Annotated in this window: 89 protein-coding genes, 3 tRNA genes, 3 pseudogenes and 1 riboswitch (1 of these 96 cut by a window edge); of the genes and pseudogenes, 50 read left to right on the top strand and 45 right to left on the bottom strand. The window is 68.1% G+C overall.

All coding sequences use genetic code 11. The features are described 5' to 3' along the window. Nucleotides 1-780: the 5' portion of an energy transducer TonB gene (locus tag ACFOJE_RS07795; RefSeq protein WP_377813741.1), read on the bottom strand. The gene continues 117 nt to the left of window position 1, outside the view; only the first 780 of its 897 coding nucleotides appear in the window; it begins with the start codon at nt 778-780; its stop codon lies beyond the left edge, outside the window. Between the two features lie 150 nt (nt 781-930). Beyond that, nucleotides 931-1,896, bottom strand: a complete 966-nt coding sequence (gene gshB, locus ACFOJE_RS07790; RefSeq protein WP_377813740.1) for a glutathione synthase — start codon at nt 1,894-1,896, stop codon at nt 931-933. 234 nt (nt 1,897-2,130) lie between these two features. Here gshB and pilG point away from each other — a divergent pair, with 234 nt between their 5' ends. From pilG to ACFOJE_RS07750, 8 genes are all read left to right on the top strand, one after another. Then, complete coding sequence (gene pilG / locus ACFOJE_RS07785; protein WP_377813739.1) at nt 2,131-2,538, top strand: twitching motility response regulator PilG; 408 nt, start codon at nt 2,131-2,133, stop codon at nt 2,536-2,538. Nucleotides 2,539-2,589: 51 nt separating this feature from the next. Further along, nucleotides 2,590-2,955, top strand: coding sequence for a twitching motility response regulator PilH (gene pilH, locus ACFOJE_RS07780; protein ID WP_377813738.1), 366 nt, complete (start codon nt 2,590-2,592; stop codon nt 2,953-2,955). Nucleotides 2,956-3,015: 60 nt separating this feature from the next. After that, complete coding sequence (locus ACFOJE_RS07775; RefSeq protein ID WP_377813737.1) at nt 3,016-3,552, top strand: chemotaxis protein CheW; 537 nt, start codon at nt 3,016-3,018, stop codon at nt 3,550-3,552. Nucleotides 3,553-3,748: 196 nt separating this feature from the next. Then, a complete protein-coding gene (locus ACFOJE_RS07770) occupies nt 3,749-5,797 on the top strand; it encodes a methyl-accepting chemotaxis protein (protein ID WP_377813736.1) in 2,049 nt (682 codons plus the stop codon). 57 nt (nt 5,798-5,854) lie between these two features. Next, on the top strand, nt 5,855-6,724 hold the full coding sequence (locus ACFOJE_RS07765) for a protein-glutamate O-methyltransferase (RefSeq protein ID WP_377813735.1): 870 nt from the start codon (nt 5,855-5,857) through the stop codon (nt 6,722-6,724). A 21-nt stretch (nt 6,725-6,745) separates the two neighbouring features. Further along, nucleotides 6,746-13,006: a hybrid sensor histidine kinase/response regulator gene (locus ACFOJE_RS07760; RefSeq protein WP_377813734.1), complete on the top strand. Its 6,261-nt coding sequence runs from the start codon at nt 6,746-6,748 to the stop codon at nt 13,004-13,006. Further along, on the top strand, nt 13,003-14,022 hold the full coding sequence (locus ACFOJE_RS07755) for a chemotaxis protein CheB (RefSeq protein WP_377813733.1): 1,020 nt from the start codon (nt 13,003-13,005) through the stop codon (nt 14,020-14,022). Before ACFOJE_RS07760 ends, ACFOJE_RS07755 begins: the two co-directional genes overlap by 4 nt. Nucleotides 14,023-14,080: 58 nt before the next feature. Further along, nucleotides 14,081-14,554, top strand: coding sequence for a chemotaxis protein CheW (locus tag ACFOJE_RS07750; protein ID WP_377813732.1), 474 nt, complete (start codon nt 14,081-14,083; stop codon nt 14,552-14,554). An 18-nt stretch (nt 14,555-14,572) separates the two neighbouring features. Here the strand turns inward: ACFOJE_RS07750 and ACFOJE_RS07745 are convergent, their stop codons facing one another. Further along, nucleotides 14,573-15,292, bottom strand: a complete 720-nt coding sequence (locus ACFOJE_RS07745) for a 16S rRNA (uracil(1498)-N(3))-methyltransferase (protein WP_377813731.1) — start codon at nt 15,290-15,292, stop codon at nt 14,573-14,575. 141 nt (nt 15,293-15,433) lie between these two features. Between ACFOJE_RS07745 and ACFOJE_RS07740 the strand changes: the two genes are divergently transcribed. Then, a complete protein-coding gene (locus ACFOJE_RS07740) occupies nt 15,434-15,973 on the top strand; it encodes a DUF3087 family protein (RefSeq protein WP_377813730.1) in 540 nt (179 codons plus the stop codon). Between the two features lie 5 nt (nt 15,974-15,978). Here the strand turns inward: ACFOJE_RS07740 and ACFOJE_RS07735 are convergent, their stop codons facing one another. Further along, nucleotides 15,979-17,385: an adenosylmethionine--8-amino-7-oxononanoate transaminase gene (locus ACFOJE_RS07735; protein ID WP_377813729.1), complete on the bottom strand. Its 1,407-nt coding sequence runs from the start codon at nt 17,383-17,385 to the stop codon at nt 15,979-15,981. Nucleotides 17,386-17,519: 134 nt separating this feature from the next. Here ACFOJE_RS07735 and ACFOJE_RS07730 point away from each other — a divergent pair. From ACFOJE_RS07730 to ACFOJE_RS07715, 4 genes and pseudogenes are all read left to right on the top strand, one after another. After that, a pseudogene (locus ACFOJE_RS07730) lies at nt 17,520-18,995 on the top strand (flavin monoamine oxidase family protein); the annotation flags it as partial. A gap of 176 nt (nt 18,996-19,171) precedes the next feature. After that, nucleotides 19,172-19,726, top strand: coding sequence for a cytochrome b (locus ACFOJE_RS07725; RefSeq protein WP_377813728.1), 555 nt, complete (start codon nt 19,172-19,174; stop codon nt 19,724-19,726). Between the two features lie 16 nt (nt 19,727-19,742). Next, a complete protein-coding gene (locus tag ACFOJE_RS07720) occupies nt 19,743-20,324 on the top strand; it encodes a YceI family protein (protein WP_377813727.1) in 582 nt (193 codons plus the stop codon). 151 nt (nt 20,325-20,475) lie between these two features. Beyond that, entirely contained in the window at nt 20,476-21,120 is a 645-nt protein-coding gene (locus ACFOJE_RS07715; RefSeq protein ID WP_377813726.1) for a potassium channel family protein, read from the top strand. 93 nt (nt 21,121-21,213) lie between these two features. Here ACFOJE_RS07715 and ACFOJE_RS07710 read toward each other — a convergent pair whose 3' ends face one another. The 3 genes from ACFOJE_RS07710 to ahcY form a co-directional block, all read right to left on the bottom strand. Beyond that, entirely contained in the window at nt 21,214-23,085 is a 1,872-nt protein-coding gene (locus ACFOJE_RS07710) for a DEAD/DEAH box helicase (protein WP_377813725.1), read from the bottom strand. A 316-nt stretch (nt 23,086-23,401) separates the two neighbouring features. Next, nucleotides 23,402-24,247: a methylenetetrahydrofolate reductase [NAD(P)H] gene (gene metF, locus ACFOJE_RS07705; protein WP_377813724.1), complete on the bottom strand. Its 846-nt coding sequence runs from the start codon at nt 24,245-24,247 to the stop codon at nt 23,402-23,404. Nucleotides 24,248-24,382: 135 nt separating this feature from the next. After that, nucleotides 24,383-25,792, bottom strand: a complete 1,410-nt coding sequence (ahcY, locus tag ACFOJE_RS07700) for an adenosylhomocysteinase (protein ID WP_377813723.1) — start codon at nt 25,790-25,792, stop codon at nt 24,383-24,385. 26 nt (nt 25,793-25,818) lie between these two features. Further along, nucleotides 25,819-25,926: riboswitch (S-adenosyl-L-homocysteine riboswitch) on the bottom strand. A gap of 174 nt (nt 25,927-26,100) precedes the next feature. On the opposite strand from ahcY, the gene ACFOJE_RS07695 reads away from it, so the two are divergent. After that, nucleotides 26,101-26,547, top strand: coding sequence for a c-type cytochrome (locus ACFOJE_RS07695; RefSeq protein ID WP_377813722.1), 447 nt, complete (start codon nt 26,101-26,103; stop codon nt 26,545-26,547). Nucleotides 26,548-26,586: 39 nt separating this feature from the next. On the opposite strand, the gene ACFOJE_RS07690 is transcribed toward ACFOJE_RS07695, so the two are convergent. From ACFOJE_RS07690 to ACFOJE_RS07670, 5 genes are all read right to left on the bottom strand, one after another. Then, a complete protein-coding gene (locus ACFOJE_RS07690; protein WP_377813721.1) occupies nt 26,587-27,396 on the bottom strand; it encodes a sugar phosphate isomerase/epimerase family protein in 810 nt (269 codons plus the stop codon). Between the two features lie 89 nt (nt 27,397-27,485). Further along, entirely contained in the window at nt 27,486-27,665 is a 180-nt protein-coding gene (locus ACFOJE_RS07685) for a hypothetical protein (protein ID WP_377813720.1), read from the bottom strand. A gap of 97 nt (nt 27,666-27,762) precedes the next feature. Continuing rightward, nucleotides 27,763-28,764 carry a TRAP transporter substrate-binding protein gene (locus ACFOJE_RS07680; RefSeq protein ID WP_377813719.1) on the bottom strand — a complete coding sequence of 334 codons (1,002 nt, stop codon included), beginning with the start codon at nt 28,762-28,764 and terminating at the stop codon, nt 27,763-27,765. 131 nt (nt 28,765-28,895) lie between these two features. Beyond that, nucleotides 28,896-30,275 (bottom strand): sigma-54-dependent transcriptional regulator, encoded by a 1,380-nt coding sequence (locus ACFOJE_RS07675; protein ID WP_377813718.1) that lies wholly within the window; start codon nt 30,273-30,275, stop codon nt 28,896-28,898. Further along, on the bottom strand, nt 30,272-32,086 hold the full coding sequence (locus tag ACFOJE_RS07670; RefSeq protein WP_377813717.1) for a sensor histidine kinase: 1,815 nt from the start codon (nt 32,084-32,086) through the stop codon (nt 30,272-30,274). The genes ACFOJE_RS07675 and ACFOJE_RS07670 overlap by 4 nt, the downstream gene beginning before the upstream one ends. Nucleotides 32,087-32,253: 167 nt before the next feature. Between ACFOJE_RS07670 and ACFOJE_RS07665 the strand changes: the two genes are divergently transcribed. The 8 genes from ACFOJE_RS07665 (at nt 32,254) to moaA (ending at nt 41,301) form a co-directional block, all read left to right on the top strand. Then, on the top strand, nt 32,254-32,613 hold the full coding sequence (locus ACFOJE_RS07665) for a hypothetical protein (protein ID WP_377813716.1): 360 nt from the start codon (nt 32,254-32,256) through the stop codon (nt 32,611-32,613). Nucleotides 32,614-32,731: 118 nt separating this feature from the next. Next, nucleotides 32,732-33,622, top strand: a complete 891-nt coding sequence (locus tag ACFOJE_RS07660; protein ID WP_377813715.1) for a LysR substrate-binding domain-containing protein — start codon at nt 32,732-32,734, stop codon at nt 33,620-33,622. 313 nt (nt 33,623-33,935) lie between these two features. Next, entirely contained in the window at nt 33,936-34,670 is a 735-nt protein-coding gene (fdhD, locus tag ACFOJE_RS07655) for a formate dehydrogenase accessory sulfurtransferase FdhD (RefSeq protein ID WP_377813714.1), read from the top strand. Between the two features lie 91 nt (nt 34,671-34,761). Beyond that, entirely contained in the window at nt 34,762-37,812 is a 3,051-nt protein-coding gene (gene fdnG, locus ACFOJE_RS07650) for a formate dehydrogenase-N subunit alpha (protein ID WP_377813713.1), read from the top strand. Nucleotides 37,813-37,830: 18 nt separating this feature from the next. Then, nucleotides 37,831-38,730: a formate dehydrogenase subunit beta gene (fdxH, locus tag ACFOJE_RS07645; RefSeq protein ID WP_377813886.1), complete on the top strand. Its 900-nt coding sequence runs from the start codon at nt 37,831-37,833 to the stop codon at nt 38,728-38,730. Continuing rightward, the gene (locus ACFOJE_RS07640; RefSeq protein WP_377813712.1) at nt 38,727-39,377 is read left to right on the top strand and encodes a formate dehydrogenase subunit gamma; all 651 of its coding nucleotides are present in this window, start codon (nt 38,727-38,729) and stop codon (nt 39,375-39,377) included. The genes fdxH and ACFOJE_RS07640 overlap by 4 nt, the downstream gene beginning before the upstream one ends. Then, nucleotides 39,374-40,288, top strand: coding sequence for a formate dehydrogenase accessory protein FdhE (gene fdhE, locus ACFOJE_RS07635; protein ID WP_377813711.1), 915 nt, complete (start codon nt 39,374-39,376; stop codon nt 40,286-40,288). The genes ACFOJE_RS07640 and fdhE overlap by 4 nt, the downstream gene beginning before the upstream one ends. Before the next feature lie 20 nt (nt 40,289-40,308). Then, entirely contained in the window at nt 40,309-41,301 is a 993-nt protein-coding gene (moaA, locus tag ACFOJE_RS07630) for a GTP 3',8-cyclase MoaA (protein ID WP_377813710.1), read from the top strand. Between the two features lie 54 nt (nt 41,302-41,355). On the opposite strand, the gene ACFOJE_RS07625 is transcribed toward moaA, so the two are convergent. Then, nucleotides 41,356-44,373 (bottom strand): DUF3141 domain-containing protein, encoded by a 3,018-nt coding sequence (locus tag ACFOJE_RS07625; protein ID WP_377813709.1) that lies wholly within the window; start codon nt 44,371-44,373, stop codon nt 41,356-41,358. Between the two features lie 256 nt (nt 44,374-44,629). Between ACFOJE_RS07625 and ACFOJE_RS07620 the strand changes: the two genes are divergently transcribed. Both ACFOJE_RS07620 and ACFOJE_RS07615 read left to right on the top strand, forming a co-directional pair. Then, complete coding sequence (locus tag ACFOJE_RS07620) at nt 44,630-45,157, top strand: phasin family protein (protein WP_377813708.1); 528 nt, start codon at nt 44,630-44,632, stop codon at nt 45,155-45,157. A gap of 124 nt (nt 45,158-45,281) precedes the next feature. Further along, complete coding sequence (locus ACFOJE_RS07615; RefSeq protein WP_377813707.1) at nt 45,282-46,319, top strand: AraC family transcriptional regulator; 1,038 nt, start codon at nt 45,282-45,284, stop codon at nt 46,317-46,319. A 21-nt stretch (nt 46,320-46,340) separates the two neighbouring features. Here the strand turns inward: ACFOJE_RS07615 and ACFOJE_RS07610 are convergent, their stop codons facing one another. The 5 genes from ACFOJE_RS07610 to ACFOJE_RS07590 form a co-directional block, all read right to left on the bottom strand. Continuing rightward, entirely contained in the window at nt 46,341-46,838 is a 498-nt protein-coding gene (locus ACFOJE_RS07610) for a nucleoside 2-deoxyribosyltransferase (RefSeq protein ID WP_377813706.1), read from the bottom strand. Between the two features lie 126 nt (nt 46,839-46,964). Further along, nucleotides 46,965-47,858: an efflux RND transporter periplasmic adaptor subunit gene (locus ACFOJE_RS07605; protein ID WP_377813705.1), complete on the bottom strand. Its 894-nt coding sequence runs from the start codon at nt 47,856-47,858 to the stop codon at nt 46,965-46,967. A 47-nt stretch (nt 47,859-47,905) separates the two neighbouring features. Further along, nucleotides 47,906-48,106: a DUF1656 domain-containing protein gene (locus tag ACFOJE_RS07600; RefSeq protein ID WP_377813704.1), complete on the bottom strand. Its 201-nt coding sequence runs from the start codon at nt 48,104-48,106 to the stop codon at nt 47,906-47,908. Beyond that, the gene (locus ACFOJE_RS07595; protein WP_377813703.1) at nt 48,096-50,276 is read right to left on the bottom strand and encodes an FUSC family protein; all 2,181 of its coding nucleotides are present in this window, start codon (nt 50,274-50,276) and stop codon (nt 48,096-48,098) included. The genes ACFOJE_RS07600 and ACFOJE_RS07595 overlap by 11 nt, the downstream gene beginning before the upstream one ends. A 10-nt stretch (nt 50,277-50,286) precedes the next feature. Then, complete coding sequence (locus ACFOJE_RS07590; protein ID WP_377813702.1) at nt 50,287-51,852, bottom strand: efflux transporter outer membrane subunit; 1,566 nt, start codon at nt 51,850-51,852, stop codon at nt 50,287-50,289. Between the two features lie 192 nt (nt 51,853-52,044). On the opposite strand from ACFOJE_RS07590, the gene ACFOJE_RS07585 reads away from it, so the two are divergent. Further along, nucleotides 52,045-53,010 carry a LysR family transcriptional regulator gene (locus tag ACFOJE_RS07585; protein ID WP_377813701.1) on the top strand — a complete coding sequence of 322 codons (966 nt, stop codon included), beginning with the start codon at nt 52,045-52,047 and terminating at the stop codon, nt 53,008-53,010. Between the two features lie 248 nt (nt 53,011-53,258). Here ACFOJE_RS07585 and ACFOJE_RS07580 read toward each other — a convergent pair whose 3' ends face one another. After that, nucleotides 53,259-54,281 (bottom strand): substrate-binding domain-containing protein, encoded by a 1,023-nt coding sequence (locus tag ACFOJE_RS07580; RefSeq protein WP_377813700.1) that lies wholly within the window; start codon nt 54,279-54,281, stop codon nt 53,259-53,261. A gap of 430 nt (nt 54,282-54,711) precedes the next feature. Then, on the bottom strand, nt 54,712-55,584 hold the full coding sequence (locus tag ACFOJE_RS07575; RefSeq protein ID WP_377813699.1) for a WYL domain-containing protein: 873 nt from the start codon (nt 55,582-55,584) through the stop codon (nt 54,712-54,714). 118 nt (nt 55,585-55,702) lie between these two features. On the opposite strand from ACFOJE_RS07575, the gene ACFOJE_RS07570 reads away from it, so the two are divergent. Then, nucleotides 55,703-55,975 carry a hypothetical protein gene (locus ACFOJE_RS07570; protein WP_377813698.1) on the top strand — a complete coding sequence of 91 codons (273 nt, stop codon included), beginning with the start codon at nt 55,703-55,705 and terminating at the stop codon, nt 55,973-55,975. 75 nt (nt 55,976-56,050) lie between these two features. Here the strand turns inward: ACFOJE_RS07570 and ACFOJE_RS07565 are convergent, their stop codons facing one another. After that, nucleotides 56,051-56,833, bottom strand: coding sequence for a metallophosphoesterase (locus ACFOJE_RS07565; protein WP_377813697.1), 783 nt, complete (start codon nt 56,831-56,833; stop codon nt 56,051-56,053). Nucleotides 56,834-57,171: 338 nt separating this feature from the next. Here ACFOJE_RS07565 and ACFOJE_RS07560 point away from each other — a divergent pair, with 338 nt between their 5' ends. After that, on the top strand, nt 57,172-57,936 hold the full coding sequence (locus tag ACFOJE_RS07560; protein ID WP_377813696.1) for a metallophosphoesterase: 765 nt from the start codon (nt 57,172-57,174) through the stop codon (nt 57,934-57,936). 198 nt (nt 57,937-58,134) lie between these two features. On the opposite strand, the gene ACFOJE_RS07555 is transcribed toward ACFOJE_RS07560, so the two are convergent. Further along, nucleotides 58,135-58,632 (bottom strand): VOC family protein, encoded by a 498-nt coding sequence (locus ACFOJE_RS07555; RefSeq protein ID WP_377813695.1) that lies wholly within the window; start codon nt 58,630-58,632, stop codon nt 58,135-58,137. A 216-nt stretch (nt 58,633-58,848) separates the two neighbouring features. Between ACFOJE_RS07555 and ACFOJE_RS07550 the strand changes: the two are divergent. Beyond that, nucleotides 58,849-59,349 (top strand): annotated as a pseudogene (locus ACFOJE_RS07550) (methylated-DNA--[protein]-cysteine S-methyltransferase); the annotation flags it as partial. Between the two features lie 34 nt (nt 59,350-59,383). Here the strand turns inward: ACFOJE_RS07550 and ACFOJE_RS07545 are convergent. The 3 genes from ACFOJE_RS07545 to ACFOJE_RS07535 all read right to left on the bottom strand — a co-directional run bounded on the left by ACFOJE_RS07545 (nt 59,384) and on the right by ACFOJE_RS07535 (nt 65,290). Further along, a complete protein-coding gene (locus ACFOJE_RS07545) occupies nt 59,384-62,245 on the bottom strand; it encodes a PAS domain S-box protein (RefSeq protein WP_377813694.1) in 2,862 nt (953 codons plus the stop codon). A gap of 349 nt (nt 62,246-62,594) precedes the next feature. Next, nucleotides 62,595-64,472 carry a 3'-5' exonuclease gene (locus ACFOJE_RS07540; RefSeq protein ID WP_377813693.1) on the bottom strand — a complete coding sequence of 626 codons (1,878 nt, stop codon included), beginning with the start codon at nt 64,470-64,472 and terminating at the stop codon, nt 62,595-62,597. A 227-nt stretch (nt 64,473-64,699) separates the two neighbouring features. Next, a complete protein-coding gene (locus ACFOJE_RS07535; protein WP_377813692.1) occupies nt 64,700-65,290 on the bottom strand; it encodes a histidine phosphatase family protein in 591 nt (196 codons plus the stop codon). Between the two features lie 154 nt (nt 65,291-65,444). Between ACFOJE_RS07535 and ACFOJE_RS07530 the strand changes: the two genes are divergently transcribed. Together ACFOJE_RS07530 and ACFOJE_RS07525 are read left to right on the top strand one after the other, a co-directional pair. Then, a complete protein-coding gene (locus ACFOJE_RS07530) occupies nt 65,445-66,959 on the top strand; it encodes a flavin-containing monooxygenase (protein WP_377813691.1) in 1,515 nt (504 codons plus the stop codon). Nucleotides 66,960-66,994: 35 nt separating this feature from the next. After that, nucleotides 66,995-67,747, top strand: coding sequence for an SIR2 family NAD-dependent protein deacylase (locus tag ACFOJE_RS07525; protein WP_377813690.1), 753 nt, complete (start codon nt 66,995-66,997; stop codon nt 67,745-67,747). Here ACFOJE_RS07525 and ACFOJE_RS07520 read toward each other — a convergent pair. Next, nucleotides 67,744-69,897, bottom strand: coding sequence for a TonB-dependent receptor (locus ACFOJE_RS07520; RefSeq protein ID WP_377813689.1), 2,154 nt, complete (start codon nt 69,895-69,897; stop codon nt 67,744-67,746). The two genes, ACFOJE_RS07525 and ACFOJE_RS07520, sit on opposite strands and share 4 nt — an antisense overlap. A 534-nt stretch (nt 69,898-70,431) precedes the next feature. Between ACFOJE_RS07520 and ACFOJE_RS07515 the strand changes: the two genes are divergently transcribed. After that, nucleotides 70,432-71,355 (top strand): metallophosphoesterase family protein, encoded by a 924-nt coding sequence (locus ACFOJE_RS07515; RefSeq protein WP_377813688.1) that lies wholly within the window; start codon nt 70,432-70,434, stop codon nt 71,353-71,355. A 232-nt stretch (nt 71,356-71,587) separates the two neighbouring features. On the opposite strand, the gene ACFOJE_RS07510 is transcribed toward ACFOJE_RS07515, so the two are convergent. Both ACFOJE_RS07510 and ACFOJE_RS07505 read right to left on the bottom strand, forming a co-directional pair. Continuing rightward, nucleotides 71,588-71,663, bottom strand: a tRNA-Thr gene (locus ACFOJE_RS07510). Nucleotides 71,664-71,933: 270 nt separating this feature from the next. After that, nucleotides 71,934-73,166: a methyltransferase gene (locus ACFOJE_RS07505; protein WP_377813687.1), complete on the bottom strand. Its 1,233-nt coding sequence runs from the start codon at nt 73,164-73,166 to the stop codon at nt 71,934-71,936. 240 nt (nt 73,167-73,406) lie between these two features. On the opposite strand from ACFOJE_RS07505, the gene ACFOJE_RS07500 reads away from it, so the two are divergent. The 10 genes from ACFOJE_RS07500 to ACFOJE_RS07455 all read left to right on the top strand — a co-directional run bounded on the left by ACFOJE_RS07500 (nt 73,407) and on the right by ACFOJE_RS07455 (nt 87,778). Beyond that, a complete protein-coding gene (locus tag ACFOJE_RS07500; protein ID WP_377813686.1) occupies nt 73,407-76,739 on the top strand; it encodes a transglutaminase family protein in 3,333 nt (1,110 codons plus the stop codon). 101 nt (nt 76,740-76,840) lie between these two features. Continuing rightward, the gene (locus ACFOJE_RS07495; RefSeq protein ID WP_377813685.1) at nt 76,841-79,309 is read left to right on the top strand and encodes a circularly permuted type 2 ATP-grasp protein; all 2,469 of its coding nucleotides are present in this window, start codon (nt 76,841-76,843) and stop codon (nt 79,307-79,309) included. Next, on the top strand, nt 79,306-80,220 hold the full coding sequence (locus ACFOJE_RS07490; protein ID WP_377813684.1) for a transglutaminase family protein: 915 nt from the start codon (nt 79,306-79,308) through the stop codon (nt 80,218-80,220). Before ACFOJE_RS07495 ends, ACFOJE_RS07490 begins: the two co-directional genes overlap by 4 nt. Before the next feature lie 112 nt (nt 80,221-80,332). Continuing rightward, nucleotides 80,333-81,487: a 4Fe-4S dicluster domain-containing protein gene (locus ACFOJE_RS07485; RefSeq protein WP_377813683.1), complete on the top strand. Its 1,155-nt coding sequence runs from the start codon at nt 80,333-80,335 to the stop codon at nt 81,485-81,487. Next, nucleotides 81,474-81,932: a cyclic nucleotide-binding domain-containing protein gene (locus tag ACFOJE_RS07480; protein WP_377813682.1), complete on the top strand. Its 459-nt coding sequence runs from the start codon at nt 81,474-81,476 to the stop codon at nt 81,930-81,932. The genes ACFOJE_RS07485 and ACFOJE_RS07480 overlap by 14 nt, the downstream gene beginning before the upstream one ends. 1 nt (nt 81,933) lies before the next feature. Continuing rightward, the gene (locus ACFOJE_RS07475; protein WP_377813681.1) at nt 81,934-82,767 is read left to right on the top strand and encodes an FAD/NAD(P)-binding protein; all 834 of its coding nucleotides are present in this window, start codon (nt 81,934-81,936) and stop codon (nt 82,765-82,767) included. 2 nt (nt 82,768-82,769) lie between these two features. After that, nucleotides 82,770-83,540 carry an NADH-quinone oxidoreductase subunit B family protein gene (locus tag ACFOJE_RS07470; protein ID WP_377813680.1) on the top strand — a complete coding sequence of 257 codons (771 nt, stop codon included), beginning with the start codon at nt 82,770-82,772 and terminating at the stop codon, nt 83,538-83,540. Further along, on the top strand, nt 83,530-84,819 hold the full coding sequence (locus tag ACFOJE_RS07465; RefSeq protein WP_377813679.1) for a Ni/Fe hydrogenase subunit alpha: 1,290 nt from the start codon (nt 83,530-83,532) through the stop codon (nt 84,817-84,819). The genes ACFOJE_RS07470 and ACFOJE_RS07465 overlap by 11 nt, the downstream gene beginning before the upstream one ends. Then, entirely contained in the window at nt 84,816-85,355 is a 540-nt protein-coding gene (locus ACFOJE_RS07460) for a hydrogenase maturation protease (protein WP_377813678.1), read from the top strand. The genes ACFOJE_RS07465 and ACFOJE_RS07460 overlap by 4 nt, the downstream gene beginning before the upstream one ends. Nucleotides 85,356-85,654: 299 nt before the next feature. Continuing rightward, on the top strand, nt 85,655-87,778 hold the full coding sequence (locus tag ACFOJE_RS07455) for a methyl-accepting chemotaxis protein (protein ID WP_377813677.1): 2,124 nt from the start codon (nt 85,655-85,657) through the stop codon (nt 87,776-87,778). A gap of 7 nt (nt 87,779-87,785) precedes the next feature. On the opposite strand, the gene ACFOJE_RS07450 is transcribed toward ACFOJE_RS07455, so the two are convergent. Next, entirely contained in the window at nt 87,786-88,220 is a 435-nt protein-coding gene (locus ACFOJE_RS07450; protein ID WP_377813676.1) for a CBS domain-containing protein, read from the bottom strand. A 243-nt stretch (nt 88,221-88,463) separates the two neighbouring features. On the opposite strand from ACFOJE_RS07450, the gene mgtA (ACFOJE_RS07445) reads away from it, so the two are divergent. Together mgtA (ACFOJE_RS07445) and ACFOJE_RS07440 are read left to right on the top strand one after the other, a co-directional pair. Next, nucleotides 88,464-91,184, top strand: a complete 2,721-nt coding sequence (gene mgtA, locus ACFOJE_RS07445; RefSeq protein WP_377813675.1) for a magnesium-translocating P-type ATPase — start codon at nt 88,464-88,466, stop codon at nt 91,182-91,184. 186 nt (nt 91,185-91,370) lie between these two features. Beyond that, nucleotides 91,371-91,742, top strand: a complete 372-nt coding sequence (locus tag ACFOJE_RS07440) for a copper-binding protein (protein ID WP_377813674.1) — start codon at nt 91,371-91,373, stop codon at nt 91,740-91,742. 110 nt (nt 91,743-91,852) lie between these two features. Here the strand turns inward: ACFOJE_RS07440 and mgtA (ACFOJE_RS07435) are convergent, their stop codons facing one another. The 8 genes from mgtA (ACFOJE_RS07435) to panM all read right to left on the bottom strand — a co-directional run bounded on the left by mgtA (ACFOJE_RS07435) (nt 91,853) and on the right by panM (nt 100,169). Further along, nucleotides 91,853-94,393, bottom strand: a complete 2,541-nt coding sequence (gene mgtA, locus ACFOJE_RS07435; protein ID WP_377813673.1) for a magnesium-translocating P-type ATPase — start codon at nt 94,391-94,393, stop codon at nt 91,853-91,855. Nucleotides 94,394-94,580: 187 nt separating this feature from the next. Further along, a tRNA-Phe gene (locus ACFOJE_RS07430) sits at nt 94,581-94,656 on the bottom strand. Nucleotides 94,657-94,683: 27 nt separating this feature from the next. Beyond that, a tRNA-Phe gene (locus tag ACFOJE_RS07425) sits at nt 94,684-94,759 on the bottom strand. Between the two features lie 106 nt (nt 94,760-94,865). After that, the gene (locus tag ACFOJE_RS07420; protein WP_377813672.1) at nt 94,866-95,138 is read right to left on the bottom strand and encodes an oxidative damage protection protein; all 273 of its coding nucleotides are present in this window, start codon (nt 95,136-95,138) and stop codon (nt 94,866-94,868) included. 51 nt (nt 95,139-95,189) lie between these two features. After that, nucleotides 95,190-96,254: an A/G-specific adenine glycosylase gene (gene mutY / locus ACFOJE_RS07415; RefSeq protein WP_377813671.1), complete on the bottom strand. Its 1,065-nt coding sequence runs from the start codon at nt 96,252-96,254 to the stop codon at nt 95,190-95,192. After that, the gene (locus ACFOJE_RS07410) at nt 96,251-98,473 is read right to left on the bottom strand and encodes an AsmA family protein (protein WP_377813670.1); all 2,223 of its coding nucleotides are present in this window, start codon (nt 98,471-98,473) and stop codon (nt 96,251-96,253) included. Before ACFOJE_RS07410 ends, mutY begins: the two co-directional genes overlap by 4 nt. A gap of 51 nt (nt 98,474-98,524) precedes the next feature. Beyond that, nucleotides 98,525-99,661, bottom strand: a complete 1,137-nt coding sequence (locus tag ACFOJE_RS07405) for an NAD(P)/FAD-dependent oxidoreductase (protein WP_377813669.1) — start codon at nt 99,659-99,661, stop codon at nt 98,525-98,527. Nucleotides 99,662-99,770: 109 nt separating this feature from the next. Beyond that, nucleotides 99,771-100,169 (bottom strand): aspartate 1-decarboxylase autocleavage activator PanM, encoded by a 399-nt coding sequence (gene panM / locus ACFOJE_RS07400; protein WP_377813668.1) that lies wholly within the window; start codon nt 100,167-100,169, stop codon nt 99,771-99,773. 166 nt (nt 100,170-100,335) lie between these two features. Between panM and hisB the strand changes: the two genes are divergently transcribed. The 4 genes from hisB to hisF all read left to right on the top strand — a co-directional run bounded on the left by hisB (nt 100,336) and on the right by hisF (nt 103,323). Beyond that, entirely contained in the window at nt 100,336-100,929 is a 594-nt protein-coding gene (gene hisB / locus ACFOJE_RS07395; RefSeq protein ID WP_377813667.1) for an imidazoleglycerol-phosphate dehydratase HisB, read from the top strand. Continuing rightward, nucleotides 100,929-101,567, top strand: coding sequence for an imidazole glycerol phosphate synthase subunit HisH (gene hisH / locus ACFOJE_RS07390; RefSeq protein WP_377813666.1), 639 nt, complete (start codon nt 100,929-100,931; stop codon nt 101,565-101,567). Before hisB ends, hisH begins: the two co-directional genes overlap by 1 nt. 135 nt (nt 101,568-101,702) lie before the next feature. Beyond that, a complete protein-coding gene (gene hisA / locus ACFOJE_RS07385; protein ID WP_377813665.1) occupies nt 101,703-102,440 on the top strand; it encodes a 1-(5-phosphoribosyl)-5-[(5-phosphoribosylamino)methylideneamino]imidazole-4-carboxamide isomerase in 738 nt (245 codons plus the stop codon). Between the two features lie 124 nt (nt 102,441-102,564). Further along, nucleotides 102,565-103,323 (top strand): imidazole glycerol phosphate synthase subunit HisF, encoded by a 759-nt coding sequence (gene hisF / locus ACFOJE_RS07380; RefSeq protein ID WP_377813664.1) that lies wholly within the window; start codon nt 102,565-102,567, stop codon nt 103,321-103,323. A gap of 95 nt (nt 103,324-103,418) precedes the next feature. Here the strand turns inward: hisF and ACFOJE_RS07375 are convergent, their stop codons facing one another. The 3 genes from ACFOJE_RS07375 to gpmI form a co-directional block, all read right to left on the bottom strand. Beyond that, on the bottom strand, nt 103,419-104,729 hold the full coding sequence (locus tag ACFOJE_RS07375; protein WP_377813663.1) for a S41 family peptidase: 1,311 nt from the start codon (nt 104,727-104,729) through the stop codon (nt 103,419-103,421). Between the two features lie 28 nt (nt 104,730-104,757). Continuing rightward, nucleotides 104,758-106,053: a murein hydrolase activator EnvC family protein gene (locus ACFOJE_RS07370; RefSeq protein ID WP_377813662.1), complete on the bottom strand. Its 1,296-nt coding sequence runs from the start codon at nt 106,051-106,053 to the stop codon at nt 104,758-104,760. Between the two features lie 122 nt (nt 106,054-106,175). Beyond that, a complete protein-coding gene (gpmI, locus tag ACFOJE_RS07365; protein WP_377813661.1) occupies nt 106,176-107,711 on the bottom strand; it encodes a 2,3-bisphosphoglycerate-independent phosphoglycerate mutase in 1,536 nt (511 codons plus the stop codon). 253 nt (nt 107,712-107,964) lie between these two features. Here gpmI and ACFOJE_RS07360 point away from each other — a divergent pair, with 253 nt between their 5' ends. The 3 genes from ACFOJE_RS07360 to secB are packed head-to-tail and all read left to right on the top strand — an operon-like array spanning nt 107,965 to nt 109,153. Beyond that, the gene (locus ACFOJE_RS07360) at nt 107,965-108,378 is read left to right on the top strand and encodes a rhodanese-like domain-containing protein (protein ID WP_377813660.1); all 414 of its coding nucleotides are present in this window, start codon (nt 107,965-107,967) and stop codon (nt 108,376-108,378) included. Nucleotides 108,379-108,385: 7 nt separating this feature from the next. Continuing rightward, a complete protein-coding gene (grxC, locus tag ACFOJE_RS07355) occupies nt 108,386-108,640 on the top strand; it encodes a glutaredoxin 3 (protein ID WP_377813659.1) in 255 nt (84 codons plus the stop codon). Nucleotides 108,641-108,667: 27 nt separating this feature from the next. Next, nucleotides 108,668-109,153 carry a protein-export chaperone SecB gene (secB, locus tag ACFOJE_RS07350; RefSeq protein WP_377813658.1) on the top strand — a complete coding sequence of 162 codons (486 nt, stop codon included), beginning with the start codon at nt 108,668-108,670 and terminating at the stop codon, nt 109,151-109,153. An 89-nt stretch (nt 109,154-109,242) separates the two neighbouring features. On the opposite strand, the gene trmL is transcribed toward secB, so the two are convergent. From trmL to ACFOJE_RS07325, 5 genes and pseudogenes are all read right to left on the bottom strand, one after another. After that, on the bottom strand, nt 109,243-109,704 hold the full coding sequence (gene trmL, locus ACFOJE_RS07345; RefSeq protein WP_377813657.1) for a tRNA (uridine(34)/cytosine(34)/5-carboxymethylaminomethyluridine(34)-2'-O)-methyltransferase TrmL: 462 nt from the start codon (nt 109,702-109,704) through the stop codon (nt 109,243-109,245). A gap of 638 nt (nt 109,705-110,342) precedes the next feature. Beyond that, nucleotides 110,343-110,492 (bottom strand): annotated as a pseudogene (locus ACFOJE_RS07340) (hypothetical protein); the annotation flags it as partial. A gap of 191 nt (nt 110,493-110,683) precedes the next feature. Next, nucleotides 110,684-112,237 carry an acyl CoA:acetate/3-ketoacid CoA transferase gene (locus ACFOJE_RS07335; RefSeq protein ID WP_377813656.1) on the bottom strand — a complete coding sequence of 518 codons (1,554 nt, stop codon included), beginning with the start codon at nt 112,235-112,237 and terminating at the stop codon, nt 110,684-110,686. 9 nt (nt 112,238-112,246) lie between these two features. Beyond that, nucleotides 112,247-113,632 carry a GntP family permease gene (locus tag ACFOJE_RS07330; RefSeq protein WP_377813655.1) on the bottom strand — a complete coding sequence of 462 codons (1,386 nt, stop codon included), beginning with the start codon at nt 113,630-113,632 and terminating at the stop codon, nt 112,247-112,249. A gap of 218 nt (nt 113,633-113,850) precedes the next feature. Then, the coding region (locus ACFOJE_RS07325; RefSeq protein ID WP_377813653.1) for a helix-turn-helix domain-containing protein at nt 113,851-114,327 on the bottom strand (477 nt) is incomplete at its 5' end.

Genomic DNA, 114,327 nt, shown 5'->3' with positions numbered 1-114,327 from the left:
GCGCTGAGCCGCCTGATCCAGTATCGGCTGGCCGGAGGACTCCAGCACCAGCACCTCGTGCAGGGTGCCGTCGCGGTTGATCGACACCAGCAGGCGCAGGCTGCCGTAGATGCGCTGGCGGCGCGCCTCTTCGGGATAGTTGAGGTTGCCGATGCGCTCGACCTTCTTGCGCCACTCGTCTTTATACCAGGCGCCTTTGTCGCGCATGGTCGAGGCGGCGTTGAGGCGCAGGATCTTCGGACGCTTGGCGTAGGCCTGCTGCTCCTGGGCCAGCTCCGCCTCGAGGCTGGCGATTTCCGAGGATAGCTGCTCGCTGTCGAAGCGCGGCGCCGGTGTGCTGGGCGGGGTCTGCCGGTTCTGCTCGGCCTTGGCCGGCGTCTTCTGCGCCTGCCTCGACTGGGTGGCCACCGCCGCCTTGGTGACAGGCTTGGGCTCGGTGGGCGGCGAAGGGGCGGCGGGCGGGGTCACCTTGTTGATCTTGGTGTCCTGGAACGGCGCGGTCTCCGTGGTCCTGGGGGCTTCCTTGTGCTCCAGGGTGCCGCTGCCCTGCTGGTTGTCCTGGGCGAGGAAGTCCGCCTCCTTGGGCTTTTCCTCGCTCTTGAAGGTGGACAGGGTGATTTCCAGGGTCTTGCTCGCCTGCGTCGGCTTCTCCAGGGTGAAGCTCAGGCCGAGGATCAGGGCCAGGTGCAGTATCGCGGCGAGGAACAGGGTGAAACCCAGACGATCCGCGGGACGGACCTCCGGGGTATCGAGTTCGGGCGGATTGGCTGCTGCGGTCATGATTCATCGGCTGGCACGAATTGCCGCGCAGTCTGCCGGCTTTGAACGGCGCCCTGCAAGCGCCGAGCCCAAAGCTGTTGACTGTTTCAAGTTTGCGGCCGCGTGCCCGCAGCGCCTGCGTGTGCGAGGACAGATTCTTCCTGCCGCCCGTCAGTTACGTTCGGGGCGCGCCTCCAGCTTCTTCGCGATCACCTCCATCAGACGCTCGGCGATGCGGGTGTCGTAGGCGCTGTCGATCTCGCGGATGCAGGTCGGGCTGGTGATGTTGATTTCGGTCAGGTGCTCGCCGATCACGTCCAGGCCGACGAACAGCAGTCCGCGCCGGCGCAGTTCCGGGCCGACGGTCCTGGCGATCTCGCGGTCGCGCTCGGTCAGCGGCTGGGCCACCCCGCGGCCGCCGGCGGCCAGGTTGCCGCGGGTCTCGCCGGGTGCCGGAATGCGCGCCAGACAGTAGGGTACCGGCTCGCCGTCGATCATCAGGATGCGCTTGTCGCCGTCCTTGATCGCCGGTAGATAGCGCTGCGCCATGATCTGCCGGGCGCCATGTTCGGTCAGCACCTCGATCATCACCGACAGGTTGGGGTCGCCTTCGCGGTGGCGGAAGATCGAGGCGCCGCCCATCTCGTCCAGGGGTTTGAGAATCACGTCACCGTGCTCGGCGGCGAACTCGCGCAAGATGTCCGACCGTCTGCTGACCAGCGTCGGCGGCATGAGCTCGGGAAACTGGGTGGCGAAGAACTTCTCGTTGCAGTCGCGCAGGCTCTGCGGGCGGTTGACCACCAGGCAACCGTCCCGCTCGGCGAGCTCGAGCAGGTAGGTGGCGTAGACGTACTCGCTGTTGAAGGGCGGGTCCTTGCGCATCAGCAGCACGTCCAGCTCGCCCAGGTGGGCGTCGTTCTCGTCGCCGAGCTCGAACCAGTGCTCGGGGTCGTTGAACACCTTGAGCGGGCGCATCCGGGCCCGGGCCACGCCCGAGCGCTGGTAAAGGTCCTGCGGCTCCATGTAGAACAGCGACCAGCCGCGGGCCTGGGCCGCCAGCAGCATGGCCAGGGAGCTGTCCTTCTTGAAGGAGATCTGCGCGATGGGGTCCATGACGATCCCTAGGCGAAGGCTCATGGGGTTGTTCCTCCGAGTGAAATGATCCGGCATTTTCGCCGGCTGCGATGACGTCGGGCCAGAGTGTAGCCCGCATTGCTTCCGGTCAAGAAAACCATGCACGGGCTCACTTATGGATTTGGGGTGAGTGTGCTAAAAAGGCGCGGCGATCGGGTGGTCCGTCGCTGGCAGATCCCGGACAGTCCGGGGAAGAACGCAACATCAACGGCTCTGCGGAGCGATGGTAAGGCGAACATGGAACAGCATTCCGACGGCTTGAGAGTGATGGTGATCGACGACTCGAAAACGATTCGTCGCACCGCGGAGACTTTGCTGAAGAAAGTGGGTTGCGATGTCGTTACCGCCGTCGACGGTTTCGATGCCCTGGCCAAGATCGCCGACAGCCATCCGCGCATCATCTTCGTCGACATCATGATGCCGCGGCTCGATGGCTACCAGACCTGCGCCCTGATCAAGAACAACAGTGCCTTCAAGTCCACGCCGGTGATCATGCTGTCCTCCAAGGACGGCCTGTTCGACAAGGCCAAGGGGCGCATCGTCGGTTCCGACCAGTACCTCACCAAGCCCTTCAGCAAGGAAGAACTGCTGGGTGCGATCAAGTCCCACGTCCCGGACTTCATCCCGGTCGAACAAGCTTCCTGATTTTCGCCGGCCGCCAGGCCGCTGCCGCCTTATTCCGTATGGGGGAACCTCATGGCTCGAATTCTGATTGTCGATGACTCGCCAACCGAGATGTACAAGCTCGCCGCCATGCTCGAGAAGCATGGTCACCGCGTCCTGAAAGCCGAGAACGGCGCCGACGGCGTCGCCCTGGCGCGCCAGGAAAAGCCGGACGCAGTGCTGATGGACATCGTCATGCCGGGCCTGAACGGCTTCCAGGCGACCCGTCAGCTGACCAAGGACGAAGAGACCAGTCATATCCCGGTGATCATCATCACCACCAAGGACCAGGAGACCGACAAGGTCTGGGGCAAGCGCCAGGGCGCGCGGGACTATCTGACCAAGCCGCTGGCCGAGGAAACCCTGCTCAAGACCCTGAATGCGGTACTGGCCGGCTGACCTCCGGCTGGCTCGATCGATAGTGATTCCAATCCCGTCACCACAGAAGGCTTGGGCCGGATGCCGCGCTTAGAAACGCCCTTTCAGCTTTTGCTCGAGATCGATCGGCGCAGCCGGACGTTGGCCGCGGCCCTGCCTGCGCAGCAGGAGACCGCGCAGACCTGGAGCGGCATCGGCTTCCGCATGGGCGAGCGCCTGTTCGTCGCCTCCATGGGGGAGGTGAACGAAGTGTTGCACGAGCCGCGGCACACTCTGCTGCCCGGCGTGAAGAGCTGGGTCAAGGGGGTCGCCAACGTGCGCGGACGCCTGCTGCCGATCATGGATCTGAGCGAGTTCTTCGGCAACGAAGTGGCGACCCAGCGCAAGCAGCGGCGGGTGCTGGTGGTGGATCACCAGGACGTCTTCGCCGGTCTGGTGGTCGACGAAGTCTTCGGCCTGCAGCATTTCCCGGTGGAGACCTTCTCGGAGCAGTTGCCGCCTCTGGAGGCGGCGATCCAGCCGTTCATCCTCGGGCTGTTCCAGTACGAGCAGCCCTGGCTGGTGTTCAGCCCGCACGCCCTGACCCGGCATGCCGGCTTTCTCGATGTGGCGTTTTGATCATGTGCAGCACGGCTTCCGACGCATCTGAACGCATGCGGGGAGGGCCGTGGGCGAGTGCGGTCGGCAGGGCGCGAGGCTCCGCAGTTGCGGCCACCTCCCGCGCGGGATGCCGGTTTCAACGAGCGGGTCGGCCTGGCCGGCCCTTGGCAGCGAATGGATTGATGTAGTTTGGGGTAAGGCTGGGGGCCGGATGATGCAAAAACTCAATACAGACAACCTTTGGGCGGATAAACGCAGCAGCACCATGATCGCGGGGCTCTTCGTGGTTCTGCTGGTTTCCATCGTGTTGCTGCTCGTCAACTTCGTCTACCTCAACAACCAGGGGGGGCATGACAAGGCCTACATCGCCCATGCTGGCGAGTTGCGCCTGCTGTCCCAGCGCCTCGCCAAGAGCGCTGGCGAGGCGGCGGAGGGCAAGGCGGCGGCCTTCTCCGTGCTGAAGACCTCCCGCAACGACTTCCAGCAGCGCTGGAGCGTGCTGCAGCAGGGCGACGAGGCGAGCAGCCTGCCGCCGGCCCCGGATGCCGTGCAGGCGCAGATGGCGGAAGTGCAGCAGGGCTGGGACGGCCTGCGGCGCAACGCCGACGCCATTCTCGCCAGCGAGAAGACCGTGCTTTCCCTGCACCAGGTGGCCGCCACCCTGGGCGAGACCGTCCCGCAGCTGCAGCGCGAGTACGAGACGGTGGTCGACAGCCTGCTGCACAGCGGCGCCCCGGCTTCCCAGGTCGCCATGGCCCAGCGCCAGGCGCTGCTCGCCGAGCGGATTCTCGCTTCGGTGAACAAGGTGCTCGCCGGCGACGAGGGCTCGATCCAGGCCGCTGACATGTTCGGTCGCGACGCCAACCAATTCGGCCGGGTGCTCAAGGGCATGCGCGAGGGCGATCCGTCCCAGGGCATTTCCCGCGTGACCGATCCCGAGGCCGTCAAGCATCTCGGCGAAATCGCCGAATTGTTCCAGTTCGTCGCCGGATCGGTGGACGAGATCCTGGAAACCTCGCCGGAGGTGTTCCAGGTCCGCGAGTCCGCCAATGCCATCCAGGAGATCGCCCAGGGCCTGCTGGCCAAGACCTCCGCACTGGCCAGCGGCTTCGAAGGGCTGGCAGACGGCCGCAAGCTGAATACCCTGGCCAGTTATGTGCTGGTCTTCCTGACCCTGGCCTCGATCGTCCTGATCGCCCTGGTCATGGTCCAGAGCACCCGCCGGCGTCTGGCCGAGACCGCCGAGAAGAACGAGCGCAACCAGGCCGCGATCCTGCGCCTGCTCGACGAGATCGCCGACCTCGCCGATGGCGACCTGACCGTGACCGCGACCGTGACCGAGGATTTCACCGGCGCCATCGCCGACTCCATCAACTACTCGATCGACCAACTGCGCGAACTGGTGGAAACCATCAACCAGACCGCCCTGCAGGTGGCCAGCGCCGCCCAGGAAACCCAGGCGACCGCGATGCACCTGGCCGAAGCCTCCGAGCACCAGGCCCAGGAAATCGCCGGGGCTTCGGCCGCGGTCAACGAAATGGCGGTCTCCATCGACCAGGTATCGGCGAACGCCGCGGAATCCTCGGCGGTGGCGGAACGCTCCGTGGCCATCGCCAACAAGGGCAACGAGGTGGTGCACAACACCATCACCGGCATGGACAACATCCGCGAGCAGATCCAGGACACCTCGAAGCGGATCAAGCGCCTCGGCGAATCCTCCCAGGAGATCGGCGACATCGTCAGCCTGATCAACGACATCGCCGACCAGACCAACATCCTCGCCCTGAACGCCGCGATCCAGGCCTCCATGGCCGGCGATGCCGGTCGCGGCTTCGCCGTGGTGGCCGACGAGGTGCAGCGCCTCGCCGAACGTTCCTCCGCGGCGACCAAGCAGATCGAGGCGCTGGTGAAGACCATCCAGACCGACACCAACGAAGCGGTGATCTCCATGGAACAGACCACCACCGAGGTGGTCCGCGGAGCCCGCCTGGCGCAGGACGCCGGGGTCGCCCTGGAGGAGATCGAGAAGGTATCCAAGACCCTCGCGGCCCTGATCCAGAACATCTCCAACGCCGCTCGCCAGCAGGCTTCCTCTGCCGGCCACATCTCCAACACCATGTTCGTGATCCAGGAGATCACCTCGCAGACCTCGGCCGGTACCAGCGCCACCGCCATGAGCATCGGCAATCTGGCGAAGATGGCCAGCGAGATGCGCAAGTCGGTGTCCGGTTTCACCCTGCCGGAGCGTGCGGAACAGCTCTGATCCCAAGGGCCGCGGCGCTCCTGAGGAGCGCCGGCGAGCATGAACGAGAGGCAGGTTATGCAGCCAACCGGCGTCTGGGCGCTGACTCCCCCGGCCGAGATATCCGAGGCCGAGTTCCGAGACTGGCAGCGCCTGCTCGAGCAGCGTGCGGGCATGGTGCTCGGCGAACAGCAGCGCCGTTTCCTGCAGAACAGCCTGAGCGCCCGCATGCGCGAACTGAGCGTCGGCGACTACGCCAGCTACTACCGGTGCGTCACCGACGGGCCGCGGGGCGCGGTGGAGTGGTCGCACCTGTTGGATCGCCTGACCGTCCAGGAAACCTCGTTCTTCCGCCATCCGCCGTCGTTCGAGTTGCTCTGCCGCTATCTGCAGGGGCGGCTGGCCGAGCGTTCGCCGGCGCGGCCCTGGGCCTTCTGGAGCGTGGGTTGCGCCAGCGGCGAGGAGCCCTATTCGCTGGCCATCACCGCCATGGAGGTGTTGCGCGGGGAGACGGCGAATGCGGCCGAGCGCTTCGGCGTCACGGCCACGGACATCAGCCTGAATGCCCTGGAGAAGGTGCGTCAGGGCCTGTATCCGCCGCGTCGGCTGGAGCGCCTGGACGAAGCTCTGCGCGATCGCTACTTCAGCGCGCAGGCGGACGGGCACTTCAGGGTATTACCGAGTCTGGCCGAGCGCGTATGCAGCGCCCGGCTCAACGTCCTGGACCTGGCCAAGGCGCCGATGTCCGGGATGGACATCATCTTCTGTCAGAACTTGCTGATCTATTTCCGCCGCTGGCGTCGCCGCGAGATCCTCAACCGGCTGGCCGAGCGCCTGGCCCCAGGGGGGCTCCTGGTGATCGGCGTGGGCGAAGTGGTCGGTTGGCAGCATCCGGATCTGCAACCGGTAGCCGACCCGCAAGTGCTGGCCTTTACCCGTAAGGGGTAACACACGTTGACTGGAGTCGTTATGGGTGATCGGCACGATTATGTCGCCCTGGAATGGGTCAAAGGCGAGATCGCGGAAACCCTGAAGCAGGCCCGACAGGCCCTGGAGGCCTATGTCGAGAATCCGCAGGACTCCTCGCGGATACGCTTCTGCCTGGCCTACGTGCACCAGGTCCACGGCACCCTGCAGATGGTCGAGTTCTATGGCGCCGCGCTGCTCGCCGAGGAGATGGAGCAGCTGGCGCAGGCGATGCTGGACGACCGCGTGGCCGACCGCAACGAGGCGCTGGAGGTGCTGATGCAGGCCATCCTGCAGCTGCCGGCGTACCTCGATCGGATCCAGAACGCCCGGCGCGACCTGCCGCTGGTGGTGCTGCCGCTGCTCAACGACCTGCGCGTCGCCCGCGGCGAGAGAATGCTCTCGGAAACCAGCCTGTTCGCCCCGGACCTGTCCCGTTGCCCGCCGCCGCTACCGGAGTCGGCGCTGGCCGCACTGCGCACCCCGGAGCTGCAGGCCATGCTGCGCAAGCTGCGGCAGATGCTGCAGCTGGCCATGGTTGGGATCTTCCGCGAACAGGACGTGCCCACCAACCTGGGCTACATGGTGCGGGTGTTCGCCCGTCTCGAGCAGCTGTGCAAGGGCGCCCCGCTGGAGCCCCTCTGGCAGATCGCCGGGGCCCTGGCCGAGGGGCTGGCCGACGGCAGCGTGGGCAACAGCAGCGCCCTGCGCGACCTGTTGCGCCAGGTCGAGAAGGAGCTCAAGCGGCTGGTCGATCACGGCATCGACGGCATCAACCAGGCGGCTCCCGAAGAGCTGCTGCGCAACCTGCTGTTCTATGTCGCCAAGGCCCCCACCGGAGGCCAGAGCCTGCAGGCGCTGAAGGAGCACTACCGGCTGGCCGAGTGGCTGCCGGACAGCAGCGTGGTGGACGAGGAGCGCGCGCGACTAGCCGGCCCGGACCGCGATGCCATGCGCTCGGTGGTCTCCGCCCTGTGCGAGGAACTGGTGCGCTGCAAGGACAGCCTCGACCTGTTCGTGCGCAGCGATCGTCGCCAGGTCGCCGAGCTGGAGGCCCTGCTGCCGCCGCTCAAGCAGGTTGCCGACACCCTGGGAATGCTCGGTTTCGGTCAGCCGCGCAAGATCATCCTCGACCAGTTCGAGACGGTGCGTGGCCTGTCCCTCGGCCAGCGCGAGCCGGACGATGCGGTGCTGATGGACGTCGCCGGAGCGCTGCTGTATGTCGAGGCTACCCTCGCTGGCATGGTCGGTAGCGCCGAGGAGCGCAGCCGCGAGGAGAACCTGCTGCCCACCACCGACGTGACGCAGATCCACCAACTGGTGATCAAGGAGGCGCGTACCGGTCTGGAACAGGCCAAGGACGCCATCATCGAGTTCATCGCCTCGCAGTGGAACCATGAGCACTTGGCCCGCGTGCCGGCGCTGCTGACCCAGGTGCGCGGCGGGCTGGCGATGATTCCGCTGGAGCGCGCGGCGGCGCTGATCGACGCCTGCAACCGCTATATCCAGGAACAGCTGCTGGTCGGCCGCGTGGTGCCTGACTGGCAGAGCCTGGACACCCTGGCCGACGCCATCACCGGGGTCGAATACTACCTCGAGCGCCTGACCGAGGATCACACCAGCCATGCCGGGCAGATCCTCGACGTGGCCGAGGAGAGCCTCGCCAGCCTCGGCTACCCGCTGACCGGCAAGCCTTCGATCCTCGATCGGGACGAGCCCTTCGGCCTGGAGCCGATTCCCGCCCCCGTGCCTGGCGCGGATCAGGCCGCTGCGCCGAACCCGCTCGTCGAGCCGGTCGAGGTGCCCGAGCCCGTCATCGCTCCGGCTCAGGATCAGCCGCTGGCGGCGCCTCCCGTCGAAGCCGAGGACGCCCCGCTGCCGGTGGCGGACGCCGACGAGGCCGGGGACGAACTGCTGGACTGGGACGGTGCCGATTTGGTGACGCTGGATCGGCCGGTCGGCGAGACAGAGGATTCGACCAGCGGGACTCCCGTCGAGGCGGCCCTGTCCCTCGCCGAGGTGATGGCCGCACCGGCCCCGGCGATCAATCCGCCGGCGGCGGAGGCCCCGCCGAGCCTGCTGCCGCCGCCGGCCGACGAGGAGCCAGTGGACGAGGATCTGCAGGAGGTCTTCATCGAGGAAGCCGCCGAGGTGCTGGAGACCATCGGCGAATACTTCCCGAAATGGTGCGCCGACACCGACGACAAGGAGGCGTTGACCGAGGTCCGCCGCGCCTTCCATACCCTCAAGGGCAGTGGCCGGATGGTCCGGGCGCTGATCATCGGCGAACTGGCCTGGTCCATCGAGAACATGCTCAACCGGGTGATCGACCGCAGCATCGAGCCGGGAGTGCTCGTGCAGCAGGTCATCGCCGAGGTGCTGGCGCTGCTGCCGGAGCTGGTCGAGGAGTTCGCCGCCAAGGCCCAGCGCCAGCGCGACGACGTCGACCGCCTGGCGGCCACCGCCCATGCCCTGGCCAAGGGCGAACTGCCCGCTGCCGGCATGGCATCCGAGGCCGAGCCGACCGCCGAGCCGGAGAGGGCCCCCGCGGAGGCTCCCGACGGGCAGTTGCTGGAAATCTTCCGCAACGAGGCCGTCACTCACCTGGAGACGCTGGACGAGTTCCTCGCCGGCTGCGACTGGGAATTGCCGCAGTCGGTCACCGACGGCCTGCAGCGCGCCCTGCACACCCTCAAGGGCAGCGCGCACATGGCCGGCATCCTGCCGATCGCGGAGATCGCCACGCCGCTGGAGAAGATGCTCAAGGAGTTCAAGACCAACCTGATCCCCATCGATCTGGCCGAGGTCGAGCTGCTGCGGCGCGCCGCAGAGCTGCTGCGTCAGGGGCTGGAGCAGCTCGACAGCCGGCCGCTGGCGCCGATCGAGGGCAGTGCGGCGCTCATCGCCGATGTGCAGCGCCTGCACCAGGAGCGCCTTGAGGTCGCGAAGAGCGCCTGGCAGGGCGACGACCGGCAGGCCCGCGACCCGCAGGTGATCGGCCGTTTCCTCGCCGAGGGCATGGACATCCTGCTCGATGTGGAGAACCTCCTGCAGGGCTGGCGGGCGCATCCGGGCGAGCGGCAGGAGCTCGGTCAACTGCTGGACGAGCTGAGTGCTCTGGGGCATGGCGCGCAGCTCGCCGAGCTGCCGCAGGTCGACGACCTGTGCCAGGGACTCATCGCGCTGTACGGCGCGGTTCAGGCCGATGGCCTGGCGGTCGACGAGCGCTTCTTCGAGGAGGCCGAAGCCGCCCACGAAGCCCTGATCGGCATGCTGGACCAGGTGGCGGCCGCCCTCCAGGTGACCGCCCGTCCCGAGCGCGTCGCCGCCTTGCAGGAGCTGCTCGAAACCTTGCGCAGCGCCCAGGCGCAGGCTCGCTTGCCTGTCGAGCTCCTGCCGGAACATCCCGAAGCCGAAGCCGAAGCCGAAGCCGAAGCCGAAGCCGAAGCCGAAGCCGAAGCCGAAGCCGAAGCCGAAGCCCAAAGCCTGCCCGGCCTGTACGAGTGGCTGCCGCCGGAGGAGACGGACGAAACGGAGTCGTGCTTCGAGCTGCTGCCGGAAGACGAACCGGCTTTCCCGCTGCAGGCGCTGGACGAGTGGTCCGTGCCATCACCGGAGGAATCTCTCACGCTACTGGCCGAGCCCGAGCCCGAGCCCGAGCCCGAGCCCGAGCCCGAGCCCGAGCCCGAGCCCGAGCCGAGCGAGGCGCCGCAGCCGGTGCCAGGCGCGGCTGCCGTCATGCCCGAACGGGACCCCGAACTGGTCGAGATCTTCCTCGAGGAGGGTTTCGACATTCTCGAGAGTGCCGGCAGCGCCCTGCAGCGCTGGGTCGAGGATGCCGCCGACCACGGCGCGCTCGAGGCCCTGCAGCGCGATCTGCACACCCTCAAGGGCGGTGCGCGGATGGCCGAGGTGGTCGAGGTCGGCGATCTGGCCCACGAGCTGGAATACCTCTACGAAGGTCTCTGCAACGGCCGGTTCAGCGCCGGCCCGGCGCTCTTCGGCCTGCTGCAGTCGTGCCACGACTGTCTCGCCGAGATGCTCGAGGCCGTGCACGATCGGCGTCCGCCGGTCGACGGAACGGCGCTGATCACCGCGATCCGCACTTGGCGCGCGCAGCCCGAGGGCGCGACCGACGACTCGGCGTTCGAGGCTCCGCTGCCGGTTGAGCCCGCGCCCGCGGCCGAGGCGCCTTCCCCGGCGCTCGCCGGGGGCGAGCCAGCGGCCGTCGAAGAGCCTGCGACGGAAGTCGTCCCGCGGATGCTGCCCGGCGGCTTGCTGCTGAACGCCAGCCAGGCGCCGCGTGCGGCGGTACCGCTGAAGGTGCTGCCGTTCGTCGAGCGGGCCGCCGAGGCGGCGCGTCAGGCCGCGGCCCAGCGCGCCCCGCAGGAAATGGCCAGGGTTCCGGCGGATCTCCTGGAGAACCTGGTCAACCTGGCCGGCGAGACTTCCATCTTCCGCGGCCGGGTCGAGCAGCAGGTGAGCGATATCGGCTTCACCCTGCACGAGATGGAGGCCACCATCGAGCGCGTCCGCGACCAGCTGCGCCGGCTCGACACCGAGACCCAGGCGCAGATTCTCAGCCGCTACCAGTCCGAGGCCGAACGCGCCGGCTACGAGGATTTCGACCCGCTGGAGATGGACCGCCACTCCCAGCTGCAGCAGCTCTCGCGGGCGCTGTTCGAATCGGCTTCCGACCTGCTCGATCTCAAGGAGACCCTGGCGGTCAAGACCCGCGATGCGGAAACCCTGCTGCTGCAGCAGGCGCGGGTCAATACCGAGCTGCAGGAGGGCCTGATGCGCACCCGCATGGTGCCCTTCGAGCGCCTGCTGCCGCGCCTGCGGCGCATCGTCCGGCAGGTCGCCGGCGAGCTGGGCAGGCAGGTGGAACTCAGCATCGACAACGCCGAGGGCGAGATGGACCGCGCCGTGCTGGAGCGCATCGTCGCGCCGCTCGAGCACATGCTGCGCAATGCCGTCGATCACGGCATCGAGCCGGCCGAGGTGCGCCGCGCGGCGGGCAAGCCGGAGCAGGGCAGCATCCGCCTGAGCCTGGTCCGCGAGGGCGGCGACATCCTGCTGACGCTGGCCGACGACGGCGCCGGCATCAACCTGGAGGCGGTCCGCCGCAAGGCCATCGAGCGCGGCCTGATGGAGGTCGACGCAGAGCTGTCCGATCACGAGGTGCTGCAGTTCATCCTCGAGGCCGGCTTCTCCACCGCGAGCAGGATCACGCAGATTTCCGGCCGCGGCGTCGGCATGGACGTGGTGCATTCGGAAGTGAAGCGCCTCGGCGGCTCCATGAGCATCGAGTCGACCCCGGGCGCGGGCACCCGCTTCCTGATCCGTCTGCCGTTCACCGTCTCGGTCAACCGGGCGCTGATGGTGCTCGCCGGCGAGGACCTCTATGCGCTTCCGCTGAACACCATCGAAGGCATCGTGCGTGTCCCGCCCCGGGATCTGGAGCTCTTCTACCAGCAGAGCGCCGCCGCGGCCGACGGCCAGGGCGAGATGCCGCACCTGGAGTACGCCGGCAAGACCTACGAGTTGCGTTATCTGGGCGAGATGCTGAACAACGGCCAGCAGCCCAAGCTGGTCGGGCAGAGCCTGCCGCTGCCGGTGATTCTGCTGCGCGCCGGCGAGCATGCGGTGGCGGTGCAGGTGGACGGCCTGGCCGGCTCCCGCGAGATCGTGGTGAAGAGCCTGGGCCCGCAGTTCGCCGTGGTGCCGGGTATCTCCGGCGCGACCATCCTCGGCGACGGCCGGGTGGTGGTGATCCTCGATCTGCTGGCGACCCTGCGCGAGCGCTTCCAGCAGAACGAGCGACAGTATCGACAGCGCGGGCCCGGACTGACCGCGGCCGAGGGTGGCGCCGAGCAGGAGCGGCCGCCGCTGGTCATGGTGGTGGATGACTCGGTCACCGTGCGCAAGGTCACCAGCCGTCTGCTCGAGCGCAACGGCATGGACGTGTTGACCGCCAAGGACGGGGTCGATGCCATCGCCCAGCTGCAGGAGCAGCGTCCGGACATCATGCTGCTGGACATCGAGATGCCGCGCATGGACGGCTTCGAGGTGGCCACCCTGGTGCGCCACGACGAGCGGCTCAAGGACCTGCCGATCATCATGATCACCTCGCGGACCGGCGAGAAGCACCGCGAGCGGGCACTGAGCCTGGGCGTCGACGAGTACCTGGGCAAGCCCTACCAGGAGCCCGTCCTGCTTGAGCGCATCCGGCAACTGGTCAAGGGAGTGACATCGAAATGAGCATTCGTATCGCGGTGATCGCCGATACCTCGCTGCAGCGCCACGTGCTGCAGCAGGCCCTGGTGGGCAACGGCTACGAGGTGATCCTCAATAGCGATCCGGGGCGCCTCGATGGCGAGGCCCTGGCGGCTTGCGAGGCGGATCTCTGGCTGGTCGATCTGGCCCAGCTGGGCGATTCGCCGTTGGTCGACCAACTGCTCGAGAGCAGCCGGGTGCCGGTGCTGTTCGGCCAGGGCCAGGCGCCGGAGCGGCATTCGGAGCATTACCCGCGCTGGGAGCGGCGACTGATCGGCAAGCTCAAGCGGCTCGCCGGCGATCCGACCCAGGCGATCGGGCCGAGCCTGGAGGCGCTGCTCGACCAGGGCGGGAGCCCGGCGCAGCTGACCCTGCCGGCTGCGCTGCAGGATATCCGCCCGGCCGAGGGCGAGGCGCCGAGGGAGATCTGGCTGCTGGCCGCCTCGCTGGGCGGTCCCGAGGCGGTCAAGGAGTTCCTCGACGCCCTGCCGTCGGGACTGCCGGTCGGCTTCGTCTACGCCCAGCACATCGATTCCGCGTTCGAGTCGGCCCTGCCCAAGGCGGTCGGCCGGCACAGCCTGTGGCAGGTCGTTCCCGCCCGCCAGGGCGAGCGGCTGCGCTGCGGCGAGGTGGTGGTGGCGCCGATCCGCCATGAGCTCGCCTTCGAGGCGGACGGCCAGCTGTGCATCCTCGACCGCCCCTGGCCCGAGCCCTACAGTCCGTCCATCGACCAACTGATGCTCAACCTGGCCCAGCAGTTCGGGCCTCGCTGCGGCATGATCGCCTTCAGCGGCATGGGCAGCGACGGCAGCGCCGCGGCCGCCTACTTCCGCCGTCAGGGCGGTGAGATCTGGACCCAGCGGGCCAACAGCTGCGCCTGCTCGAGCATGCCCGACAGCCTGCGCGAGGACGGTTACAGCCAGTTCAGCGGGGCGCCGCGCGAGCTGGCCGAGGCCCTGGTGCGGCGCCTGGCGGAAGCCTGCGCCGGGGACAACGAATGAGCCGCGTCGCCGCGTTCCCGCCAGCGGCGCCGCTGGCACGCGTTTATCAGGACTACCCATGAGCCAAGCCGAAGCCAAACCGAACAGCGTCGCCAGCCTGACCGGCCTGCTGCTGCCGCTGACCGACCGGACCCTGCTGCTGCCCAACGCGGCGGTGGCCGAACTGATTCCCTACCGGGGCGTGCAGAGCAACCCCGAGCTGCCGGCCTGGCTGGTCGGACTGGTCGCCTGGCGCGATCTGCGCCTGCCGCTGCTGTCCTTCGAGGCCGCCGCCGGCGGCAGCGCCCCGAAGCTCGGCACGACATCGCGGATCGCGGTGATCAACGCCATCGGCGGACGTCCCCAGGTGAAGTTCCTCGCCCTGCTGCTGCAGGGCATTCCGCGTTCGCTGAAGGTCGACAGCGGACTGCCGCGGGCCAACGCGCCGCTGGCGCCGCTGGAGCTGGCGGCGGTCGATCTGGGCGACGGCATCGCCAAGATCCCCGATCTGGAGGGGCTGGAGCAGAAGCTGGTGGACGCCGGGCTGATCTGAGGCCGTGAGGGCCCGTCCCTACAGATCCCCCCACAGCTGCTGGGCCACGCTCAGCGCCACCACCGGCGCGGTCTCCGTGCGCAGCACCCGCGGGCCGAGGCGGGCGGCCTGGAAGCCTGTAGCCCTGGCCTGATCGACTTCCTCCTCGTTCAGACCGCCTTCCGGGCCGATCAGGAACACCAGGGAAGCGGGACGGGCGTGGCTGACCAGGGGCTCCGCCAGCGGATGCAGGACCAGTTTCAGCTCCGCCTCGGTTCGTGCCAGCCAGTCGGCCAGGGCGAGCGGCGCATGGATGCGCGGCAGGACCGAGCGGCCGCATTGCTCGCAGGCGCTGATCGCGATCTGCCGCCAGTGGGTCAGGCGCTTGTCGCTGCGCTCGTCGGAGAGGCGTACCTCGCAGCGCGCGCTGACGATCGGGGTGATCTCCGCCACCCCCAGCTCGGTGGCCTTCTGAATCGCCCAGTCCATGCGCTCGCCGCGCGACAGGCCCTGGCCCAGGTGCACGCGCAGGGGCGATTCGGGCAGGCCGTCCAGCCGCTCGTGCAGTTCCACCCGCACGCTCTTCTTGCCCACCTCCACCAGCTCGCCGCGGAATTCGCCGCCGCTGCCGTCGAACAGCTGCACGGCATCGCCGGCGGCCAGGCGTAGCACCCGGCCGATGTAGTGGGCCTGGGCCTCCGGCAGATCGAGGTTGCCGAAGGCGAGAGGGGCGTCGATGAAGAAGCGGGACAGGCGCATCGGGATATCCGGTCGGCAGAAAACGGCCTGCAAGCTTAACCGCTGGCGCCGGTGCGCTGTAGTGGCTTGCAACGGGCGGCGAATCCTGCGAAAAACCGCGCCGGCCCGCGTTGGGCGGCTGAAGAGAGGATGGGTGTGGCGATGTTCGAGATCCGACCGTGGAATCCCGAGGAATACCGGGCGCAGACCCGCAAGAGCAGCCTGAGCGTGGTGGCGATCTTCGCCGCGCTGGGAATGGGGCTGTCGAGTTTGGCGGTGGGGCTGTTCGGCTCGCCGGGTGGCGACAACCTCCTCTACAACCTCGGCGGGGTGGCCGCCGGGGCGCTGGTCACCGCCGCGATCCTGCGCGGCTACCTGAGCCGGCAGCCGTGGATGGCGGCGGCGCTGTACGGCTGGCAGCTCAAGCGCAGCCTGATGGGCGTCACCAACATCATGCACTGCGTCGAGCAGGGCGTGGCCGCCGGCGACCCGCAGGCCATGCAGCTGCTGCGCTTCTACCACCTGGGCCTGACCCAGATGTACCAGCTCGACGGCAACTCCAGCGCCCTGAGCCAGATGGTCCCCGAGATCGACCGGCACAAGGCGGCGATGGAGGCGAAGGGGCTGGATACCGAGCAGACCCGCCTCTATCCCGGCTGGGCCGAAGAGGTGAAGAAGGCCTTCCCGGCGAAGAAAAAGTAGCGGTCTCAGCCCGGGTCGTGGAAGGCCGCCGGCGCACCGGCGGGCAGCGCCACGCTGAGGCTGGCGCGGGTGGCCAGGTCAATGCCCTCGCTGGCGACTTCGGCGAGGAAGTCGATCTCGCCCTCGGTGATGACGTAGGGCGGCAGGAAATACACCACGCTGCCCAGCGGGCGCAGCAGCGCGCCGCGGCTCAGCGCGTGCTGGTAGACGGCGAGGCCGCGGCGTTCCTGCCAGGGATAGGGCGTCTTGCTCGCCTTGTCCTTGACCATCTCGATGGCCAGGGCCATGCCGGTCTGACGCACCTCGGCGACGTGCGGATGGTCCCTGAGATGTTCGGTGGCGCTGGCCATCCGTGCGGCCAGCGCCTTGTTCTTCTCGATGACGTCGTCGCCTTCGAAGATGTCTAGAGTCGCCAGGGCGGCGGCGCAGGCCAGCGGGTTGCCGGTGTAGGTGTGCGAGTGGAGGAAGGCGCGCAGGGTGGCGTAGTCGTCGTAGAACGCCTGGTAGACCGTGTCGGTGGTCAGCACCGCGGCCATCGGCAGGTAGCCGCCGGTCAGCGCCTTGGACAGCACCAGGAAGTCCGGGGCGATGCCGGCCTGCTCGCAGGCGAACATCGTCCCGGTGCGGCCGAAGCCGACGGCGATCTCGTCGTGGATCAGGTGCACCCGGTAGCGGTCGCAGGCCTCGCGCAGCAGCTTGAGGTAGACCGGGTGGTACATGCGCATGCCGCCGGCGCCCTGGATCAGCGGCTCGACGATCACCGCGGCTATCTCCGCGTGGTGTTCGGCGAGGGTCTGCTCCATGTGGGCGAACATGGTCCGCGAGTGCTCCTCCCAGCTCACCCCTTCCGGACGCAGGTAGCAGTCGGGGCTGGGCACCTTGAAGGTGTCGAGCAGCAGCGGCTTGTAGGTTTCGGTGAAGAGCGCGACGTCGCCCACCGACATGGCTGCCACCGTCTCGCCGTGATAGCTGTTGGTCAGGGTGACGAAGCGTTTCTTGTCGCTCTGGCCGCAGTTGCGCCAGTAGTGGAAGCTCATCTTCAGCGCCACCTCGATGCCCGAGGAGCCGTTGTCGGCGTAGAACACCCGGGAAAGCCCGGGCGGGGTGATCGCCACCAGGCGCTCGGACAGCTCCACCGCCGGCTGGTGGGTGAAGCCGGCGAGCATCACGTGCTCGAGGCTCTCCAGCTGCTCGCGGATGCGGGCGTTGATCCGTGGGTTGGCGTGGCCGAACACGTTGACCCACCAGGAGCTGACCGCATCCAGGTAGCGTTTGCCGTCGAAGTCCTCCAGCCAGACGCCTTCGCCCCGGCGGATGGGGATCAGCGGCAGGCGTTCGTGATCCTTCATCTGGGTACAGGGATGCCAGAGCACGGCGAGGTCGCGCTGCATCCAGTCGGCGTTTTGGCTCATGGGGAACTCTCCGGAAAACGATGCGCGAAGCCTAGCAGATCGGGTCCGTTCATGGCTGGCTGCCAGCATTTCGCTAGCGTATTCTCCGCGCCGCACGCAGGGGGCTGCGTGGCATCGTGCATGGGAGAGACTAGATGTTCCGGGCTTGGTTAAGGGTATCCGCGCTGGTGGGCGTGGGGCTGTTCAGCGCGCTGGCGCTGGGCAAGGACAAACAGCCGACGGCGATCGTCGTCGGCGGCGGGCTGGCCGGCCTTTCGGCCGCCTATGAGCTGCAGCGCGACGGCTGGCAGGTCACCGTACTGGAGGCCGGGGCGACCCCCGGCGGGCGCTCGGGGTTGGCGTCCAGGGAATGGGTCGGCAACGCCAGCACGCAGCCGCTGCTCAACGGCTACCTCGAGCGCTTCGGGCTCAAGACCCAGCCGGCACCGGAGTCCGTGCGCAATCCGGGCTACCTGATCGAGGGCAAGTACTTCAGCGCGGCCGATCTGGCGCAGGCGCAGCCGGCCACCGCCGAGGGGCTGAAGCGTTTCGACAAGGCCCTCGACGAGCTGGCGGCGTCCATCGCCGACCCGCTGAATCCGGCGGCCGACCGCAAGCTGTTCGCCCTCGACCAGACCAACGTGGCGCGCTGGCTGGACGAGCTGAAGCTGCCGCCGACCGCGCGGTTGCTGGTGAATCAGCGTATCCGCACGCGCTACGACGAGCCCTCGCGCCTGTCGCTGCTCTACCTGTCCCAGCAGAGCCGGGTCTATCGCGGCCTCGCCGACGGCGACCTGCGCGCCGCCCGCCTGCCCGGCGGCAGCCGGAGCTTGGCCCAGGCCTTCGTCAAGCAGCTGAAGACGGTCAAGACCGGCGTGCGGGTCTCGGCCATCGCCCAGGACGCCAAGGGCGTCACGGTTAAGGCCGGAACGGAGGGCTACCAGGCCGACTACCTGGTGCTGGCCGTGCCGCTGCGCGCCCTGGAGCGCCTGCAGATCACCCCGGCCCTGCCGGAGCGCAACCGCGCGGCGCTGAAGGCCACCAGCTACGGCTGGCACGATCAGGTGTTGCTGAAGTTCAAGAGCCCGCTGTGGGACGGCAAGGCCGGCATGACCGGAGAGATCTTCAGCGACCAGGGGCTCGGCATGCTGTGGATCGAGCCGGCGCAGAAGGGGGCCACCCAGGTGCTGGTCAATCTGTCCGGCGACAACGCCCGGCTGCTGAAGTCGTTCGGCGACCGCCAGGTGGCCGACCAACTGCTGATCCGGCTGCACCAGTACTATCCCAAGGCCCGCGGCGCCTTCACCGGCTACGAAATCCGTCGCTACAGCGCCGATCCCGGGCTCGCCGGCGCCTACCTGGCCTACGGTCCGGGGCAGATCAGCCGCTTCTGGCGGGTGTGGGAGCAGCCGCTGCAGCGCGTGGCCTTCGCCGGCGAGCATACCGACGCGCTCTATCCGGGCACCCTGGAAGGCGCCCTGCGCAGCGGTCAGCGCGCCGCCCGGCAGCTGCACGACCTGCACGCAGGCCCGGCACCGCAGCCCGCGCAACCGGCCGCGCCGACCAAGACCGCCGGTGAGCCGGCCAAGGAAGCGGAGCCGGCCAAGCAAACCTTCTTCTCCCGCTTGTTCCGCTGAGCGCGAGCGGACTCCGGCCGCAGTGGCCGGAGTCCGGATTTCCCATCCCGCGGTCGAACCGACCGCTTTGCCAGCGATCGGATATTTCGATATTTCAAAGCGAAAAATTCCGCTTTTAATCGATATGTCAGACGTTAGTCTTTGTTAACAGCTTTCAAGGAACGTCGTACATGCAATGGCGTAACTCTTCCCTTCGTTTCGGTCTGGTCAGCGTCGTGTTGCACTGGCTGGTAGCACTGACGGTCTTCGGCATGTTCGGTCTCGGCCTGTGGATGCGCACCCTGGACTATTACAGCCCGTGGTACCGCACGGCCCCGGACATCCACAAGAGCGTCGGCATCCTGCTGCTGCTGGTGATGCTGCTGCGCCTGCTCTGGCGCTTCCTCAGCCCGCCGCCGGCGCCGCTGGCGAACCATGGCCCGCTGACCCGCCTGGGCAGCCGGGCCGGCCACGCCCTGCTGTACCTCGGCCTGTTCGCCCTGCTGGTCTCCGGCTACCTGATCTCCACGGCCGACGGCCGGCCGATCGAGGTGTTCGGCTGGTTCCAGGTGCCGGCGCTGATCACCGGCATTCCCGACCAAGAGGATCTGGCCGGCGAAATCCACGAATACCTGGCCTGGGGACTGGTCGGCCTCGCCGTCGTCCATGCCCTGGCCGCCCTGAAGCACCATTTCATCGACCGTGATGCGACCCTGCGGCGGATGCTCGGGCGCACACCCCGCTAGCTCCAAGGAGTAACCCATGTTGAAGAAAACCCTCGCGACCCTCGCGCTGGGCTCGGCCCTGCTGAGCGCCGGTCAGGCCATGGCCGCCGACTACGTGATCGACAAGAAGGGCCAGCACGCCTTCGTCAATTTCAAGATCAGCCACCTGGGCTACAGCTGGCTGTACGGCACCTTCAAGGACTTCGACGGCAGCTTCAGCTTCGACGATGCCAAGCCGGAAGCGAGCAAGGTGGCCGTGAATCTGAAGACCGCCAGCGTCGACTCCAACCACGCCGAGCGCGACAAGCACCTGCGCAGCGCGGACTTCCTCAACGTGGACAAGCACCCGACCGCTTCCTTCGAGTCCACCAAGGTGGTCTCCACCGGCCAGGGCACCGCCGACATCACCGGCAACCTGACCCTGAACGGCGTGACCAAGCCGGTGGTGATCGCCGCCCGCTTCATCGGCGAGGGCAAGGACCCGTGGGGCGGCTACCGTGCCGGTTTCGAAGGCACCACCACCCTGGCGCTGAAGGATTTCGGCATCGACAAGATGGATCTCGGCCCGGCCTCCCAGACCGTGGACCTGATCATCTCCGTGGAAGGCGTTCGCCAGTAGGCCGCGCCCGCCGGTGCGCCCGTTCGGGCGCACCTTCCCCCGGTCGGATTCCCGACTCCCAGGCCGTGCGAGAACGGGACAGGCCCCGGGCTCTGGACGGCCGCAAGCGGCTTCTGCAGACTCTGGCGGCTCATTCCGTCGGTCGATTCCCGTGAACGAATTCCTACTGCGTTACCGCTTCCGTCTGCTGTTGCTCGGCAGCGTCCTGCTGTGTCTGGTGCTGGGCTGGCCCGAGCCGCCGTTGTGGCTGAAGTGGGGCGCGCTGCTCGGCCTGCTGCTGGCCGGGATCAACACCCTGCGGCGCAAGCTCCTGCTGCGGCGGTTGGCGCTGCTGATCGGTTTGTTCAACCTCGCCCTGCTCGGTCTGGGCCAGCTGGTCGCCCTGCCGCGGGCGATGGGCGACGGCCTCGGTTCCATCGCCCTGTACATCCTGCTCGGCGCCACCCTGTTCCGCCGCGTCACCAGCGAGCGGCCGGTCACCGGCGAGCTGGTCTACGGGCTCTGCGCGCTCTACCTGCAGATCGCCCTGGCCTTCGCCTTCGCCTACCAGCTGGTCAGCGCCCTGGAGCCGGGCGCCCTGCGCGGGCCGGCCGGTCCGCTGATGCTGGACGATTTCGTCTATTACAGCCTGGCCACCCTGACCACCGTCGGTTACGGCGACATCCACGCCATCGCGCCGGCGGCGCGTCTGCTGGCCGGCACCGAGGCGGTGGTCGGGGTGATGTTCATCGCCTTGGCCGTGGCCCGCTGCGTGGCCCTGATGCAGGACGAGAACAGCAGTGGGGAGGATGTCTAGGCGGGCGAGCGAATCGTCGTCGGCTTCGGAAAGCCCGTCGCACAAAGCAAAACGCCGCCCAAGGGGGCGGCGTTTCGTTTCGGCGGCTGGGCCTTACTTGTTACGGGTCAGCAGCGCCGGCTTCTCGGTTTGGCCGCGGCCTTCCTTCTCCAGCTGTTCCAGCTGCTCGGCGGTGGGCAGGCGCTCGCTGCGCGAAGGCTTGTGCAGGATCAGCGGCTGGCTGGTGCGGCCGCTACGTACCGCCGGCTCGCGCAGAGGCGGCTCGTGCAGCGGGGCGCGCGCCGGATTGTCGCGTTGCCCGCGGTTCTTGCCGGGGGTGCCGTTCTGGCGGCCGCTGGCCGGCTTGCCGGCGTTGCTGCGCGGTCCCGCCTGGTTGCTCTTGCCGCCGGGGCGGCGACCGCCATTGCCCGGCTTCTTGTTCTGGTAGGGGCTGACGTACTCGACGCTGTTGCCGAAGTTGTCGTATTCGTCGTCGAGGAAGGCCTCCGGATCGCGGTCCGCTCGGGTCGGCATGGGCAGTTCGCCGGGCGCCAGCTGGATCACCGGCGGCTTGCTGCGGCCCTGGCGGCCCTGCTCCTGACCGTCGCGACGCTGGCGCTGCTTGTCGCCGCCGTGCGCCGGGCGCTCGCCGCGGGCGTTCCTGGGCTTGTCGGCCTTGCCCGGCTTCGTCGGCTCTTCGCCCTTCTCGCTTTTGGCATGGCGTTCGCCGCGCGGCTGACGCTCCTTGCGCTCGCTGGGCAAATCCTTGCGGCCGCGGCCCTGGGGCTGGCGCGGCGGGCGTTCGCCGCTTTCGGCCGGGCTGGCCTCGACCACCTGGCTGGGGTCGAAGCCCATCCAGTCGCCGTCCGGGATGCGTTGCTTGGTCAGCCGCTCGATGGCCTTGAGCAGTTTCTCCTCGTCGGGGGCGACCAGCGAGATCGCCTCGCCGCTGCGCCCGGCACGGCCGGTGCGGCCGATGCGGTGGACGTAGTCCTCCTCGACGTTGGGCAGCTCGTAGTTGACCACGTGGGGCAGCTGGTCGATGTCCAGGCCGCGGGCGGCGATGTCGGTGGCGACCATGACGCGGATGGCGTTGGCCTTGAAGTCGGCCAGGGCCTTGGTGCGGGCGTTCTGGCTCTTGTTGCCGTGGATCGCCGCGGCCGGCAGGCCGTGCTTGTCCAGGTATTCGGCGAGGCGGTTGGCGCCGTGCTTGGTGCGGGTGAACACCAGCACCTGCTCCCAGGCGCCCTGGGTGATCAGGTGGGCGAGCAGGGCGCGCTTATGGCTCGCCTGCAGGCGGAAGATGCGCTGTTCGATGCGCTCCACCGTGGTGTTCGGCGGGGTGACCTCGATGCGCTCCGGGTTGTGCAGCAGCTTGGCGGCGAGGTCGGTGATGTCCTTGGAGAAGGTCGCCGAGAACAGCAGGTTCTGGCGTTGCGCCGGAAGTCTGGCGAGGACCTTCTTGACGTCGTGGATGAAGCCCATGTCGAGCATGCGGTCGGCTTCGTCGAGGACCAGGATCTCCACGCGGGACAGGTCGACGCTGTTCTGGCCGGCCAGGTCGAGCAGGCGGCCGGGACAGGCGACCAGCACGTCGACGCCCTTGGCCAGGGCCTGGACCTGCGGGTTCAGGCCGACGCCGCCGAAGATGCAGGCGCTGACCAGCGGCAGATCGCGGGCGTAGAGCTTGAAGCTGTCGTGCACTTGGGCCGCCAGCTCGCGGGTCGGTGTCAGTACCAGCACGCGCGGCTGGCGCGGGCCGTGGCGATGTTCCTGATCGGGGCGGCCGCCGGGGAAGAGCAGCTCGAGCACGGGGAGGGCGAAACCGCCGGTCTTGCCGGTGCCGGTCTGGGCGGCAACCATCAAATCGCGACCCTGCAACACGGCGGGGATGGCCCGCTGTTGCACGGGAGTGGGCTGGGCGTAGCCGGCGGCCTCGACGGCGCGGACTAAAGCCTCGGAGAGCCCGAGGGAAGCAAAGGACATGGGAAATCCTGTCTAGTTAGGGCGGGAGCCCGAGGGAACGATCGTGCCGGGCGTGAGTCGCGTCGAGTGCGCGACCCCGACCGGTCTTTCAGGGCCACGGGAGGGCCGAGAAGCCGGGCGCAAGCCTGGCGGAAGCTGGGAGTATATCAGAGCTTGACGCCTGCGCAGGTCTACTACGGCGTAACGGTGATTTGACGACAATTTCATGAATCGGCCAGGGGCGCCGGCCAGGGCTTGTCGGCCGATGTGTTCCGTGGCTTTCCCCCAGGCGGGAAAAAGCCCTTCCCGGCGAGCCGGGAAGGGCGCGGTCCTGCCTTCAGCGCGGCAACTGGAGGTTGTTCCAGATCGCCAGGCTGGGCTCGGCCTGGTTCAGGGTGTAGAAGTGCAGGCCCGGCGCGCCGCCGGCCAGCAGGCGCTCGCACAGCTCGGTCACCACCTGCTCGCCGAAGGCCTGGATGCTCTCCAGGTCGTCGCCGTAGGCTTCCAGCTGCTTGCGCACCCAGCGCGGCAGCTCCGCGCCGCAGGCGTCGGAGAAACGCGCCAGCTTGCTGTAATTGGTGATCGGCATGATGCCGGGAACGATCGGCTGGTCCACGCCCAGCTTGCGTACCCGTTCTACGAAGTGGAAATAGCTGTCCGCGTTGAAGAAGTACTGGGTGATGGCGCTGTCGGCGCCGGCCTTCATCTTGGCGGCGAAATGGGCGAGATCGTGCTCGAAACTGCGTGCCTGCGGATGCATCTCCGGGTAGGCGGCGACTTCGATGTGGAAATGCCCGCCGGTTTCGCTGCGGATGAACTCGACCAGGTCGCTGGCGTGACGCAGCTCGCCGTTGGCCAGGCCCATGCCCGAGGGCAGGTCGCCGCGCAGGGCGACGATGCGGCGGATGCCGGCGTCCTTGTAGGTGCTCAGCAGTTGGCGCAGCTCGGCCTTGCTGTCGCCGACGCAGGACAGGTGCGGCGCGGTCGGCACCTTCACCTCACCGTCGAGCTGCAGCACGGTGTTCAGCGTGCGGTCGCGGGTCGAGCCGCCGGCGCCGTAGGTGCAGGAGAAGAAGTCGGGGCGGTAGCCGGCCAACTGGCGGGCCACATTCATCAGTTTTTCGTGGCCGGCTTCGGTCTTGGTCGGGAAGAACTCGAAGCTGTAGCGGCGTTCTTGGGACATGGAATGGGTCCTTGAGGGCGTAGGGAGGGTTAGCCGCGACGCGGCGTAACCCGCCGGGGATGCCGGCAGGCATCCCCATTGCCGGCCTGATGGCCGGTCGGTGGGTTACGGCCGGCGCCCTAACCCATCCTACGATCAGTAACGATAGCTATCCGGCTTGAACGGGCCTTCCACGGCGACGCCGATGTACTCGGCCTGCTGACCGGTCAGGCGGGTGACCACGCCACCGAAGCCCTTGACCATCTCCAGCGCCACTTCCTCGTCGAGCTTCTTCGGCAGCACTTCCACGCTGATTCGCGCGGCCTTCTCGGCAGCCGGCAGGTCGGCGAACCCGGCGCCGAACAGGTGGATCTGCGCCAGCACCTGGTTGGCGAAGGAGCCGTCCATGACCCGGCTCGGGTGGCCGGTGGCGTTGCCCAGGTTCACCAGGCGGCCCTCGGCGAGCAGGATCAGGTAGTCGTCGTTGAGCGGATCGAAGCCGTCCTTGCCGGTGCGGTGGATCTTGTGCACCTGCGGCTTGACCTCTTCCCAGGCCCAGTTGGCGCGCATGAAGGCGGTGTCGATCTCGCTGTCGAAGTGGCCGATGTTGCAGACCACGGCGCGCTTCTTCAGCGCCTTGAGCATGTTGGCGTCGCAGACGTTGACGTTGCCGGTGGTGGTGACGATCAGGTCGATCTTGCCCAGCAGCGCGCGGTCGATGCAGGCCTCGCTGCCGTCGTTGACGCCGTCGAGGTACGGGGAGACCACCTCGAAGCCGTCCATGCAGGCCTGCATGGCGCAGATCGGGTCGACTTCGCTGACCTTGACGATCATGCCTTCCTGGCGCAGCGACTGCGCCGAGCCCTTGCCCACGTCGCCGTAGCCGATCACCAGCGCCTGCTTGCCGGACAGCAGGTGGTCGGTGCCGCGCTTGATGGCGTCGTTGAGGCTGTGGCGGCAGCCGTACTTGTTGTCGTTCTTGCTCTTGGTCACCGAGTCGTTGACGTTGATCGCCGGGACCTTGAGGGTGCCGGCCTTGAGCATGTCGTACAGACGGTGCACTCCGGTGGTGGTTTCCTCGGTGATGCCGTGGACCTTCTCCAGCATCTGCGGGTATTTCTGGTGCAGGATCGCGGTCAGGTCGCCGCCGTCGTCCAGCACCATGTTGGCGTCCCACGGCTGGCCGTCCTTGAGGATGGTCTGCTCGATGCACCACTCGTACTCGGCTTCGGTCTCGCCCTTCCAGGCGAACACCGGGATGCCGGCGGCGGCGATGGCGGCGGCGGCCTGGTCCTGGGTGGAGAAGATGTTGCAGGACGACCAGCGCACTTCGGCGCCGAGGGCGACCAGGGTCTCGATCAGCACCGCGGTCTGGATGGTCATGTGGATGCAGCCGAGGATCTTGGCGCCGGCCAGCGGTTGTTCCGCGGCGTACTTGCGGCGCAGGCCCATCAGTGCCGGCATCTCGGATTCGGCGATGATGATTTCCTTGCGGCCCCAGTCGGCCAGGGAAATGTCGGCGACCTTGTAATCGGTGAAAGCGGCAGGCGTCATGACAGCGCTCATTGAAGAGTGTCTCCATTCGTAGTGTGTGCGAATGGGCGCCGTTGATGCGTTGACAGGAGCCGCGGAGCAGCCCCTGGGTTCACGCCCCGATCGAGCCTGACAGGTGGATACCTGCTGCAGCGCCCCTCGAGCGGGTGGCGGGCACGGCCGAGCGGAGTCGGCCGCGAAAATTCCGGCGATTATAGCCGCCTCCGCCGGCGAGCCCAAGTGGGGTTGTTCGTCTGCCTGGCCGACCCAGCCGTTGCGGGTTGGTTATGGCGGGCGCAGGGAGGATAATCACGGCCTTTCGCTAGCAACCCGTGTGACTTATGAACCTCAAACCGTTTTTGCTGGGCATCGCCACACTCGCCCTGGTCGCCTGTAACGGGGTGGACCCCAACTCGCCGCTGGGCAAGCGCCAGGCGATCTTCAAACAGATGCTGCACACCAGCGAGGATCTCGGTGGCATGCTGCGCGGCCGGCTGGTCTTCGACGAGCAGCGCTTCGTCGACGGTGCGGTCAAGCTCGACCAGTTGTCCCACGAGCCCTGGCAGCACTTCCCGCAGGTCAAGGAAAAGGACGACACCAGCGCCCGCGACGAGGTCTGGCAGCGTCAGGAGCGCTTCCAGCAGCTGGCTCGCGAACTGGAGCAGAACACCGCGGCCCTGGTCGCCGCGACCGCCAACCGCCCGCTCGATCCCAGGGTCCTGGAGCCGCAGGTGAAGCGCGTGGAGGACTCCTGCGAGAGCTGCCACCACGAGTTCCGCGCCTACTGAGCCTTGCGGGGGCGAGTCGCCTCGCCCCCTGAAGGCCGCTCAGGCGTGGCCTAGCGTGCTCTTGGCCGCCTGCAGGGCGGCGCGGGCCCAGGCCCGGGCGCCGAGCCGGGCCTGGCGCCGGTCGTTGGGGATCTCGATGCTCACCGGCAGATCCTCCGGCAGGTTGCGCCAGATGCCCGGCAGGTCGATGGCGCCTTCGCCCGGCAGCAGCCGTTCGCCGCGGGCGGCCTGGCGCAGTCCCTCGCGGTTGTCCGGGCGTTCGGCCGGGCCGTCGCAGAGCTGCGCGTAGTGCAGCCATTGCCGGGGAATCCGCCGCAACTGCGCGGGATCGCCGGCCGAGCTGTCGAAGTTCAGGGCGTCGACCAGGATGCCGCCGTTGTTCCGGTCGGCCCGGCTGACGATGCGCAGGGCGCTGTCCAGGTCGGGCACCGCGGTCCAGGGCATGAACTCCAGGTCGGCGCTGAGGCCGTAGGGACGCAGGGCGTCGCAGAGCCGGGCGTAATGCTCGACCAGCCGCTCTTCCTCGGGATCGTCGCCGACCACCAGCACCGCCTTGGCGCCCAGTTGCGCGCCGACCTCGAAGAAGGCCCGGTAGTCCGCCGGATCGAATGCCGGGCCCAGGCGGATCAGCTCCAGATCGAAGATCTTCACCCCCGTATCCTTCATCCAGGCCAGGGTTTCGCGCAGCATGGCCCGATCCTCCATCAGCGGGTAGGCGACGCCGCCGGGGGCCGCCGGCAGCAGGCGCACGCCGACCTGGTCGTAGCCGGCGCCGGCCGCCAGCTCGACCATCTGCGGCGGGTTCAGGTGCAGGGCGGTCAACTGGGCGAGCGAGTAGCTTGGCTTCATCTGCGGGTTCTCCTTGTTGTTATGCGTGGCAGATCACTGGCCTCGGGCAAGACCCCGTCCGCCTGCGGGGCGGGACAGGGGAAGCGGATCTAGGCGCCGCCGACGCCCTCGATCACCCGACCGCTGCCGCCGCATTCCGGGCAGGGCTTGCCGTCGGTCAGGCCGCTGCCCTTGCAGGCCCGGCAGATCTGCTCGCCGGTGCCGGGCGTGCCGGGTGGCGCCTGATCGCCCGGGTTCAGGGGCGGTTCGGGATGCTGGATATCGCTCATGTTCGCCTCGCCGTTCGCTGGGGGATGCCAGGGTCAGACTGCGCGATCCGCGAGGATGCGCCGGACGTTCGTCCGATCGCGCCGGGCCCGGCGATGCCTAACGATTGGCTGTCTGGGCGGCCTTGATCAGATAGGTGCCGATCTCGCTCTCGAACTTCTTCCACGCCGGCTTCATGGCCTCGCGCCATCTGTCCCGCTCTTCCGGGGTCAGCTCGATGATCTCGCTGGTGCCGGCGTCGAGGATGTGCTGCTTGGCTTCCTGATTCAGGGCTTCGGCCTGCCGGTTCACCTCGACGCTGACCTCGGTGCTGATCTTCAGCAGCTCGTCGCGCACGTCGTCCGGCAGCGAGTTCCAGAACGCCGTGTTGGTGATCAGCATGTAGTCCAGCAGGCCGTGGTTGGTTTCGGTGATGTAGGGCTGCACCTCGTGCATCTTCTGCGAGTAGATGTTCGAGTAGGGGTTCTCGGCGCCGTCCACCACGCCGCTGCTGAGGCTCTGGTAGACCTTGGCGAAGCTCATGGGGCGCGGCTTGGCGTGCAGCGCGCGGAACTGCTCCTCCAGCACCTGCGAGGTCTGCACGCGGAACTTCAGGCCCCGGGCGTCATCCGGTTCGCGCAGCGGGCGGTTCGCCGACAGCTGCTTCATGCCGTTGTGCCAGTAGGCGAGGCCGGTGATGCCCTGCCACTTCATCGAGCGCAGCAGGCTGCGCCCGACCGGCCCGGACTGGAAGCGGTCCACCGCAGCCATGTCGTTGAACAGGAACGGCAGGTCGAAGAGCTTGATCGACTTGGAGTAGGGCTCGAAGTTGCCCATCGACGGGGCGATGAGCTGTACGTCGCCGCGCAGCAGCGCCTCCATCTCCTCGTCTTCGCCGAACAGCGAGGAGTTGGGATAGACCTCGACCTTGACCCTGCCGGGGAGGCGCTCCTCGACGAGCGTCTTGAACAGCAGTGCGCCCTGACCCTTGGGCGTGTGCTCGGCGACCACGTGGGAGAACTTGATGACGATCGGGCCGTCGATGGCCTCGCCGGCCCGGAGCGGGCCGGCGAGGGCGATGGACAGCAGGCAGACGAGCGCTCTGACAGTCAGCTTGAACATGGCGCTTTCCTCGTTTCAGCTCGTGGAAAGGACGGCCGGTCGGCAGGGTGGGCCTGAGCAGCACAGCCTGCCCAAGTCTAGGCGCATTCGGCTGGCTGGCTCCATGGCAAAGCGCGACATAAAGCTGTCGCTTATGTCTCGTCCTCCGGCGAGCCTCCGCCGTCGAAGTTCAGGCCGTGCTTGCGCAGCTTGTCGTGCAGGGTCTTGCGCGGGATGCCGAGGGCCTCGGCCAGGCTGCGCAGGGAGCCGTGCGGGCGCGCCAGTTCGGCGGCGATCAGCGCACGCTCGAAGGCCTCCACGTGTTCGTTGAGCGAGCCGCCGGAGGGGAGTTCGGCGGCCGCCGGCTGGCACGGCGCCGGGCCGAGGCCGAGTTCGAGGCCGAGGGCGAAGCGTTCGGCGGCGTTCTGCAGTTCGCGGACGTTGCCCGGCCAGCAGTGCGCCATGAGCTGGGCGCACTGCGCCGGCTCCAGGCTGCGTGCCGGCAGTCCATGGCGGGCGCTGGCGGCGCCGGCGTAGTGCTGGAACAGCTGCAGGATGTCCTCGCCGCGCTCGCGCAGCGGCGGAATGTGCAGCGGCGCGACGTTCAGCCGGTAGTAGAGGTCGGCGCGGAAGCGGCCCTGGTCGGCGGCCTGGCGCAGGTCCTCCTTGGTCGCGGCGATGATCCGGATGTCCAGCGGGATCAACTGGTTCGAGCCCATCCGCTCGACCACCCGCTCCTGCAGCAGGCGCAGCAGCTTGACCTGCACGTCGAGGCTCATGCTCTCGATCTCGTCGAGGAACAGGGTGCCGCCGTTGGCGAACTCGAACTTGCCGATGCGGCGCTTCTGCGCGCCGGTGAAGGCGCCGGCCTCGTGGCCGAACAGCTCGCTTTCCACCACCGACTCGGCCAGGGCGCCGGCGTTGATGGCGACGAAGGGGCCGTCGCGGCGGCTCGACAGATCGTGCAGGGCGCGTGCCACCACTTCCTTGCCGGCGCCGGTCTCGCCGACGATCAGCACGTCGGCGTTGGTCGCGGCGAGGGCGCCGATCTGCTCGCGCAGGCGCTGGATCGCCGGCGACTGGCCGAGCAGGCGGGCGGCCAGTTCCCGGCGGTCGGCCAGGGCCAGGCGCAGGCTGCGGTTGTCCAGCACCAGGCGCCGGCGGTCGAGGGCGCGGCGCACGCTGTCCAGCAGCGTGTCGCTGGCGAAGGGCTTCTCCAGGAAGTCGTAGGCGCCGGCGCGCATGGCCTGCACCGCCAGCGGCACGTCGCCGTGGCCGGTGATGAGGATCACCGGCAGTTCGGCATCGAGCGCCTTGAGCTGTTCGAGCAACTGCAGGCCGTCGAGTCCGGGCATGCGGATGTCGCTGACCACCACGCCGGGCCAGTCGCGGCCCAACTGCTCGACCACGCCGCGGGCGTCGGCCCGGGTGACGACCTTGAGGCCAGCCAGATCGAGGGTCTGGCACAGCGCCTGGCGCAGGTGCGGATCGTCGTCGATCAGCAGCACCTGGGTGTGGGCATCGAGCGTCATGGATGATGATCCTCCGCGGTCTGGGTGCCGACCGCGCTGGCGGCCGGCAACAGATTGAGGGTGACCAGCGCGCCGCCTTCCGGGGCGTTGGCCAGCAGCAGCTCGCCGCCCAGGGGCTGGATCAGGCTGTCGCAGATGGCCAGGCCGAGGCCGAGGCCGCGGGCGGTGGTCTTGGTGCTGAAGAAGGGTTCGCGGGCGCGCTCCAGCGCTTCCCGGCTGAAGCCCGGGCCGTTGTCGCGCAGGCTCAGACTGATGCGCCCGTCCTCAAGGCGCTGCGCGCTCAGCCAGATGCGCCGGGGTGGGCCCTTCTCCGCCAGGGCGTCGAGGGCGTTGGCCAGCAGGTTGCCGAGCACCTGGCGCAGGCGCGTCTCGCCGGCCTGGACCCACAGGGTGGCGTCCGGCAGGTCGCGGATCAGCTCCACCTCCAGCTGCCGGCGGCGGGCGGCCAGCAGGGCCAGGGCATCCTCCAGCGCCGGCTGCAGGGCGACCGTCTCCGGGGCCTTGCGGTCGCGCCGGGCGAAGGCCTTGAGATGGGCGATGATCGAGGCCATGCGCTCGGTCAGCTGGCTGATCAGCCGGAGGTTGGCGCGGGCCTCGTCGAGCCGGCCGTGGTCGAGCAGCACGCAGGCGTTGTCGGCGTAGCTGCGGATCGCGCCGAGCGGCTGGTTGAGCTCGTGGCTGATGCTCGCGCTCATAGTGCCGAGGGCCGACAGCTTGCCGGCCTGAACCAGGTCGTCCTGGGCGCGGACCAGCTCCTGCTGGGCCTGCTCGCGCTCCAGCACCTCCCGCTTCAGCAGCCGGTTGAGGTCCTCCAGGTCCTGGGTGCGTGCCTGCACGCGGCTCTCCAGCTCCTGGCGGGTGCGGCTGGCCATGGCGATGCGTTCCAGGTAGTGGCGCCGGCGCAGCAGCAGCAGGCCGAGCAGCAGCATCAGCACCAGCAGCACCGCCGCGCCGATGATCAGGACGCTGTGCACCTGGCGTTCGAGCAGGCTGCGCGGGGCGAGGATCCGCACCGTCCAGCCGGTCTCCTCGAGCTTCTGCTGCTGGATCAGCCAGTCCTTCGGGTTCAGCTCCAGGGGCTGGGGATCGCGGGTGGGGTAGGGGCGGTTGGCGGCGATCTCGGCCAGTTCGCCGGGGTGCAGCGGCCGGGTGGCGCGGAAGCGCCAGTCGGAATGGGAGGTGAGGATCACCACGCCGTGGGCGTCGGTGACCAGCAGGCGCTCCGGGGTGTTGCCCCAGAGCTGCTCGGTACGGTCCAGATCGACCTTGACCACCAGCACGCCGAGGATCTCGCCGCCCTTGTGCACCGGTGCGGCGAAGTAGATGCCGCGCTTGCCGGAGGTGGAGCCGAGGCCGAAGAACTGGGTCCTGCGGCCGGCCATGGCCTCTGTGAAGTAGGGGCGGAAGGAGAAGTTGCGGCCGATGAAGCTGTCCTTCCGGGCCCAGTTGGAGGCGGCCAGGGTGCGCCCTTCGGCATTCATCAGGTAGAGGGTGTCGGCGCCGGTGCGCTCGCGGATTTCCTGCAGCAGACGGTTGGCCCGCTCCACTGCCTCGGGCTGCTGGGGCTGGCGCAGGACGTCGTCGAGCGCCGGCAGGTCGCCGAGAATCTGCGGCAGCACCTCGTAGCGACGCAGGGTGCCGAGCAGGTTGGCGACGTACAGGTCGAGGGTCTGGCGGTTCTGCTGGAGGAGCTCGCCGAGGTAGTAGCGCTCGGCCAACTGCTGTAGCGGCCAGAGCAGCGGCGCCAGCAGCAGGGCCAGCAGCGCCAGGCTGCGCCAGCGCGGGCGGTAGAGGAGGGCGGGCAAGGACATGACGCGGGAACTCGGACAACTGGGCGCCTAGGTTGGCGGGATAGCGCACGGCGATCAAGCGCCGGCGCCTTCGGTAGCCGCGACCGCCCGTCACACCGGAGCGAACCTGCAGCGCAGCGGGCTGCCGAACCATGGGCCTCAGTCTAATCCCTATGGAGGGCCTTTCGATGAAACTGCTCTATCCCGCCATGCTGGTGTCAGCCCTGCTGATCCTGCCGGCTTTCGCCGAGAGCGGCGGTTCCGCGACGAGCGGATCGTCGAGTACGCAGACGGACCGGTCCCCGCGACACCCGAGCTCCGACAGCAAGGGCCAGATGCCGCGTCGGGAGGCCTCCCCCGATACGCGCGAGACCCGGCCGCAGACCTTCGACGATTCCGACGAGCCGCAGGTCGAGCCCGGCATGGACCAGGACGAGCAGGCGCCCTACGACGACGAGGAGGAGGAGTCCGGGCGCGGCGCGCCAGGCACGCCTTCGGGCAGCACCGGAACCTACCGTCGGGCTCCGGTTCCGGAGGACATGGAGTGAGCTGAAGGCGCGCCGGCGGCAGGGACGCCGTCGGGGTTTGGCAATGACCCACGCGCTTTTCTCCCGGGGTGATTGCCGGCAAGCTGGCGGTCCGTTCCGCGTTGCATAGGCCGTTCCCTTGGATATCAAGCAGTTGAAATTCCTCGTCGCCCTCGAGCAGACCCGGCACTTCGGCCAGGCGGCGGCGCTCTGCCATGTGACCCAGCCGACCCTGTCGATGCGCATCCGCGATCTGGAGGAGGAGCTGGGGCTGGAGCTGATCCGCCGTAGCCAGCGCTTCGAGGGCTTCAGCGAGGCCGGTCTGCGCGTCCTGGCCTGGGCCCGCAGCCTGCTGGCGGCCGAGGACGGCCTCTACGCCGAGGCTGCCGCCTGTCGCGGTCAACTGGTGGGCACCCTGCGCTTCGGCGTGGTGCCCCTGGCCGGTTTCGACCCCCTGCAACTGGTCAGGCTGTTCTCCGAGCAGCATCCCCAGCTGCGCTTCCAGCTCACCGTCCTCAGCAGCGACCAGATTGTCGAGCAGCTCGGGCGCAACCAGCTCGACCTAGGCCTCTCCTATCTGGAGCGGCTCGACCGCGAGCGCTTCGACGTGCACCTGCTGGCGCCGACCCGCATGGGACTGTTGCACGACCGGCGCCACTTCCGCTTCGAGCAGCCGGTGCTGGGCTGGGAGACCCTGGTCGAGCTGCCCCTGGGGCTGCTGTCGACCGGCATGCACTTCCGCCAGTCCATCGACCACGGCTTTCGCAGCCGCGGTCTGGCGCCGCAGCCGCGCCTGGAGACGGACGCCGTGCATATCCTGCTGCAGGCCGTCAGCGCCGGCCTGTGCTGTGGCATAGTGCCATTTGAAAGCGGTTTCGAGCGGCTGACCGAGCATCTGGCGATGGTCCCCATCGGCGAGGCCCGTACCCTGGGGCCGCTGGGTTTGATCGTGCGCCGCAGCGCGCCGCGCTCGGCCTTGGCCGAGGCCTGTTTCAGTGCGGCGCAGGACTTCTGCCGGCTGCAGGATTGACCGATGCCTACAGGGGACGCGGTTCAAGGCGTTTGATAGATGGCATCGATTGCAGAATTGCCACTATCGATTAGTCGCTTCGCTTTCATCGGCCTACACTTTTCAGCGTCGAACCGTCGCAGTGAGTGTTCCGCTCATGTCCCATCGCTTCAGCCCCCATGAGGACCCCGCTCGATCGGGTCACGAGAGACCGGGTCGCGACAGACCGGGGCACGCTCGACCGGGCCACGAGGGACCGGGTCACGATGGGGCGGAGCGCAGCGCCGCCACCTGCGACTACCGGTACCGCGAGCTCGCCGTTGCCGGGCCGGCCGTGGAAACCGCGCTGGCCGCCGAATGTGCGCTGGCCATCAGCTACAACGGTATCGGCCATGCGGTGATGATGGTCTCGCCCGAGGCGCTGGAAGACTTCGCAGTCGGTTTCAGCCTGAGTGCCGGCATCATCGACGGGATCGATGATGTCTACGATCTCCGGCTCATCCAGGCCGGCGATGCCTGGCAGGCCGAGGTGCAGATCGCCAGTCGCGCCTTCTGGCGGCTCAAGGAGGAACGCCGCCAACTGGCCGGCTCCAGCGGCTGCGGGGTCTGCGGCGTCGCCGCCCTGGAGCAGGCCCTGCCGCAACTGGCGGTGCTCGAACCCGTCCCGCTGCCGCCGGCGGCTCACCTGTACCAACTGCGCGAACGCATCGCCCAGGCTCAGCGCCTGGCGCGCCACAGCGGTGCCCTGCATGCCGCGGTATTCGTCGACGAAACCGGCACGATCCGCCTGTGCCGCGAGGACATCGGCCGGCACAACGCACTGGACAAGCTGATCGGCGCGCTGCTGGGCGAAGGCCTGGACGGCAGCCGCGGCTTCGCCGCGGTCACCAGCCGCTGCGGGCTGGAGCTGCTGCACAAGGCGGTGCGCGCCGGCATCGGCACGCTGGTCAGCCTGTCGGCTCCCACTTCGCTCACCGTGGACTGGGCGCGCCGGCACCGCCTCAATCTGATCCATTTGCCCCATCACAGCCCGCCCCGGGTCTACAGCCCAGCCCCCGCCGAAGCATGAATCCACGCGTGCGGAGCGTTCCCGGCCGCCGTGAAGCCGGGGATCGGTGTACCTATGCGCATGCCGTCATGCGCCTGTTCAGGAGATAGTCATGGAACTCGGCAGAAGACAGTTCTTCAAGCTATGTACTGTCGGAGCGGCCGGTGCGACCGCTGCAACCCTCGGTTTCGCTCCCGCCATCGCCAACGCCACCCAGCCGCGCCAGTACAAGCTGCTGCGCGCGAGGGAAACCCGCAACAATTGCACCTACTGCTCGGTGGGCTGCGGGATTCTGATGTACAGCCTCGGCGACGGGGCGAAGAACGCCAAGTCGAGCATCTTCCACATCGAGGGCGACCCGGACCATCCGGTCAGCCGCGGCTCGCTGTGCCCCAAGGGCGCCGGACTGCTCGACTACATTCACAGCGACCAGCGCCTGAAGTACCCGGAATACCGCGCCCCGGGTTCCGACAAGTGGCAGCGAATCAGTTGGGAAGAGGCCATCGAGCGCATCGCCCGGCTGATCAAGGACGACCGCGACGCCAACTTCATCGAGAAGAACGAGAAGGGCGTGACCGTCAATCGCTGGCTGTCCACCGCCATGCTGGCCTCCTCCGCCGCCTCCAACGAAACCGGCATCCTCGACTTCTATTTCGCCCGCGCCCTGGGGATCGTCGGTCTGGACTGCCAGGCCCGCCTGTGCCACGGCCCGACCGTGTCGGCCCTGGCGCCGAGCTTCGGCCGCGGCGCCATGACCAACAACTGGGTCGACATCAAGAACGCCAACGTGGTGCTGGTGATGGGCGGCAACCCCGCCGAGGCCCACCCGGTCGGCTTCAAGTGGGCGATCGAGGCCAAGGTGCGCAACGGCGCCAAGCTGATCGTGGTCGACCCGCGCTTCAACCGCAGCGCCGCGGTGGCCGACCTGTACTCGCCGATCCGCGCCGGCTCCGACGTGGCCTTCCTGATGGGGGTGGTCAACTATCTGCTGAGCAACGACAAGATCCAGCACGAGTACGTCAGGCACTACACCAACGCCAGCCTGATCGTGCGTGAGGATTTCGGCTTCGACGAGGGTCTGTTCAGCGGCTACGACGAGGCCGCCAGGAAGTACGACAAGAGCTCCTGGACCTACGAGCTGGACGGCGACGGTTTCGCCAAGCGCGACCTGTCCCTGACGCACCCGCGCTGCGTGTTCCAGTTGCTGAAGCAGCACGTCAGCCGCTACACCCCCGAGAGGGTCACGCAGATCTGCGGCACGCCCAAGGACGACTTCCTGGAAATCTGCCGCATCCTCGGCGAGACCAGCGCACCGGACCGGACCGCCACCTTCCTCTACGCCCTGGGCTGGACCCAGCACACCAGCGGCGCGCAGATGATCCGCGGCGCCGCCATGATCCAGCTGCTCCTGGGCAACATCGGCATGAGCGGCGGCGGCATCAATGCCCTGCGCGGCCATTCCAACATCCAGGGCTACACCGACTTGGGCCTGCTCTCGACCCGCCTGCCGGGCTACATGAACCTGCCCACCGACCAGCAGACGGACCTCGCGACCTATCTGGCGCAGAGCACGCCCAAGGCGCTGCTGCCCGAGCAGATCAACTACTACAAGAACACGCCGAAGTTCTTCGTCAGCCTGATGAAGGATCTCTGGGGCGACAAGGCCACCCGCGAGAACGGCTGGGGTTTCGACTGGCTGCCGAAATGGGACCGCCCGTACGACATGCTCGCCGTCCAGGACCTGATGACCGAGGGCAGGATCAACGGTTACATCGTCCAGGGCTTCAACCCGCTCGCCGCCATGCCGGACAAGAACAAGGGCGTCGAGGCCCTGTCCAGGCTGAAGTGGATGGTGGTGATCGACCCGCTGGCCACCGAAACCTCCACCTTCTGGCAGAACCACGGCGAGCCCAACGACGTCGATCCCGCGAAGATCCGGACGGAAGTCTTCCGCCTGCCGTCCTCCTGCTTCGCCGAGGAGAACGGCGCCATCGTCAACTCCGGCCGCTGGCTGCAATGGCACTACGCCGGGGCCGAGCCGCCGGGAGAGGCCTGGCACGACGGCAAGATCATCGGCCACCTGTTCATGAAGGTCCGCGAGCTGTACCAGCGCGAGGGCGGCGTCTGCCCCGAGCCGATCCTCAACCTCAACTGGAACTTCCGGCGGCCGCTCGATCCGGAGCCGGAGGAGGTGGCCAAGCGCGCCAACGGCTACGCCCTGGCCGATCTCTACGACGACGGCGGCAAGCTGGTGGCGCGCAAGGGCGAACTGCTCGGCGACTTCTCCCTGCTGCGCGACGACGGCAGCACATCCAGCTACTGCTGGGTGTTCGCCGGCTCCTGGACCGAGGCCGGCAACCAGATGGCCCGTCGCGACAACGCCGACACCGGCCTCGGCTGCACCCCGGGCTGGGCCTTCGCCTGGCCGCAGAACCGGCGCATCCTCTACAACCGGGCCTCGGCCGACCCGCAGGGCCAGCCCTGGGACCCGGCGCGGCGCATCCTCGAGTGGAACGGCAGCCGCTGGGTCGGCTGCGACGTCGCCGACTTCGGCGCCAGCGTGCCGCCGGGCAGCGCCACCGCGCCCTTCATCATGCTGCCCGAGGGTCTGGGCCGGCTGTTCTCAACCGGCGCCCTCAACGAGGGGCCGTTCCCCGAGCATTACGAGCCGATCGAGTCCCCCCTGGCGGCCAACCCGCTGCATCCGAAGGTCAGCCAGAACCCGACCGTGCGTCTCTACGAGCGCGATCGCGCGCGCATGGGCTCGCGGGACGAGTTCCCCTACGTGGCGACCACCTACTCGATCACCGAGCTGTTCCGCCACTGGACCAAGCATTCGCGGCTGAACGCCATCATCCAGCCCGAGCAGTTCGTCGAGATCGGCGAGAAGCTGGCGGCGGAGAAGGGCATCCGCGCCGGCGACATCGTCAAGGTCACCACCAAGCGCGGCTACATCAAGGCCAAGGCGGTGGTCACCAAGCGCATCAAGGCTCTCCAGGTGGACGGTCAGGAAATCCAGCAGGTCGGCATTCCCTGTCACTGGGGCTTCGAGGGCACCACGCGCAAGGGCTTCCTGGCCAATACCCTGACCCCGGGGGTGGGCGACGCCAACAGCCAGACGCCGGAATACAAGGCCTTCCTCGTGAACGTTGAAAAGGTGTGACGGAGCGACCCCATGTCCATGCAATCCCAAGACATCATCAAGCGCTCCGCCACCAGCTCGCTGACGCCGCCGCCCCACGCCCGCGACAAGAAGGCGGAAGTGGCCAAGCTGATCGACGTGACCACCTGCATCGGCTGCAAGGCCTGCCAGGTGGCCTGCTCCGAGTGGAACGACATCCGTGACGAGGTCGGCGAGAACCACGGCGTCTACGACAACCCGCGCGATCTGTCGCCGGACACCTGGACGCTGATGCGCTTCGACGAGTACGAGAACGACGAAACCGGCAGGCTGGAATGGCTGATCCGCAAGGACGGCTGCATGCACTGCGCCGACCCGGGCTGCCTCAAGGCCTGCCCGCAGCCGGGCGCGATCGTGCAGTACGCCAACGGCATCGTCGACTTCCAGTCCGAGCACTGCATCGGTTGCGGCTACTGCGTGGCCGGCTGCCCGTTCGACGTGCCGCGGATTTCGAAGAAGGACAACAAGGCCTACAAGTGCACGCTCTGTTCGGACCGCGTCGCGGTGGGCCAGGAGCCGGCCTGCGCCAAGACCTGCCCGACCGGCGCCATCCGCTTCGGCAGCAAGGAAGACATGCTGCACTACGCCGGCGAGCGCGTCGAAGAACTCAAGGGCCGCGGCTTCGCCGGCGCCGGCCTCTACGACCCGCAGGGCGTCGGCGGCACCCATGTGATGTACGTGCTGCAGCACGCCGACAAGCCCGAGCTGTACCACAAGCTGCCGAAGGACCCGCGCATCAGCGCGGCGGTGCGCGGCTGGAAGGGCTGGATGAAGCCGGTGGCCGCGGCGGCCTTCCTGGCCACCCTGGCCGGGACCCTCTTCCACTACGTGGGAGTGGGGCCGCTGACCGCCGACGAAGACGCCGACGACCACGAGAAAGAGCTGGAGGAACGGGCATGAGCGGCAAGAAAGAAATGATCCTGCGCACCCACTTTTCCGAGCGCATCTGTCACTGGTTCATGGTGATCTGCTTCTTCCTGGCGGCGCTGTCGGGGCTGTCCTGGGTCTTCCCCTCGCTGAACTGGCTCAACGGCGTGCTGGGCGGGCCGCAACTGGCGAGAATCCTCCACCCGTTTCTCGGCATAGCGGTGTTCCTGGCGCTGATGTTCCTGTTCGTGCGCCTGGTCAGGTACAACATTCCGGACCGCGACGACCTGAGCTGGTTCGCCAACGTCAAGGACGTGCTGCTGGGCCGCCACAACAAGGCGCTGAAGGTCGGCAAGTACAACGCCGGGCAGAAGGTGCTGTTCTGGGGCATCATGGGGCTGATCACGCTGCTGCTGATCAGCGGCCTCGCCATCTGGCGCGCCTACTTCGCCGAGTACTTCCCGATCCCTGTCCTGCGCCTGGGCATGCTGTTGCACTCGCTGGCCGGCATCTGCCTGATCCTGCTGATCATCGGTCACGCCTACATGGGCTTCTGGGTCAAGGGCTCGATCGGCGGCATGGTCACCGGCTACGTGTCCAGGGCCTGGGCCAGATCCCACCACGAGCGCTGGTATCGCCAGATCGCCAGCAAGCCGACCAGAGACGGTGGCAGCAAATGAGCAACAGCATCAAGCTGACCTCGCTGGAAACGCCCGGCGGCGGTGTCGACCGGATCGAGCCGCTGCTGCTGCCGAAACTGGACGGCCTCTACCGACGGCGCGCCGAGCGCCTGCGCCAGTTGGCCGACGGCCATGCCATGGCCGACTACCTGGACTTCGCTGCCCGGGTGGCCGAGGCCCAGCAGCACCTGCTCGATACCCGGCCGCTGCCCTTGATGCTGGCCGCCGGCCTGGCCGGGCGCCTGGGCGGCGACCAGCCGCCTCTGGCCTGCACCGACCTGCCGCGCGATCCCTACTGGCGACAGCTGCTGCAGGGCTTGCTCGAACAACTGCTGGAAGGCTCGACGCCGCTGGTCCAGGGCACCCTGGCGGATCTGCGCGGCACCGATGCTTCCCGCCTGGAGATACTCGCCGATGCCCTGCTGGCCGGCGACTACGCCCGGGTCGGCAGCGGCCGCGCGCTGTTCCTCTGGGCGGCGCTGTCGCTGTACTGGACGCAATTGGCGGCGCATCTGCCGGCCAGCGGCAAGGCCGGCCTCGGCGAGCAGCGCCAGTTCTGCCCGGTGTGCGCCAGCGCGCCGGCGGCCAGCGTGGTTCTCGGCGACGCCCAGGGCGGCCTGCGCTACCTGCACTGCAGTCTGTGCGAAAGCCGCTGGCATCTGGTGCGGGTCAAGTGCAGCAACTGCGAGCAGACCGGCCAGCTGGATTACTGGTCGCTGGACAGCGAGCGGGCGGCGATCAAGGCGGAAAGCTGCGGCGACTGCCACAGCTACCTCAAGATCCTCTACCTGGGGCGCGATGCGCAGCTGGAGGCGATCGCCGACGACCTGGCTTCGTTGGCCCTGGATGCGGAGGTGGAGCGCGAGGGCTTTGCCCGCAGCGGCGTGAATCCCTTCCTGCTGCCCGGCTGAGGCCTTCGACGAGAATCTTCATGGCCAGTGCACTGCAAGACGGCTTCGGCCGCACCATCGATTACCTGCGGATGTCGGTGACCGACCGCTGCGATTTCCGCTGCGTCTACTGCATGGCCGAGCAGATGACCTTCCTGCCGCGCCAGCAGGTGCTGACCTTGGAGGAGCTCTATCGCCTGGCCGCGCTGTTCGTCGGCCAGGGCGTGAGGAAGATCCGCCTGACCGGCGGCGAGCCGCTGGTGCGCCAGGGCATCGTCGGCCTGTGCCGGCGCATCGCCGCGCTGCCCGGCCTGCGCGAGCTGGTGCTGACCAGCAACGGCTCGCAGCTGGAGCGGCTGGCACGGCCGCTGGCCGAGGCCGGGGTGAAGCGGCTGAACGTCAGCCTGGACAGCCTGGACCCGGCGCGTTTCCGCGCCATCACCCGCACCGGAGAGCTCGCCCAGGTGCTGGCCGGCATCGAGGCGGCGCAGCAGGCGGGCTTCGAGCGGATCAAGCTCAACACCGTGGTGATGAAGGGCCGCAACGCCGACGAGGTGCTCGATCTGGTCGGTTTCGCCGTCGAGCGTGGCCTGGACATCAGCTTCATCGAGGAGATGCCGCTGGGCGAGGTCGGCCGTTCCCGCGACGAGGCGTTCTGCTCCAGCGACGAGGTGCGGGCGCTGATCGAGCGCGGCTACGCCCTGCTCGACTCGGCCGAGCAGAGCGGCGGGCCGGCCCGTTACGTGCGCCTGCGCGACCACGGGCAGACCCGCATCGGCTTCATCTCGCCGCACAGCCACAACTTCTGCGCCACCTGCAACCGGGTGCGCCTGACCGCCGAAGGGCGCCTGTTGCTGTGCCTGGGCCATGAGCACTCGTTGGACCTGCGCGGCCTGCTGCGCCGCCATCCGATCGAGGGCGGGCCGGTGCTGGAGGCGATCGGCAAGGCCCTGCTGCGCAAGCCGCAGCGCCACGAATTCGCCCTGCACGGCGAGGTGCAGGTGCTGCGCTTCATGAATGCCAGCGGCGGCTGAGGCCGCTGGCGATTCTCGGGGGCTCCCGTCCTTGTTGGGACGGGAGGCATCCTCTTACTCCGGCTTGTCCGGCGCGGGTTTGCGGGGCTTGCGTGGTGCGCGCGGCTTGGCCGGCGCGGCCGTGCTCTGGGTTGCCGATGGTTCGGCCTTGGCCCTGACCCGTACTCGCGGCTTGGCGGGTTTCTTCGGGCTCGCCGGCGTCGCCGCTGCCGCCTGGGCGGTCGCTTCGGGGGCGGCCGGCTCGGCCCGGCTTTCAACCTGGGGCTCGGCCACCACCTGCATCTCGGGCTGGGTGACGGCGGCGGTCTCGGCCGCCGCTTTCACGGCGGGTTGCGCAGGGGCGGGCTCCGTCTGCGACTTGGTCTCGGGCTGGGCGGGCGCTGCCAGTTCCAGTTGAGTCGGGGCTTCGGGGGCAGCGGCCTTGGTTTCCGGCTGTGCTGGCGCCTCGGGTGCGGCGACGGTCTGCGCCTCCGGCTGAGTTGGTGCTTCGGGCTCGGCAGCGACCTTGGCTTCCGGCTGAGTCGGTGCCTCGGGTTCGACGGCGGCCTTGGCTTCCGGCTGAGTCGGTGCCTCGGGTTCGACGGCGGCCTTGGCTTCCGGTTGAGCCGGTGCTTTGGGTTCGGCGGCAGCCTTGGCTTCCGGCTGTGCTGGGGCTTCGGGTTCGGCGACGGCCTTGGCTTCCGGCTGAGTCGGCGCTTCGGGCTCGGCGGCGGCCTTCGCCTCAGGTTGTGCCGGCGCTTCAGGTTCGGTGGCGCTGGCTTTTTCTTCCTCGATCGCCATCGCCGCATCGTTGGCTGCCGGGAGCGGCTGGGCGAATGCCGGCAGCGGCAGCCCGAGCGCCTGGTAGAGCTCGCGCCAGACCTTGCCCAACTGGCCGTCGCTGCGATGCCATTCGGGGACGACGGGGATGATCTGGGCGAGAACCCGCTGGCGCGAGGCGCCATCGGGTAGCAGGTGCGCCAGGGTCCGCAGGCTTTCCTCGGGATAGGCGAACACCAGCAGGCTCTGCTGGCGCGCGACCTTGCGCAGGGTGGCGATGTCGGGGGTGCCCGGCTCCTGGCTGAGGCGCCGGCGGTAGTCCTTGACGATACCCTCCAGCAGCTCCTTGTCGAGGCTGCCGCTGGCGTTGGCGAGCAGCAGCAGGATGCGCAGGGAGGCTTCCAGCGGACCGCCCTGGGGCAGGCATTCGTGCAGCCGCTCCAGCAGTTCCGGGTCCTGCCGGTTGGCCTTGCGGGCCGTGTGCGGGAGCTGGCCGGAGAGGAGCGCGCCCATCCAGCCGAAGATGCTGTGGAAGGCCCATTCCTGACTGGCGTCGCGAATGTCCCGGTAGGTGTCCCAGGCGTGCTCGATGCTGCTGGCGAACAGGTTCTGCCAGGCCAGCAGGGGATTGTCGGTCCGTGCCGGCTGGCGACTGCGCCGGGCCAGCTCGGCCGTCCCGGGCAGCCACCAGAGCGCCGGGTTCAGGCTGCTCCAGGCGACCCGCTGCATGCGGAAGGGATTCGTCTGGCGCATGAGTTCGGCGGCTGGTTCGTCGATCAGCCGGCTCAGCCAGGGACGGACCGTCAGGTCGTAGAGGGTGCTGTTGACGTCCGAGACGCGGTCGGTGATGGCGAACTCGACTTCTTCCTCGCGGCCGTCGTCCTCGCGCATGATGTCGGCGATGCTGCGCGACTCGAAGTGCACCTCGTAGGCCTCGGCGCCCTCGCCGGCCCGCGGCACGTCGTCGATGATCAGCTCGAACAGGCCGGGGGGCAGGGCCTGGATCGCGTCGATCACGCCGATCAGGTTGTGGTATTCGCGGCGCGCCACCTTGCCGGAGACGAAGATGCCCAGATGGCCGATGCTGGCATGTTCGAGGTAGACGATGGTGCGCCCGGAGGAGTGCAGGGCCAGATCGGTCGGGTAGAGATCGACGATCCAGTCGAGGGCCTGCTGCGGCGGGGTGATGTTGTCGCCATAGGAGCAGAACACCACGACCGGCGCTTCGATCTTGCGCAGATCGACCTGGCCGCCCTTGCGCCGGTTGACGCCGGTCAGGCTGTTGCCGATGAACAGGTCGTCGACGATGGCCTCGATTTCCTCGCTGTTGAACAGGACGGGGCTGCTCCACCAGCGCTCGAAGTCGAGGAAGCGTGGCGTTTCGCTATCGACCTTGGCGAACAGGTTGTAGTACTTGGTCCAGTAGGTGTTGGCCGGGTTCAGGTTCTCGAAGTTGCTGACCAGCCAGGCGCCGTCGAAACGGCCGTTGCCGAGGTCGCTGCCCAGGCGGGTCATCCAGGCGCCGCCGAGCAGGCCGCCGGAATAGCGCATCGGGTTGCGGCCGTCGACTCCGGCCCAGTAGGACAGCGGGGCACCGGCGATGATCACCAGCCCGGGCAGCTCCGGCCGTACCGCCGCCAGGCTCATGAGCGCCCAGCCGGCCTGGCAGTTGCCGATCACCACCGGCTTGCCGGCCTTCGGGTGGCGGGCTATGACGGTCTCGATGAATTTGGCCTGGGCGGCGGCGACGTCGACCAGGGTCTGCTCCGGCTGCGGCCAGTGGCTGAAGCCGATGAAGTAGGTGGGATGGCCGGCGCGCAGGCTCTCGCCGATCTCCGAGTCTTCCTTGAAGCCGCCGATGCCGGCGCCGTGCCCGCCGCGCGGGTCGATGACGATCACCGGCGGCAGGCTTTCGTTGGTCGTCTGTCCCGGCTCGGGGATGATCCGCAGCAGGGAATAGTTCACCGGAGCGGACAGGGTGCTGCCGTCGAGCAGGACCTCGTAGTCGAAATGCAGCAGGAAGGGGAAGCCGGCCCGCTCGTAGGCCAGGGTGTTGTCGCCGCGCTGGCGCAGGGCGTCCCAGAACAGCAGGCTGCGCTGGCCGGCGTCGATCAGGTATTCGCGCCAGTCGTTGGCATCGGGCAGGCGCAGCCGGCTCGCGCGCAGCGCCTCGAGGGACTCGTCATTGCGCTGCTGCAGGCTGCTCAGCAGGTTCTGCGTCTGCAGCTTCTGCAACCCGCCGAGATGGCGGATCAGATTGTTGAAGGAAGTGACGCTGGCTTGCTGCTGCGCAAAAAAAATCTCCTGGCTCATGATGACCCTCGTCGTATTGGAATAGGCCAATCAACGCGGTTCCCACCGTTACTGCGCCATATCGTGGGGTAAGGGAGCCGGCAAATGGCGAGTGTTTTTTATAACGGATGGGCCCGAGAGGAACAAATCTTTTCTTTTGCATCGCAAAACTTGTTGCGTGGGGCGATGATAGGAACCTGCCAGGGCATTCGCCCGCCGGCAACCGTGCTCGAGACGTACGCGGCCCATCGGCGGCCACCTTCCCGGAGATTCGGATATGTCCTACAACGACTCCCAAGATACCCAGCATAGCAATCTGGACGAGCTGCACGACCTGAGCGCCAGATGCGCCGACGCAAGCGAGCGGCTGCTCCGCCTGCAGTTCGGCGCCCTGCGCACGGCCAGCGATCAGGCCTTCGCCTGCCTCGGCCGCCGGCTGCCGGGGCAGGTCGCCGATCCGGCGCTCGAGTGGCGCAGCCTGACGGACCATAACCGGCGGCTCTGGGGCCTGCTGGCCTCCTCCCGAGGCGTGCTGCTCGATCTCTGGGCCGAGCAGCTGGACGCCGGCCGCCGGCAGATGCGCGGGATGGTCGCGGAGGTGGCCAGGAATGCGCCGTCTGACGCCGCGCCGGTGGTGCGCTCCCTGACCAACCTGCTGGGCGCTCTGGACGACTGCTGCGACATCGCGACGAACCTGGCGGAGCGGGCGGTCGATCTCGGTGCCAGCATGCCTTCCGTCGAACCGGCGCCGGCCGGCGCCGGGGAAGAGACCATCGCCAAGCGGTCGACGTCGGCCGAGGCCTGAGCCGCGCCGCCGGTGGAATTCGTCCAGAAATTGGCGGAGGTCAATGAGGCGACGGGATGGTTATCCTGTAATGGGCGGGGAGTCTCCCGAGGCTCTCTGGTTGGATGCTTGACTGGGGATAGCTATGTATTCGATTGCGGCGCCGGTGGCCCGGTTCATGGTGGATACGCTGACCTTGGCGGGGCTGGACGGGAAGACCCTGGGCGCGGAGGCCGGCCTGGACCTGGCGTTGCTGGACGAGCCGGGGGCGCGCTTGCCGAGCAGCGCCGTCTACCGGCTCTACGAACTGGCGACGGAACGCTTCGCCGATCCGGATTTCGGACTTCGGGCGTTCGAGACGGTGGACCTGGGGGTCTTCGGCGAGGTGGGCTACGTGATGATGTCCAGCCCGACCCTGAAGGATGCGCTGGAGCATCTGGTGCATTTCTCCTCGCTGCTGGACACCGGAGTCTGCGCCAGCCTGAGCCGTGAGGGCGATGTCTATCGTCTGTCCTGCCGTCTGCGCCAGGCCGAGACCGTCCCGCGGCAGATCTGGGATGCCGGGCTGGCCGCGCTGCTCGGTTTCTGCGGCCTGCTGCTGGGGCGGCAGCCGCGGGTGCTGCGGCTCGAAAGGATGCACGAGGAGCCGGAAGACGCCGGCAGATACCGCCGACTGTTCGGCCAGGGGCTGCGCTTCGGCGCTCCGACCAATGCCCTGCTGTTCGAGCGGGACGAGCTCGAGCAGCCCCTGCGGACCGCCAATCCGACGCTCGAGCGCCTGCACGAGGACCTGGCCAGGGCGCGTCTGGCGGCGCTGGGCGATTCCTCCTGGGTCATCCGGGTTCGCGAGCTGATTCTCGAGAGCCTGGCCGAGGGCGCTCCGCGCCTGGAGGATATCGCCCAGCGGATGTGCGTCAGCAAGCGCACCCTGCAGCGGGCCCTGGACCGGGAGGGCACCCAGTTCAAGGAGCTGCTCAACGACGTGCGCCGGCAGCAGGCGCGCCTCTATCTGCGTCACTCCGGGCACAGCCTGCAGGAGGTGGCTTACCTGCTCGGCTTCTGCGAGCACAGCAGCTTCTACCGGGCCTGTACCCAGTGGTTCGGCATGACGCCGGGACAGTACCGCGAGCTCGCCGCCCGGAAGAGTCGGCCGACGCGCCAAGCCGCCCAGGCGCTGGCCTGAGGCGCCAGGCGCCAAGCCGGGTCAGAGCGTACGGGTGCGAAGGTAGACGCCGAGTGCGGCGATCGCTTCTTCCGCATTGGCGCTGTGTCCTGCCCACGTGCAGGCGAGCATCAGATTGCGCGGCAGGGCGAAGTCTTCCACGAGAAATCCGTCGGCGTCGCGACCGTCGGCGTCGTGCCGCACCTGGGCGCGCAGATCGCCGGCCGATGGGAAATGGCACCAGACCGGTTTGCCCAGGGCGACGGCCATGCCCACCTCGAACACCGTGCCGGAGTCCGGCTCCAGGCCGCGGAAGGGTTCGAGATTGGCCAGTACGGCATCGGCGCTGCGCAGCATGGCCATGTTGGCCGCGCTGATCCAGCGCGCCGCCGCCGTGCCGGTCAGTCCTCGCGGCAACTGGTTGTCCAGCGGGTAGAGTCCTTCCAGGTCGTGCTCCAGGCAGAGCCGACGCAGGTAAAGCCCCCTTTCCTGCGCCTGCGGATGGAAGACGTCCGGGCCTGCCAGGTAGACCTTCTTCATGGGTGCACTCGCTTTCTCACGCGATGTCCGCGTCAAGGCCGATGGTGGCGTCGATGGCGGCGGGCTGCAAGGGAGGATCGGGCTCCTGTCGGCCATCGGAAGGCCGGCAGGAGGGGGAGTGCACGCTTACCAGCGGTCCGGGGTCGGACGCGGGCGATCCTCGGCGGGGGTGATGATCACCGTGCAGGTCAGGCCGGCGGACAGCAGCACTTCCTTCGGCACCTCGTCGATGTGGATGCGCACCGGGATCCGCCGGGCCAGACGCACCCAGTTGAAGGTCGGGTTGACGTCGGCGGTCAGTTCCTTGCTCTCCGGGTTGTCGCGGTCGAAGATGCCGCGGGCGATGCTTTCCACGTGGCCGACCATGCGCTCGCCGCTCATCAGGCGCAGGTCGGCACGGTCGCCGACGCGGATCAGCGGCAGGCGGGTTTCCTCCACATAGGCATAGATGTAGTAGGAGTGCTCGTCGATCAGCGCCATGACCGGCTCGCCGCGCTGGGCGAAGTCGCCCTTGAACACGTTCAGGTTGGTGATGTAGCCATCCACCGGCGCCCGCACCTCGGTCCGCTCCAGATTCAGCTTGGCGGTGGCCAGCATCGCTTCGGCCTCGTGGAGGGCGGCCATGGCGGCGGTCACGCGGTGATTGGCGTTGATGCGGTCTTCTTGGGACACCACCAGGGAGTCCATGTCGAGGCGCCGCTTGGCGTCGTCCTGGCGGATCTGCAGTTCGGCCTTGCGCGCGGCGACCAGGGCTTCCGCTTCGGCCATGGCATGGTGGTAGTGCTCGGGGTCGATGCGCAGCAGCACGTCGCCCTTCTTGACGTACTGGTTGTCCTTCACTCCGATCTCGTCCACCAGGCCGGCGACGTCCGGGGCGATGTTGATCACCTCGGCCCGCACCCGACCGTCACGAGTCCATGGTTCGTCCATGTAGTGCCGCCAGAGGGTGGTGACCAGCAGTACAGCAGCAGCGAAGACCAGCAGGGTAAAGACGATGCTGATGATACGTTTCCAAGGCATTGCAAGGCTCTCTGAACAGGGGGCAGTTTGGCGGCGGTGGCTTTTTTTTAGTGGTAGATGTACAGCGCTAGAGCACCGTAGATGCAGACGAACAGGCTGGCCCGCAGCATCGTCGGGTGCCAGGCATTGCGGTAGAACCCATACCAGGCGAGCAGCCGGTCGATGACCCAGGCGCCCGCCAGGGTGAGCAGGAAGAGCAGGGTCAGGCTCGGCATGTAGACGCCGCCAATGGCGATTTCACGCGGCATTAGCCGTTCTCCTATAGACGTAAGGGGTCTTCTCGGCCAATGGCGAGTTGGGATCGAGCAACGAGCTGCGGATGAAGTGCAGGTGGCTGAGAACCCGCCGCAACGGCGAGGTATCGAATTGCGGGGCGCGGGGTTCGGGGGTGGCGCGCACCGCGGCGATGGCCTGTTCGACCGCTTCCAGGGCGCGCAGGCGGTTGCTGTCGTCGGGCTGGATGAACAGTCGTACCAGAGCCCGGCCCAGGGCGCGGATGCCGAGCCGCCATTCGCTGTCCTCGGCGTAGCAGGGCTCGTCTGGCAGGTTCGCCTGCTCCTGGCGCAGTTCGATCACCCCCTGGCCGATCTCCAGCACCGCGAACATCCAGCGCAGCAGGCGACGCTGCACGTCCGGACGGCCGACGGCCAGGCCGTGGGCCTGGTTGAGCAGGTCGCGGGTTCCGCTCTCGAAGTCGTTGACCAGACCCTTGAGCTTGGCGCTGACGGCGCTCACCACGCGCATGCGCAGGTCGTGTTCCAGGCGCCGCCACAGCCACGGGCGGTCGGGCGGGAGCACCAGCGCCGAGACGACGGCGACGATGAACAAGGCGAAGAGCACGGCCAGATAGTTGTTGATGAACTGATAGGGGGCGTAATCGATGACGTTGGTCGGCAGCGTCAGGATGCAGAACCAGATCAGCAGGCCCACGCCATAGCCGCTGGTCTGCGGCCGGCCGAGCAGGAAGACGCCGTAGGCCAGGATCGGGACCATGCTGGTGAAGAGCAGTTCGATACCTTCAATCCAGGGCCAGACGGAGAAGCGGACGAAGAAGCCCAGGCAGGCGCCCCCGGCCGCGCCAACCAGCATCTGGAAGGAGGTCCGACGCGGGTTCTTGGCCAGTGCCAGCAGGCCGGTGGCCAAGGCCCCGGTGACCACGAAGGTGTTGCCGCTGGCCCAGCCGGTGGACAGCCAGAAGGAGCCCATCAGCAGGACCAGTACGGCGCTGCGGATGCCCGACACGGCGGCCGCCATGCCGTTGGCGCGCGGCGCGAAGCCGCCTTTCCAGCGTTCACGCTCGTGGTGCGGCTTGATCAGCGAGGCATGGGTCTCGGCGTAGCTGTGCAGATCGTTGGTGAAGCGGAACAGCAGTTCGCACGCCGTGTTGTAGTCCAGCAGTTCCACGTCACTGGCCTGCTGCGAGCGCAACTGCTCACGGCCGTCGCGGATCTGCTGCATCAGCGTGCTCTTGATCGCCTCGATGCTCGCTGCCAACTGCACCGCCCGGTCATCGGTGAAGGGGAGCTCCCGCAGCGGTTCGATCAGCCCGGAGACGATCGCCAGGCAAGGCTTCAGGGCATCGAGGACATGCGGTTCCTGGGCGCTTTCCAGGCGGCGGATCAGCTGGTAGAGGGAGTGGAAGCGGGTCGAGAAGACCATGAATTCGTTGTTCATGCGACCGATCCGACCATGCCGCATGCGGATTTCCGGGTCCTCGAAGGCGCTGGTGTTGCGCAGGTTCTCTAGGGTCACGCTTTCCGACACCAGGCGGGCGTGGATCGCCTCCAGGTGCTGCGGGTCGAGCGGGCCGGCCAGGGCTTCGCAGGCGTAGCGGGCGAAGTCGCGGACGCGGGTGGCGAGCTGGGTGCGCAGGACGGCGCTGGTGGTCTGCGGCAGCACCAGGGCGCTGATCAGGCCGGTGCAGATGATGCCCAGGCTGATTTCCAGCACCCGCCAGAGGGCCTGGATGAAGGCGTTTTCCGGATCGTGGATGTGCGGCAGGCCGATCAGGGCCGCGGTATAGCCGGCCAGCACGCAGGCATAGCCGCGGAAGTCGCGGTAGCGCGCCGAACCTATGGTGCACAGGCCGAGCCACAGGGCCAGGCAGAGGAGGAAGAGCACTCGCTCCTGGTTGAACAGGGCGATCAGCGGGATCATCACGGTCAGGCCGGTCAAGGTGCCGATGATGCGGTAGAAGCTCTTCGCCAGAACCTCGCCGCTCTGCCGCTGCATGACGATGAACACTGTGGCCAGCACGGTGCTTGGTTGCGGCAGTTCCAGACGATAGGCCAGCCAGAGGGCGACGAAGCTGGTCAGCAGAGCCTTGGCGATGAACACCCACATGAGCCCATCGCTGCGCGCCCATTCGCCGAGGGCCAGACGGAAGGCGCTGGGCGGCGCCTTGACGGTACTGCTCATCGAGCCGACCTCAGTACTTGTAGAGTGCGCGTAGTTTGATTTTATGGGCTTCCAGTTTCTCGTCGGCCGGACCGCTGTCTGCATTCAGCACGCCGCCGCCCAGGGCCACCCAGAGGCCGGCCTGGGTGGAGAGCTGTCCTGCGCGCACCTGCTGCTCGAGGCGGCGCTGGATGAACAGGTCGGTCTCGGCCTCCAGCACCGAACGAAAGTCGGTCAGGCCGCGGAGGTAGGCCTCCTGAGCCAGCTTGTAGCGGCGCTCGGCGGTTTCCAGGCCGTGTTTGACGAAACCTTCCTGCTCATGCAGCGAGTGCAGCTGGATCAGGTGGTCGGAGACGCTCTTCAAGGCATCCACCAGGGTCTTGTTGTACTGCTCGACGGCCAGGTCGTAGTCGGCGGTCGCCACGCTGAGCTGGCCGCGCCGGTAGCCGCCGTCGTACACCGGCAGGGTGAGGGCCGGCCCCAGGCTGTAGGTCAGCTTGTCCTGGCGGATGAAGGTCAGGATGTCGCCCTGGGTGGACCAGCGTCCCAGGTTGGCGAGCAGATTGAGGTTGGGATAGAACTCGACCTTGGACACCTCGATGCCGCGCGCCATGGCGGCGACCTGCCAGCGGCGGGCGACCAGGTCCGGACGGCGGCCGAGCAGCTCCAGCGGCAGGGCGCTCGGCAGCTTGGGAGCGGCGACGTGCAGCGACAGGCGCGGCCGCTGGATCTCCTGACCGGCGCCCGGGCCTTCGCCGGCCAGCGCGGCCAGCTGGTTGCGGGCCAGGGCGATTTCCTCTTCGACGATGTCCAGCTGGCGATGGGCTTCCGGTATCGGCGCTTCCGCCTGGCTGATCTCGAACTGGTTGCCGAGGCCCATATCGAAGCGCTTGTTCGCCAGTTTCAGCAGCTCCTTGCGCTGCTCCAGCTCGGCCTCGGCGATGTCCCGGTCGGCGAAGTGCCGGGCCAGCTGGACGTAGGTGCGCACGATCGCGCTCTGCAGCTCCAGCGCCGCTGCGCGCTCCTCGGTCGCAGCAACGCGGGCTTCGCTCAGGCTGCGGTCTTTCTTGCTGCGCAGGCCGCCCCAGAGATCGAGGTCGTAGCTTATATTCAGCGTGGTGAGGTTGTTCCAGGTGTTGGTCTGCGACAGCACGCCCGGGCCGTAGAAGTGGTCGTTAGGCCAGCGCTTGCGCTGGATCGAGAGGCTGTAGTCGGCCTGCGGTTTCAGGGCCGCCTCGTCGATCCCTGCCATCGCCAGCGCCTTGCGGACCCGCGAGGCCGCCATGGCCAGACTGGGGCTGCCCTTGACCGCGCGTTCGACCCAGGCATCCAGCTGCGGATCGCCATAGGCCTTCCACCATTGGTCGCTGGGCCAGGCCGCTTCATGGGCAGCCTCGTGGATGGCCTCATCGGTGACCAGTTCGGGGTTCTCGAGACGTTTGGCCTGGGGGACGATGCCGCCGCTATGGACGCAGCCGGCAAGGATCGAGGACACGGCAAGCACACTGGACAGACAGAGACCTGACCACACGTTGCTGAGCACTGTAGATAATCCTGGGAGGTGGGGCTTGAGGAGGAGCGCGATTCTAGGAGGCATCTATGGTCAGGATAATAGGACGGTTCGATGAAATATTCTGTACCAAAAGGCCATAATCCTTGGCAGACTTTCTGCTGTGCCTCCGAGGCGACAAGGTACCCCCAGAAGTCTGTGTCCCACTCGTCTCCCGTCCCTGAGATAAAGCACTATTCCATGCGTTTCCATGCGTTGCAAACTATAGAGCAATAACCGATGGATACCCTTTTTCTAATGCGTGCCTTTGTCTGCGTGGCGGAAACCGGGAGCTTCACCGCGGCCGCCTCACGCTTGGACATGACCACCTCCTACGTATCGAGGGCGGTCTCCACGCTCGAGGATCACCTGCGTGCGCGCCTGCTACACCGAACCACCCGGCGCATCGCCCTGACCGAGGTCGGTCAGCGCTACCTGCAACGCTGCGAAGAGATCCTGCGCTACATCGACGAAGCCGAAGCCGAAGCCAGCCAGGCCCAGGCACGTCCCGCCGGTAATCTGAAGATCCATTCCATGACCGGCATCGGCCAACATTACCTGATCAATGCCGCCGCGGAATACAGCGAGAAATACCCAGACGTCAGCTTCGATCTTACCTTGGCCAACCGTACCACGGATATCCTCGACGAGGGGTACGACCTGTCCGTGGTGATCGCCCGCGATCTGCCGGACTCGGGCTTCATCTCCAAGTGCCTGGGCAAGACCTACAGCGTGCTCTGCGCCTCGCCGTCCTACGTGGCCAAACACGGATTCGCCCGCCAGCCGGCCGATCTGGCCAAGCAGCGCTGCCTGCGTCTGATCAATGCGGCGATGAGCCAGGATCGCTGGCTGCTCGACGGCCCCGACGGCGAGGAGCTGGTGACCGTCAGCCACACCCATTTCCAGGTCAATACTTCCGACGCCATGACCGTGGCCCTGAAGGCCGGCATGGGCATCGGCGCGCTGCCGTTCTACACCGCACTGCCGGGGCTGCAGGACGGCAGCCTGGTCCGGGTGCTGCCCGAGCACACGCTGTTCCCCCTGGATGTCTTCGCTCTGTACCCGTCGCGGCAATACCTGGATGCGAAGATCCGTACCTGGGTGGAGTTCCTCCGCGACTATATGCCGCAGCGGATCGAAGCCGACGAGCGCAGGCTGCTCGAATGCAGCCGCTGGCCGGACGGCAAGACGGAGGAGACGCCTTAAGAGACTTCTCGGTCCCTCCCGGCGGCATCGCCATGGCGGCCGGCACAGTTCCCGTTTCCATCGGCATGGGCAAGCCGGCGATCACCGGGGCCGAAGTGGCGCTGATGGACGCCGCGGCCCTGCGTCGGGTAGCGATTGTCCTGCAACTGCTCTTCACCCAGGCGCGGCCGACCTGTCGGCCGCGGAGTGGCTCAAGGTGCTGGGCGCCGGGTTGTTCGTGTTCGGCATGGCGGAGCTGGAGAAGCTGGTCATCCGCCGCCGGGGCCGTGCGATCCGGGCTTGGGGACGGTGATCGCTCCCGGTAGATGGATCCGGTGGTCGATGTAGGTCTTCTCGGGAACGGGCTTGCCTTCTGCCAGTCGTTTCATGAGCCGGTAGCTCTGCCGGCCCAGTTCGAAGGTCGGCGTGCTGATGTAGGCCCGAAACAGGCCCTCCTCGAGCATGGCCTGCAGGTCGGCGCTGGGATCGCCGATGGTCACGATGATGAGATCCGGACGCTTGCCCATTTTCTCCAGCTCCGCGAGCCGGGGGGCCAGATGCTGGCGGAACTCCTCCGGCCGGCGTACCAGCCAGGCGCCGACGCTGATGATCATGTCGATCTGGCCGGCCTTGAGCAGGGTGTCCAGCTGGGTCAGCGCGGTCTGGAAGGTGTCGGCGTTGTACAGCGGGCAGCGCTCCGGCTCGCTCCAGCCGTTCTCCCCGTGCAGCCGGTCGATCGGGGCGCGTACGCCGGCGAGCTGCTGGCGGATGCCGGCGATGCGCTCGTGCAGATTGGCCTCGTCGGGCCAGCCGCTCAGGATGCAGAGCGTGCCCCCACGCGGCTTGAGGCGCTGGGCGAGGCGGCCCAGATCGCGGCCGAGGGCGAGATTGTCCGAGCCCACGTAGGCCCGCCGCAGGTACCGGTCCATGGGGGCCAGGTCCGAGTCGAAGGTAATCAGCGGGATGCTGCCCAGATGCCGCAGGGCATGGTCGGACAGCCACTGGGAGTTGCTGACCGACACGGCTATGCCGTCCGGATGGCTGTCGAGGGCCTGCTCCAGCGCCTCGTTCTGCCGCCGGAAATGCAGCGGCCCGTGGGCGCCGAGCAGCACGCAGGTATCCCCCTCGGCCCTGGCGGCTGCGGCGCAGCCCTCGCCGGTCTGGACGAAGAAGGGGTTGTCGAGGGTCTTGGCGACCAGGGCGAAGCGCAGGGGTTCAGCGCCGACGAAGGGAGCGAGCGATAGGGGGAAGAGGAGGATCAGGAGTCGGCAGACATTTAGCGAGGGATTCAAGCGGGGACCCTTTCCTTGGCGACTTCTTCTCGTGTATCGGTGTCCGATTCGCACGACGACATAAAATGAGGCGGGGGGAGCCCCCGCCTCGTTTCATGTACTGCATCCCTTGTTCATCACCCTGATGAATCGCCGTCCTGCGATGTCCCGACCATCGTCCCTGACAGTCTGCGTCGTTCCGTCGACGCAAGAGTGATACTAGCCTTCCTCGATGAGTCGACAAGTCGCCGCCCCGGGCTTCCGTTCGTCCGGGGGCGATCGGCGGGCCCGTCATATCAATCGCTTGGCGATCGGCGAGGCGGAGCCTCCCGGGCCTGGCTTACCGCATCTGTAGGCAATGGCTTACAGGGACTGGAACAAACGAGCCTGCACCTGGCTGCAGGCGATAACCCGGGGGCCGGCCCTCGGCGGAGGGCGATGGCGAGGAGCCCTACCTGTAGAGCCAGCGCTCGAGCTCCTCCAGGTTCGCCGCGACGATCTGCTGCGCCGCCGCCTTGGCCTGGACCTTGTCGGGGTCGATCTGGAAGCGTTGCAGCACGTACTGCACCAGCGCGCCGCGGGTGGCGACCGGCAGTCGCCCGTCGCACATGCCGAAATCGGTCTCGATGATCGCCTTCTGTGCCGGTCCCAGGCGCGGGTCCGGCGCGATCAGCACCGTCACCTCGGTATTCCAGTCCCCGTCCTTTTCGCGGCCGTTCTCCGATTTGTCCAGCAGCTCCGGCTCGCCGCGCAGGCGGCTCAGCACGAAGTCCCGATACTCCCAGTTCTTCTCGCAATAGGCCCGCACGTGCCAGCGCATGCCGGTGTAGACCAGGGTGTGCGGAGCGATCAGGCGCACCTCCGGGGTCGGGTTGGCGAAGGATACGTACTCGGTCTCCAGGCGCAGCCCGTCGTGGCAAGCCTTGAGTAGCGGGCGCAGCACCTCGGGACGGACCGAGCGATCCGGTACCTGCAGCACTTCGGTGTGGGCATAGGCCAGGGCCAGGCCCTCGATGTGCGGCGCGCGCTCGTGGTTCTGGTTGAGCAGATGCAGGTAGGCGCTGGCGCTGTCGTCGATGAACAGCGGACAGAACTGCCGGCTGGGCACATAGCCCTTGAGCTGGCGGTCATATGTCAAGTTCTTGGGCGCATGTTCGCTGATGTAGGTGTTGATGTCCTTGGACGCCTGCTGCCGGCTGATGCCAAAGCTCTGCATCAGGTGATGGGTGGTCAGCCGGCCCTCCCACCAGGCTACCGTCTCGATCAGGCGATAGCGTAATGCCAGGTCCCAGCGCACCTGGGCGATCGATTGCTCGCGCTTCATGGGCTCTCCATCTGTGCGAAAACTTTACCTGTACAAGTCTACATTCTAGATATGTCCACTAATACTACATATCCTGCCGCAGTGATTCAATAATGCCATCAAAGGGGAGGAACCCGGCATGGAGGAGATGGGACAGTTGTGGATGGTTCTGTACCTGCTGGCGCTGTGCGCCAGCCTGTTCGCCTTGGGGTTGGCCGTTCAGGGGCTACGGATTCACAGCCTGAGGGAGAGCCTGGCCATCAACGGCGACGCTCTGCGCCGCCAGCGCGCCATCGCCCACGATCTGGTGCGTAGCAACCGCGATCTGTATGCGGAGCTGCGCGGCAAGACGCTGCATATCGAGCAGCTGGAGCGCAGGCTGGCGCTGTTGCAGCGGTGGGTGTTGGAGTGATTCGTGGGATTGCGCCGCATCGGCCCGTTTCCGGGCCTGGGCATACCGTTCGGCCAGTCGATGGCTGCGAAGCCTTCAGCCGTACACCCGCACCCTGCCGCGATCGATCAGCGGCGGCGCTTCCAGGCACTGCAATGGCGACAGGGCATCGACGAGGGTCAGATGGTAGTCGCTGTTCCCAGGCGGCGCGTGGAACACCGCACCGGTGTCAATGAAGCCGATGTTGCCCAGAACGCGGGGGCGCTTGTGAACCGTATGGCCGGCATAGAGCCGGTCGATCAGCGGGACGTGCTGGGTCAGCCCCTGGCTCGGCCGGGTGCGGCTCTGCAGGGCGGTGGCGAGGGTGCGCGGATGGCCCCGTTCGATGGCCATGACGAAGGTCTGCCAGTTCATGCCCGGCGGGATATCGGCATGGACGATACCGACCAGGCCGGTGGGGGTGGCCAGCTCGATGAGGGTGGGCAGGGCACGCAGGGCCTGGAGTACCCGCTGCTGGGCGTCCCGGGTGATGCGTAGCCACCACTCGCCGCCGTAGCTCTCGATCATCAGGGTGAGCAACTTGAGGTCGGGCTGCGCGGTCGCGTGGGCGCGCAGGAGGATCTCCTCGTGGTTGCCGATGATCGCGTGCACGTAGGGGCGCTGCAGGAATTCCGCGACCCGCGCCGATTCCGCGCCGCGGTCGATGAGATCGCCGACCGACAGCAGCAGGTCCTGCTCGGGCCGGAACTCGACCAGATCGAGCGCCTCGTCGACCAGGCCGAAGGTACCGTGGATGTCGCCGACCACAAAGGCCCGCTGGCCCGGCTGCAGTTGCAGGCGGCGAATGCGGCTCGATGGTATGTCAGCTTGGTTGCTCATGGTGGTGTCCCCAGGCGAATTGCTATCCCGGCGGCGGACTGCATGTCCGGACCGAGGCGAAGTCCCTATCCCATTGTCGAAAAAACGCCCGAGAAGTGAAGCCGACCTATTAACGAGCATACCGTCGATTCGGCCGTTTGACAGGTCGGGGCGGCTTGTTTTCCCGGCCGTCCGGCGGCCGTGGGAAAAGAGCACAGCTCCCGGGCGGGCTTCCCGTCAGGACCGGCAACGGCCTACTCTTGCCTCTGCGGATGCGGGGCCCGGCCTGCCCCGCCCCGCATTTCCCCCGATGCTCTCCCGATCGCTGCGATGGTCGGGAACTGCCCAGGAGTCCGGTCATGCGCATCCATATCCTCTCCGACCTGCACAACGAGCTGCGCCCGTTCCAGCCCGCCCGGGTGGAGGCGGACGTGGTGGTGCTGGCCGGCGACATCGACGTCGGGGTCCGCGCTCTGCAATGGGCGCGGCAGGCATTCGACGGCCCGGTGCTCTACGTGCCGGGCAATCACGAGTACTACGGCGGCCATCTGGAGCTGACCCGCCGGGCGATCCGCGCGGCCGCCGACGAGCGCGTGCGGGTGCTGGACTTCGACGAGGCGGTGCTCGGTGGGGTGCGCTTTCTCGGCGTCACCGGCTGGAGCGATTACGTGGCGACCGGGGATCGCGCCCAGGCGCAGCGGATCGCCCGGCAGCGGATGCTGGATTTCCGCCAGATCCACTGCGGGGACGAGGACCGCCTCGCCGAGCCGGAGGATTTCGCCGACCTCGCCGAACGCGCCCGGGATTGGCTGCGTACTAGCCTGGCCCGGCCCTTCCCGGGGCCGACCGTGGTGATCACCCACCATGCGCCTTCGTTGCATTCGGTCGAGGGACATCCCTATGCCGGCAGCCACCTGGACGCGTCCTTCGCCAACGGCTGGGACGATCTGCTGGGGCCGGGGGTGCAGCTGTGGATCCACGGCCATACCCACTATGCCGTGGACTACCGGCTCGCTGGCACCCGGGTCGTTTCCAACCCGCGCGGCTATGCGCACGAAGACGTCGCCTTCGATCCGCAGTGCGTGGTGACGCTGGAACAAGGCGGGGCGGCCCGGGAGGGGTGAGCGGTCGGACCTCAGATTCCCGCTCGAGGCGGCGATCCGTTGCGCCGCGGCGGCTATCTTTCAATGTGCCGGCCCGCAGAACGAGCCCCGGACCGCCAGGGTTGGTAGCCGATGCAGTGGGCTCTCCTGCGGCTTGCGAGCGGATGGTCCCGTCATGCCCGCCCCTGCTTTTCCTCCGGAGCGGGCGTCGACCGCCGGTCAACCCGCATGCGCCTGCTTCAGCGCCTCGATATCGAGCTTCTTCATTCCCAGCATCGCCTCCAGTGTTCTCTGGGCCCTGGCCGGGTCGGCATCGCCGAGCAGGTCGGGCAATAGGTGCGGGAGGATCTGCCAGGAAACCCCGTACCTGTCCTGCAGCCAGCCGCACCGCTGGGCTTGTTCGTCCCCACCGGCGGAGAGTCTTTCCCAGTAGTGGTCCAGCTCGTCCTGGGTCGCGCAGTCGACCTGGAACGAGATGGCGCCGTTGAAGCGAAACAGCGTGCCGCCGTTGAGGGCGGTGAAGGGCTGGCCGGCCAGCTCGAAGGATACGGCCATCACGGTTCCGGGCTCGCGTCCGTGGATCTCGCGCCCGGCCTCCCCGTAACGGGAGAGGCGGGTGATTCTGGAGTTCTCGAAGATGCCGGTATAGAAGCGCGCCGCTTCTTCGGCCTGGTCGACGAACCAGAGGCAGGGGCTGATCTTCCTGATGTGCGCCATGATCGTTCTCCTGATGGTGCCGGGGTGGCTAACCTGTCTTCCATGGGGCGTCCGCGGCGTCGCGAAATCGGCGGGCGGGCGCGAAACGGATCGGGGCAGGCGCATCCTGGCGGGCGAAGTCGCGGCCAGGGGCATGCCCCATGATCAGGTGGAAAGCATATGACGAATCTGAACGCGATACCCGAGGCGGGAGAGAGCCGTCCGGCTCCGGCCAGCGGCGGCGAGATCCGTTTCGCCGTGGGCGGCGGTGCCCTCGGCGCCATTCTGCTGGCCGCAAGCGAACGCGGGGTTTGCGCGATCCTGCTGGGCGACGAGCCGGACGTCCTGCTGGGCGAGCTGCGGGAGCGCTTTCCCGCGGCGTGTCTGACCGGCGGCGATGCCGACCTGGCACGCCTGGTCGGCCGGGTGGCGGGCTTCATCGAGGCGCCGCGGCAGGGGCTGGAGCTGCCGCTCGACATTCGCGGCACGGTTTTCCAGCGACGCGTCTGGGAAGTTCTGCGGCAGATCCCGCCCGGGGAGACCCTCAGCTATGCGGAGGTCGCTCGGCGGATCGGTGCCCCCACGGCGGTGCGGGCGGTAGCCCGGGCCTGCGGCGCGAACGCTCTGGCGCTGGCCATTCCCTGTCACCGCGTGGTACGCAGCGATGGCGGGCTGTCCGGCTATCGCTGGGGCGTGGAGCGCAAGCGCGCCCTGCTGGAGCGCGAGGCGCGGCCGTAGCGGCGGCGGGCCGGCTTGGCGGCCGTTGCCTCGGTCACTCCGCCGGGGCGGAAGCGCTTTCCTCCAGCCACTGCTCGATCCGCGCCGCGGTGGCCTTCTCGAGCGGTGCGAAGGCGGCGATGCCATGCTTGAGGGCCACCTCATCGCCATTCCTGGCCGCCTGCTCGAGTTCGGCGCACAGCTGCCCGAGCTGGACCGCTCCCACGGACCTGGAGGCCGCTTTCAGACTGTGGGCGAGGGAGCCGATGGTGTGGGTGTCCTGATGCTGGAAGGCTTCGCGGATCTGCGACGACTGGGTACGCAGCGAGTCGAGGTAGAGGTCGAGAATCTCGCGGATCAGCTCCGCATCCTCGCCCATCTGGGCGCACAGGGCGGCGGGGTCGACCAGCATCGTCTGCTCGACAGTGCTTTGCGCGGCGGGCGGGTGCGGCCGCACGGCCTGTCCTTCCCGCCCCAGCCAGCGCTCCAGGGCATCCCCTAGGTTGCCGAGGAGGATGGGCTTGGTCAGGTATTCGTCCATGCCGGTACCGAGGGCCCGCTCGGCTTCGCTGCGCAAGGCGTTGGCGGTCAGGGCCAGGATCGGCATGCGGCTCTGCCCGGCTTCCTCGCTGCGGATGCTTGCGGTCAGCTGGTAGCCGTCCATGTTCGGCATCTGCAGATCGCTGAGCAGCAGGTCGTAGGAGCCCTGCCGCCACATCTCCAGCGCCTCGGCACCATCGTCGGCCATGTCAAAGGCGTAGCCCAGGATGGAGAGCTGCTGCTGGACGACCTTGCGGTTCACCGCATCGTCTTCCGCCACCAGAATCCGCGGCGACGAGACATCCGCGGCCGGCCTGCGCCGGGCGGGGAGGACGGGCGGGCTGCTGGCGTCGGCCGGCGCACTGGCGGCTTCGAGGGGCAGGGTGACGGTGAATTCCGCGCCCTTGCCCGGCATGCTGGCGACTGCGATCTCGCCGTGCAGCATCTGCACCAGGCGCTTGCAGATGGCCAGCCCCAGGCCGGTGCCGCCGAAGCGGCGGTTGGTGGCGGACTCGCCCTGGTTGAAGGGCGTGAACAGGTGGCGCAGGTTCTCCGGGGCGATGCCGATGCCGTTGTCCTCCACGGCGATGGCCACCCGCAGCGGATCGGCGCTGGCCAGACGCACGCGCACCTCGACCAGCCCGGGTCGCTCGCTGCGGCCGCCGGAGAACTTCAGGGCATTGCCGATCAGGTTGTAGAAGATCTGCCGCAGGCGCGTGGCGTCGGATTTCACCCAGCCCGGAACGTCCTCGGCGATGCTGTAGTTCAGCACCACGCCCTGCGAGCGGGCCAGGGCGAGCAGGGAGTTGCACAGGCTGTCGACCAGGCCGGTGAGGTTCAGCGGCGCCCGTTCGATGGCCAGCTTGCCGGCCTCGATCTTGGAGAAGTCGAGGATGTCGTTGATGATGGCCAAAAGGTTGCTCGACGACTCGCGGATGGTCTGCACCAGGTCGGCCTGATAGGCGTTCAGGTTGTCCTGGGCCAGTACGTCGATCAGACCGATGATGCCGTTCATCGGTGTGCGGATTTCATGGCTCATGGCCGCAAGGAAGACCGACTTGGCCCGGTTCGCCTGCTCGGCATCCTCCCGGGCCTGGGTCAGCTTGGCGATCAGCGCCTTGCGCTCGCGAATGTCGCGCAGGCTGGCGATGAGAAAACGCTCGCCGTTCACGTAGTATTCGGAGGCGCTCAGCTCCAGGCTGATCGAGTGTCCGTCCTTGTGCTGGCCGATCACCTCGACCCGCGAGCCGATCACTCGCCGCCCGCACGCCTCCAGTTCGCGGCTTAGATGGTCGCCGTGCCGTTCGCGTAGCGGCGCGGCGATCAGGCAGGAAACGTTGCGGCCGATCAGCTCCTCCGGTCGATAGCCGAGCAACTGCTCGCTGGCCGCGTTGACGCCCTGGATATTGCCATGGCAGTCGAGGGTGATCACGCAGTCGAGCAGGTGGTCGAGGACCGCGCGGAGTTCCTCCTTCTTTTCCTGCAGTTCGACGAGCGCCTGGCTGTGCTCCCCGATGCGCTGTTCCAGTTGCGCGTTCAGTTCCTTGAGCTGCTGGGCGGCCAGATGCTGCTCGGTGGTGTCGCGGGCGGTGGCGAACCAGGTCTCGCCCGGTTGCGGCAGGGTTTTCCAGGTGAGCCAGCGGAAGGAGCCGTCCTTGCAGCGATAGCGGTTCTCGAAGTCCGTGGCGACCTCGCCCGAGCGCACCCGTTCGAACTCGGCCTGCGTGGCGCCGAGGTCGTCGGGGTGAACGAATTCCATGAAGGGGCGGGACAGCAGCTCCTCCTCGCTCCAGCCCAGCGTGCGGGAGAAGGCCGGGTTGATCCTGTGGAGGTAGCCATCCTTGCCGGCGATGCAGAACAGATCGAGCGCCAAGGCGAAGAAGCGGTCGCGTTGCTCGTCGATGCGCAACTGGGCGCTGATCTCATCGAGCGAGGTGCAACCGCCCTGCTGGCAGTCCGCCGGAACCCGTTGCGATGGAAGGGCGGAACCATCCGGGTTGGTTCCGCCCCCGTCCTCCTTTCCCGGGGCGGGCTGCGCTCCGGGCAGATAGGGTCGCGCGAGCCGGATGCCCAGCCATGCCAGGGCGGTCTCGGCGCTGGCCAGCAGGGCGCTTAGGCCGGCGCCGGTCGGCGAGAGGTCTAGCCACAGATTGGTCAGCAGGCTGCCCAGCCAGACTCCGGGCCAGCAGCCCTGGCCACCGAGCAGCAGCGTCGCGATGCCCAGGCCGGCGCTGGGCCAGAGAGGGGAGGGATAACCCGGAGGGAGGGGCAGGGAGGTGCCGATGAGTCCGGCCAGCGCATACAGCCCGACGATCGACAGATTCTTCCAGAGAAGGCCGAGGGGGGCACGGATGGGCTTCACGTTCGAAGCTGGCAAGCGGTCATTCCTTGACATTGTTAACTGCTCTTGGAAATTGCGGGAGCCCCGAGCGTTCGGGCGCCCACGGCCGCGAAAACATTGCAGCTCATATTGTTATTCGATACGACCGGCTGCGGATGGTGGCAAAAAGGTAAGTGCGAGGCAAGCCGCTCCATGCAGTCCTGTTGGGTGGAATACGGCCGGGGGCTTTCCGCAGTCAAGGTTATTTGGAGCGTGCATGGAGTGCAGAGGAGGAGCTGGAGTTCGCCGCGCGAATTAACTCACCCTCATCAAAGCGGTATCGACCTCAACGCCTTCAACCCTCCGACAAGAGCGCAGGACCTCTCCGAGACGTTGCTGAAAACCATCACACAGTCTCGGCTTCTTCCAGGCTCTGGCGAACCCCGCTAATCGAATCCTGCAAGCGTCGGGTGAAATCCGAATGTTCCCGATAGGTCATGATCAGGCGGTCGATAGCCCGGGTCATGGCGACATAGAGCAAGCGTGCCTCGTCGGTTTCGGACTCACCCGACTTGGGCATGTCGTGCAGGCAGGGAATGAGTACCAGGCCGAACTCAAGCCCCTTGCTGGAGTGCATGCTGACCACCTTGACCGCGTCGACCTCGCTGTACAAATTGCCCCGTCCCCTCGTCGAAAGGCCGGACGAATAGGCGATGCCTGCCATCTTCAGGGCCTGTTCGGCCCGTTTGCCGTGGCTGTTGCTGCGGTAAATCACGGCGATATCGCTCAGTGGGCGTCCCTGGCCCTGTTCGTCGCGGATGCGCTCGATGATGCAGTTCCACTCATGCCAGTCCGACTCGCAGCGGATCAGCTCCGGAAAGGCGCCGCGCCGGCCCGCGCTTTCGGGGGCGATCACCGGCACGCCGTCCTCGGCCGCTTCGCGTGCAGCCAGCAATTCGGTCGCGAATGCCCGGGCCACCGACAGCACTTCCACGGTATTGCGGTAGTTCAGGCGCAATATGGTGGTGCGTCCTTTGGCCTGGATGCCGACGCTGGCGAAGCTGAAGTCGCGACGACGATCGCCGCTCCGTTGGTGGTAGATGGATTGGGCGTCGTCGTAAAGAACCAGCAGGGAGTTGGTCCCCGGATCGACCATCTGCACCACCAGCTTGAACCATTCCGGCTGGAAATCGTGACCCTCGTCGATCAGCACCGCGGCGTATTGGGCTCGGGGAATCTGGCCGCGCTCCACCCCTTCGATGGTTCTGGCCACCAGTTGCTCCATCTGCTGGTCGACCGGCAGACGGGAGTCGGGCAGGTCGATCTGGAAGCTCACCAGCATGTCCCGGCACCAGGCATGGAAATTTCGCACGGCGACCTTGTCGCTGAGGCCGCGCTCGGCAATCACCTGGCTTAGGCGCCCTGCCAGAGAGCGGTTGTAACAGAGCACCAGAATGGGCTTGTTCGCGGCCATGGCGAGATGGACGCAGCGATAGCCGAGGATCATGGTCTTGCCGCTGCCGGCAGCCCCGTGGATGACCCGATGCCCTTCGCCGAGAGAGCGAGCCAGTTGCTCCTGTTGCAGATCCATCACTTTCATCAGGCTGGGTAACGAGACCTCGGCCTCAGGGAACAGACCGAATTGTCCCGGTTGGGCGTTCACCCGGACTTCGGGGTAGAGGTGATAGCGGACCCTGTCGATCTGCGGAAGGGTCAGCTTGCAGGGGAATACATGATGGAACATGTCCCATAGACGTTGCTGAAAGGCCTCGTCCTCCACCGTTTCGGTCATCTCGTCCTGAAAGATGACCCGATGCGGATCAAGCACCTCAGCCAGGTTCGTCTGCTCGAACTGGCGGCGGGTGATCGCGGTGAAGACCACGCCCCAGCCGTAGGGCATGATCAGGTTTCCGGCGCGCGAGGAGCCCGGCGGCTGTTTCAGCGCCGGATCCTTCTGCAGCGTCACCGCCACTTCCAGCGCATAGGCACGGGCTTGCATCATCGGGTTGCGCACCGACTTCGACCGGCCGCTATCGAGGATCTGCGCCGTACCGGGGTCCATGGTCTGGATGGTATCCAGCTTCCAGTCCTTGACTTCGAGTATCAGAACTCCCCGCTGCGGATGAAGCAGCACGAAGTCGGGCTGCAGCGCTTTCGGCCCCACCGGTACGTTGAACCAGCACAGATAGTCATCTTCGAGCTTTTTATCCAAGCGCTCGGCCAGGCGTCGTTCGCCTGGGGTATCGAAATGGCAGCTGGAGCGGGCGGGGAAAAATCTGGCCATAACAAACGGTGCCTTCCCGTGGCGTGCCGATGAGGCACGTTTTCATATCTGCAAAGCAAAGAATCGAGGCTCAGCCCGCGAGCGAGGCAGGGATAGGACATTGCCCGCAGGGGCGGCCCCGAACGGCGAGTAGGTTGCTGCGCCCATAAAAGCCACTACATGCCGAGCACTCGATGCTCAATCCAGGCAACAGTAATGGCTTTTTGTCACCACCTGCAACGAATCCTTCATTTGATCGTCTCCACAGCGGGTCCGGCTACGGCCTTGCGATAAACGCTGGCGTGCCAGTAACCCCGCATCAGCAGGGGCGCCGGTCCGGACCAGCCGTGCCGGCGCAATTGCCGGGCGATGAGCAGGTTCATGATGCCGTGCCCCATCAGCAGCACGCTGCCGTGCGTTTCGGCCAGCGCGATCAGCCGCTGCGCCGCCGCCTCGGCCCGCTGGCGCGATTCGGCGATGGGCTCGGTGTGGCGGGCGAAGCCGCAGAACCAGGCGCAGCGGAACAGCAGGCGCCAGAGACTCGGCGGCAGCCGCGGGAAAGACCAGTCTGGATAGGGCAGGTGGGCTTCGGCGAAGACGGGATCGGGTGCCGGGCAGGCGCCCAGCCCCAGGCAGTCCCGGGACTGCCGGCAGCGCGCGGAAGGGCTGCAGACCACCGCCCCCGCCGTGGCGGCCAGCTCCGCGAGCCGGGCGGGCACCTCGCGGACGGCGACCTCCGCCTCGTTGTAGCGCTCGATCCAGTCCTTCATCTGCGCCGGTGTGCACCAGCGCGGGGAGGAATGCTCGGGCCTGCCGTGGCGCACCAGGATGATCTGCATGAAAGGGCTCGGTAGCGTGGGTCGTCGATCGGGCGGGCGCTTCGCGCGATCGTCCTGCTGGCTTTGTGCCAAGGAGCCGCGCCGCACCTAAACTTCCATCGCACCGGTATTACTCTAATCTGCCGACGGGCGACGGCAATGGACGAGGTGTTTCGTGGAGAACCGCTACGACGTCTTGATCATCGGCGCCGGCCTGTCGGGTATCGGGATGGCCTGCCACCTGACCAGGGAGGCGCCGGGCCTGAGCTTCGCCATCCTGGAGCGGCGCAAGGCCATCGGCGGGACCTGGGACCTGTTCCGCTATCCGGGCGTCCGCTCGGATTCGGACATGTTCAGCTTTGGCTACGACTTCCGCCCCTGGAACGGACTGCAGGTGCTCGCCGACGGCCCCTCGATCCGCCGCTACATCGAGGAGACCGCCCGCCAGTTCGGGGTCGACCGCAAGATCCGCTTTGGCCTCCGGATCACCGAGGCCAGCTGGTCCGGCGCGGAGCGGCGCTGGACGATCAAGGCCCTGGCCGAGGAGACCGGCGAGGCGCTGGTCTTCGTCTGCCGCTACCTGATCGCCTGCACCGGCTACTACGACTACGACGAGGGGTATCTGCCGCGCTTCCCGGGTGTGGAGCGCTACCGCGGCCGGCGCATCCATCCCCAGCACTGGCCGGAAGACCTGGACTGGCGCGGCAAGCGCATCGTCGTGGTCGGCAGCGGCGCGACCGCCGTGACCCTGGTCCCGGCGCTGGCCGGCCAGGCGGCGCACGTCACCATGCTGCAGCGCTCGCCCGGCTATCTGCTCTCGGTGCCGAGTCGGGACAAGATCTCCGCCGCTCTCCGGCGCATCCTGCCGGAGCCGCTGGTCTACGGCTTGGCGCGCAAGCGGAACATCGCCCTCAACCGGCTGATCTACAAGGCCGCCAGGCGCTGGCCGCAGCAGGTGCGGCGCTGGCTGCTGGCCGGCGTCAGGAGGCATCTGGGGGCGGGCGTCGACATGCGCGACTTCACGCCCCGCTACCTGCCGTGGGACGAGCGCCTGTGCGTGGTGCCGGACGCCGACCTGTTCGACGCCATCCGGCGGGGCAAGGCCTCGGTGGTGACGGACGGCATCGAAACCTTCACCGAGCGCGGCATGCGGCTCGAATCAGGCCGGGAGCTGGAGGCGGACATCGTCGTCACCGCCACCGGGCTGAAGCTGCAATCCTGCGGCGGCATCCGGGTGCTGTTGGACGGCCGGGAGCTCCCAGTCGGCGAGCGGATGACCTACAAGGGCGTGCTGGTGCAGGACGTCCCCAACTGCGGCATCCTCTTCGGCTACACCAACGCGCCCTGGACGCTGAAGGCCGACCTGGCTGCCCGCTACCTGTGCCGCCTGTTCGAGCACATGCGCCGCAACGGGCTGGAGGTGTTCACGCCCAGGGCGCCGGCGGGCGAGATGCAGGAGGAGTCCGTGCTGGACTCTCTGCGCGCCGGCTACATCCGGCGCGCTCAGGCCCTGCTGCCGCGCCAGGGTCGCCATCCGCCCTGGCGCGTGCTCAACGACTTCGCATTCGACCGGACGATGTTGCTGGAGGAGCCTGTCGCGGATGCCGCACTGGAGTTCCTGCCCTTCGCGGCGGCCGGCCCCGCCCGCGAGCCGGCGCGGGCGGGGGAATGCTCGCGTTCCGGGCTCTGAAATCCGTTCGTGCTTGTCCGATAGAGGGAGAAATCATGGAATTCAACGCCGATCGGCTGCGCGAGGCCCGGCACGTGGTGGTCTTCACCGGGGCGGGCGTCTCCGCCGAGAGCGGCATCCCCACGTTCCGCGACGCCCTGACCGGGCTCTGGGAGCGCTTCGATCCGGCCGAGCTGGCCACCGCGGATGCCTTCCGCCGCGATCCCGCGCTGGTGTGGGGCTGGTACGAGTGGCGGCGGAGGAAGGCGCTGCAGGCGCAGCCCAACCCGGCGCACCGGGCGATCGCCGAGCTGGCGCGATGGGTGCCGAAACTCACGCTGGTCACGCAGAACGTCGACGACCTACACGAGCGCGCCGGCAGCCGGGATGTGCTGCACCTGCATGGTAGCTTGAGCGCACCGCGCTGCTTCGCCTGCGCCCGGCCCTACCGGCAGGCCCTGCCAGTGCCGGACGTGCCGGAGGTGGGCGCGCGGATCGAGCCGCCGCGCTGCCCGCACTGCAACGGGAAGATCAGGCCCGGCGTCGTGTGGTTCGGTGAGGCGCTGCCCGAGAAGGCTCTGCGCGAGGCGTTCGCCGCGGCGCGCGACTGCGATCTGCTGCTGTCCGTCGGCACGTCCGGAGTGGTCCAGCCGGCTGCGCAGATCCCCCTCATCGCCCAGGAAAACGGTGCGACCGTACTGCACATCAACCCGCAGCCGGTTCTGCTCGGGGGCGAGCGGGTGTTCGGCCTGGTGGGCAAGGCCGGCGAGATCCTGCCCGACCTGCTGCGCCGGGCGTTCGGCCGCTAGAAATAGGTGGTCAGGGTCGCGCGGACGTTGCGCGGCTCCACCGGGTGGAAGTGCACGTCCTCCATCCCGCCGGCGCTTTCCCCGGCCAGACGCGAGGCGTAGTAGTAGGTGATGTCGTCGGCCTTGCTGTCGAACAGGTTGAACACGTCCAGGGCCAGCTTCCAGTCCGGATTGAACTTGTAGCCCACGCGCAGGTAGGCCAGGGTGGTGGCCTTGGAGCGCACGCTGTTGTCCTCGATCAGCGGCCGCGGGCCGAAGTAGCGCAGCTGGAACTGGCCAAACCAGGGCCCCAGGTCGGTGACGGACACGCCGAAGGAGGCCACTTTCTCGATGGCGCCGGGAATGTGCTGGCCCGACGGGTCGGAGCGGGTGTAGCGGGCATGCGAGGTGGCCAGGTCCAGGTCGAAGAACAGCCAGGGCAGGGCCATGTAGTGGTTGTTCCACTCGATGCCCCGGCGGAGGCTGGGCCGGCTCGGCTCGGTGTCCCCCGCGTCGCCGGAGAACACCAGCTCCGAGCCCACCCTCAACTGCCAGAAGGCGATGGAACTCTGCAGCCGCGGGACGATTTCGGTGCGGATGCCGATCTCGCCGCCCTTGGTCCGCACCAGGGGATCGGCCGGGCTGGTGGCCTGCAGCTCCTTGGGCGTGACGCGGGCGGTCACGCCGCGGGCGTCGTTGCTGTGGAAGCCGTAGCCGTAGTTGAGGAAGTATTCGGTCTGGGCCCAGGGGCCGAAGATCAGGGACAGCTTGGGCGAGCTGATGATGGCGCTGCGCTTGCCGCTGTTCTGGGGAATGTTGCTGTTCACGTCGAAGTTGTAGTGGTCGAGGCGCAGCCCCGCGACGCTGCGTAGCCAGGAGGTCCACTGCAGGGAGTTCTCCCCGTAGAGGGCGGCGGCGGTTTCGCGCACCTGGCTCTTCTGGGTGGTATCCACCCGCTTGCCGTTGGCCGCGCTGTAGAGCCCCACCGGATCGAGACGGTCGTGCCGGAGCTGGACGCCCAGGGTGTTGCTCATGTCCAGCCCGGCGAGTTCGCCGAACCAGGCGCGGCTGCTGGCGAAGCCGAAGACGTCGCGCTTCTCGGCCTGCTCGAACTGGTCGCCGGCGAGCCCGCTGGGGTTGGCCGCACCGCCCAGGTCGGCCGGGTTGTCCAGCAGGTAGGTGAAGTCCGAGAACAGGTCCAGGCGGGAGTGGATCGCGTAGGCGTTGAACTTGAACAGCCCGTCGTCCAGTTTGCGCCGGGTGTCGAAGGACAGGCTGTAGCGTTCGGTCCTGCCGTGATCGCTGGAGTCGAGGGAGCCGAAGCGGCCGATCAGGCCTTCTTCCACCGCACGCTTGGGGATCTGGTCGGTCGAGTTCCACTTGGCCGAGTAGCCCATCGCGGTGATGTGACTGAGGTTGTCGTCGTCGCCGAAGCTGTAGCGCAGCACGCCGTTCAGCTTCCGGAAGTTCTCCGGCTTGTCCCAGGGGCCGTCGTTGTGGCTGGCCTCGAAGGCGTAGAGCAGGTCGCCGTTGCCGACGGCATGGGAATCCGCTATCAGGCTGCGGCCGTAGCCCCAGCTCCCGCCGGTGAGGGAGGCCATGCCCCGCGGCATCCGGTCCACCAGGCCGATGCGGGCGGCGCCGGCGGAGGCGAAGTCGCCCTCTTCGGCGGAGTAGGGGCCCTTCCGGTAGCCGATCCGGTCGACCAGCTCGGGGATCAGCCAGTTGAGGTCGCTGTAGCCTTGGCCGTGGGCATGGCTCGGCATGTTCACCGGCATGCCGTCGACGAAGGTGGCGAAGTCGGTGCCGTGGTCCAGGTTGAAGCCGCGCAGGAAGTACTGGTTCGCCTTACCGTCGCCACTGTGCTGGGTGATGATCACCCCCGGCACGAACTCCAGCACCTCGGCCGGGCGCAGGATCGGGCGGCTCTGGATCAGCTTGGCGTTCACCACGCCCTGGCTGGCCGCATCGGACGTGCCGACCGCATTGTCGTAGTTGCCCTGCACCGTCATGGGGGCCAGTTCGGTGATGTCCGGCTCGGCGGTTTCGGCAGCCCTGGTCGCTGCGCTGGTCTGGGTTGTCCTGGCGTCCGGGGTGTCTGCGGCGCTGGTCAGGCCGGCCTGGATGGCGATTACCGCCCCGGCGACCGTGCGAAAAGAGAAAAAGCTCATTGGTTGCTCTTGGCGGCCGGGAGCCCGTGGCGATCCCGACCTTTCGTCATGAATTCCGAGGTGGCGTCTTTAGCGGTGCCGGTAGCGGTGTCTGCCGCTCCGGCGTGTGATGTTGAAATAATATCAACCGAAACCAGGGTAATGGCCTGATTTATAGCCGTTTATGGCTTAATTTTGTAACAAAGAAGAAATAGTGTCATATGCATAGGAGTGGCCGATGGATATGCGTGCCGCGAGACCTCTATATAGCGTCTCCTTGAACCGGGAATGCGGATAGCCCGGGCCGGCTGGCCGAACATGGACGATCCGGTTCCCGGAGTTCTGGTCCATCGACGTCAGGACGATATCGACGTAACGTGCATAGGGGGCGCAGGGACGATCGCCTTGGAGGGGCGCAGGGCCGAGCGGCCCGTTTTTCCCGCGGTAAGGTTCTGGGCAGGGGAGCTTTTCAGTGTCGTTCAGCTTGATTTCAGCCACGCCCGGTAACTTGGGCCCCGAACAGGACATTTCCACTCACGGAATGATGGTTAGCCCATGACAACAATTCTGCACATTTCGGACACTCACTTCGGCACGGAGCAGCAGCCGGTACTGGAGGCCATGGAAGCTCATGTGCGCGACCAGGGCGTCGACCTGCTGGTACTTTCCGGAGATATCACCCAGCGTGCGCGGCGCAGCCAGTTCGCCGCCGCCCGGGCCTTCCTCGAGCGTCTGAAACGCTGCGGCGTCCGGGAAACCCTGGTGATCCCGGGCAACCATGACCTGCCACTGCACAACCTGCTGGCGCGTTTCCTGCGGCCCTACGACAACTATCGTCGCTACATCGGCGGGGATCTGGAGCCGGTGTTCGAGACTGACGACCTGCTCGTCATCGGGCTCAACACCACCCATCCCAAGCGCCGCAAGGATGGCCGGGTCCTTCCCGAGCAGGTGGATTATGTCTGCGACCGGCTGCGCCGGACCCATCGGGACAAATGGCGGATCCTGGTGGCGCACCAGCCCTTCGGGGGGATGCGGGCGGACGACTACCGCAACCTTCAGCACGGCGCCCACGAGGCCCTGACCCGCTGGGCCGAGGCGGGGCTGGACATGGTGATGGGCGGACACAACCACCGGCCCTACGTCCTGCCGCTGAGCCAGCAATACCCGCATCTGGAGCGGGAGATATGGATAGTGCAGGCCGGTACCGCCCTGTCCACGCGCCTTCGCGGCCAGGCCCCGAACTCCTTCAACCGGATCCATCTGGAGCGGGGCGCCGCGGACCCCGTCGCCGTGACGCGCTGGGACTTCCACGGAGCCAGCGGCCAGTTCCGGTCGGCTGCCCATCATTCCCTGCCATGGACTGCCGACCGGCTCGACATCCGCACGAAACCGGCCGTCGTACCCGCGAAGAGCCGGACGGCACAGGGCGTCCTCACCTCGGCGGATCTCCGGCGGGTCGCCTGCGACGGTCTGTAGCGTCGGTCCCTTTGCGGCCAGGGAGCGCTGCTTGCCATTGCAGAGGCTGCCCGCGGGGAGGGCACTTCGCCGTCGCCCTTCATGGGCTAAGTGCTGGGGCTATTGAGCTCGGCTAAACGGGAAAGGGCAGGCCATAGACGGAGAGCAGCCCACGCCAGCTGCACGCTCAATGGGAGCAGAACCCCCAAAAACAACGAAGGCCCGCATCGCTGCGGGCCTTCGTTGTTTTATATGGTGCCGGCACCAGGAATCGAACCCGGGACCTACTGATTACAAGTCAGTTGCTCTACCTGCTGAGCTATACCGGCCGAGAAGGGTCGCCATTATAGCCATTTGTCTTTGTGAGTAAACCACTTAGCGCTGCTGGCTCAGTGAACGCAGCGATCCTGCCGCTGCGCTTATTCACATCTGGGGCGATCATGCAAGATGGGTGATGGCACTCCGTATGCGTCCATTGGCCGCATTTTATAAGCCCATGTTTGCGCTTGGTTTTTCGTGGGGACTCGAAAAGCGATCAGCACCTTTGCGGACCCGTCCGGCCGGCTTCCGGCGGCTTTTTCCGGAAAGCATCAACAGAGTTATCCACAGCTGTTGCGGGTAATCCGTTCGGCCAGCAACAGCAGGTTGCGCGGGGTCAGGGCCGGTTCGCAGAAGCGCCCGAGTCGGACCTGGTAGCCCTGTTCCTCCAGGTACAGCGCGCGGTCGAGCAGCAGCCAGAATTCCAGCGGGCGGCGGAACAGGCTGCGAACCAGTTCGAGGTTGCGCACCTGGGCCAGGCGCTGCCAGCCGCAGGCTTCCAGGGCCAGCCAGTCGCACGGGGGAGGAGGTGGCAGTTGCTTGAGGGCGGCCAGGTCGCGGCAGTAGTCGGCGAAGGGTTTCTGTAGCCAGTCGCTGGGCAGCGAGGGGGTCGGCAGATAGTCGTCGATGGCGCGCAGTTCGCGCTGCAGCAGGTCGAAGGCCAGGCGGCGGGCCATGGACTGATCGCGCTGGCGGCGCACCCGGGCGCTGGCGGTGACGGTTTCGCTCAGCGGCAGGCGCAGGTCTTCGCGGGACAGCTGCAGCCCAGAGGCCTTGGCCGCGGCGGAAAGCGGCTGGTAGTCGTCGCCGGCGATGCGGTTGTAGCAGCAGGGGGCCACGGCCAGCTGCCGGCAGCCGGCAGCGCTGGCCAGGCGCAGCAGGCGCATGTGCAGCTCGCCGCAGGCGTGCAGGGCGACCGGCGTGTGCTCGGCGTGCAGTTGCGCGGCGGCATCGACGGCGAGCACGTCCTGCAGGCGGTGCTGCGCGCGGATCCGCAGGCGGGTGCTGAGCGCCTGGCCGGACTTGACCAGTTCCGCGTCGTGTTCCAGGCAGGTGAGCGCGCTGCCGTCGTGGGCCAGGACCCGCCCGAGGTGGCCCTTGCCGGCGCACCAGTCGAGCCAGTGGGCGGGCTTCTCGCGAAAGCGCAAGCGGCTGGCGAACTGCCTGATCTGCTGCCACTTGCGCCCGGGGATGTCCACCGCGAAGCGCTCCGGCGGGGCGTTCCAGTCGCCGTCCGGCAGTTCGCCGACGGTGGCGAGCGCGGCCGAGATCGCTGCCATGGCGGCGAAGGGCTGGGGCGCATCGAGACGCTCGGGATGGTTGTGGTCGGCCTCGGCCTCCTCCAGCGAGCGCCGGCGCAGCCAGCCGGCGAGTTCGGGATGTTCGCTCTCCCAGGGCAATTGCAGATGCTGGAACGGGCGCGGCCGCCAGAACGCCTGGTGGCGGAGCAGGAAGTCGTCGAGGGCGAGGAAGCGTGCGCGCAGCTGCGGGCCGCTCAGAGGGGCTGTGGACATGGCGGATGGGTGAACCGAGGGGGCGGCGATTATACCCGAGGCGCTGCGTTTGTACGTTTTTTGATCGGATGCGGATGTGCTAAGTGGTTGCCCGCTGCTGGTGCGATCATTGGCACCGATTTGGACTGGCTGCCCTTAACTGGTGCTGGCGGCGGAAGGAAAACCGGGAGGTGCTGTCATATTCGCGGGCATAGGACTTGCTAGCATCGGCTATCGCGTTTGGCTCGCAGGAGGCTCGCCGTGTCGATTCATGTCGCTTTGCACCATGTCACCCACTACCGCTATGACCGTCCGGTCGCCCTCGGCCCGCAGATCGTCCGCCTGCGTCCGGCGCCCCATAGCCGCACCCGGATTCTCTCCTATGCGTTGAAGGTGGCGCCGGGCGAGCACTTCATCAACTGGCAGCAGGACCCGCAGGGCAACTACCTGGCGCGCCTGGTGTTTCCGGAGAAGACCCGGGAGCTGAAGGTCGAGGTCGACCTGGTCGCGGAGATGGCGGTGTTCAACCCCTTCGACTTCTTCCTCGAGCCCTACGCCGAGAAGATTCCCTTCGCCTATACCGAGGGCGAGCGGCGCGAGCTGGCGCCCTACCTGGCGACCCTGCCGGCGACCCCGCGGTTCGCCGACTATCTGGGCGGCATCGAGCGCACGCCCAGGCCCAGCGTCGACTTCCTGGTGGCGCTGAACCAGCGCCTGTCCCGCGACGTCCGCTACCTGATCCGCCTGGAACCGGGAGTGCAGACGCCCGAGGAGACCCTGGAAAAGGCCTCCGGCTCCTGCCGCGACTCGGCCTGGCTGCTGGTGCAGCTGCTGCGCCACCTGGGCCTGGCGGCGCGCTTCGTCTCCGGCTACCTGATCCAGCTCACTGCCGATGTGAAGGCGCTCGACGGTCCCAGCGGCACCGAGGTGGACTTCACCGACCTGCACGCCTGGTGCGAGGTCTACCTGCCGGGCGCCGGCTGGATCGGCCTCGACCCGACTTCCGGGCTGTTCGCCGGCGAGGGCCACATCCCGCTGGCCTGCAGCCCCGAGCCGTCCTCGGCGGCGCCGATCAGCGGGCTGATCGACGAGTGCGAGTGCGATTTCTCCCACGAGATGCGCGTCGAGCGCATCTGGGAAGCGCCGCGGGTGACCAGGCCCTACAGCGAAGAGCAGTGGCAGGCGATCCGCGCCCTCGGCCGGCAGGTCGACGCCGATCTCGCCCGTGCCGACGTGCGCCTGACCATGGGCGGCGAGCCGACCTTCGTCGCCGTCGACTACCCGGACGATGCGGAGTGGAACACCGAGGCACTGGGGCCGAACAAGCGCCGCCTGGCCGCCGAGCTGTTCCACCGCCTGCGCGAACACTATGCGCCGCAGGGCCTGGTGCACTTCGGCCAGGGCAAGTGGTATCCGGGCGAGCAACTGCCGCGCTGGTCGCTGAACTGCTTCTGGCGCCGCGACGGCCAGCCGGTCTGGCGGGACGCCGCGCTCCTGGCCGACGAGAGCCGCGACTACGGTGCCGACGCCCAACTGGCGGCGCGCTTCCTGACGATCCTCGCCGGCTACCTGGGCCTCTCCGCCGAGCACGTCTTCCCGGCCTACGAGGATTGGCTCTACTACCTCTGGCGCGAACGCCGACTGCCGGAGAACGTGAGCCCTGAGGATTCGCGCCTGGCCGATCCGCTGGAGCGCGAGCGCCTGCGCCGGGTGTTCGACCAGGGCCTCGAGCGGGTGGTCGGCCACGTGCTGCCGCTCGCCCGCAGCGTCGGCGGCGCGCTCTGGCAGTCCGGCCCCTGGTTTCTGCGCGACGAGCACTGCCGGCTGATCCCCGGCGACTCGCCGCTGGGCTATCGCCTGCCGCTGGATTCGCAGCCCTGGGTCAGCCAGAGCGACTACCCCTACGTGCAGTCGCCCGATCCGAACCAGAGCTTCCCGCCGTTGCCGAGCCTGACGCAGATCGTCCGGCAGCTGCGCGGGGCGCCGGCCCGGCAGGAAGCTGTCCGGCAGGATGCGGCCTCCGGCCGGAGCAGAGCCGCCCAAGCTACCGCCGTGCAGCCGGCGCCGTTCGAGTCGGCCGCCGGCATCGTCCGCACCGCGCTCTGCGCCGAGCCGCGCGACGGCCGCCTGTACCTCTTCATGCCGCCGCTTGCGCGCCTGGAGGATTACCTGGAGCTGGTCGCCGCCATCGAGGCGACCGCCGCCGAACTGGGCTGTCCTGTCCTGCTGGAAGGCTACGAGCCGCCGGCCGACCCGCGCCTCGTCCACTTCCGCGTGACGCCTGACCCGGGCGTGATCGAGGTGAACATCCACCCGGCGGCGAGCTGGGACGAGCTGGTCGAGCGCACCGAATTCCTCTACGAGGCGGCGCGCCAGACCCGGCTGTCATCGGAGAAGTTCATGATCGACGGCCGCCACACCGGCACCGGCGGCGGCAACCACTTCGTCCTCGGCGGCGCCACCCCGGCGGACTCGCCGTTCCTGCGCCGGCCGGACCTGCTGCGCAGCCTGGTCAGCTACTGGCACAACCACCCGTCGCTGTCCTATCTGTTCAGCGGCCTGTTCATCGGCCCGACCTCCCAGGCGCCGCGGGTGGACGAGGCGCGCAACGATTCGCTCTACGAGCTGGAGATCGCCTTCGCCCAGATGCCCGAGCCGGGCGTCGACTGCCCGCCGTGGCTGGTCGACCGCCTGCTGCGCAACCTGCTGGTGGACGTCACCGGCAACACCCACCGCGCCGAATTCTGCATCGACAAGCTGTACTCGCCGGACTCCAGCAGCGGCCGGCTCGGCCTGCTGGAACTGCGCGCCTTCGAGATGCCGCCCCACGCGCAGATGAGCCTGGCCCAGCAACTGCTGCTGCGCGCCCTGATCGCGCGCTTCTGGAAGGAGCCGTACCGGCCGCAGCGCCTGGTGCGCTGGGGCACCGAGCTGCACGACCGCTTCCTGCTGCCGCACTTCGTCGCCCAGGATTTCCACGACGTGCTCCACGAGCTGAACGAGTGCGGCTACGGCCTGCGCCCGGAATGGTTCGCCCCGCACTTCGAGTTCCGCTTCCCCAAGCTCGGCGACTTCGCCGTGCAGGGCATCGACCTGCAGCTGCGCCAGGCCCTGGAGCCCTGGCACGTGCTGGGCGAGGAGGGTGCCGTCGGCGGCACCGTGCGCTACGTGGACTCGTCCCTGGAGCGGCTGCAGGTGAAGGTCGCCGGCATGGCGCCGGACCGCTACGTGCTGACCTGCAACGGCGTGCCGGTGCCGCTCACGCCCACCGGCAAGGTCGGCGAGTTCGTCGGCGGCGTGCGCTACCGCGCCTGGCAGCCGGCCTCCTGCCTGCAGCCGACCATCGGCGTGCACGCGCCGCTGGTGTTCGACCTGGTGGACACCTGGATGCAGCGCTCCCTGGGCGGTTGCCAGTACCATGTCGCCCATCCGGGCGGGCGCAACTACGAAACCCTGCCGGTCAACGCCTACGAGGCGGAGAGCCGGCGTCTGGCGCGCTTCTTCCGCATCGGCCACACGCCCGGCAAGCTCACGCCAGCCGCGCCGGTGGAGAACCGGGAGCTGCCGATGACCCTGGATCTGCGCAGGACATGAACCTGCGCAGGTAGGAGCGAGCCCATCCGCGACCGAGCCGCTGTGCGGCCTGTCGCGCCCGGGTTCGCTCCCATACCGATCTTTTGTCCGACCGAGTTCCTATGTCCAAATCGTCCGCTGCCGCCCGCGACCCCGCGACCTACCACGAGCTCTTCGACGCCAGGGGCCGGGTGCGGCCGCACTGGCGGCGGCTGTTCGACTACCTGCAGAACTGCCCGCCGGCCCAGCTGCGCCAGCGCCAGGAGCTGCTGGCCCGGCAGATCCAGGAAAACGGCGTGACCTACAACGTCTACGCCGACCCGGACGGCGCCGACCGGCCCTGGGAGCTGGATCTGCTGCCGAACCTGATTCCGGCCGAGGAATGGGAGCCGCTGGCCCGTGGCGTGGCCCAGCGCGCCACCCTGCTGAACGCCATGCTGGCCGACATCTACGGCCCGCAGCGGCTGCTCGCCGAGGGGCTGCTGCCGACCGATCTGGTGTTCGGCCACAACAACTTCCTCTGGCCCTGCCAGGGCATCCGTCCGCCGGGCGGCACCTGGCTGCACGTCTACGCCGTGGACCTGACGCGCGGGCCGGACGGCCGCTGGTGGGTCACCGCCGACCGCACCCAGGCACCCTCCGGCGCCGGCTACGCCCTGGAGAACCGGCAGATCGTCTCGCGCGCCCTGCCCGATCTCTACCGCGACCTGCGCGTGCAGTACATCGCCGGCTTCTTCCTCGGCCTGCGCGAGACCCTGGCGCGCCAGGCGCCCAGCGACGGCGAGACGCCGCTGGTGGTGCTGCTGACGCCCGGGCGCTTCAACGAGAGCTATTTCGAGCACCTCTACCTGGCGCGCCAGCTGGGCTATCCGCTGGCCGAGGGCAGCGACCTGACGGTGCGCGACGCCACCGTCTACCTCAAGACCCTCGGCGGGCTGAAGCGGGTGCACGCGATCCTGCGCCGGCTCGACGACGATTTCTGCGACCCGCTGGAGCTGCGCGCCGACTCCGCCCTCGGCGTGACCGGCCTGCTCGAGGCGGTGCGCGCCGGCCGCGTGCTGGTGGCCAACGCCCTCGGCAGCGGGGTGCTGGAGTCCCCCGGCCTGCCCGGCTTCCTGCCGGCGATCAACCGCCGGCTGTTCGGCGAGGAGCTGCTGCTGCCGTCCATCGCCAGCTGGTGGTGCGGCGAACCGCCGGTGCTGGAGGAGGCGGTGAAGAAGCTGCCGCAGCTGTTGATCCGCTCGGCCTACCCGTCGCAGCACTTCGAGCCGCTGTTCGGCCCCGAACTGGACGACGTCGAGCGCGCCGTCCTGGCCGAACGCCTGCGCCTGCGGCCCTACGCCTACGTCGGCCAGGAGCGCCCGCTGCTGTCCCAGGCGCCGGTCTGGCAGGCCGCCAGCGGCCGTCTGGAATCGCGCCCGATCGGCATGCGGGTGTTCGCCGTGGCCTGCCGGGACGGCTATCGGGTGATGCCCGGCGGCCTGACCCGGGTCGCCGCTGAGGCCGACGCCGAGGTGCTGTCCATGCAGCGCGGCGGGGCGAGCAAGGACACCTGGGTGCTGGGCGGCCGGCACGGCGCCGGCGAGCCCTGGCAGTGGGTGCGTCCCCTGGGCGTGGCCGACATCGTGCGCAGCGACCCCTACCTGCCGTCGCGGGTCGCCGAGAACCTGTTCTGGTACGGCCGCTACTGCGAGCGCAGCGAGGACTGCGCGCGGCTGCTGCGCATCATGCTGGCCCGCTACGTGGACGATGACGACGACCCGCAGTCCCTGCAGGCCGCCCTGGCCGTGGCGGAGAGCCTCGGCCTGCTCGGCGGGGAAGACGACCTGACGCTGGAGCGGCAGCTGCGCCAGGCCGTGCAGGGCCGCGACTGGCCGACCAGCCTGCGCAACGACCTGCAGTACCTGGGCGCGGCCGCCGCCAGCGTCCGCGGCAAGCTGTCCCAGTCGCACTGGCAGGCCCTGCGAGAGCTGCAGCGCAGCGCCCAGCGGCTGGAGAACGAGAGGGCCGACTTCGGCGAGCTGCTCGAATTCCTCGACGGCCTGCTGATCTCGCTGGCCTCGCTGTCGGGCTTCGCCCTCGACGACATGACCCGCGACCACGGCTGGCTGTTCCTGCTGATCGGCTGCCGCATCGAGCGTCTGCAGTTCGTCGCCGGCAGCATCGCCGGCTTCCTCGACGGCCCGGCGCAGGCCGATCCGTCGGCGCTGGCCTGGCTGCTCGAACTGGGCAACAGCAGCATCACCTACCGCACCCGCTACATGGCCACGGCGCAGCTGATCCCGGTGCTCGACCTGCTCCTGCGCGACGAGCAGAACCCCCACTCGGTGCTGTTCCAGCTGCGTGAATTGCAGGCGTCGCTGCGCGGGCTGGCCGAGCGCTTAGAACTGGCACCGCCGGACATCGGCGCCCTGGAGGCGCGCCTGCTGGCCTTCGACTTCCGTCGTCTGGAGCGCGTCGACGCCGCCGCGCTGGCCGAGCTGGCCGCTCTGCTGCGCGATGCCGCGGCGACGGCGGGGCAGCTCTCCGACTACCTCGGCCTGCGCTTCTTCGTGCACGTCGACGCCAGCCAGCGGACCCAATCCCGATGAACAGCGCCCACTACCGGATTCTCCACGACACCCGCTACCGCTATTCGGCGCCGGTGTCCCTGTCCCAGCAGCTGGTCCACCTCTGGCCGCGGGACTTCCCCTGGCAGCGCTGCGGCGGCCGCCAACTGGTCGTCGAGCCCGAGCCGACGCGGCGCACCGACGGCCTCGACGCCTTCGGCAACCCGCTGACCCGGCTGGCCTTCGAGCGGCCCCACGACGAGCTGGAGGTGCGCGCCCGCCTGCAGGTCGAGGTGCTCGCGCGCCCGGCCTTCGAGCTGGCCGACTCGCCGGCCTGGGAGCAGGTCTGCCTGGGCCTGGCCTACAGCGGCCGGCCGCTCTCCGCGGCCCAGCTGGAGGCAGCGCGCTTCCGTTTCGAGTCGCCCTACGTGCACCTCAAGCAGGCCTTCGCGAGCTTCGCCGACGACTGCTTCCGCCCCGGCCGGCCGCTGCTGCCGGCGGTGCAGGCGCTGATGGAGAAGATCTTCGCCGAGTTCACCTTCGACGCCGCGGCCACCCAGGTCTCCACGCCGCTGTCCCAGGTGCTGGAAGAGCGCCGCGGGGTCTGCCAGGACTTCGCCCATCTGATGCTCGCCTGCCTGCGTTCCCGCGGCCTGGCGGTGCGCTACGTCAGCGGCTACCTGCTGACCACCCCGCCGCCCGGCCAGCCGCGGCTGATCGGCGCCGACGCCTCCCACGCCTGGGTCTCGGTCTGGTGCCCGACCCAGGGCTGGGTCGACTTCGACCCGACCAACAACATGCGCCCGGCCCTGGAGCACATCACCCTGGCCTGGGGCCGCGACTTCGGCGACGTCTCGCCGCTGCGCGGGGTGATCCTCGGCGGCGGCGTCCACGACCCGGAGGTCCGGGTCACCGTCATGCCCCTGGCGGAGGCGGAGAAGCGCGCGCTCTGAGCGCATCCGTTATCCTTAGGTGGTGCGCGCGGGGGCGAATTAATTCGCCCCCCGGCCGTCCAAACGCGAACGAATGCGCTCCTGCATATCCGGCTCCTGCCAGGAGGCGAGGATGGACGCTCCGCCGAACACCGCCCCTGCCGTCCTCGACCGCGACGGCCTGCAGGCCCTGATCGAGGCCCTGGCCGAGCGCGGCTTCCGGGTGCTCGGACCGACGCTGCGCGACGGGGCGATCCTCTACGACGAGATCGCCGCCGTCGCCGAGCTGCCGGCCGGCTGGACCGAGCGCCAGGGCCCCGGCCACTACCGCCTGGAGCGGCGCGACGACGAGGCGTTGTTCGGCTTCGCCGCCGGCCCGCAGTCGTGGAAGCGCTTCCTGCTGCCGCCGAGCGAGATTCTCTGGCGGGTGCGGCAGGAGGAGGGCGGGCTGATCTTCAGCAACGCCGCCGAGGCCGCGCCGCGCTACGCCTTCCTCGGCGTGCGCGCCTGCGACCTGCAGGCCATCGCCATCCAGGACCGGGTGTTCTGCGAGGGGCCCTACCGCGACGGCGCCTATGAGCGCCGCCGGCGCGAGGCCTTCATCGTCGCGCTGAACTGCTCCGTGGCCGGCGGCACCTGCTTCTGCGTGTCCATGGGCAGCGGGCCGAAGGCCGAAGGCGCCTTCGACCTGGCGCTGACCGAGCTGCTGGATACGGAGTGCCACGAATTCCTGGTCGAGGTCGGCAGCGCGGCGGGCGCTGAGCTGCTGGCGGCGCTGCCGCAGCGGCCGGCGACGGAGTCCGACCTGGCGGCGGCCGCCGCGCTGGTCGCGCGCACCGCCGGCTGCATGGGGCGCACGTTGGAAACCGAGGGCCTGCAGGAGCTGTTGGAGGGCAATCCCGAGCATCCGCGCTGGGACGAGGTCGCCGAGCGCTGCCTGACCTGCGCCAACTGCACCATGGTCTGCCCGACCTGCTTCTGCACCACGGTGGAGGACCACAGCGACCTGGCCGGCTCGGCCGAGCGGGTGCGCCTGTGGGATTCCTGCTTCACCCTGGACTTTTCCTACATCCACGGCGGCAGCGTGCGGCAGAGCGACAAGGGTCGCTATCGCCAGTGGATGACCCACAAGCTGGCCAGCTGGATCGACCAGTTCGGCAGCTCCGGCTGCGTCGGCTGCGGGCGCTGCATCACCTGGTGCCCGGTGGGCATCGACATCACCGAGGAGGCGGCGGCCATCCGTGCCACGCCCCATGCCAGCAAGGGGGAACCCCATGGAGGGCATTGAGGAGATCCTCGGCCGGCATCCGTTCTTCGCCGGCTTCGCTCCGGAATACGGCCGGCTGGTCGCCGGCTGCGCGCGCAACGTCCGCTTCGCCGCCGGCGACTACCTGTTCCGCGAGGGCGCTCCGGCCGACGAGTTCTTCCTGCTCCGCCACGGCCGGGTGGCCCTGGAGCTGGTCGAGCCGGGACGGCCGCCGGCGGTCTTCGCCACCCTCGGCCAAGGCGAGATCGTCGGCGCCTCCTGGCTGCTGCCGCCGTACCGCTGGCAGTTCTCCGCCCGCGCGGTGGAGCTGACCCGGGCGATCGGCCTGGACGCCGCCTGCCTGCGCGGCAAGTGCGAGTGCGACCATCACCTGGGCTACGAGATGATGAAGCGCTTCCTGCCGATCCTGGTGCAGCGCCTGCAGGCCACCCGATTGCAGCTGCTCGACGTCTACGGGAAGCGCTGAGATGGCGGCCTGCGCCGATCCGTTCCTGCCGCAGCCCTACCGGGTCGAGCGGCGCCGCCGCGAACTGGTCGGCGCGGTGACCTTGGAGCTGGCCCCGCTGGCCGGCGAGCGGCCGGCGTTCCTGCCCGGCCAGTTCAACATGCTCTACGTGTTCGGCGTCGGCGAGGTGGCGGTCAGCCTGAGCGGAGATGCCGAGCGCGGCGCGACCCTGATCCACACCGTCCGCAACGTCGGCGCGGTCAGCGGCGCGCTGACTCGCCTGGAGGTGGGCGCCGGCCTCGGCGTGCGCGGCCCCTTCGGCAGCGCCTGGCCGCTGGCCGAGGCGGAGGGCGCGGACCTGCTCTTCGTCGCCGGCGGGCTCGGTCTGGCGCCGCTGCGCCCGGCGATCTACGCCGCCCTCGCCCGGCGCGAGCGCTACGGCCGGGTGGTGCTCATGGTCGGCAGCCGCACCCCGGCCGACATCCTCTACCGCCGCGAGCTGGAGCGCTGGCGCCGGCGCCCGGATCTGGAGGTGCTGCTCACCGTCGACTACGCCGATGCCGGCTGGCGCGGTCACGTCGGCGTGGTGCCGGCGCTGATCCCCCATGCCGGCCTCGACCCCCGGGAGACCCTGGCGCTGGTCTGCGGTCCGGAGGTGATGATGCGCTTCGCCGCCAACGCCCTGCTCGCCGCCGGGATCGACGCCGGGCGCATCCACCTGTCCATGGAGCGCAACATGAAGTGCGCCATCGGCCTCTGCGGCCACTGCCAGTTCGGCCCCTTCTTCGTCTGCAGGGACGGGCCGGTGCTGAGCCTCGAACGCATCGGCGGCATCCTCGCCGTGCCGGAGATCTGACCATGGACACGCGTCCGCGCCTGGCCGTCTGGAAGTTCGCCTCCTGCGACGGCTGCCAGCTGTCCCTGCTCGACTGCGAGGACGAGCTGCTGGCGCTCGCCGAGGTGGTGCGCATCGCCCATTTCGCCGAGGCCTCCAGCGCCATGGAGGCGGGGCCCTACGATCTTTCCCTGGTGGAAGGCTCGATCACCACGCCGGCCGATGCCCAGCGCATCCGCGAGGTGCGCCGGCAGTCGCGGTTCCTGGTCACCATCGGCGCCTGCGCCACCGCCGGGGGCATCCAGGCGCTGCGCAACTTCGCCGACGTGAAGGAATACCTGGCCGTGGTCTACGCCCAGCCGCAGTACATCGAGACCCTGGCCACCTCGACGCCCATCGCCGCTCACGTGCCGGTGGATTTCGAGCTGCGCGGCTGCCCGATCGACAAGCGGCAGCTGCTGGAGGTGATCACCGCCTTCCTCGCCGGACGCAAGCCGGCGATTCCCGCCTACAGCGTGTGCATCGAGTGCAAGCGGCGCGGCAACGTCTGCGTGATGGTCCAGGGCACCCCCTGCCTCGGTCCCGTGACCCACGCCGGCTGCGGCGCCCTCTGCCCCGCCTACCGGCGCGGCTGCTACGGCTGTTACGGGCCGATGGAGACCCCGGACACCGCGATGCTGGCCCGCCAGTGGGCGGCCATGGGCGTGCCCGCGCGGGACATCCGCCGCGCCTTCCACACCTTCAACGCCTGGGCCCCGGGGTTCCGCGAGGAGGGGGAAGCCCATGACGAGTAAGCGGATCAAGGTGGATTACCTGGCCCGGGTCGAGGGCGAGGGCTCCCTCGACCTGCACGTCGAGGACGGCCGGGTCGCCGCCGCCCGGCTCGGCATCTTCGAGCCGCCGCGCTTCTTCGAGGCCCTGCTGCGCGGGCGCGGTTTCGCCGAGACGCCGGACATCGTCTCGCGGATCTGCGGCATCTGCCCGATCGCCTACCAGATGAGCGCGGTGCATGCCCTGGAGAACGCCTTCGGCGTGCGGGTGGACGGGCCGCTGCGGGCGCTGCGCCGGCTGATCTACTGCGGCGAGTGGATCGAGAGCCATGCGCTGCACGTGGTCATGCTGCACGCGCCGGACTTCCTCGGCTATCCGGATGCGATCCGCATGGCGGTCGAGCACGGCGAGCGGGTGCGCCAGGGCCTGGCCCTGAAGAAGGCCGGCAACGCCGTGGTCCGCCTGCTCGGCGGGCGCGAGATCCATCCGATCAACGTCCGGGTCGGCGGCTTCTACCGGGTGCCGACCCGCGCCGAGCTGGCGCCGCTGGCCGAGGAACTGGGCCGCGCCCGGGAGAGCGCCGTCGAGCTGGTGCGCTGGGTGGCCGGCTTTCCCTTCCCGCACATGGAGCGGGACTACGAGTTCGTCGCCCTGCGCCATCCGCACGAATATCCCTTCAACGAGGGGCGGCTGGTGTCCAGCCGGGACATCGACATCGATGTCGCCGACTACGAGACCGAGTTCGAGGAGCGCCAGGTGCCCCACTCGACGGCCCTGCACTCGCTGCTCAAGCGCCGCGGCGCCTATCTGGTCGGGCCGCTGGCGCGCTACGCGCTGAACTTCGACCGCCTGCCGCCGCACATCCGCCAACTGGCCGGCGAGGCGGGGCTCGGTCCGGTGTGCCGCAACCCGTTCCAGAGCATCCTGGTGCGCGCCCTGGAGATCCTCTACGCCTGCGAGGAGGCGCTCGCCATCATCGCCGCCTACCGTCCGCCGCCGGTCGCCGCGCTGCCGGTGACGCCGCGCGCGGGCGTCGGCTTCGGCTGCACCGAGGCGCCGCGCGGCAGCCTCTGGCACCGCTACGAGGTGGCCGCCGACGGTTCCATCGTCGGCGCGCGCATCGTCCCGCCCACCGCGCAGAACCAGCCGAGCATCGAGGCGGATCTAGAGGCCATCGCCACGCCATTGCTCGACCAACCCGAGGACTTCATCCGCGAGCGCTGCGAGCTGGGCATCCGCAACTACGACCCCTGCATCTCCTGCTCGACCCATTTCCTCCGCCTGAAGCTGCACCGCGGATGAGACGGGTGCAGGTGCTCGCCCTGGGCAATGCCGACCGCGGCGACGACGGCCTCGGCCCGGCCGTCGCCGCCCGCCTGCGCGGTGGCTTGCCCGCCGGGGTCGAGCTGCGGGTGTGCGGCGGCGACGCGCTCGGGCTGATCGAGGGCTGGGCCGGCCTCGCCGCCCTGATCTGCGTGGATGCCTCGGCGCCGGCGGGCGAGCCGGGATGCATCCGCCGTCTGGAGCCAGCCATGGACGAGCTGGTCGCGGAGCCGGCGCCGGCCTCCTGCCACGGCTTCGGCCTGGCCGAGGCGCTGGCGCTCGCCCGCGTCCTCGGGCTGGCGCCGCCGCAGCTGGTGGTCTATGCGGTGGAGGGCCGCTCCTTCCGGATCGGGGCGCCCCTGAGCGCCGAGGTCGCCGCCGCCGTGGAGGCGGTCGCCGGACGGATTCTCGGCGAGGTCGGGCGGCTGCTGAGGCCTGCGGAGGCGGGCGAGGAGGAACCCTGCGCCGGGGAGCCCGGTCCGATTCCGGAAGCCTCCGTTCGCCGGGACGCCTGATGTGCGCTCCACTCTGGAGCGTCTTCTTTTCGTGCCTTCGATCGCAACCGATTGAGTGACAAGGACTTATGTCATTAGTGCGTTGAATTGGTGCATTCGCCTGTGAAGGTGCGTTTCGTGGCTTTCTATTGGTGCGTTATCGCCGGTTTCCTGCCGCCGTTCCGCATGCTGGGACGACCGCCCAAGGCCGCGCCTTCCCCGGCCCGTGACGCCTGTGCCGCCCCGCGCAAAACCGGCGGCACAGTTCGTGCTATCCGCCCGGTATCAAAGTGCCACTGCAATGGGCTGGGAGGCCGACCATGAAGAGCTATGAGAAGAGCTATGACATGCAGCTGTCCGGCGCCGAGCGGCGCTGGCTCCCCTGGCTGGGGCGCACCGGCAAGCTGGCGATGGGCTGGTCGTGCTGGCTGAACCGCTCCACCTATCCGGTGATGGAACAGGTCTTCGAAGGCATCGCCGAGACCCGGGTGCGCCTGCTCTTGAGCTGGGCCCGCAGCCAGTGGGCCTACCTGGCCGAGCTGGCCGATGCCCTCGGGCAGGATTTCTCCCTGCTGGAGAACGACCTGCTGCAGGACAAGCTGCAGCGCTCCGCGGACTTCTCCGAGCTGTTCGTGGTCTCGCCCGAAGGACTGGTGCTGGCCTCCAGCTGGCCGCACCACTGCCAGGTCGGCGAACCCGACCCCCGCGCCCTGGCCTCCGGCCTGCGCCAGCCGTTCCTGCACGGCCCCTACCGCGATCCCCTGACCCTGGAGATCGGCCCGTCCAGCTCGCGCTTCCACGACGAGGTGACGCTGATGTTCTATCAGCCGATCCGCCGGGACGGCCAGGTGCTCGGCTGCCTCTGTGGGCGGGTGCCCAACGACGTGCTGGGCGACCTGATCCAGCGCGAGGCCGGCCACGTCTACAAGGATTCGGGCGACAACTACCTGTTCATGGTCGAATCGCGCTTCGACCGCAGCATCGCCCCGGGCATCGCGCTGTCGCGCTCGCGCTTCGAGGACAGCACCTTCAGCCTCGGCGAGAACCTCAAGAGCGGCGTGCACACCCGCTGGGGCCGGGTGCAGATCAAGCGTCACACCGAGCTGGAGCTGCGCTTCGTCGATCCGGCCACCGGCGAGCTGCATCCGGGGGTGCGCGAGACCATCCGCAAGGGCAGCAACCTGTTCGTCACCTATCCCGGCTACTCCGACTACCGCCACGTCCCGGTGGTGGGCAAGGGCCTGACCTTCCAGCTGCCCGGCTCGCCGGATCGCTGGGGCATGATGTGCGAGGCCGACCTGGAGGAGGTCTATCGCCGGCGCTCGCTGACCCTGGGGCTGATGCGCACCTTCTTCCTCACCTTGGGCGGCTGGCTGGGGGCCTGCACCCTACTGCGCCACTACGGCGGCCTGTCCGAGAGCACTCAGGCGCTGCTCGAAGCCGCGCTCCTGCTGCCGGCCGGCCTGGCCTTCGCCGTTTTCGGCCCGCGGCGTCCGGCCCGGCGCCTGCAGGAGATGACCGACGTGATCCGCGCCATCGCCGAGGGCGGCGGCAACCTCAGTCAGCGCCTGGACAGCGAGCGCATGGCCAACGACGAGACCGGCGATCTGGGACGCTGGATCAACAGCTTCATCGACAACCTGGACGGCACCGTCGGCGCGGTGATCGCCGCCTCGCGCAGCGTCGGCCAGACCAACGAGCAGATGCTCGAGCGCAACCAGGAGGCCTGCGCCAACTCCCAGTCCATGGCCGGCGCTATGGGCGAGATGTTGCGCATGGTCGAGGCGCAGCTGAGCGAGATCCAGCAGGCCTCGCTGACCGCCGAGGAGATGAAGCGAGCCATGGACACGGTGATCGGCAGCGCCCGGGAGAGCACCCAGGCGATCCGCGACGTGGTGGAGCGCTCGGCGGCCAGCGTGCAGTCGCTGGACAGCCGCATGGGCCAGATCGGCAACATCGTCTCGCTGATCAGCGGGGTGACCATGCAGACCAACCTGTTGGCGCTCAACGCCGCCATCGAAGCGGCGCGGGCCGGCGAGCACGGTCGCGGCTTCTCCGTGGTGGCCGGGGAGATCCGTACCCTGGCCTCGCGCACCGCGGCGGCGGCCGAGGATATCCGCCACGTGGTGGAGGGCCTGCAGGCGGAGACCCGCGGTGCGGTGGCCTTCATGAACGAGGGCGTGGCCAGCGTCGACGACAAGCTGGGCGACGCCGAGCTGGGTTCTTCGGCCAACCGCCAGCTGCAGGAGGCGGTGGGGCAGATGTTCGAACTGATCACCCGGCTGGCGCAGCGCGGCGAGCACTACGGCAACACGGTGCGCAACGTCGACCGCGCCGCGCAGGACATGCAGGAGATCCTGCGTAACCTGCAGGGCAGCTCGGCCAGCGTGCGCCACAACACCGGCCGGCTGCGGCAGATGGTGGGGCAGTTCACCGTTTCCTGAGCCCGGCTCACTCGCCGCGGATGTACTGCTGCAGCTGGCCGATCAGGGCGTCCTGCTCGGCGATCGCCTCCTTCACCAGGTCGCCGATGGACAGCAGGCCCACCAGGTGGCCGTTCTCGACCACCGGCAGGTGGCGCAGGTGGCGATCGGTCATCAGCGCCATGCAGGCCCGGATACTATGCTGCGGCCCCACCGTCACCACCGGCGCACTCATGATCGACCGGACCGGGGTGCCCACCGAGGAGCGTCCGCGCAGGACGACCTTGCGCGCATAGTCGCGCTCGCTGATCACGCCCACCAGTTGGCCGTCCTCGACCACCGGCAGGGCGCCGACGTTCTTCTCGGCCAGCACCTGCAGCGCCTCCAGGACGGTGGCGTGCGGGCCGATGGTGTGGACGTCGCGGTTCTGCTTGTCCCGGAGGATTTGCGCCACGGTCTTCATGAACGGTGCCCTCGTGTGTGCGGATCGGCGTGCTCCCGACGTTGGAACTCGAGCATGGTCGCCGGCGGCCGGCGCCACAATGGCCGGAATCCCACGGGCTTGTAAGCGTCGCGCGGTACGGGACCGGGGGCCGGCAACGACGGGGCCGGGGAGAGGTCTTTCTATGCGCTACGCTCCGTGCAGCAGAAGCATCCTGACAAGGCGTCGACCCTGGCCGTCGCGACCGGGGCATCTGGAGTGCCCATGTTCAAGATTCTCGCCCAACTGTTCCTGCAGTTCTTTAGCCACCGCCTCGAACGCCGACACTTCCGCCGCGATGTCCTGTCCGAGCGCCTAGTGCCCGGCCCGGCGCGCGCCCAACTGCCGACGGCCTTCGTCGAGTCGCTGGTCGCGGCGGCCTGCAGCGACGAGGCCGAGCTGTACCTCACCTATGACAGCGGCCCGCAGGGGCTCGGTGCCGGGCAGGCGGACGAGCGGCGCGAGCGTTTTGGCGAGAACCGGGTGGAGCAGGATCGTCCGGCTTCGCTCGGCCGGCACCTGTGGCTGTGCTACGGCAACCCGTTCAATCTGCTGCTGACCGCCCTGGCCCTGATCTCCTGGGTGACCGAGGATCTGAGCGCGGCGCTGGTGATCGGCACCATGGTGGTGGTCTCGACCCTGCTGCGCTTCTTTCAGGAGACCCGCTCCAATCGCGCCGCCGAGCAGCTCAAGGCCATGGTCGGCAACACCGCCACGGTGCTGCGTCCCGGGCAGGCCGGCCGGAGCCAGCCGTCCTTCGGCGTCGAGGTGCCGATCCGCGACTTGGTGCCCGGCGATATCGTGCGCCTGTCCGCTGGCGACATGATCCCCGCCGACCTGCGCTTGCTGCACGCTCGCGACCTGTTCGTCAGCCAGGCCGCGATGACCGGCGAATCCCTGCCCGTGGAGAAGTTCGCGCACCGCGCCGGGACGGAGGCGCGCAACCCCCTGGAGCTGGACAATCTGTGCTTCATGGGCACCAACGTGGTTAGCGGCTCGGCCACCGCCATGGTCATCGGCACCGGTCGTGCCACCTTCTTCGGCAACCTGACCACGCGGGTCGCTCAGCGGGACGAGGAGCCCAATGCCTTCCAGCGGGGCATCAACAAGGTCAGCTGGCTGCTGATCCGCTTCATGCTGGTGATGGCGCCGGTGGTGCTGCTGATCAACGGCTTCACCAAGGGCGACTGGCTGGAGGCCACGCTGTTCTCCCTGTCGGTGGCCGTCGGTCTCACCCCGGAGATGCTGCCGATGATCGTTACCTCCACGCTGGCCAAGGGGGCCGTGGTGCTGTCCCGGCAGCAGGTGGTGGTCAAGCACCTGGACGTGATCCAGAACTTTGGTGCCATGGATGTCCTGTGCACCGACAAGACCGGGACCCTGACCCAGGACCGGATCGTCCTCGAGCGCCATACCGACGCCTTCGGCGCGCCCTCCGACGAGGTGCTGGAATACGCCTTTCTCAACAGTTACTACCAGTCCGGCCTGAAGAACCTGCTCGACGTGGCGGTGCTGGAGCGCACGGAGTCGCGGGGCGAGCTGCGCCTGGTCGAGCGCTTCGTCAAGGTCGACGAGCTGCCTTTCGACTTCGAGCGCCGGCGCATGTCCGTGGTGGTCGGTGAGGAGGGGAAGGGCCATCTGCTGATCTGCAAGGGCGCGCTGGAAGAGGTGCTCCAGGTCTGTACCCGGGTTCGCCACGGCGCCTCCAGCGAGCCGCTGGACGCCGCGCGGCTGGTGGAGATCCGCGCCCACACCGCCACTCTTAACGACGAGGGGCTGAGGGTGGTGGCGGTGGCCCGGCGCGAGCTGCCGGCGGCCCAGGCCGACTATCGGCTCGCGGACGAGCGCGAGCTGACGCTGATGGGCTACATCGCCTTCCTCGATCCGCCGAAGGAAACCGCCGTGGCGGCCCTGAAGGCGCTGCGGCGGCAGGGCGTGACGGTGAAGGTGCTGACGGGGGACAACGAGCGGGTCACCCGCTGCGTCTGCCGCGCCGTTGGTCTGGACGCCCGGGAGCTGCTGACCGGTAGCGATCTGGCGGCGCTCGACGACCAGGCCCTGGCCGCCGCCTGCGAGCGCACCGCCGTCTTCGCGCGCCTGACACCGGCGCACAAGGAACGTCTGGTTCGCCTGCTGCGCCAGCGCGGCCACGTGGTCGGCTTCCTCGGCGACGGCATCAACGACGCGCCGGCCCTGCGCGCGGCGGACATCGGCATCTCGGTGGACAGCGCGGTCGACATCGCCAAGGAGGCCGCCGACATCATCCTGCTGCAGAAGAGCTTGCTGGTGCTGGAGCAGGGGGTTGCCGAGGGCCGCAAGACCTTCGTCAACATGCTCAAGTACATCAAGATGACCGCCCGCTCGAACTTCGGCAACGTGTTCAGCGTGCTGGTGGCCAGTGCCTTCCTGCCGTTCCTGCCCATGCTGCCTATGCACCTGCTGGTGCAGAACCTGCTCTACGACCTGTCGCAGACCGCCATTCCCTTCGACAACGTCGACGAGGAGCTGCTGGAGCGTCCCCAGCACTGGCGTTCCGAGGACCTAGGGCGCTTCATGGTGTTCTTCGGACCGCTCAGCTCGATCTTCGACATTCTCACCTACCTGCTCATGTGGTTCGTGTTCGCGGCGAACAGCCCGGAGCAACAGCGGCTGTTTCAGACCGGCTGGTTCGTCGAGGGGCTGATTTCCCAGACCCTGGTGGTACACCTGATCCGCACGCGCAAGCTGCCTTTCATCCGCAGCCGGGCGTCCTGGCCACTGCTGGCGCTGACCTTGACCATCATCGGAGTCGGCCTGCTGCTGCCGGTATCGCCGTTGGCTGGTTATTTCAAGCTGCAGGCGCTGCCATGGGGTTACTTCCCCTGGTTGATCGGCATCCTGCTGGGATACGCCGTGCTCATCCAGCTGATGAAGGGCTGGTTCGTCCGACGTTACGGCTGGCAGTGAGCCCGCCGTGGGCGCCCATTGGTTAGCCTGCCGGACGTCGCGCAGGCGGCTGATCTAGGGTTAACCGGGCACTGGAATCCGCCCGCCGCAGACGTGACCTCGACGACGGTGCCGTATTCCGGCGTCGAATGACGGGCCCTGTCGGCGCCCATTCGCAACTGACAGCCACGCAGAGGAAATCCAGCAATGAGATACCTGCTTGTCGTTACCATGATCGCGGCGCTCAGCCAGACGGCGATCGCTGCCGATACCTCGACCGGCTCCGACCCCATGAGCTCTGAACACGGCAGTGAACACAAAGGTACCGAGCACATGGGGCCGGAACACAAGAGCGGCACCGAGCAGACGGCGGAGGCCACCGGGACGATCAAGTCGATCCAGAAGGAGAGCGTGACCATCGCCCACGATGCCGTACCCAGCCTGAGCTGGGGCGCCAAGACCCGGCATTTCTCCGCCACGCCGGACCAGCTCAAGGACCTCAAGGTGGGGGACAAGGTGAAATTCGAGTTCAGCACCCACGGCAAGAAGGCGCGTATCCAGTCGATCGAGACCGAGTAGTCGTCCACTCCTGCCGGCCCGTTCTCGGGCCGGTAACGGCGCTCGGGACGCGTCGCGCTAGCGCTTCCGGGCGGCGCTGACCTCGGGCCTCATCCGGGGCTTCAAGTCTTCTATCCCCGTGCCGCTCTTCTCGCCCGCATCCAGCGGTAGAAGCCTTGTTTGGCCAGCTCCACGATCAGCAGATAGGCCAGCACCATGGCGCCGAGGATGAGGTAGAAGGCGGCGGGCGGCGGCACGAAGCCGAAATGGCCGGCCAGCGGCAGCAGGGGCAGGAGCACCGCGAGCGCCGCGATGCCCAGCGAGGCCGCCGTCAGCACGGGATAGGGACGGCTTCTCAGGGGATTGCTGCGGGTGCGGATGACGAAGATCACCAGCACCTGGGTGCACAGCGATTCGACGAACCAGCCGGTCTGGAACAGGCTCTCGCCGGCCTGCAGCACCCGCAGCATCAGGTAGAAGGTGAGGAAGTCGAACAGCGAGCTGATCGGCCCGATCACCAGCATGAAGTCGCGGATGAACTCCAGGTCCAGGGCATGGGGGCGGCGTATCTCTTCGTCGTCCACCTCGTCCAGCGGAATGGCGATTTCCGAGACGTCGTAGAGGATGTTGTTGAGCAGGATCTGGGTCGGCAGCATGGGCAGGAACGGCAGGAACAGCGCCGCCCCGGCCATGCTGAACATGTTGCCGAAGTTGGAGCTGGTTCCCATCAGGATGTACTTCATGATGTTGCCGAAGGTCCGCCGCCCCTCCAGCACGCCCGCCTGCAGCACCTGCAGGTCCTGCTTCAGGAGGATCATGTCGGCCGCCTCCTTGGCCACGTCCACCGCCGAATCCACCGACAGGCCGACGTCCGCCGCATGCAGGGACGGTGCGTCGTTGATGCCGTCGCCCAGGTAGCCGACCACGTGGCCGCGCGCCCGCAGCGCCCGTATGACTCGCTCCTTCTGCGCCGGGTTGACCCGGCAGAACAGGTTCGCCGCCTCCACCCGGGCGCACAGGGCGTGATCGTCCAACTGGTCGATCTCCTTGCCGGTCAGCAGGCCGGCGACCGGAACTCCCAGCTGCCGGCAGACGTGCCGGGTGACCAGATCGCTGTCGCCGGTGACTATCTTGATCGCCACGCCGCTTTCCGCCAGCGCCGCCAGGGCCGGGGCGGCGCTGGCTTTGGGCGGGTCGAGGAAGGCGGCGAAGCCGGCGAGCACCAGCTGCGCCTCGTCGCCCACCACCGCGTGCGGATGGTCCGTCGCCACCGGGCGCCAGGCGATCCCCAGCACCCGCAGGCCGTCCTGCTCCAGGGCGCGGTACTGGTCGTGGACGGCCGCTCTGGCCGACTCGTCCATGGGCCGGGCGAGGGCTTCGGGGCCGCTTTCGTACTGGGTGCAGAGCCCGATGACGTCGTCCGGCGCTCCCTTGACCACCAGCCAGCGGGACGTGCCGTCGTCGATGAGGACGGAGACGCGCCGCCGCTCGAAGTCGAAGGGCACCTCGTCGATCTTCCGCCAGGCGCCGGTGCCGACCGGTCTGGCGAGGATCGCCTCGTCCAGCGGGCTTTTCAGACCGGTCTCGAAGAAGCTGTTGAGGTAGGCCAGCTCCAGCACCCGCTCGCTGGGTTGTCCCCGGCAGTCCACCTGCCGCTCCAGGCGGATGCTGGCCTCGGTCAGGGTGCCGGTCTTGTCGGTGCAGAGCACGTCCATCGAGCCCAGGTCCTGGATCGCCGACAGGCGTTTGACGATCGTCTGCTTCCTGGCCATGCGCATCGCCCCGCGCGACAGGGTGACCGAGACCACCATGGGCAGCAGCTCGGGAGTCAGGCCGACGGCCAGGGCCACGGCGAACAGGAAGGATTCCAGCAGGGGCCGGTGGAAGGCGGCGTTCACCAGCAGCACGAAGAGCACCAGGAGCATGGTCAGGCGCATGATCAGCAGGCCGAACTGGCGGGTGCCGAGCTCGAACGAGGTCGGCGCCGCCGCGCGGGTGACGCTGTCGGCGATGGCGCCGATGGCGGTCCGGGTGCCGGTCTCCACCACTAGCGCCCGGGCGCTGCCGCTGATGACCGAGGTGCCCATGAACACCGCATTGCCGGCTTCGGCCAGCTCCACGGCCGTGGCCGGCGGCGTTTCCGCGCGCTTTTCCACGGGGTAGGGCTCGCCGGTCAGGAGCGCCTGCTTGACGAAGAAATCCCGCGCTTCCAGCACCCGGGCGTCCGCCGGCACCAGATCGCCGGCGGACAGCAGCACCACGTCGCCCGGCACCACCTCGGCGACCGCGATCTCCCGCGTCTGGCCGTCACGCAGCACGCTGGCCCGCACGGACACGGACTGGCGTAGCTTCTCCGCGGCCGCGTTGGCCCGATGCTCCTGGACGAAGTCGAGGGTGACGCTGAGCAGCACGATGCAGGCGATGATCAGGAAATCCGCCACTTCTCCGGTAAAGGCGGAGACGGCGCTGGCGACCAGCAGGATGATCACCAGCGGGTTGCCGAAGCGGCTGAGGTATTGGCGCAGCAGCGATCTTTCCTGGCGCGCGCGGAACAGGTTGGGACCGAAGCGTTCGAGCCGGGCCCCGGCTTCCTCTGCCGACAGGCCGCGAGTGGCATCGGCTGCGGGCGGGGGCTCCAGCCACCAGGGCGGGGGCGGCGAATCGATCGGCATGTCGCATTCCTGGCCTGCACGCGGTGAGCTAAGTGTAGTGCCCGGTGTTCGACGGCCAGGGTTATCCACAGCCTGGTCGGCTGTACGGCGGCGGGGCAGGGGAGGAAATTCGCGGGCAACAAAAAAACCGGCACGAGGGCCGGTTTTTCGGGCTTTCGGATGCCGAGGGCAGCCGGAAGGAATTCGATGGTGCCCAGGGACGGAATCGAACCGCCGACACGGGGATTTTCAATCCCCTGCTCTACCGACTGAGCTACCTGGGCGCGTCAGGCATGGACACCTGAATGAAGTGGTGCCCAGGGACGGAATCGAACCGCCGACACGGGGATTTTCAATCCCCTGCTCTACCGACTGAGCTACCTGGGCAACAACGGCCGGCATTAAACCGTCTTTGCCGTCGGAACGTCAACTGCGGCCCACGAAAAAATTAGTTTTTTTAAGCGGTTAGCGGCACGGGCGGGCAGCCGGGCGATCACTCGCTCGGCGGTACGTAGCCTTCCGCCTGGGCGTATTCCTCGCCGGAGAGGAACTTGTCCATCTCGGTCTGGATGAACTTGCGGTCCTCGGCGTTCATCATGTTCAGCCGGCGCTCGTTGATCAGCATGGTCTGATGCTTCTGCCACTCGTCCCAGGCCTTCTTCGAGACGTGGTTGTAGATGTCCTCGCCCTTGGCCCCCGGATACGGCGGGCGGTCGAGGCCGGGCAGTTCCTCTTTGTACTTGCGGCAGTGGACGGTGCGGGTCATGGGGGTCTCCTCGGACATCTTCTCTGTAGCGGGGTGGCGGAGGGCTCCGCCCTACAGGGTTGGCTGCTGCAGTTCGGCCTGCGCCCGCTTCAGCAGTTTCTTCACCGGGGCGGCGAGGCCCAGGCGCGGCGGGGTGGCGAGGTTATACCAGAGCCAGTCGGCCTCGGCCATGACGGGCGAAGCTTGCTCCACCCGGATCAGCCAGGGCTCGATGGCCAGCTGGAAATGGCTGAAGGTGTGGGTCAGGCCGGGGAGCGCGCGGCGCTCGCCGAGCTCCAGGGCATGGCGGGCGGCGAGCGGGTCGAGGGCGGCGAGGTCGTCCAGCTCCGGCAGGCTCCAGAGTCCGCCCCAGAGGCCGCTGGCCGGGCGGCGGTAGAGCAGGATGGCGCCGTCGCGGCTGGCCAGCAGCGGCATCAGGGTGCGCTTCTGCGGCAGCTCCTTGCGTGGCTTGGATTCCGGATAGTCGGTCTCGCGGCCGAGCTGGTGGGCGCGGCAGCCTTCCCGGAGCGGGCAGAGCAGGCAGCTCGGTCGTGTGCGGGTGCAGAGGGTGGCTCCGAGATCCATCATCGCCTGGGTGTAGTGGTTGACCCGCTCCCGCGGCGTGAAGCGCTCGGCGGTGTCCCATAGCCGTTTCGCCACTTTCGGCTCGCCGGGATAGCCGTCCTGGGCCTGGTAGCGGGCCAGCACGCGCTTGACGTTGCCGTCGAGGATGGGCGCGCGCAGGCCCATGCTGATACTGGCGATGGCGCCGGCGGTGGAGCGGCCGATGCCGGGCAGCTCGGCCAGCTCGTCCACCGAGCGGGGGAATTCGCCGCCGTGCTGCTCGACGACGATCTTCGCTGTCCTGTGCAGGTTGCGCGCCCGGCTGTAGTAGCCGAGCCCGGTCCACAGGTGCAGCACTTCGTCCTCGGCGGCGGCGGCCAGCGCCTCCACCGTGGGCAGGGCGTGCATGAAACGGTCGTAGTAGCCGAGCACGGTGGCGACCTGGGTCTGCTGCAGCATGATTTCCGAGACCCACACCCGGTACGGGGTGATGCCCTGCTGCCAGGGCAGGTCGTGACGGCCGTGGCGGTCGAACCAATCGAGAACGGCGCTGCTGAACTGCTCGGGACTCATCGGTTGAACAGCCCCTTCAGCTTGTCCTTCAGCTCGGGGCTGACCTTGTCGCCGATCTTCTCCTCGATCTTCTCCTGCAGCTTCTCGCCGCCCAGCCGGGCGGCGATCTTGCCCAGGCCGTCGCGATCCAAGCGGCAGGCCTTGGCCCCCAGCTCCAGCGGGCCGCGGCAGCGCACCGGCAGTTCCAGCCCGGCATAGCGTTCGTTGACCTGACAGGCCGGGTCGGGCATCTCGCGTTTGTCGCCCTCGATGACGATGCCGGCGCGGTAGTCCATGCCGAGCACGCGCAGGTCGAGATCGCCGTTGCCGTTGACCGTCAGGCCGGGAATGCTCGCCTTGAGGTCGGGGTTGTGGGCCACGCCGTTGGTGAAGCGCAGGCTACCCTTGAGCTCGCGGAAGGGGGTGTCCTTGCTCTGGGGCGGGTTGCTCAGCGCCTTGCGGTTGAGGGTGGCGATGGCCATGCAGAGTTGCTGCTCCAGATTGGCCTCGGGCAGCACGCCGTCGTTCAGCACGAAGCTGGCGGTGCCGTTGAGCCCCTCGACCCAGTCCTTTTCGCTGTAGCCGCGGGTGGCGAGGTCGGCGCTCAGCTCCAGCAGACCCTTGAGCGGTGGCTGCTTGCCCTCTTCGGTCTTGATGAACTTCTCCACCGGCACCCGGTTGATGCGCTGTTGCAGGTTCAGCAGCGGCAGCGCCGGGCGGGCGTCGAGCCGGGCCTGTGTCTCGAAGCTGCCGCCGAAGAGCTCGCCGCGCAGGTCCTGCAGAGTCAGCAGGCCGTTATTGCCGTTGGCCTGCAGGTGGGCGTTGACGACCGGCAGTTGGCGGACGGTCAACTGGCCGAGATCCAGGGTGGCCTCGAAGTCCAGCTGGCGCAGCCGGTCGACCGGCAGGATCGGCTCCGTGCTCCAGGCTTGCTGGGTCGGGGCCTTGGGCAGCGGCGTGTCGCCCTGGCCGGCGCTGGCCTCCGCGCCTTTCACTTCGGCCTTGCGCGCGGCGCCAGCGGAAGCGTCCTGCGCCGGCGGCGGCAGGTAGCGGTCGAGATTCAGCTGGTCGCCCTTGAGCTGCACGCGCACGGCCTTGCGTGCCAGATCGGCGACGGCGAGGCGACCGGTGAAGCGGCTGTCGTCCAGCTTCAGGTCGAGCTCTTCGAGGGCCAGGCTGGTCGGCGTGCCGGCCAGGCGGGTTGTCATCTCGAACCGGCCGAGACTGCTGGCGTCGGCCATCGGCGGCAGCGGCTGGCCGAGGCCGGCGAGGAATTCGCGCAGGCTGAACGGGGCGACCGACAGGCCGCCGCTCAGCTGGGCGGTCTTGTCCAGGTCGCGAACCTTGATTTCGCCCAGGGCGCGCATCTGGTTGGCGCTGAGCTTCAGGCCGTTCCATTCGGCCACCTGGGCCGCCAGGTCGACGAGCAGCTGGCCTTCGGCGGTGAAGGCGAGGGTCTTGCCGTCCAGCGGTTCGCCCGATGCCTCGCCGGACAGGCGGGCGTTCTCCAGCTGGTAGCGCTTGAGGGCGCGGCTGAAGCGCAGCTCGCCCGCCAGGTCGGTCTGGGCGCGCAGCACCGGCTGGTTGCCGCTGAGGAGGGCGTTCAGCTTGAACGGGATGTTGCTGTCCTCGCGGATCGCCCCGGTGGTCAGGCGGATGCCCTCGGCGCTGAACTGCTGGCCGCTGCGGGCGTCCCGGTAGTCCACGCGGGAGTCGTTGACGGTCAGGCTGTCGATGTCCAGGCGCAGCGGCTCCTTGGCTCCTTGGTTCCCGCCTTCGGGCACCGGCGCCGGTTCGGTCTGGCCGGCGGCGACCTCGGGCTGTTTCGCCGGCTGAGCCGGGCGGCCGATGTCCTCCCAGTTGCCGCGGCCCTGTTCGTCGCGGCGCAGGGTCAGGTCGAGGCCCTCGATGCGGATGTCGCTCATCTGCACTTCGCGGCGCAGCAGCGGCAAAACCCGCACGGCGAGGCCGAGCATCTGCAGGTCGGCGAACGGCTGATCCGGGGTGCGGGCGCTGGCCACGGTGGTCTGGTGCAGTTCGAGGCCGAGCCAGGGGTACAGGCTCCAGCCGATGTCGCCGTTGAGGGTCAGCTCCAGATTGGCCTTGTCGCGGGCGAGCTGGCGGATCTCGTCCTTGTAGTCGTTGGGATCCAGGATGTGGGTGAGGGCGAAGCCCAGGGCCACGATGATCAGCAGCAGCCCGAGGAACAGCAGGCCCAGGATCTTGCCGAGCGCTTTCATGCACGAGTCCTTTGTTTTTCGCTTGGTACGGGGATCGAGTATACCGGCCCGTCACAAGGCTTGTGCCACCCTCTCGGCGATGGCTAGGCTGGCGGTCAGGCCGGGCGACTCGATGCCGAACAGGTTGACCAGGCCGGGCAGGCCGTGCGTGGCCGGGGTCTGGATCAGGAAGTCGGCGGCCGGCTCTCCCGGGCCGGACAGCTTCGGCCGGATGCCGCTGTAGCCGGGGGCCAGGCGTGCCGGATCGAGCCCCGGGAAATAGCGGCCGATGGCCTGGGCGAAGGGCTCGCGCAGGACTTCATCGACCCGGTAGTCGATGACGTCCAGGTAGCGCACGTCGGGGCCGAAGCGCAGCTGACCGGCGAGGTCCAGGGTGGCGTGGACGCCGAGGCCGGCGGTGTTGGCCTCCGGCATGGGGTAGATCAGGTGGCCGAACGGCGAGCGCCCGGTATAGCTGAAATAGCGCCCCTGGCACAGGTGCAGGCGGGGGACGTGGCGGGCCGCCAGTCCTTCGGTGCGCTCGGCGAGGCGCACGGCGAACAGCCCGCCGGCATTGATCACCTGGCGCGCCTTGAGGGTGAAGGGCTCGCCGGCGCTGAGGCCCTCGGCGAACCAGCCGTCGGCGGCCGGCTCCAGGTGGGTGACGCGGGTGTCCAGGGCCAGCTCGGCGCCCTGGCTCTGGGCGTGGGCGAGCAGGGACTGCAGGTACTGGTGGCTGTCGATGATCCCGGTGTTCGGCGAGAGCAGGGCGGCGACGCCGCGCACCGCCGGCTCCAGCGCCTGCAGCCGCTGTCCGTCGACGGGCTCGAGGTCGGTCACGCCGCAGGCCCGGGCATTGGCTTCGAGGCCGGCCAGCCGCTCGCGTTCGGCATCCTCCACCGCCACCAGCAGCTTGCCGATGCGCCGGTGCGGCACCCGATGCGTGGCGCACCAGCGGTACAGGCGCTCGCGGCCTTCCAGGCAGAGCTCGGCCTTCAGCGAGCCGGGGGGGTAGTAGAGGCCGGCATGGATCACTTCCGAGTTGCGGCTGGAGGTGTGGCTGCCGATCTGCCGTTCGGCCTCGACGATCATCAGGCTCTGCCCGCCGCGGGCGAGGCGGGCGGCGCAGGCCAGGCCCAGCGCCCCGGCGCCGACGATCAGGGTGTCGATACAGTCGATGGACTGGCTTGCGCCGCTGGTGCTGTTCATGGCCTCGCTCCTCAATTCCCTTGAATGTCCGGTCCCGTCCTTGGGGCAGGGCCTCACCCTGCGGGGATGCCGTTGTTGTAACCCCCGGGGAGGGCGAGGGCAAGGCGGATCAGAGGCTTTCCAGCGGCAGCTTGACGTGGGCGGCGAAGGCCTGGCTCTCCAGCTGGTCGCGGGGCGCGCCCAGATGCAGGGGCTTGCCGTCCTCCACGGCGATGCGCAGGGCCTCGTCGAGCAGGCGTTGGGCGACGCCGCGGCGGCGGGTGATCTTGCGCACGCAGAGGTGCGACAGCAGCCAGCGGTTCTCGCCCTTCTCCAGCAGCGCGGCGCCGAGCAGGCGGTCGTTGAAGCGGGCGGCGACCAGGGTGCCGCGCTCGATCCCGGCGGCGATCAGTTCGTCGGCGCTGGCGTGGGGGGCGAGCAGCCAGGCCGGGGCGTCGGCGTAGATCTTCGCCAGGTCGGTGCGATCCTGCGGACTGGGGGTGGCGACCTTCTCGATGTAGACGGGCATGGTGTCCTTGCGGGGTTGTCGGGGTGGACCGGAAAGGATAACCACGAACGCGGGTGCGTGCACCGGGCACGGCGCTCGCCGGATCGGTGCCGGACGGCTTATCCCGCCCCCGGGTTTGCGCCTATAATGACGCCCCTTTCGCCCAACGATTTTAGCGGAGCTGTTGATGGCCGAACGTACGGCATTCGTCGAGCGCAATACCCTGGAGACCCAGATCAAGGTCCAGGTCAACCTGGATGGCACCGGCAAGGCCCGCTTCGCCATCGGCGTGCCCTTCCTCGAGCACATGCTCGACCAGATCGCCCGCCACGGCCTGATCGATCTGGATATCGAGTGCCAGGGCGATCTGCACATCGACGACCACCATACCGTGGAAGACGTCGGCATCACCCTCGGCCAGGCCTTCGCCAAGGCCGTCGGCGACAAGAAGGGCATCTGCCGCTACGGCCATTCCTACGTGCCGCTGGACGAGTCGCTGTCGAGGGTTGTGATCGACTTCTCCGGCCGCCCCGGCCTGTGGATGCACGTCCCCTATACCCGCGCCACGGTCGGCGGCTTCGACGTGGACCTGTTCCAGGAGTTCTTCCAGGGCTTCGTCAATCACGCCCAGGTCACCCTGCACATCGACAACCTGCGCGGAAGCAACACCCACCACCAGATCGAGACGGTGTTCAAGGCCTTCGGCCGCGCCCTGCGCATGGCCCTCGAGCACGACGAGCGCATGGCCGGGCAGATGCCTTCCACCAAGGGGTGCCTGTGATGCAATCGGTAGCCGTGATCGACTATGGCATGGGCAACCTGCATTCGGTGGCCAAGGCCCTCGAGCACGTGGGCGCCGGTCGGGTGCAGGTCACCAGCGACGCTCAGGTGATCCGCGAGGCGGACCGGGTGGTGTTCCCCGGGGTCGGCGCGATCCGCGACTGCATGGCGGAGATCCGCCGTTTGGGCTTCGATGAGCTGGTCCGCGAGGTCAGCGTCGACCGCCCGTTCCTCGGCATCTGCGTCGGCATGCAGGCGCTGATGGAGCGCAGCGAGGAGAACGGCGGGGTCGACTGCATCGGCCTGTTCCCCGGGCAAGTACGGTTCTTCGGCAAGGATCTGGTCGAGAACGGCGAGCATCTCAAGGTGCCGCACATGGGCTGGAACGAGGTCGGCCAGAGCATCGACCACCCGCTCTGGCACAATATCCCGGACCGGGGCCGCTTCTATTTCGTGCACAGCTACTACGTCGAGGCCGGCAATCCCAAGCAGGTCGCCGGGCGCGGCCATTACGGCGTCGATTTCGCCGCTGCGCTGGCCGAAGGCTCGCGTTTCGCCGTGCAGTTCCACCCGGAAAAGAGCCACACCCACGGCCTGCAGCTGCTGCAGAACTTCGCCGCCTGGGACGGCCGCTGGTAGCGCGACCTGGTGGAAGACGCCGCGCGGCCTTCCACGTTACCGATGATTCTGTGACCGGCCCCGGCGGGCCGGGTTTGGCGATTCGCCTGCGCTCGCTTTCCATCCGACGCGAGCCCGGCATGAGGACGATTTGACATGTTGATTATTCCCGCAATCGATCTGAAGGACGGCGCCTGCGTGCGCCTGCGCCAGGGCCTGATGGAGGACGCCACGGTGTTCTCCGACGACCCGGTGGCGATGGCCGCCAAGTGGGTCGAGGCCGGCTGCCGCCGCCTGCACCTGGTCGACCTCAACGGCGCCTTCGAGGGCCAGCCGGTCAACGGCGAAGTGGTCACCGCCATCGCCAGGCGCTACCCGAACCTGCCGATCCAGATCGGCGGCGGCATCCGCTCGCTGGAGACCATCGAGCACTACGTCAGGGCCGGGGTCAGCTACGTGATCATCGGCACCAAGGCGGTCAAGCAGCCGGAATTCGTCGGCGAGGCCTGCCGCGCCTTCCCGGGCAAGGTGATCGTCGGCCTGGACGCCAAGAACGGCTTCGTCGCCACCGACGGCTGGGCCGAGGTCAGCTCCGTACAGGCCACCGACCTGGCCAAGCGCTTCGAGGCCGACGGCGTGTCCGCCATCGTCTACACCGACATCAGCAAGGACGGCATGATGCAGGGTTGCAACGTCGAGGCCACCGCGGCCTTGGCCAATGCCAGCCGCATCCCGGTGATCGCCTCCGGCGGCATCCACAACCTCGGCGACATCCAGAAGCTGCTCGACACCCGCAACCCGGGCATCGTCGGCGCCATCACCGGTCGCGCCATCTACGAGGGCACCCTCGATGTGGCCGAGGCCCAGGCGCTGTGCGACGGTTTCAAGGGCTGACCCCGACGCAGACCGTAGGGTGGGTTGGCCGCAGCGCGGCGTAACCCACCGATTGGAGTCGATTTTCAACCCGCTTCGGTGGGTTACGGCCAACGGCCTAACCCACCCTACGAGAGACATTGCCATGGCCCTCGCCAAACGCATCATCCCCTGCCTCGACGTGGACAACGGCCGCGTGGTCAAGGGCGTCAAGTTCGAGAACATCCGCGACGCCGGCGACCCGGTGGAGATCGCCCGCCGCTACGACGAGCAGGGCGCCGACGAGATCACCTTCCTCGACATCACCGCCAGCTCGCAGGGTCGCGACACCACCCTGCACACCGTCGAGCGCATGGCCAGCCAGGTGTTCATCCCGCTGACCGTCGGCGGCGGCGTGCGCACCGTGCAGGACATCCGCAACCTGCTGAACGCCGGCGCCGACAAGGTGTCGATCAACACCGCTGCGGTGTTCAACCCCGAGTTCGTCGGCGAGGCCGCCGAGCGCTTCGGCTCCCAGTGCATCGTGGTCGCCATCGACGCCAAGAGGGTCGCCGCGGGCCGCTGGGAAATCTTCACCCACGGCGGGCGCAAGCCGACCGGATTGGATGCCGTCGAGTGGGCGAAGAAGATGGAAGGTCTCGGCGCCGGCGAGATCCTGCTGACCAGCATGGACCAGGACGGCGTGAAGAGCGGCTACGACCTCGGCGTGACCCGCGCCATCAGCGAAGCGGTGGGCATTCCGGTGATCGCCTCCGGCGGCGTCGGCAACCTGGAGCATCTGGCCGCCGGCATCATCGAGGGCAAGGCCGATGCGGTGCTCGCCGCGAGCATCTTCCACTTCGGCGAGTACACCGTGCCGGAGGCCAAGGCGTACCTGGCCAGCCGCGGCATCGTAGTGCGCTGAGCGCATCCCGCCGATCCGGTCGCGCCGGATCGGCGGAAGCCGAAAAAACGAAGCCCGGGTCGATGCCCGGGCTTTCGCTTTCTGGGGACCGCCGATTACAACCCGCGGGTGACGTTGAGTCCCTTCAGCAGGTTGAGCCCCTGGCTCAGTTGGTAGTCCTCGTCCTGCGGCTTGCTGGTCGACTTGGCGGCGCCGTTGCTCGGTTTTTCCGGACCGCCGTTGCCGTTGCCCAGGTGGCCGGCCAGATCGGCCTCGCGGACGTTCGCGCCGGCCTGCTCCTGGGTCACCTTGCCGCGTTCCACCTTGATGTCCGGCTGGATGCCCTGGGCCTGGATCGAGCGGCCGTTGGGGGTGTAGTAGAGCGCCGTGGTGAGCTTCAGCGCGCGGTCGTTGTTCAGCGGCAGCACGGTCTGCACCGAGCCCTTGCCGAAGGTGTCGGTGCCCATCAGCACGGCGCGCTTGTGGTCCTGCAGGGCGCCGGCGACGATTTCCGCGGCCGAGGCGCTGCCGCCGTTGATCAGCACCACCAGCGGCACGCCCTCGCTGGCGTCGGCCGGGTCGGCGGAGAAGCGCAGCTCGGAATTGGCGATGCGGCCCTTGGTGTAGACGATCAGACCCTTCTTCAGGAAGTGGTCGGAGACTTCCACCGCCGACTGCAGCACGCCGCCGGGGTTGTTGCGCAGGTCCAGCACCAGGCCGTCGAGCCGCTTGCCGCCGTTCTCCTTCTTCAGGTTGGCCAGGGCCTTGGCGACTTCCTCGCCGCTGTTGACCTGGAACTGGGTGATGCGCAGGTAGCCGTAGCCGGGTTCGAGCATCTGGCTCTTCACGCTCTTGACCTTGATCACCGCGCGGGTCAGCTGGACGTCGAAGGGTTTGCCGTCGCCGCGCACCAGGGTCAGGGTGAGCTTGCTGCCGGGTTTGCCGCGCATCTTGTCCACGGCGTCCAGCATCGACATGCCCTTGGTCGGCTGGCCGTCGATCCGCACGATCAGGTCGCCGGCCTCGATGCCGGCCTTGGCCGCCGGGGTGTCGTCGATCGGCGAGACCACGTTGAGCTGGCCGTCCGCCATGCCGACTTCGATGCCGAGGTCGCCGAATTCGCCGCTGGTGCTTTCCTGCAGCTCCTGGAAGTCCTTGGGATCGAGATAGGCCGAATGCGGGTCGAGATTGCTCAGCATGCCCTTGATGGCGTTTTCCAGCAGGGTCTTGTCGTCCAGGGGCTCGACGTAGGCGGCCTTGATCCGGTCCAGCACCTCGGCGAAGGTGCGCAGCTCTTCGAGCGGCAGGACGCCCTGGTCCCGCTCCGCAGCGGCTGGCGCAGGGGGCTGCGCGGCGTGCAGGAGCGGCGCGCCGAGCGCCAGTGCGATGGCCAGGGCCGGCGAGGTCAGACGGGACAGATGCAGCATGAACGGACTCCTCGAGTGAAGGCGGCGCCTATCCTTGCGCGCGGCACCATTGCGCAGGGTCGGTGGGCCGGCCCTGCTGGCGGATGGCGAAATACAACGCGGGCGTTTCCTGCCCGCCACTGGTGCCGACGGTGGCGATCGGCTCGCCGGCCTTGACGATGTCGCCGGCATTTTTCAATAGGCTCTGATTATGACCGTAAAGGCTCAGATAGCCATTACCGTGATCGAGAATGACCAGAAGCCCCGAGCCGCGCAACCAGTCGGCGAACACCACGCGCCCGTCGTGGATGGCGCGTACCGGACTGCCGGCGCTGGCGCTGATCAGCACGCCGTCCCAGGTGGCTCGGTTGTCTTCTCCGCGCGGGCTGCCGTAGCGGGCGATCAGGCGGCCGCTGATCGGCCACGGCAGTTGGCCTCGGGCCTCGGCGAACGGCCCGCCGTAGCCGGCGCCGCTGGAGACCAGCGTCAGCGGCTGGGGTTTCGGAGCCTTCTGGCGCGGGGCTGAAGCCAGGGCGCGCTCCTGTTCGCGCTGCTGCCTTTCCAGCTGCTCGCGCAGGCGGCGCTCTTCGACGAGGGCGCGCTGGCGCGCCTCTTCCTCTTCGCGGGCCCGGCGGGCGATCTCTTCCTCGATGCGCTTGAGCACCCGACCGAGCTCGGCCTGCTCCGCCTGGCGCAGTTCGAGCTTGCTTTCGCTGCTGGCGTAATCCCGGTTCAGCTTGGCCAGGACCTGGGCACGCTCCTCGCGCACCGCGGCGAGTTCGCTGCGCCGCTGGTCCAGGGCGCTCCTCTGCTCGGTGAGTTGGCTCTGCTGTCCCGAGATGCTGCTTTCGACCTCGGCGAGCTGGCGCAGGGTGGTGTTGAAGGCATCGAGCTGTTTCGCCCGGGCCGAGCCGAGGTAGCCGTAGTAGGTGAGGGTGCGGGAGAGCTTCTCGGGCTGCTCCTGGTTGAGCAGCAGCTTGAGGTATTCCTGGCGGCCGCTCTGATAGGCCGCGCGCGCCTGGATGGCGATCAGCCGTTGCTGTTCAAGGCGCGAGCTCTGGAGTTTTTTTTTCTCCTGGTCGAGACGCTGGATCTCCTTTTCCCGGGTCCCCATCTCGTTTTGCAGCGAGCGGATCTGCTTCTCCAGCTCGCCCATCTCGCTCTCGGTCTTGCGCAACTGCTGCTGGACGCTGCTGCGCTCCTTGTCCAGCTGCTCCTGCAGTTTCTTCAGTTCGTCGATGTCCTGGCGCGTCTGCTCCAGCTGTTGCTGGGTTTCGCTGCGCTGATCGGCGAGCGCCGGGCTGAGCGTCAGGGCAAGGAGCAGGGCGAGGAGGAGGCGGGGCATAGGGCGTGCGATACCGGAGGGGCAGGAACCGTGGACAAGTATGCCTAAAAATGCGGCGGCAAGCTGCAAGGCCGTGAGCTCGATATGCGGAGCTCTGCTGGCAGCCGGCCGCCGGGGCTGGTTCAGTCCAGTTCGACGATGGAGCGGCCGGTCATTTCCGCCGGCTGCGGCAGGCCGAGCAGCTCGAGCATGGTCGGCGCCACGTCGGCCAGCACGCCGCCTTCGCGGATGCGCAGGTGGCGCTTGCCGACGTAGATGAAGGGCACCGGCTCGCAGGTGTGGGCGGTGTGCGCCTGGCCGGTACTTTCGTCTTCCATCTGTTCGACGTTGCCGTGGTCGGCGGTGATCAGCGCCTCGCCGCCAACCTTGTCCAGCGCCGCGACGATGCGGCCGACGCAGGCGTCCAGGCATTCCACCGCCTTGACCGCGGCTTCGAACACGCCGGTGTGGCCGACCATATCGCCGTTGGCATAGTTGGCGACGATCACGTCGTAGCGCTGCTGCTCGATGGCCTCGACGATCCGGTCGGTGACTTCCGGCGCGCTCATCTCCGGCTGCAGATCGTAGGTGGCGACCTGCGGCGAGGGGATGAGGATGCGCTCCTCGCCCGGGAAGGGCTCCTCGCGGCCGCCGGAGAAGAAGAAGGTGACGTGGGCGTACTTCTCGGTCTCGGCGATGCGCAGCTGGGTCTTGCCGTTCTTCGCCAGGTACTCGCCGAGCACGTTGGTCAGCGGCTCCGGGGCGAAGGCGCAGGGCGCCGGGATGCTGGCCGCGTACTGGGTGAGCATGACGAAACCGGCCAGCCGCGGCTGGCGGGCGCGGGCGAAGCCCTGGAAGTCGGGCTCGACGAAGGCGCGGGTCAGTTCACGGGCGCGGTCGGCGCGGAAGTTCATGAACACCACGGCGTCGCCGTCCTCCACCCGCACCGGCTCGCCGACCGTCGTGGCGCCGACGAACTCGTCGCTCTCGCCGCGCTCGTAGGCGGCTTCGAGGCCGGCCATGGCGCTGCCCGCAGCGTACTTGGCCTTGCCATCGACGATCAGCTCGTAGGCGGCCTCGACGCGGTCCCAGCGGTTGTCGCGGTCCATGGCGAAGTAGCGGCCGATCAGGCTGGCGATGCGGCCCTTGCCGAGCCGGGCGAAGGTGGCGTCGAGCAGCTCGATGGATTTCTGCGCGCTCTTCGGCGGAGTATCGCGGCCGTCGAGGAAGGCGTGCAGATAGATCTTCTGCGCTCCGCGCTTGGCGGCCAGCTCGGCCATGGCGACGATGTGGTCCTGGTGGCTGTGCACGCCGCCGTCGGAGAGCAGGCCGAGGATGTGCACCGCCTTGCCGGCGCCGACGGCCTTGTCCACCGCGGCGCAGATGGCCGGATTCTCGAAGAACTCGCCGTCGCGGATCGCCTTGGTCACGCGGGTGAAGTCCTGGTACACCACGCGACCGGCGCCGAGGTTCATGTGGCCGACTTCGGAGTTGCCCATCTGGCCGTCCGGCAGGCCGACGTCCATGCCGCTGCCGGAGATCAGGCCGTGCGGCTGGGTCGCCAGCAGGCGGTCGAAGACCGGGGTATTGGCGGAATAGATGGCGTTGTATTCGGTGCTGTCGCTGTGACCGAAGCCGTCCAGGATGATCAGTACGAGCGGTTTGGGGGTGGCGGTCATGGTTCCGACTCTTTGCGCGTGATCGTGATTTGGGGGCCCGGTACGCCAGGCATGCAAAAAAGGGCAGGCATTTTAATGGTTGGCGCCTCGGGCGTCATCGCCTGCGATGCGCGCCGGGGGAGGTCGCGCGAAAACGCCCGGCATCCGCCTGGCCCGCGGACTCCAGCATCTAGGACTGCCGCTGCGCCAGCGGGTTCAGCCGGCCTGGGGGGCTGTGTATACTGCCGGGATCTTACCGCCCTGGAATTCCTCGATGGTCCCCAAGCTGATTGAATTTGTCACCCACCACTATATCCTCAGCGGCATCTTCGTCGTCCTGCTGATCCTGCTGCTGATCACCGAGCTTCGCCGGGGCGGCCGCAGCCTGAGCACCGCCGAGCTGACCGCACTGGTCAACGGCGGGCAGGGCGTGGTGCTGGACGTGCGTTCGCACAAGGATTTCGCCGGCGGCCATATCGTCGATGCCTTGAACATTCCGTACGAAAAGCTGGCCAGCCGCATGGCCGAGCTGGAGAAGCACAAGGCCAAGACCCTCATCGTGGTGGACGCCATGGGCCAGCATGCCGGTACCGTGTGCGCCGAGCTGCAGAAGAGCGGTTTCGCCACGGCCCGTCTGGCCGGCGGCATGTCCGGCTGGCGCGGAGAAAACCTGCCAGTGGTCAAATGAGGTGAACATGCCCCGAGTTCTCATCTATACCTCTGCCTGGTGCCCCTACTGCATTCGCGCCAAGCAACTGCTGGATCGCAAGGGCGTTGCCTACCAGGAGATCTCCGTGGACGGCCAGCCCGACGCGCGTACCGAAATGGCCCGCAAGGCGGGAAGAACTTCGGTTCCCCAGATCTGGATCGGCAGTACCCATGTGGGCGGATGTGACGACCTCCATGCCTTAGAGCGCGCGGGTCGACTGGACGCCTTACTCAGGGATTGAATCCACAAACCGCAACAAGGCATTGCCATGACTGAACAAGCTAGCAACGACGCCGCACAGAACGGCCAGAATCCGCAGTTCTCCCTGCAGCGCATCTACGTGCGCGATCTGTCCTTCGAGGCCCCGAAGAGCCCGGAGATCTTCCGCCAGAACTGGAACCCGTCGGTCCAGCTGGATCTGAACACCCGTCAGAAGGTGCTGGAGAACGACTTCTACGAAGTGGTGCTGACGCTTTCGGTGACGGTGAAGACCGGTGAGGAAGTCGCCTTCATCGCCGAAGTGCAGCAGGCCGGCATCTTCCTGATCAATGGCCTGGACGCCGGCTCCATGGGCCACACCCTCGGTGCCTTCTGCCCGAGTATCCTCTTCCCCTATGCCCGCGAGACCCTGGACAGCCTGGTGGTGCGCGGCTCCTTCCCGGCGCTGATGCTGTCCCCGGTGAACTTCGACGTGCTCTACGCCCAGGAGCTGGCCCGTCTGCAAGCCGAGGGCGCCTCCGCCACGGTGCAGTGAGCCTGGCTGAGGTCACGAAAAGCGCCCTTGGAGGGCGCTTTTTCGTTATGAGGCTCCGTCGGGCGGTTGGCCCGATGGGCCGGAAGCGGCTACTCCATGGCGAAATCGAGCTGACGCCAGGCCTCGTAGACCGCCACCGCCACCGTGTTCGACAGGTTCAGGCTGCGGCAGCCGGGCCGCATCGGCAGGCGCAGGCGCTGCTCCGGCGGCAGGCTCTCGCGGATTTCTTGGGGTAGGCCGCGGCTTTCCGGGCCGAACAGGAAGGCGTCGCCGCGGCGGTAGCGGACCTCGTGATAGGGCTGCGAGCCCTTGGTGGTGAAGGCGAACACCCGCGGCTGGCCGAGACTCTCCAGGCAGGTAGCCAGGTCGGCGTGACGCTGCACGCTGGCGTACTCGTGATAGTCCAGGCCGGCCCGGCGCAGGCGCTTGTCGTCCAGCTCGAAGCCCAGCGGCTCGATCAGGTGCAGGCCGCAGCCGGCGTTGGCGCAGAGTCTGATGATGTTGCCGGTGTTCGGCGGAATTTCCGGTTGAAACAGGATGACGTGAAACATGACGGCTCCGGATCGGGAATGGCCGCCATTCTACCCTGGCGCTGCACTGCGGCTGTGCCCGAACGGCCGGCGCTGCCCATTGCCTGTGCAGTGCCGGATCGGCGTGGAGTCGGTGTCGGATCGGTGTAGAGAAGCCGGTTGCGGCGGAGAGACCCCGCAACCGGTGGGAGACGGCTGCCGATCAGCCTGGAAGAAAAAAGAGGGGAAGCCCCGGCCTGCCTGTACCAAGGTCCCCGAAACTGGAGTGCCTGGATCTATGCAGGCTGCGTGCCAATTTTCTTCTGGGCCTGAATGAGGCCGTCACGTTCCGGAGCCCAGTGCCGTCCGTGTAAGAGATGGCTTACATGACGTGCAGTGGATCACGTCTACCCCCTCCTCGGTGCGAGTCCTATTCTTTGCCCATAGACGTCGCGCAGGAAGCGCACCGAACATCAGGACGACGTCGGGTCCGCAAGGATGGCGGATGTTAGGGATGTAGCGAAGGAAAGCGGAAGTCGGGACGACTTCGGGAACCGGCCAGGAAGGCATTATCAGGGACGATACGCGCAGGCAGCGCGAAACCAACCGGATGACAAACAGGGAGCTCTGCCAGGACGGCGGACGACCATGGATGTCAGGATCAGTCTGCAAAGCCCCGCCTAGCGGGGTTTTTCTTTTTCCGGCGTCCCATCCTTCATGGATGCCATTTCCAGCAGCGAACGCAGCAGTTCCAGAGAGGCCTGCCGGCGTTGCGCATCGCGATGGACCAGTCCCACCTTCAGCGATATCCGCGGTTCGCTGAGTGGCTTTCACCCATGCTGTTCCGCCTGCTCGACCACCTCTGAGGCCCCATCTCAGCCTGACCTGCGCGACGCGAGCCACCGTCCGGCTGGCGGCTCGTCCTGATTCGAGTGCATAAAAAAAGGTTGGGCCAAAACTCTGCCCAACCTCCACGCTAACTGCCGGCCGCGCCCGAGCGCAGCCTGTCCGACGGAATGACTCAGCCGAGTCGGCTGCGCAGCCCCAGCGGGCCGGCCTCGAACAGCGAGCGGTCCATGATCCGCGGGGCGCGGATCACCGGGTCGAAATCCATGCGCCCGAGGACGTCGCGCTCCAAGTCCAGGCCGGGGGCGATCTCGATCAGCTCCAGCCCGCCCTCGCCCAGACGGAACACGCAGCGCTCGGTGATGTACAGCACCCGCTGGCCGCGTTCGGCGGCGAGCCGCCCGGAGAAGGTGCGGTGCTCCACGGTGTTGACGAACTTGCGCTGGAAGCCGTCCTTGAGGATACGCAATTCGCCGTTCTCCACGCGGATATCCTGCTCGCCGGCGCTGAAGGTGCCGATGAACAGCACTTCCCGGGCGCTCTGGCTGATGTTGATGAAGCCGCCGGCCCCGGCCAGGCGCTTGCCGAACTTGGACACGTTGAGATTGCCCGCCGCATCCGCCTGGGCCAGGCCGAGGATGGCGAGATCCAGGCCGCCGCCGTCGTAGAAGTCGAACTGAGCGGGTTGGTCGAGCAGGGCGCTGTGGTTGCTCGCCGCGCCGAAGTCCAGGCCCGAGGCGGGGATGCCGCCGATCACCCCGGGCTCGGCGGTGAGGGTCAGCAGGTCGATGACGTTCTCCTCGGCGGCCACCGCGGCGACTCCTTCGGGCATGCCGATGCCCAGGTTGACCACCGCCCCTGCGCGCAGTTCCAGCGCGGCGCGGCGGGCGATCACCTTGCGCACGTCCAGCGGCAGGGGGGCGAGGCTTTCCGCCGGCACCCGGGTTTCGGCGGAGAACGCCGGGTTGTAGGCGGTGGCGAAGGTTTGCGGATGGTTCTGCGGTTCGGCGAGGACCACGCAGTCGACCAGGATGCCGGGGATCTTCACCTGCCGCGGTCCCAGCGAGCCGCGCTCGACCAGCCGCTCGACCTGGGCGATGACCAGCCCGCCCGAGTTGCGCGCGGCCATGGCGATGGCCAGGCTCTCGACCGTCAGCGCCTCGCGCTCCATGCTCAGGTTGCCGTCCGGATCGGCGCTGGTGGCGCGGATGATGCCGACCTGGATCGGCAGGCAGGGATAGAACAGGTAGTCGATGCCGTCGATGCTCATCCGCCGCACCACTTCCTCGGTGGTGCAGGCGTTCAGCTTGCCGCCGCCGTACTGCGGATCGACGAAGGTGCCCAGGCCGACCCGCGACAGTTGTCCCGGCCGGCCGCCGGCGATGTCGCGGAACAGCTGGGAGATCACCCCCTGTGGCAGGTTGTAGGCCTGGATGCGGTTCTCCCCGGCCAGCTTCTGCAGCCCCGGCACCAGCCCCCAGTGTCCGCCGATCACCCGTCGCAGCAGCCCCGGATGGGCCAGGTGGTCGAGCCCGCGGCCCTTGCCGTCGCCCTGGCCGGCGGCATAGATCAGGTTCAGGTCGCGCGGCGCGTCCTCCTGCAGGAAACGCCGCTCCAGGGCGATGGCGACTTCCTCGGCGAAACCGATGCCGACGAAGCCGCCGGTGGCGACCGTAGCGCCGTTCGGAATTCTCGCCACCGCAGCGGCGGCGCTCATCACTTTGCTCATGGAACCACCTCAGAAGTTGCCGAACAGGCTGCCGAGGGCGATGACCACGGTCAGCGCCAGCATTGGGAAGGCCACGGTGTTGACGAAGATGTAGCGGTACGACTCGCGGTGCGTCAGCTTGCAGATGGCCAGCAGCGAGATCACCGCGCCGTTGTGCGGCAGGGAGTCCATGCAGCCGGAGGCCATGGCCGCGACCCGGTGCAGCAGTTCGGGATCGATGCCGGCGGCGTTGGCCATCGCCAGATACTGGGCGCCGAGGGTCTTGAGGGCGATCGACATGCCGCCCGAGGCCGAGCCGGTGATGCCGGCCAGCACGTTGACCGCCACCGCCTCGGAGACCAGCGGGTTGCTCGAGACCCCGAGGACCAGGTCGCGGATCGCCACGAAGCCGGCCAGGGAGGCGATCACGGTGCCGTAGCCCACCTCCGAGGCGGTATTGAGGATCGGCAGCATGGAGCCGAAGGTGCCCTCGTTGACCGTTTGACGGAGATTGGCCCAGCGCTTCCAGTGCATCGCCACCAGCAGCAGACAGGCGGCGGACAGGGCGATGATGATGGCCCAGATGCCGATCAGCGACTTGGCGTCCTGCAGGCCGCCGAACTCGGGGCGGGCCAGGTAGCTGGTGTCCAGGCTCGGCAGGATCTGCTTGGCCATCAGGAAGTTGAGTGCGATCACCAGCAGGATCGGCAGCAGCGAGGGCCAGAAGCCGGTGTACGGCAGGTCGTCGTGCCCGGACGGCTCGTCGCGGTGGCTGCCGTAGCCTTCGCCGGCGGCCATCAGCTTGCGCGCCTGGCCGGCCAGCCACCAGCTGCCGCCGATCAGCATGATCAACCCGCCGATCAGGCCGAGGCCGGGGGCGGCGAAGGCGTCGGTGTTGAAGAAGGGGTTGGGAATGGCGTTCTGGATCGCCGGCGTGCCGGGCAGGGCGGTCATGGTGAAGGTGAAGGCGCCGAGGGCGATGGCGCCGGGCAGGAGGCGCTTGGGAATGTCCGCCTCGCGGAACAGCGCGGTGCCGATCGGGTAGACCGCGAAGGCGACCACGAACAGCGACACGCCGCCATAGGTGAGCAAGCCGCAGGCCAGCACGATGGCGAGGATCGCCCGCTCGCGGCCGACCGTGGCGACGATGCCGTGGGCGATGGCCCGCGCCGAGCCCGAGTCGTCCATCAGCTTGCCGAACAGCGCGCCGAGCAGGAACAGCGGAAAGAACTGGATGACGTAGCCGCCCATGGCTTTCATGAACATCTGCGTGTAGGTCGGCAGCAGCAGCGCCGCCTCGCCGGAGAACAGCAGGGCGAGGAGGGCCAGCAGTGGGGCGAGGAGCAGCACGTTGATGCCGCGGTAGGCGAGGTACATCAGCAGGACGAGCGAGAGCAGTATGCCCAGGGTTCCCATGGCGAGATTCCTTTTTATTGTTGTTGTCGATCCATCGAGGGCGCCTTCGCGGGACGCCTGATTCAGGATAGCGAAATCCGTGCCACGTGTGGGCGCACACGGGGCGGGGCGGGATGGTGCGGCGGCGGGGCGGGCGGAGCTGCCCGCTTTTCAGGACATGTCCAGGGTTGTGGACAAAAAGCCTGTCCAGCGTGCTGGACACAGGCGCGGAAGCCGGCTCAGCGCTCGCTGAGTCCGTGCTGTTGCAGCTTGTTGTAGAGGCTGGCGCGGGCGATGCCGAGCAGTTGCGCGGCGCGGCGGCGGTTGCCCTTGCTGGCGGCGAGGGCCGCCTGTATGGCGGCACGCTCGGCACTGGCCAGGCTCTGCGCCAGCGGCGGCACCTGGAGCGCCTCGCCCGGTTCGGAGGCAAACGGGGCGGTCGGCGGCGAGCCGGCCCGCTCGCCGAGCAGGGCGAGGATCTCGCGGCGCCCGAGGCTGCCGCTCTCGGCCGCCAGCTGGGCACGCTCCAGCAGATTGCCCAGCTCGCGCACGTTGCCCGGCCAGGACTGCGCGCTCAGCAGCCCCAGCGCCTCGTCGTCCAGCTCGGCGCGCGGCTGGCCGGAGCGGCCGGCGATCTCGTCGAGCAGGTACTCGGCCAGCGCACGGATGTCCTCGTGCCGCTCGCGCAGTGGTGGCACGCGCAGGCTGAGCACGTT

This window comes from Azotobacter bryophylli (genome assembly GCF_042643485.1).
Lineage (GTDB): Bacteria > Pseudomonadota > Gammaproteobacteria > Pseudomonadales > Pseudomonadaceae > Azotobacter > Azotobacter bryophylli.
This window is presented reverse-complemented; position numbering and strand designations above follow the sequence as displayed.

Bases quoted from the DNA above. Each gene is read 5' to 3' on its own strand.
- gshB (WP_377813740.1), bottom strand. From the start codon at position 1,896: ATGAGCCTTCGCCTAGGGATCGTCATGGACCCCATCGCGCAGATCTCC.
- pilG (WP_377813739.1), top strand. From the start codon at position 2,131: ATGGAACAGCATTCCGACGGCTTGAGAGTGATGGTGATCGACGACTCG.
- pilH (WP_377813738.1), top strand. From the start codon at position 2,590: ATGGCTCGAATTCTGATTGTCGATGACTCGCCAACCGAGATGTACAAG.
- ACFOJE_RS07775 (WP_377813737.1), top strand. From the start codon at position 3,016: ATGCCGCGCTTAGAAACGCCCTTTCAGCTTTTGCTCGAGATCGATCGG.
- ACFOJE_RS07770 (WP_377813736.1), top strand. From the start codon at position 3,749: ATGCAAAAACTCAATACAGACAACCTTTGGGCGGATAAACGCAGCAGC.
- ACFOJE_RS07765 (WP_377813735.1), top strand. From the start codon at position 5,855: ATGCAGCCAACCGGCGTCTGGGCGCTGACTCCCCCGGCCGAGATATCC.
- ACFOJE_RS07760 (WP_377813734.1), top strand. From the start codon at position 6,746: ATGGGTGATCGGCACGATTATGTCGCCCTGGAATGGGTCAAAGGCGAG.
- ACFOJE_RS07755 (WP_377813733.1), top strand. From the start codon at position 13,003: ATGAGCATTCGTATCGCGGTGATCGCCGATACCTCGCTGCAGCGCCAC.
- ACFOJE_RS07750 (WP_377813732.1), top strand. From the start codon at position 14,081: ATGAGCCAAGCCGAAGCCAAACCGAACAGCGTCGCCAGCCTGACCGGC.
- ACFOJE_RS07745 (WP_377813731.1), bottom strand. From the start codon at position 15,292: ATGCGCCTGTCCCGCTTCTTCATCGACGCCCCTCTCGCCTTCGGCAAC.
- ACFOJE_RS07740 (WP_377813730.1), top strand. From the start codon at position 15,434: ATGTTCGAGATCCGACCGTGGAATCCCGAGGAATACCGGGCGCAGACC.
- ACFOJE_RS07735 (WP_377813729.1), bottom strand. From the start codon at position 17,385: ATGAGCCAAAACGCCGACTGGATGCAGCGCGACCTCGCCGTGCTCTGG.
- ACFOJE_RS07725 (WP_377813728.1), top strand. From the start codon at position 19,172: ATGCAATGGCGTAACTCTTCCCTTCGTTTCGGTCTGGTCAGCGTCGTG.
- ACFOJE_RS07720 (WP_377813727.1), top strand. From the start codon at position 19,743: ATGTTGAAGAAAACCCTCGCGACCCTCGCGCTGGGCTCGGCCCTGCTG.
- ACFOJE_RS07710 (WP_377813725.1), bottom strand. From the start codon at position 23,085: ATGTCCTTTGCTTCCCTCGGGCTCTCCGAGGCTTTAGTCCGCGCCGTC.
- metF (WP_377813724.1), bottom strand. From the start codon at position 24,247: ATGTCCCAAGAACGCCGCTACAGCTTCGAGTTCTTCCCGACCAAGACC.
- ahcY (WP_377813723.1), bottom strand. From the start codon at position 25,792: ATGAGCGCTGTCATGACGCCTGCCGCTTTCACCGATTACAAGGTCGCC.
- ACFOJE_RS07695 (WP_377813722.1), top strand. From the start codon at position 26,101: ATGAACCTCAAACCGTTTTTGCTGGGCATCGCCACACTCGCCCTGGTC.
- ACFOJE_RS07690 (WP_377813721.1), bottom strand. From the start codon at position 27,396: ATGAAGCCAAGCTACTCGCTCGCCCAGTTGACCGCCCTGCACCTGAAC.
- ACFOJE_RS07685 (WP_377813720.1), bottom strand. From the start codon at position 27,665: ATGAGCGATATCCAGCATCCCGAACCGCCCCTGAACCCGGGCGATCAG.
- ACFOJE_RS07680 (WP_377813719.1), bottom strand. From the start codon at position 28,764: ATGTTCAAGCTGACTGTCAGAGCGCTCGTCTGCCTGCTGTCCATCGCC.
- ACFOJE_RS07675 (WP_377813718.1), bottom strand. From the start codon at position 30,275: ATGACGCTCGATGCCCACACCCAGGTGCTGCTGATCGACGACGATCCG.
- ACFOJE_RS07670 (WP_377813717.1), bottom strand. From the start codon at position 32,086: ATGTCCTTGCCCGCCCTCCTCTACCGCCCGCGCTGGCGCAGCCTGGCG.
- ACFOJE_RS07665 (WP_377813716.1), top strand. From the start codon at position 32,254: ATGAAACTGCTCTATCCCGCCATGCTGGTGTCAGCCCTGCTGATCCTG.
- fdnG (WP_377813713.1), top strand. From the start codon at position 34,762: ATGGAACTCGGCAGAAGACAGTTCTTCAAGCTATGTACTGTCGGAGCG.
- fdxH (WP_377813886.1), top strand. From the start codon at position 37,831: ATGCAATCCCAAGACATCATCAAGCGCTCCGCCACCAGCTCGCTGACG.
- ACFOJE_RS07640 (WP_377813712.1), top strand. From the start codon at position 38,727: ATGAGCGGCAAGAAAGAAATGATCCTGCGCACCCACTTTTCCGAGCGC.
- fdhE (WP_377813711.1), top strand. From the start codon at position 39,374: ATGAGCAACAGCATCAAGCTGACCTCGCTGGAAACGCCCGGCGGCGGT.
- moaA (WP_377813710.1), top strand. From the start codon at position 40,309: ATGGCCAGTGCACTGCAAGACGGCTTCGGCCGCACCATCGATTACCTG.
- ACFOJE_RS07625 (WP_377813709.1), bottom strand. From the start codon at position 44,373: ATGAGCCAGGAGATTTTTTTTGCGCAGCAGCAAGCCAGCGTCACTTCC.
- ACFOJE_RS07620 (WP_377813708.1), top strand. From the start codon at position 44,630: ATGTCCTACAACGACTCCCAAGATACCCAGCATAGCAATCTGGACGAG.
- ACFOJE_RS07615 (WP_377813707.1), top strand. From the start codon at position 45,282: ATGTATTCGATTGCGGCGCCGGTGGCCCGGTTCATGGTGGATACGCTG.
- ACFOJE_RS07610 (WP_377813706.1), bottom strand. From the start codon at position 46,838: ATGAAGAAGGTCTACCTGGCAGGCCCGGACGTCTTCCATCCGCAGGCG.
- ACFOJE_RS07605 (WP_377813705.1), bottom strand. From the start codon at position 47,858: ATGCCTTGGAAACGTATCATCAGCATCGTCTTTACCCTGCTGGTCTTC.
- ACFOJE_RS07600 (WP_377813704.1), bottom strand. From the start codon at position 48,106: ATGCCGCGTGAAATCGCCATTGGCGGCGTCTACATGCCGAGCCTGACC.
- ACFOJE_RS07595 (WP_377813703.1), bottom strand. From the start codon at position 50,276: ATGAGCAGTACCGTCAAGGCGCCGCCCAGCGCCTTCCGTCTGGCCCTC.
- ACFOJE_RS07590 (WP_377813702.1), bottom strand. From the start codon at position 51,852: ATGCCTCCTAGAATCGCGCTCCTCCTCAAGCCCCACCTCCCAGGATTA.
- ACFOJE_RS07585 (WP_377813701.1), top strand. From the start codon at position 52,045: ATGGATACCCTTTTTCTAATGCGTGCCTTTGTCTGCGTGGCGGAAACC.
- ACFOJE_RS07575 (WP_377813699.1), bottom strand. From the start codon at position 55,584: ATGAAGCGCGAGCAATCGATCGCCCAGGTGCGCTGGGACCTGGCATTA.
- ACFOJE_RS07570 (WP_377813698.1), top strand. From the start codon at position 55,703: ATGGAGGAGATGGGACAGTTGTGGATGGTTCTGTACCTGCTGGCGCTG.
- ACFOJE_RS07565 (WP_377813697.1), bottom strand. From the start codon at position 56,833: ATGAGCAACCAAGCTGACATACCATCGAGCCGCATTCGCCGCCTGCAA.
- ACFOJE_RS07560 (WP_377813696.1), top strand. From the start codon at position 57,172: ATGCGCATCCATATCCTCTCCGACCTGCACAACGAGCTGCGCCCGTTC.
- ACFOJE_RS07555 (WP_377813695.1), bottom strand. From the start codon at position 58,632: ATGGCGCACATCAGGAAGATCAGCCCCTGCCTCTGGTTCGTCGACCAG.
- ACFOJE_RS07540 (WP_377813693.1), bottom strand. From the start codon at position 64,472: ATGGCCAGATTTTTCCCCGCCCGCTCCAGCTGCCATTTCGATACCCCA.
- ACFOJE_RS07535 (WP_377813692.1), bottom strand. From the start codon at position 65,290: ATGCAGATCATCCTGGTGCGCCACGGCAGGCCCGAGCATTCCTCCCCG.
- ACFOJE_RS07525 (WP_377813690.1), top strand. From the start codon at position 66,995: ATGGAATTCAACGCCGATCGGCTGCGCGAGGCCCGGCACGTGGTGGTC.
- ACFOJE_RS07520 (WP_377813689.1), bottom strand. From the start codon at position 69,897: ATGAGCTTTTTCTCTTTTCGCACGGTCGCCGGGGCGGTAATCGCCATC.
- ACFOJE_RS07515 (WP_377813688.1), top strand. From the start codon at position 70,432: ATGACAACAATTCTGCACATTTCGGACACTCACTTCGGCACGGAGCAG.
- ACFOJE_RS07505 (WP_377813687.1), bottom strand. From the start codon at position 73,166: ATGTCCACAGCCCCTCTGAGCGGCCCGCAGCTGCGCGCACGCTTCCTC.
- ACFOJE_RS07495 (WP_377813685.1), top strand. From the start codon at position 76,841: ATGTCCAAATCGTCCGCTGCCGCCCGCGACCCCGCGACCTACCACGAG.
- ACFOJE_RS07490 (WP_377813684.1), top strand. From the start codon at position 79,306: ATGAACAGCGCCCACTACCGGATTCTCCACGACACCCGCTACCGCTAT.
- ACFOJE_RS07485 (WP_377813683.1), top strand. From the start codon at position 80,333: ATGGACGCTCCGCCGAACACCGCCCCTGCCGTCCTCGACCGCGACGGC.
- ACFOJE_RS07480 (WP_377813682.1), top strand. From the start codon at position 81,474: ATGGAGGGCATTGAGGAGATCCTCGGCCGGCATCCGTTCTTCGCCGGC.
- ACFOJE_RS07475 (WP_377813681.1), top strand. From the start codon at position 81,934: ATGGCGGCCTGCGCCGATCCGTTCCTGCCGCAGCCCTACCGGGTCGAG.
- ACFOJE_RS07470 (WP_377813680.1), top strand. From the start codon at position 82,770: ATGGACACGCGTCCGCGCCTGGCCGTCTGGAAGTTCGCCTCCTGCGAC.
- ACFOJE_RS07465 (WP_377813679.1), top strand. From the start codon at position 83,530: ATGACGAGTAAGCGGATCAAGGTGGATTACCTGGCCCGGGTCGAGGGC.
- ACFOJE_RS07460 (WP_377813678.1), top strand. From the start codon at position 84,816: ATGAGACGGGTGCAGGTGCTCGCCCTGGGCAATGCCGACCGCGGCGAC.
- ACFOJE_RS07455 (WP_377813677.1), top strand. From the start codon at position 85,655: ATGAAGAGCTATGAGAAGAGCTATGACATGCAGCTGTCCGGCGCCGAG.
- ACFOJE_RS07450 (WP_377813676.1), bottom strand. From the start codon at position 88,220: ATGAAGACCGTGGCGCAAATCCTCCGGGACAAGCAGAACCGCGACGTC.
- mgtA (WP_377813675.1), top strand. From the start codon at position 88,464: ATGTTCAAGATTCTCGCCCAACTGTTCCTGCAGTTCTTTAGCCACCGC.
- ACFOJE_RS07440 (WP_377813674.1), top strand. From the start codon at position 91,371: ATGAGATACCTGCTTGTCGTTACCATGATCGCGGCGCTCAGCCAGACG.
- mgtA (WP_377813673.1), bottom strand. From the start codon at position 94,393: ATGCCGATCGATTCGCCGCCCCCGCCCTGGTGGCTGGAGCCCCCGCCC.
- ACFOJE_RS07420 (WP_377813672.1), bottom strand. From the start codon at position 95,138: ATGACCCGCACCGTCCACTGCCGCAAGTACAAAGAGGAACTGCCCGGC.
- mutY (WP_377813671.1), bottom strand. From the start codon at position 96,254: ATGAGTCCCGAGCAGTTCAGCAGCGCCGTTCTCGATTGGTTCGACCGC.
- ACFOJE_RS07410 (WP_377813670.1), bottom strand. From the start codon at position 98,473: ATGAAAGCGCTCGGCAAGATCCTGGGCCTGCTGTTCCTCGGGCTGCTG.
- ACFOJE_RS07405 (WP_377813669.1), bottom strand. From the start codon at position 99,661: ATGAACAGCACCAGCGGCGCAAGCCAGTCCATCGACTGTATCGACACC.
- panM (WP_377813668.1), bottom strand. From the start codon at position 100,169: ATGCCCGTCTACATCGAGAAGGTCGCCACCCCCAGTCCGCAGGATCGC.
- hisB (WP_377813667.1), top strand. From the start codon at position 100,336: ATGGCCGAACGTACGGCATTCGTCGAGCGCAATACCCTGGAGACCCAG.
- hisH (WP_377813666.1), top strand. From the start codon at position 100,929: ATGCAATCGGTAGCCGTGATCGACTATGGCATGGGCAACCTGCATTCG.
- hisA (WP_377813665.1), top strand. From the start codon at position 101,703: ATGTTGATTATTCCCGCAATCGATCTGAAGGACGGCGCCTGCGTGCGC.
- hisF (WP_377813664.1), top strand. From the start codon at position 102,565: ATGGCCCTCGCCAAACGCATCATCCCCTGCCTCGACGTGGACAACGGC.
- ACFOJE_RS07375 (WP_377813663.1), bottom strand. From the start codon at position 104,729: ATGCTGCATCTGTCCCGTCTGACCTCGCCGGCCCTGGCCATCGCACTG.
- ACFOJE_RS07370 (WP_377813662.1), bottom strand. From the start codon at position 106,053: ATGCCCCGCCTCCTCCTCGCCCTGCTCCTTGCCCTGACGCTCAGCCCG.
- gpmI (WP_377813661.1), bottom strand. From the start codon at position 107,711: ATGACCGCCACCCCCAAACCGCTCGTACTGATCATCCTGGACGGCTTC.
- ACFOJE_RS07360 (WP_377813660.1), top strand. From the start codon at position 107,965: ATGGTCCCCAAGCTGATTGAATTTGTCACCCACCACTATATCCTCAGC.
- grxC (WP_377813659.1), top strand. From the start codon at position 108,386: ATGCCCCGAGTTCTCATCTATACCTCTGCCTGGTGCCCCTACTGCATT.
- secB (WP_377813658.1), top strand. From the start codon at position 108,668: ATGACTGAACAAGCTAGCAACGACGCCGCACAGAACGGCCAGAATCCG.
- trmL (WP_377813657.1), bottom strand. From the start codon at position 109,704: ATGTTTCACGTCATCCTGTTTCAACCGGAAATTCCGCCGAACACCGGC.
- ACFOJE_RS07335 (WP_377813656.1), bottom strand. From the start codon at position 112,237: ATGAGCAAAGTGATGAGCGCCGCCGCTGCGGTGGCGAGAATTCCGAAC.
- ACFOJE_RS07330 (WP_377813655.1), bottom strand. From the start codon at position 113,632: ATGGGAACCCTGGGCATACTGCTCTCGCTCGTCCTGCTGATGTACCTC.